The organism is Paenibacillus sp. FSL F4-0125, assembly GCF_038008565.1.
Taxonomy (GTDB): domain Bacteria; phylum Bacillota; class Bacilli; order Paenibacillales; family Paenibacillaceae; genus Paenibacillus_AQ.
Window position 1 is genome coordinate 2,998,920 of sequence record NZ_JBBOZJ010000001.1, and the last position, 115,343, is coordinate 3,114,262.

The following is a 115,343-nucleotide window of genomic DNA, read 5'->3' on the forward strand; positions in this document are numbered from 1 at the left end:
AAATATATTGAAAAGGGATTTCAAAGCAGATGCTCCCAACCAAAAATGGGTGACAGACTTTCTAGGAACGACAATGAACTGGTTCTCAGAACCTTTCAGCAAGGTTGGAATCAGCATGTCTCGCCGAAGCAATTGTTATGACAATGCCTCAATGGGGAGCTTCTTCTCGCATCTCAAAACGGAAGGACTCTGTCCATGTGATATCCGAAATATGAATGAGGCAAAAAATCCCCCGATTCTTTGTGCCCACTCTGTTGACAACGGTACACTTGCTCTTTTAGTGTAGAATGTGGAAGTTTATTCCACCTAAACTTATTCTAGGATCTATCAGCTAGAAACATAATGGAGAATTGTATGGTTCACCGTATACCTTCATGTCCTTATCATATTCGGCTCAATTTCAAATTTAGAGAGGAGCAACGCCATCATGGATCAAAATATTAAACAAGCGATAGTCAGGGGAGAAACCTCGCTTGGCATCGAATTTGGATCCACACGAATTAAGGCAGTACTGATTGATTACAATTTTGAAACAATCGGTTCCAGTAGCTATGAGTGGGAAAATCAATTGATCGACGGTTATTGGACCTACGATCTCAATGAAGTGATTAACGGGTTGCAAGAAACCTATCGCCAATTAAAGCAAGAGGTTGAGAATAATTATGGCATTACATTGCGAAAAATCGGATCAATCGGATGTTCTGCCATGATGCAGGGCTATATTGCACTTGATCAAGCAGGGGGGCTATTGGTTCCGTTCCGTACATGGCGCAATACCACAACGGGCACTGCTGCATCGGAGCTAACCGAGAAATTCCAGTTTAAAATTCCCCAACGTTGGAGCATCGCACATTTATATCAAGCGATTTTGAACGATGAAGAGCATGTCGCCAGCATAGATTATATTACGACTTTGTCGGGTTACATTCATTGGGCGTTGACTGGCAGCAAGGCTCTTGGTTTGGGGGATGCCTCCGGTATGTTCCCAATCGATGCATCTACGCAACAATATAATGAAGAGATGGTGAAGAAGTTTGACGTTTTAATTTCCGATAAGGGCTACCAGTGGAATCTAAAAGATATTTTACCTAAAGTTTATACTGCAGGTAAACAAGCTGGATATCTCAATGAAGCTGGTGCCTCACTATTAGATCCATCAGGCAGCCTACTAGCAGGTATTCCGCTATGTCCTCCAGAAGGTGATGCCGGGACAGGCATGGTTGCTACGAATAGTGTCAAAAAGTGCGCCGGTAACATTTCCGTAGGTACGTCGATTTTTGCCATGTTTGTACTGGATAAAGATTTGTCCACGGTGTACCCTGAGATTGACATCGTGGCTACACCAGATGGCAGTCCTGTCGGCATGGTTCTTGCTAACAACTGCTCCAGCGATATTAATGCATGGCTCGGCTTGTTCCGTGAATTTTCTGAAGCAATGGGGATGAGGCTCCATACGGACCAATTATTCAGCGTATTGTTTAATAAAGCGATGGAAGCAGACGCCGATGGCGGCGGATTACTGAGCTACGGCTACTATTCAGGCGAGAACATTACCGGGTTTGCCAAAGGTCGTCCGCTGTTTGTTCGTTCTCCAGAAAGCCGCTTCAATCTGGCTAACTTTATGAGAGTACATCTGTTTACTGCATTTGCTGCACTAAGGCTGGGGATGGATATTTTGACACAGAAGGAGCAAGTAACGATTGACCAAATTTTGGCGCATGGCGGATTGTTCAAAACGCCGCTAGTCGGTCAAAAAATATGTGCCGCAGCACTGAATGTTCCTGTTTCGGTCATGCCTACGGCCGGTGAGGGTGGCGCATGGGGGATGGCTGTTTTGGCATCCTATATGGTTAATAAGGAGCAACAAGAGGGTTTGGCAGATTACCTTGCCAATAAAGTGTTTGATGATGCAAAAGCACAAGAGGTTTATCCTGACAGCGCAGATGTGAATGGTTTTGCCTTATTTATGGAGCGTTACACGGAAGGGCTGGCAATCGAGCAGGCAGCGGTAGATCACTTTGTAGAAAATTAAGTAAATGAGATAAATGGGAAGACGCTTTCGGGCTGCTCCCCTTTGCTGTTCTTACGCGTTCCTTGCGAGTAGCGAAGCCAGCAAATACGGTTCCGAGCTAGGTTTGCCGCACTGTGATACCCAGTTCGGAGTCTGTTGTGCCCCGGAGTACCAAAGTTGGGTTCGTAGCGTAAGGTTTGGTGAGCCGGAGTCGTGGAGAGCGAAGTATACGGGAAATGTATTTCATACTAGATCAACCCGGTTTTAGTTTTAGAATGTAATGAATTATATTTACTTAAATAGAAATAAACGCTAGTATATCTACGACTTTAGAAAAAGGTAAATCATTTGGTTTTCATTAAATGTGCGTTATTTTGAATATTTATATAACTCGAAAGGGGTGTTTTATGAAAAAACAGATTCTCGCAATTATGCTGATTATAGCCTTTGTTGTATGCTTACCACTCGTGGCACATGCCGAGACAACTGGTGATGCTTATAGGGAAATAGACGAGTATTTGCAGAGGTCGGCGGAACGTTCAAATATGCCGGGAATGTCTGTGATCATTGTGAATAAGAATAGTGTGCTTTTTTCCAATAATTATGGTAACAGCCACAGTAGTAATACACCGTTTATAATTGGATCTATGAGCAAATCTTTTACGGCAGTTTCAATTATGCAGTTAGTCGAACAGGGAAAAGTCAAACTTGATGATAAAATATCAACGTATCTTCCTTCCGTCACAGACGGTGACAAAATTACCGTTAAGCAACTGCTTAATCATACAAGCGGTTTGGGAGAATATCAAAATATTGCAACTATGGGAATAACGAATTCTTACGGCACCCATCAATATGCCAATGTAAACTACTCTCTTCTCGGGAAAATAATAGAATCTGTAAGTGGAGTAAGTTATGAGGATTATGTAACCGAAACTATCTTTAGACGACTTAAGATGGAGCACAGTGCAGCTTCGTTTAAAAAAAGTAAAGAGAATGGATTGATTGACGGTTACCGCAATTACTTTGGTATTCCTGTAGCCGGTGAGCCGGATTACCCTGATGAAAACTCATGGGGGCTGGTCTCCGCGGGATTTATCAGCTCCAGTGCTTCTGATATGGGGAAATACTTGCAGATGTATTTGAACGGCGGTAAGAACGTGATTACGGCGAAAAGCGTAGACACCATTTTTTATGACAATGTGAGTATGGCAGACGGATTCTATTCGTATGGAATGGGTTGGATATTAACCCATCAAACCTACGAGCCTATTTTGTGGCATGGTGGATTGGTTGAGAACTACATTTCTCAGATGTATATATTACCGAACAGAGAAATTGGTATTGTGCTGTTGATGAATATGAATGACTACTTTGTAACCCAAAAAATGGTGGAAACAATAAGCGGCAGTTTGGTCAATATGATGACGGGAAGTTATCCTATTGAGATAAGCAAAGTGACATACCGGAACTCTCATCTGTTGCTTGATGGAATTTACATGGCAATTGTTATCGTTGCAATTTTACCTCTTTTGTTTTTGAAACGCTACAACAAAAAATTATCTCCCCATAAAAAAATCAGAACACTTTTGGGGATAACAATATTACACATTGTCTTTCCGACAGTTATACTTTTGTTTCCAAAACTCATAGAAATACCACTTTGGGTGTTTCGAAGCTTTGCTCCGGACTTGTACCTTGTCTTGGTGACAAGTGCTACACTTTTATATATTGGCGGAGTTATAAAAGGAATGTTATTTTCACACCAATTTCTTAAATATAGGCACAATAATATCTAAGTTAAACAAGCGATCAACGAGATAAAGGCTTAATCGCCTGCTCCATGATCGCTTGCCTATATTTTTATATACAGCATTTTCCTCTATTCGGGTCTAAATTGAAAATTAGAGTTTATCAAAATGATATTTCTTCACGAACTCTGTTCTCAATTCTCTTGCAATTCTTATTCTTCCCCAGTCGCCACCGGATTCTCCTCATAACTAATCCAATCACTCCAGCTCCCCGCATACAGCTTCACATTCCTGAACCCAGCTTTTCCAAGCGCGAGCACATTCGGGCAGGCACTTACACCTGAACCATGGTACCCCCCCTTAGGAGATGAACTGCTAGAATGATCCTATTTGGCAGCTTCTGCTTCTTCATAGATGAGGCACCGAAGAGTCTGATCTGGGTAGCGTAACTCTGCAGTATAACTGCTGCCGTCTTCGAGCAACATTTTGACCGCTACCATGCCGCGCTTATTATTTACGTCAGTGTCTGTCAGGGAAGCCATGGCGATTTTCCGGGTTTCACCTTGTCTGTCTGTAACTATTTTTGTAGCCTCGTTAATCCAGGTTGCATCCTTTTGGACAGCGATGGCAGCTTCAGCATTGATTGGGGTTCTTGTGAGTGAAAAATTAGCTGCGGTCGTATCTACTACCGTCCGGGTGGAGGGATCAATTATTACGGTATATTGCCAAAATTCCTTGCCTTGTCCTCTTAAGGTGTTGGTTTTATAAGGGGTGAATATTACCATCCAGGTCTTTTTCTTAGATAGCATGGATTCTCCTGGGCTTGCTTTTACTTCAAGCTTGGAGACGTCAGCTCCGAATATTTTTCGCACACTTGAAGCTGCCATGGCAACGGCGTTGGTCTGGCTCAAATTCCCTGTGTCTGGAGGGGTTACAATATTCCTCTTGGACAAGGCATAGACCTCCCGGTAGAACCAGTCAATATATTGTAACAGTTCCTCGTCAGTCAATGTCCGATTCGGATACTTGAGCGTGTTTTTCTCCAAGTCAAAATAAAACTCCGCTTGTCCCGATTTTAACGGGAACAGCTGCTTGGGACGAAGGCCGTCATACACATACTGGTCTTCCAATATCAGCCTCCGGTTTATTTCATCCTCGGTCATCTCCCTTCCGATGGTGATAATTTCGTTATTGGGCTTGTCCGCAAAATCATAAATTTGCTGCATTTCTTCTTGGGTCATCAGCTGCTCTAGATCTCTGTTCACAGTAGATATCGGAGCTTCTGCTTCCACTTTTAGTACGGGTGCCTTGCTGCTAGTCAAGGTTGGATTGCCCGGGGCTTGTACTGCAGAAATGCTCTTGGCGACGGTGGTATTCACAAATCCTGGGACAATCATTGCGCTTACCGCCAGCACGCTTCCTGAGACCAAGAGTACAGCGAGTGTAGCGGAAATCTTGTTGTTCTTCATTTAACTTAACCTCCATTGGGATCGGATGATGATGAATCTTCCTAACCTTAATCCAAGGATGTTATGGAGTAGGAGGGCAGTTGTTATAGAGTTGTAAAAAGAGTCTGATGCTAGTTCCCTCGCCGAGGACAGAGTTTAAGGACAGTCTGGCCTTATGCGCTTCAGCAATTTGCCGACATAGGGATAATCCTAGGCCTGCGCCGCCATATTCACGTGAACGAGCCTGATCTCCCCGGTAGAACGGTTCAAACACACGTTTAGCCATCTCTGTTGTGATTCCGGTTCCCGTATCACGGATTTCTAGCACGGCTTCTCCATCCAGTTCATAGGCCAGCATGTGGATTTCGCTGCCTTGCTTAGAGGCGTGAATCGCATTCTCAACCAGATTTACCAATAATGAAGCTAGTAAATCGGGATCTCCCCAGACATTTGGAATCGTATGGTGGACATGAAATCTTATGCCAGTATCCTTCAATTTTGGGCGCTCTATCTGTTGGATAGCTTTAAATAGTACTGAAATATTCACCTGCTGAAGTGCCAAAGGCTGATGCCGGAGGACAGTTAAATCCAGTAACTTGAAGGCCAGATTTTTGAGACGGAGGGTTTCACTAAGAATATAGCCACCCGCAGTTTGCTGTTCTTCTTGTCCAATATTGGCCGTGGTCAGAAACTCGGCGAACCCCTGCATGCTGGTCAAAGGCGTGCGCAACTCGTGGGCTAAATTATCCACCATCCTTTGTTTCTCTTCAGCCATGTCCGAGAGTTCGGTAACCCTCTGCTCCACGGCCTCCGCCATCCGGTTGAAGTTCAGGGCCAGTTCGCCAAATTCATCTTTGCTGCGCAGCTGCACCCGTTTCGTATAGTCGCCTTCGGCGATTGTTTTGCTAGTCTCTGACAGGAGCTTTAGCGGTTTGCTTAGATGCCGGATTAGAAGATAAAGAAGCAGCAGCAGAACGGGGCCCGCGATCCAATTAATCATTATAAAAAAGCGGTTCAGTTCCTGTTGCTTGTTGAAGAGCTCACTGATATCACGCTGATAGACAAGCAGCAAATGCTGGTAAGGAGCAGGAAGCTGAGTGGAGAGCTGAATAGAGCGTTCGTCTACGGATTCAGACTGACCGCCGTTTCCCACATTAGATTTCCCGAACTGTCCTTTTTGGGGAGGGTAAATGATGAGGTCATTCTCCCATAGTTGCAAATAGATTCCCTGCTTACGGTAGTAATCTCCATAGGACTCAGAGACGCTGGCCAGTAGAATAGGGGTCAATGCCGTTCCCCGCGCTTGGATAGAATTAAGGTTCTCATAAATATTGTTGGCGATTAACATTTGTTCACTGGATGCTCTCTGCATTTCACTGTTCATGTTTAGCTGCCAGCTTTTTTTCATCACCATAATGACACTTACATCCAGAGCGGCAATAAAGAGAGCAAGTACCGACAGCAGAATCTTATGCCAGAATCTCATGATCAGCTCTGAACTTCCAGGCGGTAGCCTAGCTTGAAAATGGTTTTGATCCGTTCTTCCCAGCCCAGCTTTTTACGTAGCTGCCGGATGTGAACATCCACGGTGCGGGTGTCGCCTTCAAAATCATAGCCCCATGCCAATTCCAGCAGCTTTTCTCTCGACAATGCAATATTCCGGTTCCGAATTAATACCTCAAGAAGCTCGAATTCCCTAACGGTCAAATCAACCGGTGCCTGATCTACTAAAACTTGCCGTTCCAGGTAACGCACCTCAACATTATCGCAAATGAAGCTGGAAGTGCCTTTTTCACCCCTGCGCAGGACTACATTGATTCTTGCCAACAATTCAAGGATTTCAAAAGGTTTAATGATATAATCATCGGCGCCCAGCTCGAAGCCTTTAATGCGGTCAGCCAAAGAATTCTTGGCGGTGATCAAAATCACTGGAACCTGCATATGTGCAATCCGTTGCATCACCTCAAAACCATCCAGTTCCGGAAGCATAACATCCAGCAGAATCAAATCTGTTTTTTCACGTTCCAGAATTTCGAAAACCTCCGGTCCACGGTAAGCCTTATTATATGTATGACCAACCAGCTTGAGGTTCATTGTAATTAAATCATTGATCGCTCGTTCATCTTCTACTACCAATATATTTGCCATTTCGTATTTCTCCTCCTAGTACCTTGCTCACTAAGTGCCACTTCCGTTATACACTATATACAACTAGAGGAAGGATTGTCCAGATGGCTGGTAGTTTCATCAGGCGATAATATCTACTAGAATAGATAAGTATGTGCTGAACTGTTACCTTAACAGTACAAACTGCTGTTGATTTCGAACCCATCTGAGAAACTCCAGTGTATGGTATACGGGCCAACTCCACACCGCCAGCACATTCGGGCAGTCGTGACGCACAGGAGATAGCTCTGTACTCAATGGTTTACTTGGCACAGACAAGGTTAGCGTCATAGAGCGATATCCTCAGGTTGCTGGATTATACGAACGTCTGGATTTTAGAGCGTTTGCTTCGGAGGCCGGCAGAGAACGGATTGTACGTAAAAAGCTGCCCGTTATTTCCCGGGCAGCCACTCATATTCTTACGCGTACGTTTTCTGAGATCAAGCCGTTTGCGCCTCATGTTTATGAGCTGTTCCAGTGTCTTCTTTTTCCGTGGATCCGTTGTCTTGACGCTTAACTGCTTCTTCGTCTCGTACCCCATTCAATTCATGTTCGTTCTGATGAAATTCCTTGAGTATGTTCTGGTAAATATGAGCCTCTTGAAGGTTCAGTCCGTCGCGATTTTCTTTCAAAACCCAGTTCTCGACCGTTTTCTTTAAGATTTCGCTCTTTCGTTCCAGCAGTTCCGTATAACTCAATTTACTTCATCCTTTCCGATTCATGGTTTCAAACGCCGGATGGACTTTGTTTACTTGGCATTTCGTGCGTTTAACATCACATCCGACGTAACGTTTACCATTATACAGAAAACCCTGGTCTAACCCAACGCGGACCAACCGTCCTCAGATAGGGTGAGCACTACTCAGAATGGAACGGGAGTCCTCAGCGGTCCGTTTCGCAGAAGTGCGGCCGGATACTCCAGTATGCTGACAGTTGCTTCTCTTACATATAATCGTTTAATCAGATATCACGCACGTGCTTTTAACTCTAATCTTCCTCGAGAGCAACCGTAATCCCCATTCGAAACCCGAAACCCAATCACTTAACTTACTGCATACCGATGTATATTGGTATATCCGGCCTTCTCCTGTCTCCTCCAGCGATAATACCCTCGGGCGGCCAGCTGATGAAGATGAAAAGTAAACCCAAAGGTGGATAAGATGAAATATGCGATATGAAAATGTATGAATAGTGAAATTATTAATTGTTTTGAATGATCCTGCCGATTTCTTATTGTGCATTCTAAGGATAATGTGGCACACTATGTATAAATAAAACCAAACGAGGCAAAGAATGCCCCGTCTCCTTTCCTTTTGGAATAGAGGCGGGGTTTTGTATGATTAGAAACATATTTCGTTGCAGAGCGAGGGATAAGTAATGGGTTTCGAGAGGGAGCATAATGAATGGTTATGTAATCATCTTAAACAAAGGAAGGGAGAGCGGCTCGATGCACTTAAACGCGGTCATGGTTATGGAAACCGCTTGTTTGTCGAGCGGGTGTGGTGGCCTTTAGCCGGACATTTTCACGGATTACACCCAGAATATGAAGTTAAGGATTGGCGCGGCAGATCCTATTTTGTGGATATTTTGTGGGAGATCGGAGCCTCGCGTATTGCATTTGAGATCATGGACTATGGCTCACATGGAACGGATCGTAGCAAATACCGGATGGACTTGAACCGAGGGCTTTTTCTACAGTCTCAAGACTGTACGGTGCTCTATATCTCGCTGGATGAGATAAAAGAAAATCCATCCTTCATTCTCTCCGCGCTGCGGAACATTCTCTTTCCTTATTTGTTAGCTGATAAGTCTGCGAAGACAACCGCTGAGAGAGCCTATTCCAGAATTGAGCGCGATCTGATGCGGGCAGCTATCCGGCACCATCGTGTCCTACGCCCGGCTGATGCCGCAAGAGAGCTGGAATTGCACACGGTGACGATCATTAAATACTGCCGTCAGCTGGTGGATAAAGGTAAATTTCGCCCGGTGGCAAGAGGTTCATCTCAGCGGATCATTTACTATGAATATATTGGTACGCTACAAAGTCCGGATTTGGTTTGAAGATGAAGGACATCGTGAGAATGTGAATGGAAATCCGAATACAATGTGCCGACGGTAACGTAAATGAGCCAAATGTATGCAAAAACCGAATACAATGTGCCGCCAGAAACGTCAATGAGCCAAATGTATGCGAAAAACCGAATACAATGTGCCGCCGGTAACGTAAACGAGGCAAATGTATGCGAAAAACCGAACACAATGTGCCGCCGGCAAGCTGAACGAGGCAAATGTATGCGAAAAACCGAACACAATGTGCCGACGGTAGGTAAACGAACCAAATGTATGCGAAAAACCGAATACAATGTGCCGACGATAACGTAAATGAGCCAAATGTATGCGAAAAACCGAGTACAATGTGCTGCCGGCAAGCTGAACGAGGCAAATGTATGCGAAAAACCGAATACAATGTGCCGCCGGCAAGCTGAACGAGGCAAATGTATGCGAAAAACCGAACACAATGTGCCGCCGGCAAGCTGAACGAGGCAAATGTATGCGAAAAACCGAACACAATGTGCCGCCGGAGGTAAACGAGCCAAATGTATGCGAAAAACCGAATACAATGTGCTGCCGGCCAGCTGAACGAGGCAAATGTATGCGAAAAACCGAATACAATGTGCCGCCGGTAACGTAAACGAGCCAAATGTATGCGAAAAACCGAGTGCAATGTATTTCCAGTATGGTAAATCGGGCCTCTGCTTTCCAGGGAATCACAAGAATCTGCGCCGCAGATTCTTTATTCTATTCTTCCCCAGTAGCCACCGGGTTCTCTCCGTACGAAATCCAATCACTCCAACTACCCGCGTACAACTTCACATTCCTAAACCCAGCTTTTCCGAGCGCGAGCACATTCGGGCAAGCACTTACACCTGAACCACAGTACACAATAACTTCTTGCTCAGGATCAATACCCTCATAATGCTTTTTCAGCACCTCAGTTGATTTCCAGCATCCTTGCTCATCAAGAACATCTTTCCAGAACTTATTGATCGCCCCAGGAATATGACCTGCCTTTGGATCAATAGGTTCTTCAAGCCCTTGATAACGACGAGCTTCACGGGAGTCGATCAACATTGCACCACCGTCAATGTTGTTAACAACATTCAGCACATCTTCCATGCTAACAAGCATGTTCTTCTGAACATCTGCTTCATACTGGCTAGGAATCCGAACCGCTTGATGATCACTGACGGGGAAGGATGCTTTTTTCCAAGCAGAGTAGCCTTCATCCATTACAAACACACGTTCATGCCCCAAATATTTAAGCATCCACCACAGACGGGAAGCGTAGGCACCACCTTGATCATCATAAGCTACAACAATACTTTCTCTGTTAATGCCAACCTTGCTAAGAACGGCGGTTAGCTTCGAGATTTCTGGTAGGGGGTGGCGTCCACCGTGTGCTCCTACTGGAGCGGAGAGTTGTTCTTCTAGATGCAAATAGATTGCGCCGGGAATATGATCTTCTGTATAGGCTTTACGCCCAGCTTCCGGATCCGTAAGTAAAAAACGGCAATCGACTATAACCAGTTCAGGTTCGTATAACCGAGCAAGCAGCCATCGGGTAGAAACAATTGGTTCCATAAAGTTACCTTCTTTCTATTAATATGTATGGAGTCATTATAGCGGAAAATAATTGAGGACGCACCTTAAGCTTATAGCTTAAACTGCGTCCTCAAGTGATTAAATCAAACGATATCCTGAAGGCAAGCTACCAGTGCGTTGTATGGCGCGAACCTGCGCCGGAGTCAGCCACTGATTGCTTGAAATGAGCGATTCGACATCTCCTCTGCGGAGAAAGTCATCCAGTTCGCGAATGATGCGGTTACCACGCAGAATTACGAAATTGTCACGGAAGCGAGAACGATCGAACAGCACAAGCGTAGCGTTCGGATTCGTGGAGAAAAAGCGTAAGCTTTCTATTCCAGTAAGGACTGTATCAATATCTGCAATGCCCAGGTTGCCGCGATAGGTTCTGCGGAGCCCACGAAAGTTCTCCTCACTATATACTCTTAATCTGGGATAGACTATAGACGCTGCTTTTATGGTTACTATATTTTATCTCTCCTTGTTGGATTGACTTAGCAGGTGAATCCACTAACTATTTGACCTCACAAGATAACTTGGAAAAAAGGAGTAACCTGGGCTCTAGCTCCAGATTGCTCCTTTCTTGTTGAATGGAAATGTTAGATCAAGCGATATCCCGAAGGCAAGTTACCACTGCTGCGGATATTGCGGATTTGTTCGAGTGTTAATCTTTGATTGCTTGAAATAATAGATTCCACATCATTGCCGGAAATGAAGTCGTCCAAATCACGAATACTGCGGTTTCCACGGAGCACACGGAAGTTTCCTCTAAACCGAGTTCTAGTGAACAATACCAACGTTGCATTGCTGCTAGTAGAGAAGAATCGAAGACTCTCGATACCATCTAAAATGTTGTCCGTATTACGAATGCCAAGGTTCCCGGTAAAAATAGTGCTGCTTCCTCTAAAGTTTTCTTCATCGTACACGGTCAAGCGCGGGAAAGTCTGAGATACATGAACTTCTTTTTTCATTTGTCATTCCTCCTTTGCTATCTAATCTATGTTCATTTCAATTTTTGGTTTGGCAGATAGTCTAATAGAAAGCCCTTCTTTTTGGAAATTCATAATTTTGTGCTTTACATCAACATTGCATTAGTGTACTATTCAACTATAACACCGACACAATAAAATGAAATCATCAATAATAAAAAGATGGCAGGGAGGATTATTATGAATCCAGGGAGTAACGAACAGATGCAAGATTCAATCGTGCTGCAAATGAACGGGGTAAGCAAGATCATAAAAGGGAAATCCATTGTGGATAAATTGACATTTGATATCCGTAAGGGAGAAATAGTCGGTCTACTGGGTCCAAATGGTGCGGGTAAAACAACGACAATTCGGATGATGACGGGATTAATACGGATGAGTGAAGGTGATGTGATCGTTCAAGGTCACAGTGTAAAGAGTGATTTTAACAAAGCCATTGGCCACATTGGAGCGATTATTGAAAATCCAGAGTTCTATCCGTATATGACAGGGCTTGATAATCTAAAACAATACCAGAGAATGACAGATAATATTGAAACTGGTAGAATCGAAGAGGTTGTGGAATTGGTAGGGCTACAGGAAGCAATGAATAAGAAAGTGAAGGCCTATTCGCTGGGTATGCGTCAACGTCTTGGGATTGCTCAGGCGTTACTAAACCGACCAAAGTTATTGATTCTAGATGAACCTACGAACGGTCTTGACCCAGCAGGCATACGAGAAATGCGTGATTATATGCGTAGGATTGCTGAGGTTGAAGGGATTTCGATTCTAATATCCAGCCACTTACTGACTGAAATTGAACAAATTTGTCACCGAGCCATCGTGATTCAGAACGGCAAGCTGGTGACCGTTACAGCGATTGGTGGGGAGCAGGAAGCTACAGCAGAAGTGAAGCTAACGATTCGCGTAGCCTCTGTTGAATCAGCAATAATTCTCTTGGGTAGGTTAGAATACGCAGATCTATTAACTATGGATAGTGCTCGTTCTGAGGTGACGATAAGTCTGCATGATAGTAGAGTGCCGGAGCTAGTGTCTGCTTTTAGTGATAAAGGAGTAGGCATTTTCCGGATTACAGAGAATAAACAAAGCTTAGAGGAAGATTTCTTGAAATGGACTGGAGGGAACCGAATTGCGTAGTTTTAATCATTTGGTAGTTAATGAATGGCTCAAGCTCTCGAAGAAACGTACGTTTTTCGTACCCTATTTAATATTAATCTTATTGTCCCTACTATTAGGTTACATTGTACATTCCGTGTCACCCGAGATGTTCGGATCAGCGTATGAGTTCTCATCCGCAATGCTGCTTTCTCAAGGGATTGGGCAAGTTATTACCATTCTTACAATCATCGGAACAGCGGGTGTTGTCTCAAAAGAATATAGTCAGGGCACTATCAAATTTCTTCTAATCCGTGCGAGAAGCCGTACAGCAATACTTGCATCCAAATATGTTGTTGTGCTGATTTACGCGTTCTCAGTGGCAGTTATCGGTATGCTGGCGGTTTTTGCAGCAGGTGCTTTATGGTTTGGCTTTAGTGGTGGTGAGGCTGGTATTCGTGAGATGCTAACCAGTTTAATGTATAACTCTGTAAGTACAGTTGTATATTCAACCCTTGCTTTTATGATTGGAATATTGACGACTTCAACGGGCGTAACCATCGGGGTTACAATGTTTATGCTGATGATAGATAAATTGATCATTTTCCGTGAGTTCTATAAATATGTATTATTCCCGAACCTGAATTTAGCTGCTTATGAAGGTGGAGGAGCACCTATGCCTGGAATGACGCTGACCTTTTCCATTGTAATGCTAGTCTTATACTCAGTTGTCTTTCTACTTATAGGCTTTTCCGTCTTTAGACGAAGGGATGTTGCTTAAATATGACAATCGAATTCGATAACAACCTGCCAATTTATATCCAGATCATGAATTACATCAAAGGTGAAATCGTCACAGGCAAGCTGAAGCCAGGAGATAAAATTCTCTCGGTCCGTGAACTCGCCAGTGAGTTACAAATTAATCCGAATACGGTACAAAGAACCTTTCAGGAACTGGAGCGTGAAGAAATCGTGGAGACCCGGCGTGGAATGGGAAGATACGTCACTAGTAATGAAGGAACTATTTTGACCATCAAAAAAGAAATGGCAAAAGATGTGCTGGATCGTTTCATTCGTGGTATGCAGGATCTTGGTTTTCAAGGTGAAGATATTTTAGCGGCAGTAGCGGAGAGTATCCGAGACAGGGATGAAGAATAGGGGGATAAGCAAGTTGGAAAATATACTTGAGGTTCATGACGTTACTAAAAAATATAGATCAAAGCATGCTCTTCGCGGTGTATCTTTTAATCTGAGTGCGGGTAAGATCACGGGACTGCTAGGCAGTAACGGCAGCGGCAAAAGCACACTAATGAAAATCATCGCAGGACTTACACAGCCTACCTCTGGTCGTGTATCCATTATAGGGGGTTCAATAGGCGTAGACAGTAAAGCAGTAGTGTCATTTATGCCGGATAAACCGCTAACAGAATCATGGATGAGTGTTACAGATGCTCTGAAGTTCCAAAGTGATTTCTATCCGGATTTTGATCAGACGAAGGCTTCACGAATGTTGGAGTTTATGAAGCTAAGAAGTCAAGATAAGGTAAAGGATCTATCCAAAGGCATGAATGAACGTTTACAGCTTACACTTGCCTTATCACGCCGAGCTAGCCTTTATTTACTGGATGAGCCAATCGGTGGAGTAGATCCAGTAGCTAGAACTAAAATTCTTAACGCGTTAGTAGAGTTTTATGAGGAGGACAGCACCATACTCTTATCAACTCATTTAGTATCCGATATTGAGCGGATCTTTGATGATGTGATTTTTATTAAAGAAGGAGAAATTGTGATGCATACGGGGGTAGAGGATATCCGGCTTCGCCATGGCAAAAGCATAGACGAAATGTTCAGAGAGGTGTACGCAGAATGCTAAAGCTAGTGAAGTATGATTTTAGACGGGATAGGGATAAGTTTCTTGCTGTTTTTGTTATCACCATTCTTGTGCAGCTTGTGATAGGATTTACTGTTCGTTCAGATCAAGAGATGTTCATGATGAACATCACTTCCTATGCCGTAGCAGGTGTAGTGCTTCTCTTTTTTAGTCTGCGCACCTTCGGTCAGAACCTGAGATTATTCAATCGTAGGCTTGTGCCAGTACCAGTCCTGTACACCGTTCTCTCACCGATAATGCTGTTTTTAGGTTCGTTACTCTGTTTATTTCTAGTCGCTTATACTCATTTAGCAGTAGATATTATGATGTTTTCAACTTCATTTTTGCCGGAAAAATTTTGGCTGATTTCCGCCTATACAGTGCTAATAGTCTTTTGGGCTTCCGCCTACTCTATGTTACTCGTGATGTTCTCCATGACCGTTGCAATGAGTGTGAGAGTGAAAGGAAGAGTATGGATTGGGATAGCTGTTTTTTTTGTAATACAGTATATAATTTCTTTATTAGAAACATCGATGTTCGATCATAAAAATATTACTTTGGAAAGAGCTTTTCGATTTGAAGTGACGGATGAGGCTACTAAATTAAATAATATTGATACCTCTCAGTATGTTCTTGGTTTACTTCCTACCCTGTTCGAAGCTGTGATTATTGTGATTCTAGTATTTGCTATTGTTAAACTCGTTAAGAAAAGAGTGGAGTTATAGAAGTCTAAATTGTATAGATTTTTAGAACGAAGGCAGAGCGATTTAGCTTTGCCTTCGTTTTTATGCAAAAAAAGACGCCTTTCCATGAGAAGGGCATCGGTTATGTAGAATTCTACAGGCCCTCTACATCATTTAGAGAAGCTGTCCATATTTCAAGTTCTTTTAGCAACCGTTCTTCTTCGTCTTCTCTCAATCTAAGCTTAACTCCGTATTGGTACTGGCCGAGTCCAAACATCCAGCCCCAACGGACGCTGCCCACGAGTTGAAGCTTTTCTTCATTTAATTGAAGATGAATCACTAGCTTTGTATCGCCTGCTGTAAATCTAAGATTTAGAGGGGTACGCACTTTGCAGCCAGATCGGCTAAGATCAAGCAACACGGCTTCTGTTAACTTTCCGGCACCCGGACCAATACTACTTGTTGGAACTTCAATCCAGCATTCAAGCGGCTGGTTCATCACATAACGGAATGGTTCTTTCCTGCTGGACACATCCATAATTTCCCTCCATATCGTTTATTTGCAATTATATCGAAAGAGATTGTTGAGAACAATCTACTAAAGTGCTATTTTTAATAAGAATAAATTTATTTAATCCTAATGAAGGTGATGAGACTCAACATGTACCAATACCTTAATGAAACGTTCCAACAACACAATTTTGACCAAGGAAGTCTGCAGGACGGGGAACTAAATAACTGTACATTTGAGCAGTGTTCCTTCAAAGGAAGCTCTATGGAAGAAATGACGTCCATCGGATGCCGATTTATAGATTGCGATTTTACTGGAGCCATGCTCAATGCATCTCACCATAAAGGTTCAGCTTTTACTAACTGTAAGTTCACTGGTGCGAATCTGTTCGTATCGAAATTTGAAGATTGTAAAATGGTAGGATCTGATTTCTCAAATGCTTATATGGACGGGATCACACTTATCGGCGGGGACTGGTCTTACACGAACCTTAGACATACTAATCTTAGCAGACAGGATCTGCGCGGAATTCGATTTACTGAAGCTGATCTAATGGGCTGTAATTTACAAAAAAGTGATCTTCGAGGGGCCGATTTGAGCCGTGTACAGTTATCTCAATGCAAGCTAAAAGGGGCTGACCTACGGGACGCTATTGTTGAGGGGATTGATTTAAAAAGTTTGGATCTACAAGGAGTTCGTATGGATATAGATCAGGCCGTACTGTTAGCACGCTCTTTTGGAGCTAAGGTAGGTAACTAGGAATAGGGGCATCAGCTGCTAATGTTGTAGCGGTTGATGCCCCTTTAGTTTGTTATCAAGAAAAACATATGCACATTGTATGAAACTTCTTATGTATATTTACTTTCTTAACAGTTAACGCAGTCGTTTTCTGGGCTTAGCCCACCATTTAATCCAAAGAAAACCTTCGTCATCACGGAAAAACTTAATGCCTACCCAGCGCAAGGGTGTCCATAGTTCTCTAAAATAATATGAAGGCATAGTCTATTAGACCCTCCTATATAGTCAATTAATACTATATGTTACGCTATTTTTAATGAAACTTCAAGATAATTTTACTTATAATTACATATTATGAATCTACCAGAAATAAATTTCTCCTGTGAGCAGGACTAATAGCCCTATGTGAGTTGCATGCTTCATTTATTTCTTTTCAGCTACTTATGTCATATTCGAATTATCAAATACGCACGCGCTATTTGAGCGCGCGTTTTGACGTTTATTTTTAATGGAATCTAGCAATGACGCTCTATTAGTAGGGATATGCACAAGCATTTCATTATGCTCAGCATTTAATAAAAGGAGAGGAAGTGATGAAATGACGGAGACAGAGTTTATTGCGAAGATCGCAAATTTTGCTGAAAAGGACATGCAGATTAGTAAGGTTCCAGCATCGCTAACGATAGCTCAAGCGGCGCTAGAATCGGGCTGGGGCAGCAGCGGGTTGACTGTTAAGGCCAACAATTTGTTTGGAATCAAAGGCAGCGGACCAGCTGGTAGTATTACTGTGCAAACTACTGAATATGTTAATGGTAAAGCTGTTAAAGTAGAAGCTCCTTTTCGGGCCTATAACAACTGGGGAGAATCTGTCGTGGATCATTCCGCGTTGATTGTGAATGGTGTTTCGTGGAATCGTAACCTTTACAGCAAAGTGCTTGGTGCAAGTGGCAAGGTTGCCGCACAAGAGATTGCTGCCGCTGGCTATGCTACCGACCCAAACTATGCAGCAAAGCTAATCCAAATCATGAATACCTACAATCTGTATAAATATGATGAAGAAGCCAAGGAAGGTGATGACGAAATGTCGGCAGAGGATAAACAAAAGCTGGTTAGTCTGGAAACAGAAATAAAAGAATTGCGTGCGCTTATAGTGAGCCTTACGGATAGCAAGGATACGCTAAAAACAGGTGTGCAGGAGCAAGGTCAATCGATTACTAAGCTTTCGGATCGAGTGACTCTAATTGAAGGTCGAGCAGTGATGAATGTACCCCCATGGGCTGAAGCGGCAGTAAAGGCAGCGAGTGCTGCAGGGCTGCTAGATACACCGTCAGGTGGGAGTTATGACTTCTATCGCATAATAACAGTGTTGAACCGTGCAGGCTTACTTGTTCCTGGTAGTGGAAAATGAAATAAGGAGGGTTAAACACCATGTATAATGATGCTCTCAACAGTGTGCTTGCCTTTGCTTCCGTGCTGGCTGTTTTCGTAATGGCACTTGTACAACTTGTGAAGAATAGCGTGAAACTTCCGCGCAATATTGTACCGGTTGTTGGATTAGCTATTGGCTTGCTGGTTGGAGCAGTTGCTTATCCGTTCACTGATATGAACCTTATTCTTCGGCTATGGGCTGGGGGGCTAGCAGGGCTTTCGGCGACGGGGTTATTTGAGCTTGCTTTTAACAAAAGGGATGGTACGAAAACAGATGATAAATGATTTAGTCGTATTCATTTTTTTGAGAATCAAACCTTTCTCACTGGTAAAATGACTGCGCATTCTATCAAGATGACTAATATATTATAGTATGAAAAAAAAGGAGGTGTAAATATGGGAACTTATCTTGACGCTAGAACATCACAAAATGCCAGTCTCGCCAATTCGATAGCTATTCCGATTACGGTTATAAACACGCCACAGTTGTTTGGACAAATTGGTTTGTTAACCGCAGGAGTGACTACGAACCCACGTGTGCTGCTTAAAGGGACAATTTCTGTTACTCTTCCACTGGCATTGGTAGGAATCACAATTACGATTGTAAGGGGAACCTTGCCAACCGATCCGCTTATATATTCTGCTACTTCAACTTTTGGTCTAAGTATATTGGCTCCGCAAGTCATAACTTTTTCAGCAGACGACTTCTTACCTGCAATCACGCCTCAACTCACTTATACGGCATTTGTTTCCTCTAATCTTCTCGGCACAGTTCGTGTGGGTCCAGAAAGCTTTGACGGTATTTTAGTTTCCGATTAGAATCTTTACACTAACCTCGCGCAGTTGGCGGGGTTATATTTTTTACCGTTCGCCCAATCTTCCGAGGGGGTTAACACATATCCTGTGGTGTATTCTACAATACGGAGGAGGTCTTCACATGGGAGCTGAATTTGGTCATGTCGGTGGTGCTTTTACTAGTACTGGCGCAATCTTAGTATTATTTATCTTGTTAGTAATTATTACGAGCGCATGCATATTCTAGAGATATAAAAAGTCTGCTTCTGGCATTCATGCTGGAAGCAGACTTTTTAATGGTATTATGCCGTTTTATCTAGATGAATTAACAAATAAAAGTGGATTGAAGTACATAGGGGAACAAAACTAGGATTTTGAAGATTCAAATATACATGTTATCTTAGTTTGATAACATAAATGAATACTGTTAAATATTATTTAGGAGAGAGAGTTTTGAAGAATAAAATGCTGATCGGGATTTCTTCCATTGTTGTAGTGTTAATTATTATCGTAACGGTTGGAAGCTTTTATTTCTATCATGTCGCCATTGCACGTGCCTCAAAGGACTTTTTAGATGAGAGTCCAGATCTGCAATCAAGTCCGGAAGTGGAACAATCTAAAGATACCTCACAAGCAGATAAAGAGTGGTGGAACAACCAGCACTTCGACAGGTGGGAGATGGATTCCGATGACGGGATTCATCTTAAGGGGTACTACTTAGCAGCTCCTGTGCAATCTGATAAGATGGTAATCATTGCGCATGGTTATGCTGGAAATGCGACTCAGATGAGTGGATATGCCAGAATGTATTATGAAAGACTAGGATATAATATTTTACTGCCAGATGCTAGAGGACATGGGGACAGCGGTGGTAATTACATCGGGTTCGGCTGGCCGGAGCGCAAGGATTATTTAAAGTGGATTCAACGAGTCTTGGAAGCGAATGGTGAGAAGACACAAGTGGTGCTTCATGGTGTTTCCATGGGGGGAGCTACGGTCATGATGACAAGTGGGGAAGAGCTGCCACCTAATGTTAAGGCAATTGTAGCGGATTGTGGTTATACATCTGTGAAGGACGAGCTTACGTTCCAACTGAAGAGAATGTACCATTTACCGGCGTTCCCGATTGTGGACACGACCAGTATGCTGACAAAAATTCGCGCAGGCTATACCTTTAATGAAGCCTCAGCATTAGAACAGGTAAAGAAATCTGTAACCCCGACACTGTTTATTCATGGTGATAGTGATACCTTCGTTCCTACGGAGATGGTACATACCCTGTATGAGAATAGTCCGGTGGAGAAGGAGCTATATATCGTTCCTAAAGCGGGTCATGGTGAAGCTTTCCGTATGGACCCGGTCAAATATGAGAGCGTAGTTACAGAGTTCGTTGGGAAATTTATAGAGTAAGTGTCTGTCAAAGGACTGCCGAAAGGCGGTCCTTTTGTGTTAAATCTTCATTAGCAAACTTGTTTGTGTATGTTTGATTTTTATTCACATTTAAATGCAATATATAAATTGCATTATGTAATAAATATATTATAATTCGGAGTATAAGGAGGGATAATAATGAAAACCAGCAAAGTTAATGATGAACGAATTGTATCTCAAAGAAGGAAAATTCAAAGTGATGCTTATCAAATATTAGTTTATTGTTTGCTTATTTCAATTCTGATTCAACAATTCATAATGAATGCTCCGTTTGCGCAATTTGCAGTCGAGTTTTTCTGTTTAATTGGTATTGGAATATATATAACTATACGGCACTTATCTGTTGGGGTTGATATTTGGGATTCCCGAAGTCACACCAATAAAAAGCTGCTTATAAACAGCATTATTTCAGGAGGGATTTGTGTTTCATTGCTTATAGTGTTGGCGGGAGAAAGAAATGTATGGAGTATTATTTTAACCTTTGTTACTTTTACAATGGTTTATTTTCTTGTACACCTAGTGTTACGAAATATAAATAAGAAAAGACAAAGGCAAATTGATGATGAATTAAGCACGGATGAAGATTTAGAATGCTGATTTTTTTTAGATTTATCCACAACTGAAGCGTAACTATATAAGGAATGGTTTATGATTTCAACCTCATAATATCTATTATAGATAAGGAAGAGGTGAACAAATTGAAATTCAAAATAAAAATCAATAATGATTCTGTCGACATTTTTACTTGCTATCAGTGCGGGCCAAATTTGTTCAGCTGTACCAGGAGATCATGTTGAAGATTCAGAAAAAGACATACGAACATACACATTATCCATCCTGTTTGAAGAAATCAATGGCAGAAATCTTACTGTTGAAGGGAATCTTATTAAAGACAATCAAACGAAAAAAATTAGAGTTGATTTGGAGAAGGATAAGTCAAGGTATAAGGTTACTCGAGTATCGGAAATTTAGTGAAATATATAATTGAATGCTTGGTTGTACAGCGAAATTTCCATAGTTAGGGTTTATGAAAAAGCTTCGTCAACCTTAAATGGTAACGGGGCTTTTTTGAGTTGTTACTTAGTGGAAGGAGGCGTTGTGCCAATAAGCATCTGCAATAGCGGGGATGTCATCCGATACAAAATTTTCCCAAACGAGCCACTGTGAGTACTTCTTTCTTGTTGTACGAAACTAGTGATTATGTATTGTTTTATATACAATAATAACTTATAAATGTATTTAAACATAAATTCGGGGCCCTATCTCTAGGGCCCCTTTCATGGGAGAGGAGAAACCGGACGAAGAGCTTATGGGGAAACGTAAGCCTGCTCCGCGGTTGTCTACGACATTTGTGGTGTCGATAATTACATGATGTCCCTGGAAGACCAGTCTTATACATAATGACGACTTATTTATCGGAATCGTCTCTGATTGTTCCATTTTTCATAACTAGACAAACTTTTTATTTCAGTGCGCAAATGTGTTACGATAGGCGTGGACTTATGCCCTTTTGGGTATAACAAACAGAGACATAGAGCGGGTGATTGACGGTGAGAGTGGTATCGGGAAGTGCAAAAGGAAGACCACTAAAAAGTGTGCCAGGAAGTGGAACAAGACCTACAACCGACAAGGTGAAGGAAGCTGTATTCAGTATGATCGGTCCATATTTCGAAGGTGGAGCGGTGCTGGATTTATTCGCAGGTACAGGTGGTCTGGGTATCGAAGCTTTAAGCAGAGGAATGGAAAGTGCCGTATTTGTAGATATGGAGCCTAAAAGTATTGACACCATTCGTGCCAATTTGAAAGCGACTAATCTTGAGGCAAAGGCGCAAGTGTACCGAAATGAAGCAGGAAGAGCGCTCAGTGCGTTGGAGAAGCGGGGACGTGTTTTTGATTTAGTCTTTTTAGACCCTCCTTACCGATTGAAGCACGGAGATGAGCTAATGCTGTCTATGGTAGAAAAAGGAATGTTGCAAGAGGACGCAATCATAGTACTGGAGCATGAATCAAATTATGCCTATCCTGAGGATATCCCAGGATTTTATAGGCTGCGCCAAGCCGTATACGGAGAAACGACAATTTCTATTTATCAGTATGAAGCTAATCCTTCAGTGGACGGCGAGACTGGTGAGGAGGTAGAGAATGAGTCTGCAAATTAGAAAAGAGCGTGTTGCCATTTATCCAGGCACCTTTGATCCCGTGACTATGGGACATATGGATATTATCCGGCGCGCATCCAAACAGTTCGACCGTTTAATTGTAACGGTGCTTAATAATTTGAGTAAGAACCCGTTATTTACTGTAGAAGAGCGGACAGCGCTTTTAAGACAGGCGACAGCTGACATTCCTAATGTGGAAATCGACAGCTTTAGGGATCTGCTAGTCAATTATGTTCGTCAAAAAGATGCTCAAGTCATTGTTCGTGGTATTCGTACCGTAACTGACTTTGAATATGAACTGCAAAATGCATCCATCAACCATAGTCTGGATCCGGATGCGGAAACGATTTTTATGATGACTAATCCGAAATATTCCTACTTAAGTTCCAGTGTTGTAAAAGAAATTGCCCATTTCGGAGGTAATGTATCTGACTTTGTGACCCCTGAAGTGGAACAAGCTATGAAGCTTAAATTTAATCGGGTCGATGGCGAAAAGCACTAACAAGATATATCGCTGCGGATAATGCTAGCAGGATGATGAGTAAAAGTGATTGCAGACTAAGCAGTTGTGGAAAAGAGCTCCATATGGCTGTTACATTAATGGTTCTGTTTGGTGTGGATTGTGAATCTGCAAGAGCAGGCAAAACAGCAGTTCCTACAGCCAATAGTGGTTTCCATAGTAGTAGAGTTAATAAAAAAGCATAAGCTCCATGCATCAAGCGAACCGCAGCATAGGGGAGGAATCGGACACCTGCCTCTTTAAGCAGTGTCAGTACTTGCAGCTGTGCGCAGAGTCCGCTCCAGCCAAGTGCAGCGGAAAGTAAGGCCAAGCCTAATACTCCTGTTGATCCGGCGCCAATGCTCGTGAGCCCTTTGCTTATGGCGTCGGCTCCTAAATGAACCTCCAGCAAGCCTGCTGGTAGAGCAGCTGGTAATGCAGGAAGTACAGTAGTAATGATATTGATGACTACGGCGAACATAATCATATAACCGCCCACAACCATCAAATTTTGCACCGCAGTAGCTACCGACTCCCCAAGAAGTTTGCCGAAGCTTCGGCCATCTCTTGATCTGGCTTCAGTGGCTGCAAGCTGGATACGACTATATAAAGAAGGTTTAGTATTCGTACTTTCTTTTACAGAAGGTTGCGGATTGTCTATCCGGCCGTTTAACAGTGCATCTGTATAACTGGCTAGAAGTCCTGAAATCCAGTGGATCGCAAGTAGAAAGTAGCCTGCGGTAGGACTATGTAGGAAAGCTACACCAATCACAATGAGCAGGGTTACTGGACTGGCGAAATGTGTAAGGGAAGCAAGACGAGCGGCTTCCTTGTCCGAAATGCTGCCCTGCTTATGAAGCTGCATTACACCTCCGGCCCCGCCGGGGAATCCAGTTGTGATTCCAAGCGCCAAAGTCCAGCCACTCGCGCCGGGAAGTCGGAAGACCTTTTTCATCAATGGTTCCAGGAGCACTCCGAAGCCATGCACGAAGCCTGAAGCAGTCAGCATCTCAGACAACATAAGGAAGGGTAGAAGTGCAGGAAATACGAGTGTCCACCAGAGCTTTAATCCTTGAAGAGAAGCCTCGAAAGAGCTTTCTGGTGAGATGATGATTGCAATGGCTAACAGGATTGCAATCGCCCCGGATAGAAAAGGTGTGGAGCGACTAGCTAGCCGGCGTATTTTAATATTGTTCATTTCTAGAATCACCTCTTCATAACTTAAGGCATAGCAGATGTGTTATCACTTTATGCAGAGTAGACAACCATCATGCCAAACCAATAGTCGAAGCGGTAATGAAGTTCAAACATTCATATCCTAAATGTGCCGTGGGAAAGAAGGGAAGAGCAGTGAAGCAGTTGAAGCATCGGCCGGGATTCCGCGCCACAGCTTACCTCTTTACGTTTGTAGTTATCGTGTATGTATTTGTATTTATGAACACCCCGTACATTGTCTATCAGCCGGGTAGTGCATCTGAGGTTGCCCCTATGATTAAAGTGGAGAATGCGGATCCGGCTGAAGCAGGAACCTTTATGATGACTACGGTATCTGCTAGTTACGCTAATGTGGCGTTACTGGTCGCCTCTGTTTTTAACTCCAATTCAGAGGTTGTTAGAAAAGAGACCCGCCTGGGGGATAAGTCTGAAGACGAATATGCTGCGGAGCAGGTTTTTTATATGAACAGCTCCCAATCTTACTCCGTTCAGGCGGCTTATCATGCTGCAGGAATTCCGTATGAGGATGTAGTAGATTATTTGTATGTTTTTTCGGTTCCGGTTGAAAGTAATAAAGGTCAATTCCAACCAGGTGACAGAATCATAAGTGTAGAAGGACAGAAAGTACCGGATCCGGAAGCACTTTCTGTTTTACTTTCAGCCAAGAAAATTGGTGATCAGGTCGCTGTTGTTTTACAGAGGAATGGTAAAGAAGTAAAGGAGCAAGTGACACTGGTCGAGATCAAAGATAAAGAAGGTACTGCAGTTCGACCTGGTTTTGGAGTCACAATAGCCGCAGTTCAGAAAGTGAAACCTAAAGAACAAGGAAAAGCGGTCAGCTTTGTAGATACGAATGTTGGCGGACCTTCAGCAGGACTGATGTTCACTATGGAGATTTACAACCGTCTTACACCTGGTGATCTAACCAAAGGTCATAGGGTTGCAGGAACGGGAACGATTAACGCTGAGGGTGTGGTAGGTGCTATCGGTGGAGTGAAACATAAGATCGTGGCTGCGGATCGAGAAGGGGCGGAGATTTTTTTCGTACCTGTTAAGAATTACGACGAAGCCAAAGCAAAAGCTGATAAAATCGGCACATCTATGAAGCTGGTACCCGTATCGACACTGGATGAAGCGCTGAAATATATGGAGGAACTACCGGTCAAACCATGACCGGAGGTTCCAAGTAATCGCGATACATATCGATTCTGTGAGGTTCTCGAAAAGCTCCAGCGAAAGCGGACGCAGCTTGAAGGTCTCGCTCAAGTTGTGGATGGGAGTGTAGTGAGGGCCGCATCACGATGGGTAAAGTTGCTTTTTGCTTCATCTCTTTAAGCAGTGCTCGTCCACTTTCTCTAAATCCGAGGATTCGAATATATCCAGGCCCCTCTGCTAATACAGAAGGGGTCATTTCTTCCTTGGTGTGATTTAGTAAAATGTGCAGCAGCAGACGTTGCAGTCGTGTATGTGTGTAACGCTTACTCTTAAGGGATTGAAGCAAACCCAAAATAGTGAATTGCTCCAGCTCGGGCATAAGACGAAGGATTCTATTCTCCAAGCCTTCATTCATGTCTTGGATTGTTCTTAGCTCTGTAGCAGTACGTGTAGAGAGCAGATGGCGGAGGGGGTCTCGGAAATGCTCTAATTCCAAAGGACCTCTACCGGCTGCATGCTCTCTTTCCAATATGGACACGCTATATTCCGGCATGTAAGCTGCTGGCGATCCACCTTCTTGTAATAGCTTGCGAATAGCAGTGGCGCTTGCGATCGATGAGTCGACTTGCAAAGGGTCATGGAATCCGGCTGCCGTTCGCGGAACGGTTAGCGGCTCGATCTTGCTATTCAGCCGCTGCAAAGCAATGAGATAATGCAAGCCAAGGCTGTTATTCGGCTGGCGCAGCAGCTCGCCAGCATCGAAGGGACTCTCCTCTTCATGGAGAGTCCCTTCAAAGGCCACCGCCGCCGCTGCGCTGTACGCGGCGGGGAAGCTCGCTCCGAGCGCCATGCGGCGGCGGATCTCGCTCTGAAGTTCGCTGCTTTCCTCTGCCAGATACTTGGCCAGAGGAAGCAGCGAACCCAAAGTGCCGGCTTCGGAGCCGAAGCACAAGCTGTCCACGACCCCGGTCGCTTCCAGCAGTGCAACTGCTCCGAAGGCGAACCATTCTGCCGGCTGTACAGCATAAGCCACCGGCAGCTCAATGACGAGGTCGGCGCCCATTCGTAGCGCCATCTCTGTCCGGGCTTGCTTGCTCACCGCCGCCGGCTCGCCGCGCTGAGTAAAGGGACCGCTCATGACGACAATGACGCGCTCAGCGCCAGATAGTCTTTTGGCTTCGGTGAAGTGATGGACATGTCCGTTATGTAATGGATTGTATTCTGCTATTATTCCAACTGTTGTCACTGCTGCTTCCCTCCGTATGTAACCATTATTTAAAATATAAGAAGGTATAAGATATGCACCTATCCTTTATGTCTTATATTTCACGCTTTAACGCTTATCGTCCTTATGAAGATGCTGTAGTCTTTTATGCTTGTAGAGATTAGTAGGATTAATATTTAGAAACTCAGTTCGCATAAGCTGTCATTTTGATTTACACTAATAGTTATATCATAATTCTCTCCAATTCCTGAAACAATATAAAGGGAAAATGGTTGACAAAGGTATATAATACTAGGTATAATAAATTTTGTTTGTTTGGGAGTGATAAGTTATGCAGATTCACTTTCGCAAATTAGCGAATGCCGACGAACCGTTACATATTCACGATGTTGTGGATGTCAGCGAGGTAGTCAAAGGGCGCAAGGATATTCTAGCTGTTGCTCCGCTCTCAGTGGACCTTAAAGCGCTGCCCGCGGGAACCGATTGTGTGAACGTGGTGGGGAAACTGAGTGGAGATGTGGACATGTTATGTTCACGTTGTCTCACGGAGGTCAAAAGTGATTTGAACATTCCTTTTGCTGAGACTTTCAAGTGGCTTAAGCAGCCAGTTCTTCCAGATGATGACGAAGATGAGGATCTCATTTACGTCAAGGATGAGGTTGTGGATCTTATCCCATATGTGGAAGAAAATTTCGTACTGCACTTACCGGATTCGGTATTGTGCAAGGCAGACTGTCTTGGTCTTTGTCAGAAATGCGGACAGAACTTGAACGAAGGCACCTGCAGTTGCGACAACACAGTGATCGATCCTCGACTCGCTGCGTTGAAAGACTTTTTCAAATGAAACATTACAACAAAACACATCCTGCTCTGAGGAGCAGGCTGACAGAAATATCACGAGGAGGTGGAACACATGGCAGTACCACAACGTAGAACGTCTAAGACACGCCGTGACAAACGTCGCACCCACTTTAAGTTGGTTGTGCCGGGCATGGTGAAATGCGAACAATGCGGAGAGTTGAAATTGGCTCACCACGTATGTAAAGTTTGCGGAACTTACAAAGCAAGAGAAATCATCAAACAATAGTTTTAGAATAAATAGTACTTCACTCTTGGTGAAGTACTATTTTTTTTGAAATATAAGACTATATAAGTTTCACTCCTCTATAAATTCCTTGTATTTTTCGCACAAACGCTTACCGTCTATTAGGGACGCTGAAGCGTTTATACTTGTCCATACATAAGCCGCCCAGAAGTCAATGCTTTATTTTTGGTGCGGCATGCTTTATACTACATATTAGTACCTGGTTCTAAATAATGAATATGGTTATTTGACCTAATATAACAGCGGCCATCAAGCGGCCGAATGCTTTCTTTAAAATATAAGAAAGTATAAGTTATACACCTATACTTTTTTGTCTTATATTTCTCGCTTAAACGTTTATCGTCCTTTTAAGGATACCGAAGACGTTTATGCTTGGCACGTGCCAGGAGGTGAGCCGCAATCGAGCGGATGTCCAAGAAAGAACGTCAGCAACAGCTGCTACATATAATCGCAGGCAATCCTTTTGTAACGGATCGGGAGCTGACTCGTCAGCTGAAAGTTAGCATTCAGACGATTCGGTTAGACCGGATGGAGCTGGGAATACCGGAACTGCGTGAACGAATGAAACAAATGGCAGAGCACTCCTATGATCAGGTGCGCTCTTTGCCTGCGGATGAAGTCATCGGAGATATTGTGGATCTACAGCTGGACAAGAGTGGGATTTCGATATTTGAGATTCGCGAAGATCATGTTTTCTCTAGAAATGGGATCGCTCGAGGCCACTATGTGTTTGCTCAAGCGAACTCACTTGCGGTTGCCGTAATCAACGATGAAATCGCTCTGACCGCTTCAGCCGATATCCGTTTTGTACGCACAGTTCAGCTAGGTGAGAAGTGTATTGCCAAAGCACAGGTGCGGTCACTCGCTGGTAGGGGTGGCAAAGCGGAGGTGGATGTATTCACTTATGTCGGAGAAGAATTAGTGTTTCAGGGCCATTTTATAGTGTATCGGTCCGCAAATGATGAACACAGTGAAGGGGGTAACCATAGTGCTGATCGCCATTGATGCCATGGGCGGGGACAACGCTCCTGAATGTAATGTCGAGGGGGCGTTGTCCGCGGCCGCGGAATGGAAAGATACGCAGATTGTGCTCGTTGGTGACGAAGCCAGATTAGAGCCACTGCTGAGGGACAAACCGTCCAATCTGACAATACGTCATGCAGGAGATGTCATTGGTTCTGATGAAGAGCCAGTTAAGGCAGTTCGTCGTAAAAAAGATTCATCCATGGTTGTAGCTGGAAGAATGGTACGCGAAGGTGAAGCGGATGCTATGATTTCGTCAGGCAACACGGGTGCATTAATGACTACAGGACTCCTCGTAGTTGGCCGGATGCAGGGGATTGAACGTCCTGCTCTGGCGCCTATGATTCCGACGCTGGACGATGTTGGCGTATTGGCGCTTGATCTTGGTGCCAACATGGATGCTAAGCCTGAACATCTGGTGCAATATGCACTGATGGGAACCATTTATCGAAACAAAGTGCATGGTATTGCTAAGCCGAGAGTCGGACTTCTGAATGTAGGAACAGAGCCTGGAAAGGGCAATGAACTGACAAAAGTAGCCTATCCACTGCTTGAGAACTTGCCAGGCATTCATTTTATCGGTAATGTTGAGGCACGTGACGTGCTTACAGGGAACTGTGATGTGCTTGTCTGCGATGGATTTGCCGGTAACATTTTACTGAAGTCACTAGAGGGTACGGCGGGTGCATTGTTCTCTTTGCTGAAGGAGCAATTTAGCCGTTCTCTGAAAACTAAGCTTGGCGCGGCTATGCTGATGCCAGAGCTTAGAGCTCTAAAAGGTAAAATGGACTACAAAGAGCACGGTGGTGCACCGCTGCTCGGTCTTAGCGGATTGGTAGTGAAAGGGCACGGATCTTCAGATGGAAATGCGGTTAAAAATGCGGTAAGACAAGCGCGGATTGCTCTGCAAGCCGAGCTTGTGCCAAGTATATCTAAGGAAATTAGCGGGAAGTGAGTGACGAGATGAGACAGTTGCGACCGGTTGGGATTATAGGAACTGGGAAATATGTACCTGAGAAAATATTGACAAATAGTGATCTGGAAAAAATAGTGGAGACTAACGATGAATGGATCGTCAGTCGGACAGGCATCCGTGAAAGACATATTGCTGCGCCTCATGAGGCAACTTCTGATCTAGCGTATGAAGCAGCCCTAAAGGCACTTGATTCCGCGGGAATGAAAGCCGAAGATTTGGATCTTATCATTATTGCAACAGTAACACCTGACAGTGCCTTTCCTTCTACAGCCTGCATTTTGCAGGATAAACTGGGTGCTAAAGGTGCTGCGGCGTTTGACTTGTCGGCTGCCTGCTCTGGTTTTGTATACAGCTTAGCGACAGCGGTTGGATTTATTCAGAATGGAATGTACAATAATGCACTTATTATAGGTGCGGATACTTTGTCCCGCATCACAGATTATACGGATCGTAATACTTGTGTCTTGTTCGGTGATGGAGCAGGTGCAGTTATCATTGGTGAGGTTCCAGAAGGTCGTGGTTTCCAATCCTTTGATCTAGGTGCTGAAGGCTCTGGAGGGAACTTGCTTAAGTTAGAAGCCGGCGGTTCACGTTTGCCTGCCTCTCAGCAAACCGTTGAAGATAAGAAACATTTCATTTATATGAATGGCCGAGAAGTTTTTAAGTTTGCAGTTCGTGTGATGGGCTCGGCTACAGAACGTGTGCTTACTAAAGCTGGTCTGGGTAAAGAAGATATTGATTTGTTCGTACCGCATCAAGCGAATATTCGTATCATTCAATCCGCTATGCAGCGTCTTGATTTGCCACCAGAGAAATGTGTGATCAATGTTGATAAGTATGCCAATACTTCGGCTGCCTCTATTCCGTTAGCTCTTGTTGAAGCTGCGGAAGAAGGACGTATGAAAGAAGGCGACACCGTCCTGATGGTTGGTTTCGGCGGTGGCTTAACTTGGGGCGCATCGGTATTGATTTGGTAATAAGCTAAGACCGTTATACGGGAAGGAGTTCATACTTATGGGTAAAATTGCATTTGTCTTTCCCGGTCAGGGAGCACAAGCGGTTGGAATGGGTAAGGATGTTTATGATGCTCTTCCAAACAGCCGAGCAGTGTTCGAGAAAGGGGATGAAGTTCTCGGATTTCCACTGAGCAAGCTGATTTTTGAAGGACCGGACAGTGAGCTGAAACAGACTGTGAACACGCAGCCAGCGCTTCTTACAGCTAGCCTTGCTTATCTTGAAGCTCTACGTGAACAAGATTTGAAGCCTGATTATGTTGCCGGTCATAGCCTTGGTGAATACAGCGCGTTAGTAGCAGCGGGTGTATTGTCATATGAAGATGCTGTAACACTTGTACGCTTAAGAGGCCGTTTCATGGAAGAAGCTGTTCCAGGGGGCCAAGGTGCAATGGCGGCAGTGCTTGGTGCGGAACGTGAAGCACTGGCTGTATTATGCCAAAATGTATCTGATGAAAGTGGTGTTGTAGAACTGGCTAACGTCAACTGTCCGGGTCAGATCGTTGTTTCCGGATCTCAGGAAGGCGTTAATGGTGTTGTGCAGCGTGTTAAAGAAGCAGGTGGTAAGCGTGCGATTCCGCTAGAAGTTAGTGGACCTTTTCACTCTTCTATGATGAGAGCTGCTGCGGATCGTTTGGCAGAAGAGTTGAAGAAAGTAACTTTCAATACTCCAAATGTGCCTGTCATCGTTAATGTCACTGCATCACCGGTAACAGATCCCGAAGAAATTCGCGAACTGCTTGTTCGTCAGGTGTATTCTCCTGTGCTTTGGCAGGACAGTATTGAATGGTTGATTGCAGATGGTGTAGATACTTTTGTTGAGATTGGTTCTGGCAGTGTTCTGGCTGGTCTAATCCGCAAAATAGACAAAACAGTCAAAGTAATCAACATTAATACACTTGAAAGTGTCCAAACTGTTTTGTAAGAAATGGTTTAACATTTAGCCAACAGCATCATGATTGAAAGGGGATTAAACTATGTTCTCAGCATTGCGGGGCCAGACAGCCCTTGTAACTGGCGGCTCACGTGGTATTGGTCGCAGCATCGCGCTTGCTCTTGCAGAACACGGCGTAAAGGTTGCCGTGAACTATGCAGGGAGTGAAGCTGCGGCACACGAGACTGTGTCTCGTATTGCCGAGCTTGGCTCGGAGGGGATTGCGCTCCGTGGAGATGTCGGCAATAGTGAACAGGCCGAGAGCCTTGTGAAAGAGGTTCTTAATACCTGGGGACGTATTGACATTGTTGTCAATAATGCCGGCATTACTAGGGATAACCTGATTATGCGCATGAAAGAGGAAGAGTTCGATCAAGTGATTGAGACGAATCTGAAAGGTGTGTTTAACTGTCTTAAGGCAGCTACACGTCCGATGATGAAACAGCGCTACGGTCGAATCATTAATATTTCCTCGGTTGTGGGTGTAACAGGTAACCCTGGTCAGGCTAATTACTCTGCAGCAAAGGCCGGTGTCATCGGTCTAACCAAAGCTGCCGCTCGCGAGCTCTCTTCACGGGGCATCACTGTTAACTGTATCGCTCCTGGGTTTATTGATACAGATATGACGCGTGAGCTCTCTGATGAGGTTCGCAGTGAGCTAGAGAAGGGCATTCCACTAGCTCGCCTTGGGCGTCCGGAAGAGATAGCTATGGCAGTTGTTTTCCTGGCTTCTGAAGGCGCCGCTTATATGACCGGCCAGACACTACACGTGGATGGCGGGATGTATATGTAACTCTCCGTCAAAAATATAAGAAAGTATAAGTTTCACACTATACTTTATCCTTATATATCTCGCATAAACACTTACAGTCCTTATTAGGACGCCGATGGTGTTTATGCTTGGGAGAATTTACACTGTTTAAAGATGAAATGTGAGGGATCAGGAAAGCGTTTTTTGCGGTCTATGGTATTTTGACCTCATATCTCGTATAATACCAAAAGAGGAGGTGAACCGGATGTCCGATGTATTAGAGCGTGTAAAACGCATTGTCATCGACCGCTTAGGTGCCGATGAAGCTGAGGTAACATTAGAAGCGTCTTTCAAAGATGATTTAGGTGCTGATTCTCTTGATGTAGTAGAATTGGTTATGGAATTGGAAGATGAATTCGACATGGAAATCTCTGATGAAGATGCAGAGACCATTACGACCGTGGGTGAAGTTGTGAAGTACATACAATCTCATACCTAGAGTCATATGATTGAGAGTCCCGTTCCTACTTGGGCGGGACTTCTCCTCATTTATACAGCATTAAAATGTATTAAGGGTTGCCATGTGCAGCTTTATAGGGATTATAACAGAGCCGCAGAAGCGTTAATGCATGCGGTGACCGCTGTTCATATAGTAATAATTCGCAGTATATAAGTTCTGAATATAATGTATACAGCCTATAGATGGGGTGATTGTGTTTGAGTCATAGAGTGGTTGTAACCGGGATGGGCGTAATTACGTCACTGGGGAAAGACTTGGAGACGTTCTGGGATAATCTGATGAGCGGTAAATCAGGTGTATCGATGGTTGAAGCCTTTGATGTCAGTGAATATACTACGCAAATTGCTTCGTCAGTTAAAGACTTTGATCCTGAGGCGCTTTTTGGCCGCAAGGAAGCCCGCAAAATGGACCGTTTTGTACAATTTGCAGTGGCTGCCGGTGAAGATGCGTTGAGAGATAGCGGACTTAAGATCGGTGAAGATATCGATGCTGAACGGATCGGTGTATCTGTAGGTTCGGGTATCGGAGGTCTTGGTACTTGGGAAGACAATCATAATCTGTTGCTTGAAAAAGGGCCGAAACGGGTAAGCCCGTTCTTTATCCCGATGATGATCGCTAACATGGGTTCTGGACAGCTGTCCATTAACCTTGGTGCAAAGGGACCAAATACGACTACAGTGACAGCCTGTGCTACAGGAAGTCATTCCATTGGGGAATCATTCCGTCTGATTCAACGTGGAGACGCAGATGCTATGATCTGCGGTGGTTCGGAAGCGACCATTCGTCCAACAGGAATGGCAGGTTTCTGTGCAATGAGAGCGATGTCCACTCGTAATGACGAGCCTGAGAAGGCTAGTCGGCCATTTGATGTTGATCGCGATGGCTTTGTTATGGGCGAGGGCGCTGGAATCTTGATTCTGGAATCCCTTGAACATGCTGAGAAGCGTGGGGCGAAGATTTATGCTGAGGTTATCGGCTATGGTCTGAGCGCTGATGCTCACCATATGACTGAACCAGATCCAGACGGTGCAGCTCGCTGCATGAAGATGGCAATCCGAGATGCTGGTATCTCTCCTGAAGATATTGATTACATCAATGCACATGGTACTTCAACACCTGTAGGAGATAGATCAGAAACGGCTGCTGTTAAGAAAGCATTGGGTGAACATGCCTATAAAGTAGCTATAAGTTCAACGAAATCCATGACGGGTCATCTTTTAGGTGCAGCCGGTGGTGTGGAAGCTATTATCTGTGGTCTTTCTTTGCAAAAAGGAATGATTGCACCAACCATTAATTTGGACAATCCAGACCCAGAATGTGATCTGGATTATGTGCCGAATGTGCCACGTAAAGCAGATTTGGATATCGTAATGTCGAATTCCTTTGGATTTGGTGGACATAACGCAACAGTTATTCTAAAAAAATATAATCAGTAAGGGGACAGCGCGGTGAAAGGAGAACTGAAGCAGTTACAACAGCAACTTCAAATCCAATTTCACGATTCTGTGCTTCTGAAGCAGGCCTTTACCCATGCATCCTATGTGAATGAACACCGTTTCAATCAGCATCAGGACAATGAGCGTCTCGAATTTCTAGGGGATGCTGTACTGGAGCTGACGGTTTCTGAATATTTGTACAATCTGTTGCCAGATCGACCTGAAGGAGAATTGACTAAGCTGCGTGCCGCTATTGTATGCGAGCCTTCGCTGGTTAAGTTCGCTGAGAGTTTAGGTTTTGGCCGATATGTACTATTGGGAAAAGGGGAAGAACTTACGGGCGGACGTACTCGCCCGGCCCTGCTGGCTGATGTGTTCGAATCCTTCGTGGGAGCGCTTTATCTTGACCAAGGACTGGAAACCGTAAGGTCTTTTCTTGATAATCACGTATTTCCACTTGTGGAGACGGATGGGAAACTGCAAATGCAGATGACCGATTACAAGACGGAACTGCAAGAGCTAATTCAGCAGCACAATATGGGTACGTTGGAATATCGGATCATTGAAGAACGGGGACCTGCGCATGAGCGTGAATTCGTCTCTGAAGTGTTAATGACTAACCGTTCACTTGGTAAAGGGAGCGGCCGCTCCAAGAAGGAAGCAGAACAGCAGGCTGCAGCAGCTGCACTGTTGCATCTGAAAGAAGATGGTGCTTGAATTTTGCATCATGTGGACAAGCGGAGGAGAGCAGCAAAGGTCTGAATACCGGCGTTTAGGCGGAGCTCAGACCGTTGCTGCTCTTTTTCGAAAGAATAGTCCAAGCTTCATTTTAAATATAAGATGGAATAATTTTCACACTATACTTATGTCTTGTATTTCTCGTTTTATTCGGAGCTCCCACAAAGTACACGCGTACGCATCGAAGCAAAGCACCACTTTGCGGGGATGTTTTGGGAGCTATTTTAGGCTAATAAACGCTATGGTATAATGGGTCAGAGGTGATAGGCAAGTATGTTTTTGAAACGGATAGAATTAGCTGGTTTTAAATCATTTGCCGACAAAACAGAAATGGAATTTGTGCGCGGTATAACGGCCGTAGTGGGTCCGAACGGAAGCGGCAAGAGCAACATTTCTGACGGCATACGCTGGGTACTCGGCGAACAGAGTGCTAAATCACTGCGTGGCGGCAAGATGGAAGATATTATTTTTGCCGGTAGTGACGCGCGTAAAGCTGTGAATTATGGTGAAGTATCACTAACGCTCGATAATGAGGATCACACGCTGCCATTGGATTTCAGCGAAGTTACAGTGACTCGGCGTGTTCACCGTAGCGGTGAGAGTGAATATTTAATTAATAAGCAATCCTGTAGACTGAAGGATATCACAGAGCTGTTCATGGATACCGGTATCGGGCGTGAGGCTTATTCGATTATCGGACAGGGTCGGATTGAGGAGATTCTGAGTACTCGTTCCGAAGATCGGCGAGGCATCTTTGAAGAGGCATCGGGTATTGTAAAATATAAATCGCGCAAAAAAGATGCAAGCCGTAAGCTCGACGACACGGAGCAAAACTTGCTTCGTATTCACGATTTGATTAGTGAACTGGAGGATCAGATTGGTCCCCTTAAGGATCAATCGGAGAAGGCCATTCGCTTTAAAGAGCTTCGGGAACAATTGAAGCATCAGGAAATCTCAGTCTATGTGCACCAAATTGAAGGAATCCATACAGCTTGGCAGGAAGGTAACGCTAAGCTAGAAACGTTAAAGGATGAGCAACTGGAGCTATCTACAGTTGTCTCCGCTCATGATGCTAAGCTGGAAAGCGGACGTGCTGAACTACGTGCGTTAGAAGAACAGATCGAGAAGCAGCAAGAGCAATTACTCCGTTATAGTGAAGCTTATGAGAAAAGCGAAGGTTATGGGGAGGTACTGAAGGAGCGCAAACGTAATCTAGAGAGTAACCGTGAACAGTTAATGCTCACATTAGGATCTGTAGGTGAGCGATCTGCGGATCGTCAGCGTGAGCTTGGGGATTTAGAAGCTAAGCTCGAAGCATCCCGGCTTAAGCTTGTTGAGCTTCGGAAACAGATCGAAGATGAAGAGGCAAGACTCGAAGGTGTCGCTGACGGGATTAGTCAGAGCCAGGAGGAGAAGCTGAAAAGTGCTCTCCTAGAGTTAATGAACCTTATGGCGAATGCACGTAACGAAATTCGTTACGCGGATCAACAAAAGGAGAACCTGGAGCGTCGTATGAGCCGCAGTGAAGAAGAAAGCGGCAAATGGACAGCACGGCATGAAGAATTGTCTGCTAGCCAAAAAGGGCTAAAAGACAAGATAGCCCAGCTTGGCAAAGAATTAAGCAATCTTCGTGGTGCTTATATTACGGAAAGTGAACAACTTAGTAAACGTCAGAAACTGATTGAAGAGACGCAGTCAGGCCTGCGTAAGTGGGAACAGAAGCGGGAAGCGCAAGTCTCCCGTCATGAGACCATGAAAGAAATGCAAGATGATTTTGACGGCTTTATGCTTGGAGTTAAAGAAGTACTTAAAGGGGCTCGTAAAGGACAGCTCAATGGGGTGCATGGTGCAGTTGCTGAACTCATTTCCGTCCCAGAGAAGCTGGAAATGGCTGTCGAGACTGCATTGGGTGCATCGCTTCAACATGTGGTCATGGATAATGAGAGCGTATCGCGTCAAGCGATATCTTTTCTGAAGCAACGTCAACTGGGACGAGCTACTTTCCTTCCTCTCGATGTTATTCGACCACGTCAAATTTCCGGCAGTGACCGTGGAATGGTGGAAGACGCTGAAGGTTTTGTTGGAATTGGTTCCGAACTTGTTGGATACGATGATAAGTATGCTAGTATTGTTGGCAGTTTGCTAGGTAATGTAGTTATTGCTGAGAGCCTGGAGCAGGCAAACCGCATCGCCGCTAGATGCCAATATCGTTATCGCGTGGTTACGCTGGAAGGCGATGTAGTAAATGCCGGGGGCTCCATGACCGGTGGTAGCCAGCATAAGAAGAACAATAGCTTGCTTAGTCGTAAACGCCAGTTGGATCAGCTGAGCAGTGAGATCGAAGAGAGCGAACGTCAGATTGTTAAACTGAAACAAGGCATTGCCAGACTTCGTGAAGAGCAAGAGAACGCTAGTGTGAAGCTAGAGGACCTGCGCCGTGATGGTGATGAGAAAAGACTAGAAGAGCAACGTGTTTCCGGCGATTTGAAGCAGCTTGAACAGGAGCTTCGACATGTGCTGGAACAAGTGGAGAGCACAGGCGCGGAACGTAGTGGCTTTGAAAGTGAGGTCCGCACGCTTGAAGAGACTCGGAAGCAAGCCTCTGCTGAGCTTGAACGTCTTGAGAAGGAAGAAAAGGAAGCACATGAGGGTATCCGTAATGCCGAATCGGCACGTAAAGCGAATGAATCAGCTAAGGAAGAGTTGCAAGGTAAGCTGACCAGTATGAAGGTTTCAGAAGGGAAGCTCGATCAGGAGATCTTCTCCTTGGAGGAGCAATTACGCCGTCTCAGACAAGATGTGGGTTCACAGGATAAAGAGCTGCGCCAGAATCGAAATCTGTTACATACGATCGAGCAGGATTTGGCCAGTAATGCTTTAGAAACCGTGAAACAGAAAGAAGATTTGAATAGTTATCGTCTGAAGAAGGAAGAGACAGCCGGTACTTTGGATTTAGCCCGGGCGGAACGTTCAGCGTTGACCCGTAAGCTGGAACTAGAGGAGGGTAAGACGAAGGATCAACGTCAGGCACTTAAAGTCGTGGAGGACAAGCTGCGTTCTACAGAAGTTTCTGTGGGTCGCCTCGATGTTGAACTTGATAATATTCTTCGTAAGCTGAGTGATGACTACGAATTAAGCTATGAACTAGCGAAACAGCGTTATCCTGTGCCCGAAGATGTGCCTGCCGCACAAGCGGATGTACAGCGTCTGAAACGCAGTATTTCTGCACTGGGCGAAGTCAACTTAGGTGCGATCGAAGAATATCAGCGTGTTCATGAGCGTTATACCTTCCTCAGTGGACAAAAAGATGACCTAGTCGAAGCTAAGACTACTCTGTATCAAGTCATCCGTGAGATGGAAGATGAAATGTCCAAACGGTTCAAACAGACCTTTGATGCGATCCGTAAACAATTCGGTACGGTGTTCTCGAAGCTGTTCGGGGGTGGACGAGCTGATCTCATGCTGCTGGATCCGGAGCATATGCTTGAAACAGGTATAGATATCGTAGCCCAGCCACCGGGTAAGAAACTTCAAAATCTTCAGCTCCTGTCCGGCGGGGAACGCGCCTTAACTGCGATGGCTCTCTTGTTTGCCATCCTGCAAGTGAAGCCGGTTCCGTTCTGCGTACTGGATGAGGTAGAGGCTGCGCTAGATGAAGCGAATGTCGTACGTTTTGCTCAGTATTTACGTGAGTTCTCGGAACAAACGCAATTTATCGTCGTTACACACCGCAAAGGTACCATGGAAGAGGCGGATGTGCTCTACGGAGTGACGATGGAAGAAGGCGGAGTATCCAAGCTCGTCTCTGTACGTTTAGAGGATGAGGAAGCAGAGATCGCTTAACGGCTTGCTGAATGATGAGCTTTTTAAGTATCAGCTTTCGAAGCGAGTTTTGTACGAAGTTAAATCAATGAAGTGTCGCTCACAAAACTTTTAGGAGGAAACAAATGAGCTTTTTCAGGAAGTTAAAAGAAAGCATTTCCGGCAAAACGGAAAGTGTAACCAAACAATTCCGCGACGGATTAGAGAAAACCCGTAAAGGTTTTGTGGAGAAGGTAGCAGATCTTATTATCCGCCGTAAAAAAATCGACGAAGAGTTCTACGAAGAACTGGAAGAAATCTTGATCGGTGCAGACGTAGGCGTTAATACAGTAATGACACTTGTCGAGGATCTGCGCGCCGAAGTGAAGCATAAGCGAATTGAAGATGCCGCTGAGCTGCAACCCATTTTGTCCCGTAAGCTCATGGAATTGCTGCGTGGCGATGACGATAACAGCCTGAAGGAAAATCCGGATGGCATTACAGTTATCTTGTTCGTTGGGGTAAATGGAGTAGGCAAGACGACCACGATCGGTAAGCTTGCGCATCGTTACAAACAAGAGGGTAAAAAGGTTCTTTTGGCCGCTGGGGATACGTTCCGTGCCGGAGCGATTGAACAGCTTGAAGTTTGGGGTCAACGTGCTGGCGTAGACGTAATTAAGCAACAAGCAGGCTCTGACCCAGCCGCTGTTATGTTCGATGCTGTTCAAGCGGCTAAGCAGCGGAATGTGGATATCTTGATTTGTGATACCGCAGGAAGACTTCAGAATAAGAGCAATCTAATGGAAGAGCTCAACAAGATTTTCCGCGTTATTCAAAGAGAAATTCCGAGTGCACCGCATGAAGTATTGATGGTGCTAGATGCGACCACAGGTCAAAATGCTCTTACGCAAGCCAAGCTATTCGGTGAGAAGAGTGGCGTTACTGGATTAGTATTGACAAAGCTTGACGGAACGGCTAAAGGCGGAATCGTTGTAGCGATCCGTCAGGAAATGAACTTACCGGTGAAGCTCGTAGGGCTCGGAGAAAAAATGGAAGATTTGCAGCCGTTTGATTCTCAGCAGTTCGTGCATGCTCTTTTTGCCGGATTAATTACCGAGGAAGAAGAGATTGAAGAATCAGAAAATCAAGAGTAATTAACTCTGATAACATAATCATTAAGAAGTCATATTTACAAGGAATGTCCTCGAAGCTATATTTAGTTCATGAGGGCATTCCTTTTTTATAAAAATGCTTATCGGTCATTATGTTGTAACCCTACGGAACTCTTAGTGCGTACAAATGCATGGCGTAGGGTATCCCTTTAAATAGCAGCTTTTCCTCACTAATAAGTCTCCAGAAGCGATATTCTATAAATGAGGTACTGATAAATAAATTCCACTGCCCAAAAATTGCACCTACAATAAGTCCTGCATTTACGAAATGATCTCCCTCTTCATTCTTTTGCAGTTGCAGAATTAAAGATAGAATGTCTTCGTCATAGTATGTTTCGGGAACATTTGTTAGCTGACCATTAGACCATACTCGAAGCATATCCTCAGTGTTGCTGATTTCTTGCCACTCCAGTTCATACTGTTTTCTCTGCGCGGAGGTAAGGGGCTCTGTATTTTCGGTGTTTTTGATAATAGCTTGCACAGCTTCGTTTGGGAGCTGACCCAGGGACTGGGGAGATAAGCCAATGCTAAATGGTTCAACAATCCCGGGAAGTTCCTCATAAGCCTCGATTGGATTTATAACATAAATAGGTTGCTTCCTCTCACTAAGAACAAAAAGTGCAAACCGTAAACCTGTCTGATCATGGGAGTTGTCTCCGCACCAAATCGTGATTTTTTTGTCCTCGGGAATTTCTTTTAAGGTCTGAACCATGGCTCCCAGTTTATGCTGGGGATTGAGATGATAACCTTGATCTGGAAATCGTTCCTGAAACCATAACTCACGGGCATGACACCCTTGATCATTATGTAATTTGCACAGCGGCCCAGCAGAGAACGTCTCATTAAATGAAAGTACTCTTATTAAATGACGACTACCTACACGACTAAGTGCTACCTTCATTGAACCAGCTTCTGAAAGACCAAATAACAGATAAATGTGATTCCGCCTAGCCTCTTCCTGTTCGATTGACATAGTATATTTGTGCTTCATTTTGCTCACACTCCTATCGTTCCAAATTATACCATACACAATGAAATCACATTCCATCCTAATATATAAAAAAACCAACATATGAAAAATTCATAATAGTAATGCTTGTCACTACTCCTGCATACAATTCAATGAAGAAATACATTTCAGCTCGGGCAACCTATATATGAGAGAAAGGAAGCGATTCCAAAACGAGGAAATATTCAGAGATCACATTTCTCTGTTATATATATTGACATCGGCAATATAATTTACGTATTATGGGAATACAAAACAATATTTTCATGGATATTTTCAGAAATAAAAGTATAGGTTGTTAGTAAAGATAACATTTATCGAAAGGAGTCGGGCTCATGTCCAAATTAGATCCTCTGCCAGGTCTGTCTCCGTATCCGCTGCAACATTTTTTCGATGAAATGTATGCAGATAAGAGAAATGTCCGGCCGCATTACAGACATGTGAATCGCATGTTTTCCGGAATGAGCTCCGAAGAGCTGCAGGGGAAGCAGAATTTGATGCAGCGCAGGATGATGGAGGAAGGAATTACTTTTACGCTATACAATCCGGCTCAGGATCATCCCATGGAGCGTACGATCCCCTTCGATATGATTCCACGCATTATTCCTAAGAATGAATGGGAGAGGCTAGAGGCTGGAATTATTCAGCGTATCACGGCTTTGAATTTGTTCATTCATGATATCTACCATGAGCAGTACATCGTAAAGGATGGAATAGTCCCAAGGCGTATGATCATCTCCAACTGTTATTTCCGGCCAGAAATGGCGGGTCTAAGGGTGCCTGGTGGAGCCTACATCACTACCTCGGGAATCGATCTGATCCGCCATCATGATGGGCAATATTATGTGCTTGAAGATAATCTACGAACGCCTTCAGGTTTTTCATATCTTTTTAAAGGCAGAACCCTGATGAATCAGTTGTTTCCTGAATTGTCCTTTGCCAGCTCCATCCGAGATGTTGATCATAGCTTGAACCGCTTCTTATCCGTTCTACGTAGTTTATCACCCTCACGAAAGTCAGATCCGGTTATAGCCCTACTTACACCTGGGGAATACAATTCTGCTTATTATGAGCATGCTTTTCTAGCACAACAGATGGGCATACATTTGGTTGAAGGACGAGATTTGGTTGCAAAAGATCACAAAATATATCTAAAAGAAATGAACGGACTTCGCCGCGTAGATGTACTATATCGCCGATTGGATGATGATTTTATTGACCCGTTAGCTTTCCAGCCGGATTCACTTCTCGGTGTGGCGGGTTTGATGAATGCGTATCGGGCTGGAAATGTAGCGATTGCTAATGCACCCGGGACCGGTGTTGCAGATGATAAAGCAATGTATGTCTATGTACCGGATATGATTCGTTATTATCTGAATGAAGAGCCGATTCTTGGGAATGTTCCGACCTATTTGCTAGGAAGAGCTGATGAACGTTTATATGTCCTTGAGAACCTATCAGAAATGGTAGTTAAGGAAACCTCTTTATCCGGGGGATATGGGATGTTGATCGGAAGCGAAGCTACCAAAGAAGAATTGGCTGAATTCCGAATGAAGATTATTGCAGACCCAGAACGTTATATTGCACAGCCGATTATGTCTCTATCCAGAGCACCGGTATTGTCAGGGGGGACTATGGCGCCTAGACATATCGACCTTCGGGCTTTTGTGTTAATGGGCGCTGATCGCAAGCCGCATGTTATCCCTGGAGGATTGACACGGGTGGCTATGAAGGAAGGGTCATTGGTCGTAAACTCCTCGCAAGGTGGCGGCGTAAAGGATACTTGGGTCATGGCATGATACTACTTTATAAGCTTGGTTGTTGAATAATAAAATGCAGCATCAATTTGTAGAATAAGGGAGTGGCTGGATATGCTGAATCGAAATGCTGAAGCTTTGTTCTGGATCGGACGGTATATTGAAAGGGCAGAGAATCATGCGCGGCTAATCAATGTTCATTATCATATCCAGCAGGAAGAGGATTTTCATGAAGAAGGTCATAAATGGTCAAGGTTGATCGATGCGTTAGGCGTTCGGGGTGAATATATGCAGCAGTTCGAAACCTTTTCTGAGCAGGATGTGCTATCTTTCATCACACTTGATTTAGGCAATTCTAATTCATTATTCTCTTGTGTACATCATGCTAGAAATAATTTGCGCACTCTTCGTCAGCAGCTTCCAAGTGAATTATGGGATGTTGTCAACAGCTTCAACCTGTGGCTTGGTGAGCGTTCTGTCGCAGATATCATGAGCGGGCCACATCAGTTCTATCAGCAGGTTAAAGAGCGTACAGCCATGTTTCTCGGAGCAGAGCAGTCGGTAATGCTTAGAGGGAATGAGTGGCATTTCATTGAGAGCGGACGGTTTCTAGAGCGGGCAGAGAATACAACTCGTATCTTGCAGGCGGTCATTGCCGCATGCCGATTTAAGGAGCTTAACGCGGTTTATACTCAGTTGCAGGCGGTGCTTAAATCCGTTAGCGGGTACCAAGCGTTTCGCCGTTATTATGCAGATGCTATGTCTCCGGAGAGCATTTTAGATTTCTTGATTGCGAATCCCAAATTTCCGCGTTCCATTCGTTTTTCTTTTCATCAGCTGGAAGAGCATTTAGCTAAGCTTGAACTAGATTCCTCTGAAAAAGGCTCAGGGCATGAAAAAGTCATTCGTCAAGCAGGTAAGCTCAAAGCTGAGCTGGATTATATGGAAAAAGAAGAAATGTCCGGTGAGCTGGTGGAAGATGTACTTAAGTCGCTGGTGATATCTTGTCAAAAACTTGGCAAAACAATGGAGGGCGCCTTTTTTCGGCGAGAAGGAGTGTCTGTATGAAGATTCAAATCAATCATACCACCACATACAGCTATCCAGAGCCGGTTACGGACAGTGTCAATGAAATCAGACTCACTCCGCGCACGAATTACCGCCAATCCTGTTATCACCATGAAGTGGATATTTACCCGCCAGCTAATCTATTAACGTATGAGGATTTCTTCGGAAATCGGGTGCATGCCTATTCGGTCAATAAGCCGCATACGGAAATGGTTATCCATACTAAAGCTACAGTAGTCACGCTGGATAAAGCCCAAGGTGCCGATCTTCCGCGAACCAGTCTTGAAGAACAAGTTAAACTGTTAAATGATGAGAATTTCCAGAATCGTTATATTGAGTTTATTTTGCCGACTCGTTATACAGAGGTAACCCCTGAATTAGTGGAGTTTGCTTCACAGTATCCTTTTAATGAAACGGACGATATGTATGAATGGATTCTTAAATTATCTGCGACGATTTATGAACAATTCACCTATGACCCTGAGGCTACAAGCGTAAATACAACGGTAAAAAAGGCACTGAAGCTCAAACGCGGTGTGTGTCAGGATTATGCTCATCTAATGATCGCTGTCTGCCGTAGTGTCGGTCTGCCATCCAGATATGTAAGTGGGTATCATTTTGTCGGTGATCTGCAAGGGAGTAATGCTAATTTTGAGCAAGCCTCACACGCTTGGGTGGAGACTCACATTCCGGGTACTGGTTGGCTTGGTTTTGATCCGACCAATAATGTGGAGGTCAATTGGCGTTATATTAAGTTAGGTCACGGACGGGACTACAAAGATATCGTACCTGTAAAAGGTGTGTATCGTGGTGGAGCCGGCACTTTGAGCGTGAAAGTGGATGTGCGGAAGCTGGACAATTAAATGGATCAATTTAGATGAAACTCTCTGTTCAAGCTTTTGAACGGGGAGTTTTTTTGTGAAGATGATTCCAGTGTACATGGTTTTGGGTAATCTTGATCCATAGTGCATCACTAAGAGATCTTAAAGGAGAGATTACATATGAGTCCAAACATAGCTAAGAAACAAAGATTTATTGGGAAAACTGCAATTATAACTGGAGCGGGCTCAGGAATTGGTCGGGCTACCGCAATTAAGCTGGCTAGGGAAGGGGCTAATGTAGCGCTTTTTGATTTGAATCTGGAACGCACCACATCTTTGGCGGATAAGCTGAACAAGTTTCGCAAAGATTGTGCATTGGCTATAGAGGTAGATACTTCGGATGAAAAAGGGATGGAGGAAGCCGTTCGCAGGACGGTCGAACAATTCGGTGGGTTAGATGTAGTGTTCGCTAACGCGGGAATCAATGGTGCGGTGGGACCTATAGAGGAACTGAGCTTGAGTGATTGGGAACGCACGATGTCGGTGAACTTGACGGGGACGTTTTTGACACTGAAATATACGATCCCTCATCTGAAGGATAAAGGAAAAGGCAGCATTATCATCACTAGCTCTATCAACGGGAATACTAGATTTGCCAGCTTTGGGTGGTCTACGTACAGCACTACCAAAGCTGGACAGGTGGCTTTTGCTAAAATGGCTGCACTTGAGCTAGCTAAGTTTAAAATTCGAGTGAATGTGATCTGCCCTGGGGCAATTGCTACCAATATAGATGAAACGACTGAAATGAACGAGGAGGTAGAAGCGATCGTCATTCCAATTGAATTTCCCGATGGGGCGCAGCCGCTGGCGGATGGGCCGGGTAAGCCGGATAATGTCGCCGATCTAGTTTCATTTTTGGCATCCGATGAGTCTATTCATATTACAGGTGCGCAAATTGTGATTGACGGGGCAGAGTCCTTATTATCCTAGTTTAGAGATCGCTTCGCGGTATTGCTCGTACCGAACATTCCATTCGGCTTTTCGCGAATCCAGCGTGGTCCCATCCAATAGGTGCTGGATCACATCTAGACATACATGCCAGCCGGCTAAGTCACGGGGAGTGTGCGGTGTGAGCGTTCGGATCGTTTCATTTAAGACGAGTAAACAGCCTTCTGAATTTGGGTATAGCTCAAAGCGAACAGAATCTTCAGCCCACGTAAATTCAAGGATAGATTCATGTTGCAAGGCGGTAATCGTCATTTCCTCAAAGGTTCCGTCTTGCATATCAAACTTGATTAATCCACCTTCACGCAGGTCCTCTACTCGTAATTCAGTGAACCATAAAGCAAGCTTCTCATTCTCTGTCAAAAAGGACCAGATTTCTGATGCGGAATGTTTTAGTTTACGTTCGAAACGAGCGACATAATGATCATTCGCTTTTTTGAAGTTAGCTATCATGTTATATTTCTCCTTTGGACTACTACTGTAGTCCTTTTTATATTGAGTTTAGATTCATCAGAAAGAGTATAGCAATTGTTTATCTTAATTAAAACTATTGCTGGGTTTGGCTAGGCGTTAGTAATATGTTGAGGATTGGGGCGGGGTCGATAGTTTAGCAGAATGGCCTGAATTGTGGAATAAACGGAAAATACAGAATAAACAGAATATGCGGAATAAGGGCTTCAGAGTGCTGAGCGATTTATTACTATAAGGATGCACCTGACGTTTCGGACAGTATTGCAGTTATTTGGAGTTTTTAGTGCATTTATTGAAGATATAGTCTGCATAGCTCTTATTGCCTTGATATTGATCGAAAGTAGGGTACATTAGAGTGAATAGTTGCATCTGAGTCCGAAAGTATAGCAAATAAACAGTTCACAGCATCGCAAAGTTGTCAGGATGTAATTCGGCAGCTTGATGTAAATCTACAGTTTTTTGTGCTAGAATAAACGCAATTCAGCAAAACAAACTTTTGCTTAGGCAGGATAGATCATAGAGAGTGGCATTGGTGAAGGAGGCTGTGTATATGGGTATGATGTCCTGGCTGGTTGAGCAGCGGATTCAGGAGTCTATGCGTAATGGAGAATTTCGAGATTTATCAGGGCATGGTAAGCCGCTGGAGCTTGAAGATTTATCTGGTGTTCCAGAAGAATTGCGGATGTCCTTCAAAATCATGAAGAATTCCGGGCTGGTGCCCGAGGAAATATCTTTGCGTGCGGAATGTGTTACCCTCGAAGGGCTGCTTGCTGCCTGCCACAATAGCGGAGGTCCTGAGAGCAGTGAGGGCAAGTCGCTTCGGGCAAAATTGTCTATGAAAAAACTACGGCTGCAAGAGCTGCTGCGTGAACGAGGCTTAGATAGTAACCCGGCCTATATGCAATATAGTGTTCAAATCCACGAACAGATGAGTAGGGAAGAAGAATAGTGCTAATATGCTCCTGTCAATTGGAGATCAGGATAAATAGTGTAGTATAAAAAGGCATCTCATCGTAGATTTAGACGGTAGAGTTGCCTTTTTGCGTGCTGTGCTTAACAAGCGTATTTCATCGTACTTGCTTATAATAAATCCATTCTGGATCGCCATCATCTAAATTTTCAATGATTCCACTTCTTATAAATCCTAGAGAACGGCAGACCTGTTGCATGATCGTATTGGATTCATTGGTGGAGGTAAACAGCTTAGGAGTTGGACAATGTTCTTCAGTGTAACGAATAAGTGCGCCGGCAATACCGAGTCGTCTGAAATTGGGATTCACAATTACGAGCTGTATGAAACAGCATTCGAAAAAAGTGGTATCGTAACAGGCAAAACCGACAGGCTCACTGTTCATCGTTGCCACAACACATTGCTCGTTCAAAATATATTGTTCGATCTTAGGTTTACGAACTTCGCTGCCAATGACCATACTATCGATCTTGCAGAGCATAGATAAATCTGAAATCGTGGCTTTAGTTACGAGCATTTTAGACAGTCTCCTTTTTAAAAATATAAGAAAGTATAAGACCAAAAGCGTTTAGACTTGAAATAATAAAATGTATGTACAGTTTGTCTTGATCTTTCAAGTTTTTTCGCACATGATGAAAAGGGTTTAGACCACATCAAAGGAAATCATAACATATAATTACAACCGATGGAGAGATACAATGAAACAGCTTCCAATTACACAGGTGCTTCCAGACTTGAAAAACATACTTAGATCAACACGGGCGGCTGTTCTCATCGCTGAACCCGGTGCAGGCAAAACAACAGGAACGCCTCCGGCTTTTCTGGACGAGCCGTGGATGGCTGGTAAAAGCATCCTTATGCTAGAGCCCAGAAGACTTGCTGCAAGATCTGCCGCAAGCTACATGGCGTCTTGTCTTGGAGAAAGTGTTGGACAGACGGTTGGTTATCGCATGCGGAATGACACTAAGGTAGGTAAGAATACACGAATTGTTGTAGTGACGGAAGGTGTCTTAACAAGGATGCTTCAGAGTGATCCATCGCTAGGGGATGTGGGTCTGATTATTTTTGATGAGTTCCATGAGCGTAGTCTTCATGCGGATCTGGGACTTGCCCTCGCACTGGAAGCGCAGGCAGTGCTGCGTGATGATCTTCGGATTCTGATTATGTCAGCTACTTTGAACAGTGAACGTGTCTCGGCTATGTTAGGCGATTCGCCAGTTGTGGATTGTCCGGGACGAACCTATCCGGTGGAAACCATCTATACCCCAACAACAGGGAATCTTCCGATTGAAAAATCGGCTGCGGCCGCAGTGAGACGTGCGCTTGATGAACAGCCGGGAGATGTTCTCGTATTCCTACCGGGTGAACGAGAGATTCGCAGAACTCAAAATGAGTTGGAACATGGAAAACTGCCTGACGAAATAGTTCTTCGTCCTTTGTATGGACAATTACCACAGACTATGCAGGATGCTGCTGTGGCTCCATCCATAAACGGCGAACGTAAAGTTGTGCTGGCGACCTCCATTGCGGAGACAAGCTTGACGATTGAGGGTGTGCGAACGGTAATTGATACAGGACTGCGTCGTACGCAGATCTTCTCACCGCGTACAGGAATGCCGAGTCTTACGACGGTTCCAGTATCGAAAGCCTCTGCCGATCAACGGAGAGGGCGTGCTGGACGGACAGCACCTGGCGTATGCTACAGGCTGTGGAGTCAGGAGGAACATAATCGACTTCCGGATGACAATGTGCCGGAGATTATGGAGACGGATCTTGCGCAGCTTGCTTTGGAGCTGGCGCTGTGGGGCGTGCGCGACCCTGCCGCGTTAGCTTGGCTTGACGTGCCGCCCGCTGCGCCTTATGCGCAGGGCATCGCGCTGCTGCGCCAGCTCGGCGCGCTGGACGCCGGCGGCGCCATCACGCCGCACGGCCGCAGCATGGCCGCGCTTGGCGCGCACCCGCGAGCCGCGCATATGCTGCTGCGCGCGGCAGAGCTTGATGCAGCACCGCTCGCCTGCCGGCTGGCGGCGCTGCTGCAAGAGCGGGACCTGTTCAAGGGTCCCGCGGCACTAGATTGCGACCTCACGCTCCGCGTAGAGGCGCTGCTTCGGTTTGAGCGCTCCGCCGACACGGGCGGAGCGGACCCGGCGGCTCTGCGCGCGGTGGTGCGCGAGAGCCGCAATTTCCTGGCGCAGCTGCAAGCAGCGCCGGGCGAGACTGTGAACGACATCAGCCTCTGCGGGCTGCTTCTGTCGTTCGCCTATCCCGACCGTATCGGGCAGAAACGCGGCGATGGCGCGTTTCTGCTCTCCGCCGGTCGCGGCGTGGCTCTGCGGGAAGGGCAGCCGCTGGCCCGTTCCGCTTATATTGTGGCTGCTTCTGTTGACGATCGGGCCACACAAGGTGCAATCCTGCTGGCAGCAGAGCTAGAAGAGGGACAACTGCTAAAGTATCATACGGATCGCATCACTGAAGAGGCGGACGTGTATTGGGATAAAGAAAGTGGAAGTGTGAAGAAGCGCCGTCGAACGATGCTCGGCGCTCTCGTCTTAAAAGAAACGTCACATGAAAGACCCTCTGTGGAAGAAACAGCAAAAGTACTGCTTAGTGTTATCGCAGAAGAGGGAATTGAAATCTTACCATGGGAAAAGGGAGCTTTGCAGCTTCGTGAGCGGCTGATATTTATACACGCCTTGCGGCCGGATTGGCCGGATGTCTCAGATGCGGCATTAATTGAATCACTGGAGGGGTGGTTATTACCATACATTCAAGGAATGCGTAACTTGCGCGATCTCCAGCGGATTCCTTTATCGCGTGCACTTGAGGGGCTGATAGACTGGAATCAGAGGCAGATTCTTGAGCAGGAAGCACCGACGCATATAACGGTTCCTAGTGGCTCGCGTGTGCCTGTAGACTATGCTAATCCAGCAGCCCCTGTACTAGCGGTACGATTGCAAGAGATGTTTGGACAGTTAGACACTCCTAGAATTGGAGGGGGGAAGGTGCCTGTATTGCTACATCTATTGTCACCGGCAAGAAGGCCGATGCAGGTGACTTCTGATCTTGCCAGCTTTTGGCGTGGCACTTATTTTGAGGTTAAAAAAGATCTGAAAGGACGCTACCCTAAGCACTATTGGCCTGAGGATCCCTTTCAAGCTATTCCGACCAATCGAACACGCCCCAAGAAGTAAAAGGGTTCCTCGTACACTTGAAATGGTTCATTTGATGTTTTGTCTTCGGCATACAGGGTAATTAACTAGCGAAGACAATTACTAAGGAGGGCTTCAAGTGACTAAAAAAATCGTAGGTATCTTTGACACCGAACAAGAAGCAACCAGAGCAATTGAAGGACTTCAAAATCAAGGATTCAGTAATGATGAAATATCTGTGATCACACGAGATCGCGATGAGTTAAGACATATTTCGGATGATACAGGCACAATGGCGCCAGAAGGTGTTGCAACAGGTGCAGCTACTGGTGGCGTATTGGGTGGAGTTACTGGGCTGCTAGCAGGGATCGGAGCACTCGCTATTCCGGGGATTGGTCCAATTCTGGCAGCGGGCCCTATTGTGGCGACGCTAACAGGTGTAGCCGTTGGTGCAGGTGCAGGCGGATTAGTTGGCGGATTGATCGGTCTAGGGATTCCTGAAGATGAGGCGAAAGAGTATGAAGGCTACGTTGAAAGTGGCAAGATCCTTGTGCTTGTAGAGGATAATGGACGAGGATATCAAGCGCATGATGTGTTCCGGGGCAACCGCTCGTTGAATGCTCAGCGTTACGAGGGTATCTATAACGAAGACACTAGACTAGGCAATTCGATGGCTAACAGAGCAGATCGGAAGGCTGAAGTCTACAACCGCGATAAAATTTAAATGTAAATTGATCGAGTTCTACTATAGACAAACAATTCATTCAAAGACTGCACCTCTTAGCGTTATGCTCTGAGGTGCAGTCTTTATTATGTATGTGGTATGATATGGATAATCATCCAAATTATTATTAGGAATTTGAGAGGTAACTAAAAATGAATAAACTGGACACCATAGCAGTTATTTCTGATATACATAGCAATGTTTATGCTTTAGAGGCTGTATTGCAGGACATCGATTCACGCGGTATAAAAAGTATTGTGAATTTAGGGGATTCTCTGTTTGGTCCCATTGAACCTATTCGAACAGCAGAACTGCTGATAAATCGATCTAATGTTACGAACATTATGGGAAATTGTGATCGATATTTACTTCAGAAGGATATGGATTCAATAACCTTTCAATATGTAAAACCGATGCTGACTAACGAAATACATGACTGGATTCGATCCTTTAACCCAACGTGGGTGTTCGAAGATTTATTGTTTTGTCACGGGACGCCTTTCTCCGATGATAGCTATATGCTTGAGGATATTTTACCTACGGGGGTTCAAGGGAAATCTGCTGAGGACTTAATGGCTGAGCTTGATTCAGTAGATCAAACAATGATTTTTTGCGGGCATACACATCTTCAAAAATCAGTGCGGCTACCGAATGGCAAGGTTATCGTGAATGTTGGTAGTGTTGGTTTGCCAGCTTATTTCGAAGAATTACCTTATCCTCATTGCATGGAATCGATGACTCCTCATGCCAGATATTTGATAATAAGTCGAAGAGATCATTCTTGGATGTTCGAACCAGTTTTACTTCCTTACAATTATGAACTAGCTGCGCAGAGAGCAGATCAGAACTGTCGTGAGGATTATAGCTATGCCATCAGGCATGGAAGAGTTAAAGGAGGACTTAGATGAAGATATTTGTAGCCGGTGCAGCGGGTGCGATTGGACGACTATTGCTGCCCAAGTTAGTAGAAGCGGGGCATGAGGTTGTTGGACTGACCCATAAGGAAGAAAATAGAGCAATTATAGAGAAGTGTGGAGCACAAGCGGTAATCGCAGATGTCTTCAATCGTGAGGCCATATTTGCTTCCATTCGCACAGTACAGCCAGAAGTGGTTATCCATCAGCTAACTTCACTAAGTCAGCGGAATTTCTCAGATAATTCTAGGATAAGAATAGAAGGAACGCGAAATATTGTGGATGCTTCCCTTGCAATTGGCGTGGAACAAATCATAGCACAAAGTATCTCATGGGCATATGAAGCTGGAGAAGAACCTGCTACGGAGGAAATTCCATTAGATCTGATGGCTTCAGAGCCTCGAAAAAGAACGATTGAAGGGATATGCTCACTAGAAAAGACAGTTGCTGAGATTCCAAACCATGTCATTCTACGCTATGGAATGTTGTACGGCCAAGGGACTTGGTATGACACGAATGGGTATATGACAGAGGAAATTCGTCAAGGAAGAGTAACAGCAACTGATGCAGTTGTGTCATTTCTTCATGTGGAGGATGCAGCTAACGCGGCGGTACTTGCTCTGAATTGGCCTTCAGGCCCAGTGAACATCGTAGACAACGAGCCTGCTAAAGGATGGGAGTGGTTATCAACCTATTCAGAAGCCATAGGTGCTCCTACTCCTATTGTTCAAGAAGGCAGAGCAGGATGGGAACGCGGAGCCTCTAATACGAAAGCTCGAATGGATTATGGGTGGAGCCCGCTGTATCCGTCATGGAGGTCAGGGTTTGCACGGAGCTTGAAGGTTCAGATTGAATGAGTTCAGCTACTGAAAGGAAGTGCAGCATGGGTTTGCTTCTTGTGATTTTATCCTTTATTGGTTTAATTATGATGATTAGCAATCAATATGCGATGATCAAGAAAATGGATAAAATGATTGAGTCGCTAAATGAAATTAATAAAAAACTTGGTTAGATAAAGATGAAAAGGAGTGATGAGGTGGGAATCATTAAGAATTTCTCACTAGTAGTAGTGAGTTTAATTACGGATCTATGGTTTGGAATCGTTCGAAAGCCTGAATTTTATGATAATCACTCGGTTACTGTAACAAAGAGAGGGTATGTAATATTTGTTGCCTTGGCAGCTGTAATAGCTGTGGGAACTGCCATATGGCTATACTCTAGAATATATTAATGAGAAGGCTGCCAATAGGCGGCTTTTTTTACATCATGGACGCCAGCATATTAGAATGTTATGTTATTACTTACCAATGCTTAAAAATTAAAATGTTGAAGCCGCCTCATATTTTGGGAAAATTAAGACACACATAAAGGAAGGATCCCATGAATTCTCCCTCTCAACACCAAATAGCGTTAACTTATTCTCAGCATTCGATCATCACCTCACGTGTGACTATCCCAAAGCAAGCACCTTTTTATGTTCAGCGCACTAGATTAATGTCCAGGTTCTTGGATGAGAATCGTACTAAGGTGACGCTTATTGCTGCTTCTGCAGGCTTTGGCAAAACCACACTCGCGGCTGAATGGGCGCGTATTCATGCTGATGAAGTGGCTTGGCTATCGCTGGATATTTCAGATAATCATCTCGTCCGTTTTTGGTTAAGTGTACGTGCTGCTATCCAAAGAATCGCTTCGTCCTTCTTAAGTCGATTAGATATGTTCCTCCAGTCTGTTCGTGATGGTTCAGTAGAGACTGCGATCTCACTTCTACTACATGAGCTTTATTCCCTTCCCGGTGCAATTACCCTTATTGTAGATGATTATCATACGATTACTAATCAATCGGTTCACGAGAGCATGGGCTTTTTTATCGGTCATCTCCCAGATCATGTGAAGCTTGTGATATTAAGTAGAACACGCCCACCGCTCTCATTATCCCGCTTAAGAGTGCAACAGGAATTACTGGAACTGAGCGATGACGACCTGAGGTTTACGTTTGAAGAAATAGATGAACTTCAGTCTCAATCCTTAAGGGATCAGCTTTCACCTGAAGAGCTATTATTACTTGAACAAAAGACAGAAGGCTGGGTAGCGGGTTTGATTCTAGCTTTCCTCTCCTTCTCAGAGAAACAAGATCGCACGGCGTATATGAATACTTTTTCAGGGAACTCACGCAATATTTTCGATTATTTATTGGATGAAGTCCTCTCTAGGCAGTCTACCGAAGTACAAAATTTCTTGCTAGTAACGTCTATATTGAATTCCTTTAGTCCTTCTCTAGCAGCGGCTGTGATGGATCAATCGGGTGCGGAGAAGCAATTACAGGAAGTTGAAGAAGCACGTCTTTTCATCGTACCGCTTGACGACACTAGATCGTGGTTCCGTTATCATCATCTATTCGCGGAAATGTTAAAAACTAGATTATCCAAAAAAATGAGTTCAGCAGAGATTGAAAACTTACATAGAAGAGCAGCAATTTGGTACGACCAGGAAGGATTAGCATTAGAAGCCATACAACATGCGTTTGAAGCAAAGGAATATGTGCTTTCAGCATCCTGTATGGACAGACATTTCAATTCGATTATTAAAAATGGCGATGAATCTATATTGCTAGATTTATTGGATATGTTGCCTATCAAGAATATGATCGTGCATCCTGATCTTTTCTATTTTCAAGCAGGGTCGATGGCAGTCTCCGGACGAACAGATGATGCCAAACGCTTTTTACACAAGGTAGAGCGTTTCATGGAAGAGGAATTCTTTATTCCTGATAAAGAACAAGCTGTAGTTCAAATGCGATTGGATCTTTATCGTGCTTCCATTGCCTTTTATCAGGGGGACGTCGATACGTTTGTTGAACTGTTGGATCAGAACAGAGAAGGCATAGAGCGATTTTCTTCTATAGTAAAAGTAGTAAATATGGGGGAAGCTCTTTTATTTCGTGGCCCGATAGGATTCGGTGGAAGATTGAAGAAAATGGCGTATTTATCAGCTAAAGTCTCAACGTCTGAGGAAAGAAGAGCATTGATTCATTTTGCGTTACAAGGGCATGGATTTATATTTTTGTCGGATCTATTTTATGAATGGAACCGTCTTGATGATGCAAGCCTCCAAGTGGAAAAAGCGCTTGTTATGTGTAATTCCTCGGAACAAGTGAGCGTGTGGGTGCCTGGGGTTATTTTACAATCGAAAATATTAAATGCTTTGGGTCACATTGAAGAAGCAGCAGTGGTTTTACGAATGGCTATAAAAGATCTGAAGCAACATCATTCCCCTCGCTGGGAAAGATTGCTAGAGGCTGCACATATTCGAATTCTACTCTCACAAGGACTTGTAAATAGTGGAGATGAATGGCTTGCGAAAAGTCATATTAGCACAACAGATAAGCCTAATGTCACTAGGGAATATGAACAAATCACACTCGCACGTATACTGATGGCGCGTCAAGCGTTCAACGAAGCGATCCCTTGGCTTAATAAGCTGTTAAGTGAGGCTAGGCGAACGGATCGAATGGGCAGTCAGATCGAGATTTTGTTGCTGCTTGCTGTGTCTTATGAAATTCTAAGTAAGAATAGTCAGGCATTTGAGGCGTTAGAACAGGCCCTTAAGCTTGCTGAGCCGGAGGGTTATAGCCGTATTTTTCTTGACGAAGGTGTGCCACTTACCCGATTGCTGCAACGCTATTTATCGGAGCGGAGCACAACTTCTGATGTTGATTATGTTCATCAATTGCTTCAGTCATATCAGCTCGAGCCGTTATATAATGATACTTCTAAGGCTATGAGAACGTCGGATTCTTCTATAGCGTTTCATTTTACAAAAAGAGAGTTAGAGCTCATGTTTTTCATAGTCGAAGGTCTTTCTAATGATGAAATTGCAAGCCGGTTATTCCTTTCTCCAGGCACGGTCAAGAGATACATTCACAATATTTATCAGAAATTAGACGTTAAAAATCGTGTGCAAGCCGTTTCTAAGATCAGAGAACATCAATTGCTATAGTGTAATAAATAATTACTATAAGTGTTTATTACCAATCATTTACTTTCTGTAGTGATACTATGGAAGATAGAAGGTGAAGAAGCAGCGAGGAGGAATCGTACATGCAATTAAAGGGATGGTCTGAGGACGAAATATCCTATGAGTTAAGTAATGATTATTCTATACGTAAGGCTGAAACTGATGAATGGGGAATTTACTGTTCCATTTATTATAATATCCAATATATTGGTTTTTTTAGAGAGGAAGGGTTTAATTCTACTCATAGAAATGCTTTCTGGATCTTTAAAGGTGAGTCGAAAATAGGTGGTGTAAGGATGGATCCTAATCGGATTTATCATTTATTTGTTATTCCACCGTTTAACGATACATTTATGGTGCTGAAACTATTAAAAAGGCTTTTGATATATTGGTCAGATCGAACTAAGCCGATAAAAACCTTCGAGGTTCTACCGGATCAAGTGCATTTATTTGCGCGGGCAGGGTTTTGGCCTGATGAGTTCAGATGTCGCTGGATGCAGCGTCCTACAGATCATTTCGAGGTGGAATGGAACGAAGAATTTAGGATTGAAAGTCCACAGATCGAAGATGATGAGATGGGGGCTAAACGATTTGTTCTTGAAGAACAAATTGCCGAATGCAACTGCGCTAGCTTTGCCGGAAGTTTAGAAGCAACCAGGAGAAAGAAATTCTCCTATGAAGATTTTGTACCTAGTGAAGAACCTAATTATACAAATGAAGCATTACTTACGGCGTCAACGCTTGTGTATGATCAGAGATCGGGACAGTTAATTGCAAATTGTCTCTTGGGCTTACAAGGAGATTACGCTGCAGTTTACAGCATTGGGGTAATACCCGATTTTAGAGGTAAAGGGTTAGCGACACTCATGTTGAAAAGAGGACTTCATCTCCTTAAAGATAAGTATCCACTCCTAAGATTATATGTCATGGAAGGGAATGACGCAGAGTCTGTTTATACCAATCTAGGATTTGTTCCAGGTGTGCAAGAGATACAGAGTATGTATATTCCTGTGAATGATTAAAATATCCCAGTATTAGTGGATTTTTGCTTCGATGCGTACTTATGTACTTTGTGAGTACCCAAAATATATACTTTCTGCTACGATAAAAAAAGGGCTGCCGAATGGCAGCCTTCTTTATCCTATCTAGGCATGTGAGGTTATTGGAAACATGAAATGTTTAGGTAGTTCTTTTAAAAGTGGACGCATAAATAACGTATCCTCACTCTGGGGAACTAATTCTGTCTCCAAGTGATCTATTGCATAATCTGGTGTGAAATAAAAATAGATAACCTCAGTTTCAGGAGATATAATGCTATGCAATATGGCGTTGATATCTATACTTGTAGTACTTAAGATATCAAAAATATGAAGCTGCTGATCCTCATGTCTAAAAATCACTACAACGTCAGCCTCTTCAATATAATAAAAGGAATCATGGAAAGGGAGGATAAAATAAAACAGCAGCTGATGTTCATTCTCTATCACACTGAGTATAGAGGACACCGGTATTCTTTCTTCTGCGAATTGTTTTAACAAGGTAAAATCATCGGAATTATTCATAGATAAGCGACGCACAGAGGAAGTTTTAGACATTTGATTTCTAAGATAAGAAGCCTTTATCGAAAAGCTACTTTCTTGCATACGTTCAAATCCGAATTTAGGATAAAAGTCCAAGGCGCTGTCATTTGCAAATAAGTAAATGAAGTCATATTCATGCTCGTATTTAGCAATAATATGATCTATTAATTTTCTGGATAGTCCTTGCATGCGATAGTCAGGGTGTGTCATTACGGTGCCAATTTGAATGGCATGATATTCTGTTTGATTTATAACAATTGTCATTATATTTATGGACGCATTTGCTATCACCTGATCCCGATCAATAAAGGAATAACAAATATATTTGTCATTCCAGCCCTCTTGTTCAATCCAAGGTGTAAAATCGATTCCAAAGATCATTTGAGCTAGAGTATTGAAGCTTTCTATATATTTTTGGTTATGTTTATAATCACTGATCAATGGGTAATCGCTCATAAGTTAACCTCTTTTGCAATGTTTTTTTCATAGTTATGTTTATTGGTTATATTTTACTACACTGTTATAAAGTAATGTTTATTTAAAATAAACATTACCGATATTATTTGGAGGCTAGAGTATGAGAGAAATAGATTACAGTAATTATTATTGGAAAGACGAGAAAATTAGATTGCGATCTATTCAAGAAGGGGATTGGGAAGGTTATTACACGAATCGTTTCGACACTCCAGCGCGGCGATTCTTACAGTGTGCTGTTGAATTACCACCCACAATTGCCGAAGCCAAAAATTTTGCAGAGACTTATACTGAATTCTCATCTAATAGATTAATGTTTACGATCGAAGATTTGCATGGTGAGAATGTAGGAGGAGTAAATCTTAATAGCATTGACGAGAAAAATGGTACGTTCAGTATTGGCGTGCAAGTGGATAAAGATCATCGAGGTAAAGGATATGGAACGAGAGCTATAACGATCCTCTTAAAGTATGCTTTTTTCGAACGACGACTAAATAAATTCAATGAATGTGCGCTTGAAGGCAATGAAGGTTCTATAGCGATGCTAAAGAAAGTCGGCTGCGTTCAAGAGGGCGTACGGAGGAAGGTCATTTACACGAATGGAAGATATTATGATTTGATATTATTTGGATTGACGAAGGATGAGTTTATGGAGAAAAACGTTATGGAATAGAGGGTTTAGACTCTAGTATTGTCTATAGGTAAAGTTAACAGATAGACAATAAACTTGGCCAGATGATGTCTGTCTCGATCAAATGCTTAAGCTTTCGGTCTCAGACGGCGTTATTTCTGCATTATTAGCTATTTGCACGTTATTTCGGACTCCAGTACAGACAGCTATTCTTATAGAATAGCTGTATTTTTTTTTTTTTTATGCCAATAGCGTCTGTAGGGTCCGCCGACAATCCGAATGTGGGGAAATGGAGCGCATAGTAAAATTATGTACTTTCATCATATGAAAAATTCACAATAGAAAATCCAAAATATAAGCTCTATCTAGTAACTTCTATAGCAACCATCATTCATCGCTACTAAAATTCTATACCAATCGGAAAAAGTGAACCTACTACCACATTACAGGTTGTGAAAGTTGGAAAATAGTGCTTATACTAGAGTTATAGCAGGTAAGATTAGCCAATATCAATACAACATGAGGAGGGTTAATATGGCGTTTATGATTGCTCAACGGGCTTTTATCAAGGTGTATCTTATCACAATGGTAGAACAACACCGCGGTTATGGATATCAAATGCTTGAGGATTTACGTCGAGATTTCAAGGCACATGGATATTCCCCCCCACAAAGCGAAATCTATCGTGCCCTGCATGAGCTGGTACAGCAAGGGATTTTATATCGTACTAAACAGCTAAAAGGGAATGATCCGAAGGTGGATTTTCAAGAAATCGTCTTATATCATTTTACTTCTGATGGAGAAGAGAAAGCTAAGCTATATAAGAAGCAGGTGAAGACAGATCTTGATCGCTGTCTAGGTATTTTGAACAAGGCGGTTGCGGATAACTTCTAGAACTGGAACTATAGTTATATTTTCAGGATGCTCTTACCCTGTTATAATGGTTACTGCCGGATCATTGCAGTATATACTTGGAGGTAACAAATGATGGATGAACATATGAAACGTCGATTGGACAAACAACGCAAGCTCTTCAGCCAACTTGGCATCACTCTTGATGCTCTAACCATACATGAAAAAGAATTCAGTATGAAGCTTCGTGGTTACGATGCGGAAGAAGTAGATACTTTTCTAGATAGCGTAATCAAAGATTATGAGCGTTTTTATGCGACAATCGCTGATCTGATGGATAAATGGCAAGAGCAACAACTGGAGATGCGCGAATTAAAGTCAGAAACCAAAGCTACTGAAGTCATTCAAGTTCCTGTACTTCGAGGCATCGATCCAAAGGAATTAGAAGAAGTCATTTTAAGATTGGAAACCAATGTCCGTCAGCTTAAAGATAAGCTTCCCCAAATCGAAAGCTATTTATAAGTCATGAATTTTGATCACAGGTGCTCCGCTTGACATTTACAAATTTATCATTGACGAGTTAGCAGTTCATGATTTATGATATGTTCATAAATGATCATTTATATTTCAGTGGCGTGTTACCGTTAAGGGCATGAGCCAAGAATTGTCTTCATCTTCATAAGACATTTCTTGGCTTTTTTTGTTCCTAATTGACGATAATATGGGAAAGGAGTGATGAGCTTGTCGCGGGAGATCGAGCAATTTCAAGTACAGCGTGTGATTGGGAACAACGTTGTAATGGTTCAGGGAAGCAAGAACGGCAAGGAATATGTCATCATTGGCAAAGGCATTGGTTTTGCTGTGAAAGGTTCAGGGGTGATTGAAGGAAACGATCCTCGTATTGAGAAATTGTTTCGTCTAGAAGACCGCGAAGCCTGGAGTCAGTATCAAATATTGCTGGAAGACATAGATCCCAAAGTGATGAGAATAACTGATGAAATAATTGCTGATATCCAAAGTCAATTTCCTGACAAATTAAACGACAAGATTTATCTGGCACTCCCGAGCCATATTCAGTTCACCATTTACCGTCTGCGCAACGGGATGGATATTATTAATCCTTTTTTACAAGAAACTAAGATGTCTTTTCCGAAGGAATTTGATATCGCTTACAAGGCGTCAGAGAAAATCAATGCTGAATTTCAGGTGCAAATTCCCGAAGACGAGGTTGGATTCCTTACTTATCATGTGTACTCCGCGGTTAGTAATGTATCGGTGGGTCAGTTAGTAAAAGCTTCCAATATTGTGAGTGAACTTTTAGACATGATTCAGCAAGAACGTAATATAACTTTTGAGCATGGCAGTATGAACCATATTCGGTTAATGATCCATTTACGGTTTTCGCTGGAACGTATTTTGAAAGGATCACTAATAGATAATCCTTTTGTGAAACATATTAAGAAGGAATATAAAGAGGAATACAAGTTATCTCAAAAGCTCGGGAAAGTGATGCAAAGATCACTTGGAGTAGAAATTCCAGAAGAAGAGCTATGTTTCCTGGCGATGCACTTACATCGATTATTTCAAACCTTAGTGAAACAAAATTAACATCTTTAGAGGAGTGGAGCATATGTTTTCCAAATGGAAATCAAAAAAAGAAGAGAAACCTACTGGACATACAATTGAAATCATGGCACCAATCAGCGGAGAAGCCGTTTCATTATCAGAAGTTCCTGATGAAACCTTTGCTGGTGGTCATATGGGGAGCGGTATTGCAATCAGACCTTCCGAAGGGATCTTAAAAGCTCCTTTTGATGGCACGGTTGCTCATATCGTGAAATCAAGTCATGCAGTTATTTTGGAACATTCCTCCGGTGTGCAATTGTTGTTACATATCGGAATCGATACTGTCAGCCTTAAGGGCAACGGATTTGTCAGTCATATTTCCTCTGGAGATCAAGTGAAGGCAGGTCAAACCCTAATCGAATTTGATCTGGACGTAATTCGCGCAGCAGGTTGTGACACAATTTCGCCTGTAATCGTGACTAGTACGGAAGAAACACCACCTCAAGTGAACGGACATTATGGTCAGGTTACAGCTGGACAGGATCTGGTTCTTACAGTGGCTTCAAAGTAATAAGCGAATAAAGCATTTCTACTATTGAATCGAAAGGATGATTTTGTTATGTTGGCTTTTCTACAAAAACTAGGTAAGTCGCTTATGCTTCCAGTTGCTACTATGCCCGCGGCAGCTATTCTTCAAGGGTTTGGTTTACTTAACTATGAAAAAGATTTGCATCTAGGAGCCACGGTAGGGGGATTCTTGAATCAATATTTTGCTCCATTCCTAAATGCCGGTGCCAATGCAATCTTCGGAAATCTTGCTTTGATCTTTGCGGTAGGGGTCGCAATTGGATTCGCTAAGGATGCCGTTGCTGCCTTGTCAGCAGTAATTGCATACATGGTGTTAACTAAGATTCTGGCTGTCGTACCTCTTCAGTTCTCCTTCATCAATGATGATGTAGTGTTGAATATGGGTGTGCTTGGAGGTATATTTGCCGGTGCATGGGCAGCATTCCTATATAAGAAATATCACAATATCAAGATGCCAGATTGGCTTGGGTTCTTTGCAGGTAAACGATTTGTTCCAATCATTACGGCAGCATCCACGATGGTCCTTGCAGTATTAATTGGGATGATCTGGAGCCCTATACAAGATGTAATTAGTGATTTCGGAAACTGGGTTGTGTCCTTGGGAGCAGTTGGAGCTTTCATCTTCGGTACAGCTAACCGCTTATTGATTCCGATCGGACTTCACCACGTACTGAATACGATTGCTTGGTTCCAAATTGGTGACTTTACAAATGCAGCAGGCGAATTGGTACACGGTGACTTATACCGCTTCTTCGCTGGAGATAAAACGGCTGGGATGTTTATGACTGGATTCTTCCCAATCATGATGTTTGCGCTTCCAGGTGCAGCTCTTGCATTTATTCATACCGCTAAACCAGAAAAACGTAAAATGGTTGCTTCCATCTTTATCGGTTCTGCCATTGCTTCTTTCTTAACAGGGATTACAGAACCACTTGAGTTCTCCTTTATGTTCTTGGCACCACTATTGTACTTGGTGCATGCTTTGTTAACAGGTTTCTCCATGGCTTTAATGTACATTCTAGATGTTAAGCTTGGTTTCGGTTTCTCTGCAGGTTTGATCGATTACCTAGTGAACATGAAGCTATCCACCAATGCATGGGTTCTTATCCCTGTAGGTCTTGCCTTCTTCGTTCTGTACTATGTGTTGTTCCGTTTTATCATCACGAAGTTCAAGCTTAAGACGCCTGGTCGAGAAGATGATGATGATGCGCTTGCACCAACTGGCGGTAACGCAACAGGTTCAGCTGTTTCTTCCAAGGCTGCTCAAATTCTTGAGCACATTGGTGGACCTTCAAATATCGAGAATATCGATGCTTGTATTACACGCCTTCGTCTGATCGTTAAAGACGAGAAAGCGGTTAAAGATTCTGCGCTGAAGCAACTCGGTGCTTCTGGGGTCATGAGACTTGGTCAAGGTGCTGTACAAATTGTATTTGGTCCGAAATCGGAGCAATACAAAGAGGAAATCGAGAAGTTACTATAACTTAACGTACTCCGTTTAAAATTATTAGCAAGGGCTAGTCCGCATACTAGCCCTTGTTTTTTTGTGTTTAGAGGGATAAAGTGTTGCAATATACACAATACCTAGTATAATACTTGGTATAAACATACAAAGGAGTCGGTACATATGTCAGTCGACGATTATCTGGACCTTTTAAATTATGCCAAAGCAATTAACGATGGACAGTGGCAGGCTGACATCATAGAGAGTTTAAAGAATCTAAACACTGTATCGGAAGAACCCCAGGTTCAAGAAGAAAGTGTGATAGAATTATGGTCGCAGTTTGATTCCGTTAACATATTGATCATGAAGTTGTTTGAGAAGCTGCGCAAGAATGAAGATTCAGATGAAGTGTTACATTGGAATGAGCAGCTGCTGGAGCTTAAGCTGGAGCGGAGTATTTTGTCTAAGAAAATCCTTAACCGGTATATTCGAATTCGATAATTGAGATCACAATAAATAGGTAAGACTAATAATGAAGACAGTTACCTTGTTAATTTGGGGCTGTCTTTTTGCTTGTCTTGAGATAGGTTATGATAATTATGAAGAATTCTGATACAAAAATGCACTGACAGTCGTCTTACTTATAGCTGCAGCTGATAAGGAGGATTTACACGATGGAAATTCCGGAATCTGAAATTTTTAAAGCAATATTTTACGAACATTATCCTGTTGTCCGACGTAAGCTTGCCGCTTTGGTACGCGATGAATCGGCAGCGGATGATTTGGCTCAAGAAGTTTTTCTAAGATTGTACCGTAATCCACCAGATGATCCAGCAGCGCTGGGTGCCTGGCTTCATAGAGTCCTTACCCGTATTGGATATGATTATCTGGACAAAAAAGCGAGGGAACGGCGACTGCAGAATAAACAAGAGCAGCTGTATGATGCAAGTGAATCTCCGCCTTCAGGTGAAGAAATCATTCTAAGTAAGCTAGATCAGGAGGATGTACATGTCTGGCTGAATGAATTGCCTGAAAGAGACAGACAGGCGCTTCTCCTACGCTACTCAGGGTACAGCTACGTTGAAATCGCGGGAGAGCTTGGAGTAAGGCCTCCAGTAGTAGGAACCTTGCTCCACCGAGCGACAGAGAAATTAAGACAGAATGCAACGAAGGCGATACCCCAGACAAAGTAGACATTACTCAAAGTGCAGCTACGAAGTAATCTTTTTAATTCAGGAGGTACACTAATGAATAACTATTCAGGAAAGCAAGATAAAGATAAGCAAAGTACAGAGGAAGCCTGGGCCAAGCTGCAGAGCAAGTTAGAGAAAGAGCCTTATAATCCTCAATGGGCAAAATGGAGTCAAAATACGGCGACTAATACTGAGGATCCTATTTACTTTAGTCAGCCAGCAAATGTAGAGAGTGTTAACTCAGAGCCAGCACCAACTGGAGAACAGGACTTACTTGTAGCTACCCATGATAAGCAAGTAAAACACCCGCGTCGACTGCGTATGAACCGTCGTCGGAAGTTGGGAGCAGTTTTAGCAAGTGTCGCTGTTTTTGCTGTAATACTCGCGACTCCGATAGGCAATACAGCAATGGCATCCATTCTGAATCAGTTCCGTATGGAACAGGTTACGGTTGTACATGAGAATGATCTTCGAAATATTTTCACACAAGTAGCTGAAGACGGTGAGCTTAATCGATCAATTAATCAATTCGGTGAGTTTACCAACACTAACGGTGCTTATATTGGTGAGCTGCCTGCGGATCAACTGAAAGCTACCGTAGGCTATCCAGCGAAAATCGCTGCTTTAGGGGAAGGGCGTAAAACAGTTACTGTGGGTGCTTCACAAGATATCACGCTTAATCTGAAAGTTGATGAAGTGAACAAAGCCTTGAAAAAAATCGGGGCAGAACATCTGCTGCCTGAATCGATTGACGGTAAACCAATTACACTTCATATTCCGGAAATTGTGAATTACAATCTCTCATCTGATGAAACGCATTGGGCAAGTCTGTCGCAGATGAATGCGCCTGTACTTAACGTTGATCCTTCTATTAAAGTGGAAGAAGCTTTGGAAGCTGTAGTGAATTTCCCGCTGTTGCCGGATTACTTGAAGACTAGCTTAATGCAAAGCAGGGTCTTATCCGGGGAAATCCCAATGCCGTTAATCGCTGGAGAAAATACGGAGCAAATAACTGTGGGTGATACTTTAGTTATTGTTGATAATTATGAATACAGCCAGGGTCCTGTATATCAAGCTACATGGATTCAGGATGGGCAGCTATTCAATTTGTCAGGTGAGCTCTATTCGAGTAAAGAGAAGCTTATGACCAAGGTTCAGGAGTTGATTGAATCATGAGTACTGCAGCAATTGAAGCTAAGTCCCTAACCAAGGAATTTGATAACGGGCGCGGTTGTCGAGATGTAAGTATTAGTGTAGGGAAAGGGGAAGCCTTTGGCTTCCTCGGCCCTAATGGTGCAGGTAAAAGCACCTTTGTGAAAATGCTAGTAGGACTTATTCATCCATCAAGCGGTAGTGGGAGCCTATTCGGGCATAAGATTGGTTCCTTGGGAGCAAAATCACTTATCGGCTATTTGCCAGAATTGTATCGTTATCAGGAATGGCTGACGGGTGAGGAGGTTGTGAGGCTGCATGCAAGATTATGCGGAATGCAACGGTCTGTAGCAGATAAGAGGATTCCACAACTACTGGATGAGGTTGGAATTGGTAAGCGTGGACGAGATCGAGTGAAGCATTATTCTAAGGGAATGCAGCAAAGATTGGGGTTGGCTTGTGCACTTATAAATGAACCGGCTATCGTTTTTTTGGATGAGCCCTCATCGGCACTAGATCCAATTGGACGTCAGGAAGTCCGGCGTATATTACAGAACCTAAAAGAAAAAGGAGTTACGATATTTCTAAACTCTCATTTGTTAGAGGATGTTGAAGTACTTTGTGACCGAATGGCGTTACTGAATAATGGGGTTATTCTCCGGCATGGCAAAGTGTCCGAGGTGCTGAACAAGCGTATGAGCTGGCATTTTAAAGTAGGCGGCTATGCGCCTATTTTATTGTCATGGCTAAATGAGAACACAGGCTTGCAGATTCGGGTGTCTTCCCATACCGAAGAAAAGTTGATAAACGGGTTAGAAAATCTGCAATCTCTGCAATCGATAGACAGTAGTACGGTTTGGTTGGAGGCAGAGCTGGAAAGTGAAGAGCAGGTGGGGTGGTTAAATACATTAATTGTAGAACAAGGGATGACCTTATATGAAGTTTCACGCAAGAAAGAACGTCTGGAAGAGTGGTTTATGGATGCTGTATCCGGACTAAGCCACAGAGGTGAACAGGAATGAGAATTATAATGGGGATGACCTGGAAGGAATTGCTGCGTAAAAGAGTAATGGTGCTGACATTACTAATGACCGTGGTCTTTCTTATTGGGTTTTGGTTTATTGCGGGTACAATCGGACAAAGTACTATGTCTCAAGGATCGAGTATTCCTACTGGAGAAGAACTCCTTATGCGTTTTACTAATGGTTTATTTATTTTATCGTTTGGATTTTTTTTCGGGGCCTTTGTAATTGCTTTTTTAGCAATATTTAGTTCATTCTCCGCCATTTCAGGTGAGGCAGAGCAGGGTGTGATGCAAGCCTTGCTTCCAAGACCCATTCCACGCTGGAAATGGTATGCCGGTCGCTGGCTTGGTTATGTAACATTGGGGATAGGGTATGCGCTTATTTTATTTATTTCTATATTGCTAATTACTCAAGTCCATGCCGCAATTCCGAGAGATGGATTAGCGCTATTCAAATCTTTCCTGCTCTTTGCCTCTATCGTACCGTTGCTGATAACTATTTCTATGCTGGGTTCAGGATTCTTTTCGGCACTTGGGAATGGGGTATTTATGACTATGCTTTATGGTGCTGGATGGCTAGGAGGAATGATTGACAAGGTAAGCAATTCTTTACTATCTGAGCCTGCAGCGCTTAGCACTTTAAATAATATGACAGGTATAATGTCGTTACTAATGCCTGTAGATGGATTACAGCGTAGAATGACTGCTGAATTATTTAGCATTAACGAAATGAGCGGGATGTTTAATGGTTCCAGTAGTTCATTTGGGTTAGTAAATTTCGCCTCAGTCCCATCCAATACATTTATCGTATATGCGATCTTCTATACGCTACTGGCATTCTTAATCGGATTGTATCGTTTTCAACGGAAGGATTTATAGCAGTTCAATAATACATTGAAGAACTTAAAATGCCCTTTTTGTTGCCGAATTTACGGAACAAAAAGGGCTCTTCAAGTTAGTGGAGGCCGATTAATTTGTAACACCAAGCTCAATCCAGTCTGTGGACCAATTTCCAATTTCACCTAGTATAGGAGCCAACGCGGTACCTTTTGGAGTAAGGGAGTACTCAATGCGTACGGGCATTTCTGGATATACGGTTCGCTCAATAATACCTTCGATTTCCATTTCTTTTAATCGGTCAGATAACACTTTACCACTTAGATTAGACAGACAGCTTTCAATTTCGCCAAAACGACGTGGACCTGGCATAAGCACGAAAACGATCAGCGCGACCCAACGTTTACTTAGCAAGTCTACCGCTTTTTCAAAGCGAGGACACATGTTGAAATCATTCATAATATCACCTCAACATTCATTATATCATAAACTTACATAAAGTAATTATAAATATTTAAAGATATATTATAACTTGACGAAGTTATATTACAATGATAAACTTACTTACAAATAGTTACTTATATTTTAACTAATATTCGATCCTTATGTATAGCTACAGCTATACTAGATGAACATTGAGGAAGGTGTTACACATGACAAAACCAGATATTATTTCTATCCTACAAAATAAAATTACTCGTATTCCTTTAGCAAACAGTACAAATATATTGGTTGGACCGATTACTTTACCTGTGAATTTAGACGGAGAGACTGTTACCTTTAAATGGTACAACTGGCTGAACACTACAGATGCAGAGCTTCTTAAAGGGGACAGCAGTGAAGCAACCGCCGCTTTGATTTCCAAGTTACCATCCATGAGCCTTGCAGATGGACAACAATCCAGTGTGTTAGTATATGGTGATTTCGAGGGTTCCGATGAAGCATTAATTCGGATGCACAGCATTTGCCATACCGGAGATATTTTTGGAAGTAAACGTTGTGATTGTGGCTTCCAGTTGCATCAGTCCATGAAAATGATCGTAGAGCATGGCTCAGGTGCGTTATTTTATCTGGCTAACCATGAAGGCAGAGGCATTGGACTGTTCAGTAAATCTTTAGCGTATCTTTTACAAGAAGAAGGATACGATACAGTTGAGGCTAATTTGGAGTTGGGTTTTGTTGATGATTCTAGAAATTATGAAGAAGCGATTAGTGTTCTTCAACATCTACGTCATAAACCAGTCACACTAATTACGAACAATCCGAAGAAACTGGAAGCTCTTAAGGCAGCTGGAATGAACGCTGTGAAAAGAGTAGCGCTATGGGGAGATGTATCTTCGTTTAATGAGAAATACTTGCGTACCAAAGTGGCTCGTTCAGGACATTTAGAGGCAGTAAAAGATACAAATCCAATCGCAGGAAGACTGGCTAAGTAAAAATCGAGGTAGTGCTTTTGCACTTCTTCTATTATAATGGGTTACTGGAACCCAACTTTAAGCTTAGTGAGGTACAATATGACTGCTATTCAAGTACAAGACTTACGTAAAACATTCAAAGTGCAAAAAAACCGCGAAGGTCTCAAAGGGGCCTTCGCTGATTTGTTTAAAAGGGAATATACGGAAGTAACTGCGGTGAAGGATATATCCTTTTCCATTCCCGAAGGTGAGATTTGTGGTTATATCGGTGAGAACGGTGCTGGAAAATCAACTACGATCAAGATGCTCACGGGTATTCTCGTACCCACTTCAGGAAATCTTTCGGTGGGTGGTTATGTTCCTTATTTGGAGCGCGAGAAATTCGTGAAGAATATCGGTGTGGTGTTCGGGCAACGCAGCCAGCTATGGTGGGACATTGGGGTCATTGAATCCTTCCAGCTGCTGCGCAAGGTATACCGGGTATCTGAACAAGACTTCAAGAAACGGCTTGATGAATTGGTCGAACGCTTGCAGCTGCAAGAACTACTGAATCGTCCCGTTCGTAAGCTTAGTCTCGGTCAGCGGATGCGTTGTGAATTAGTAGCAGCATTGCTTCATAATCCGTCGATTGTATTTCTGGATGAACCGACCATTGGCTTAGATATTGTGGTGAAATCAGAGATCCGTGAATTTCTTAAAGATATGAACCGTGAGCATGGGACAACCATCCTGCTGACTACACATGATTTGCAAGACATTGAAGCCCTTTGTTCGCGGGTGATTATGCTTGATGATGGCCGTATCATTTATGACGGAGGACTGGAAGACCTGAAGCAACGTTGGGGAACCGGACGTGAAGTTCAATTTCAATTCGGGAATGCAACGAAACGGCAACTGCTTGAGCTTTGGACTGAAGGGATGCCGGTTACTTGGTCTGCAGAGAACGATCTTGGAGCATCGGTTTGGATACCGCTGGATATAAATGTTTCCGATGTTTTGGGACGGGTAGTAGGGAAAGCTGACATTACTGATATCAAAATTATTGAGACGAATACGGACGATATTGTTCGCAGTATTTATCAATCCGGGTCTGCGGATAAACCAGAGAAACAAGCTGCCGCTCTGAAGGATGAAAGAGAGGCTTTACATGTCTGATAAGCTTAATGCTGCAACAGCTATGTCTTCGTCCTCAGGAGGTTCGACTTCAGGTGGTCCTCCAGAGAATAGTCGGAGATTACTATTTGGGGCGTACTTGGATTTTATACGCATCCGTTTCCTTACCATGCTTGCTTATCGGATTAACTACTACTCAGGTATTCTTATCTATTCACTGAATATCGGGGTTAACTATTTCACATGGATGGCCATCTATGGGAATGGGGACTCACTTGGTGGCTTTACCGCAACGCAAATGACGTCTTATGTTGCTGTTTCTTGGATGGCTCGTGCGTTTTATTTTAATAATCTAGATCGTGAGATTTCTACGGATATACGAGACGGAAGCATCGCTATTCAGTTTATAAGGCCTTATAACTATGTCTTAGTCAAAATGATGCAAGGACTCGGAGAGGGCATGTTCCGCTTCCTCTTATTTATGATTCCCGGTATGGCTATAGCGATGTTGTTGTTCCCGGTTCAATTACCGACAGCACCATCTGCTTGGGCGGGTTTTCTTGTAATGCTCTTTTTCAGCTTTTTGATTAATTCACAGATCAATATTATTACGGGGCTCTCGGCCTTCTTTGTTGAGAATAATGAGGGCATGATGCGAATGAAGCGGGTAATTGTTGATCTGTTCTCCGGTCTGATCGTGCCGATCAGTCTGTTTCCGGACTGGCTATCTTCTATACTTAAGGTGCTGCCGTTTCAGGCGATTACTTACTTGCCGGGCTCAGTGTTTACGGGACGAGTGCAAGGGGTTGGGATTTGGAATGTACTGGGGATCCAGATCGCTTGGTTCCTGGCCTTACTGATTCCAATTGTCTGGTTATATCATGCGGCGCGGCAGCGTCTCTTCGTGCAGGGAGGTTGAGGAAACGTGTATTACCTTGGATTATTAATTGAATACATCAAGAACTATATGAAGTCCCGGCTCACCTATCGTGCAGACTTTTGGGTAGAGGTCATATCAGATTTACTTTTTCAGGCCACCAACTTTATCTTTATTCTGGTGATTTTCATGCATACGGATAGCCTAGGCGGTTGGAATCAGAACGAAGTAGTGTTCGTGTATGGATTCTTTATGGTGCCTTTTGGGGTGTTTAGTTGTTTTGTGAATCTATGGGGATTTAGTGAGCGGTACATCGTTAAAGGTGAGATGGACCGTATTCTGACACGCCCAGCGCATAATTTGTTCCAGATCTTTTTGGAAAATGTTGATCCACCAGCACTAATGGGCTCTTTCATAGGTATTATTATTATGGCCATTAGTGGCAGTAATCTGGGTCTTCCCTTTGAATGGTGGACGATACCGGCTCTGATCATTCTTACGTTAAGTGCCGTCGCCATCTATACTGGGATTTATACAACATTGACTTCATTGTCTTTCTATTCGGATGCTCCTACGGGCATTCTTCCGTTAATGTACAACATTCAAACCTATGGCCGTTATCCGGTAACGATCTACAATCGGGCTATTCAGGTACTACTCACGTGGATCATACCGTTTGCATTCGTCGGAGTCTATCCGGCAGCGCTCTTCCTACAGCGAGAAGAGATGACAAACCTTGCTCTTATGACGCCAGTTGTAGGTGCGATATTCCTTGGAATTGGTCTGTTAGCTTGGAGTTATGGCGTTAGAAGATATAAGGGAGCAGGATCTTAAGTTAAGCTAGTGTCTTGTTATGTTGGAAAGGCTACCTTTGGGTAGTCTTTTTTTTCACTCCTAATTCATCAATATGCTAAAATCATTAATAACTAGTATGGGGAGGAATCATAGATGAATGTGTTAGATATTTTACCAGCACCCGAAAACTTAAAAAAACTCATGAAAATACTTGCTTCTCTAAATATTGTCCTATGTTCAGAGGAATGGCTTCGCTATCATAGTTTTGATTCTAAATTTGATAAGAATGTTTCTCTAGCATCGATCGATAATGGCTCAGGTGATAATTTGTTTATTATTTTTGTACCTCAAGGAACGATAATTAAAGGTTTTGATCATGAATCCGAAGTAAGTCCATATGCGCACGACGAACATGAAGTTTGGCCAGGAATCTATGAAGAAGTCCCCACCTCACTGTTGTCTATTCTTGAAGATGAGGCGATAGCTAAGGATGATGTTACTTTTTGTTTTTGGCGTGAAAATAATGACTTGACGTGGAAAAAGGGGAAGGTAGAGATTCCAGCGGGGACAGAAGATGGTTCGGACTTTTTGCTAGGGACTATTTTCCGCACAGCTGAGGATTTTGTGGAATTTGCCGAAGGTTATTTTGAACTCACACTCCCCTTAGAGGTTGTTGCACAAGTTTATGAGGGTGCAGCTATTACAAAAGAGATGATCAAAGCGTTAAATCCTGAAGGTGACGTAGAGAAAATCCTTCGGGAGTTAACGGAGTTAGACTCATAGGTGCCTATTGATTTTGAACATAAGGTGGTGCGAAATGAAACTTTACATGGAAAAGCTGAATGTTGATACTGCTAGGAATATATTAAGCTGGCGATATGAACAACCTTATGATTTTTACAACAATGAACAAACGCCTGAAGCCATAAGTGAAATGCTTGCTGAATCATATTTTTCCATATTTGATGATAATAAAGAGTTAGTAGGGTTCTTCTGTACAGGAAGCTCAGCGCAGGTTCCAAATAAGTCATATACATATTCTCAGGGGTTTATAGATATTGGATTAGGGATGAGACCAGAGTTTACAGGACAGGGAAATGGGACTCTATTTTTCACAGCTGTTCTAAGTAAAATGGATTCAATGTTCGGGAAAAGCTCAAAACGTCTGACAGTGGCAAAGTTTAATGAAAGAGCGATACGTTTGTATGAGAAATTGGGATTTAGCCGGGAAACTGAATTTTTAAAAGGAAGTACTGTATTTATTGTTATGGTTAAGGTTAAAGCTTGATATCGGACCATTCTATTCTATTTGGGATAATAATTGTCGATTACTGGAAGGTGAAGAATGTTCAATAAATGAAGGGCTGCCGATAGGCAGTCCTTCATTTATTGAACGGAAGTATTTTTTAATGAGGAGCGAAAATAGGAAATAAAAACAGAATACTTTCTCTTTTTCAAAATTTTATTTACATATATCATTTTACTAAAGATACAAGTGAGAGGGATAAAACTTTACTTTACATAATTCAAGCGATCTTAATAACTCTCAAAACAATTTTGTGAGTGTGGGTTAGGTTCAAAAGTAGGAACACTTGGAGTGGAAATGTTAAAATGATACTTTTCAAAGAGGGGAGTTTGTTATATGTTTGGAATTATGGCTATTTCCGGCCTGTCTTTTCTTCTAGTGGCGATGTTTACGCCGCTGTTGATCTGGACGCTACACAGGCTGGGGTTAACGCAGCCGATTCGCTCCGAGCTACCAGCAGATCATCAGGCCAAACGTGGTACACCGCTTATGGCAGGGCTGGTCCTGCTTATCGGGATAGCGATCTCGTTACAGTTTCATCCCGGACCTCTAATGTTACTCTTATGCGTCACGTTTTTGTTGTTCAGCTCAGTCGGATTTCTGGATGATTTCAAAAAGGCTTTTTGGCAAAATCCTTCCGGCATCACCGGCCGCACTAAGCTAGTGTTGCAATTTATTTTTACTGGATCCATTTTGTATGTGTTGTTCCATTCGTTCGGCTTGACGGGCGATATTGGGTTATTTCAAGGGCAATATTTGCAATTGCCTTTGTATCTTTATGTCGGAATCATTTTGCTGTTTGTGGTGGGCTCCGCAAATGCCATCAATTTTACGGACGGTCTTGATGGGCTACTGATCAATGTGGCCATTCCGACGTATTTTTTCTTTTTTATGATTTCGGACAAACCTGAAGTGCAGACATTTTCCCTTGTCATGATCGGCTGTCTGCTTGGGCTTTTCCTTTATAATATTTATCCGGCAAGAGCTTTTATGGGCGATACAGGATCACTGGCGATCGGTGGCTCCCTCTCCATTTTAGCTGTCATTGAGAAGGTCGAGCTCTTGATTCCGATTTTGTTTTTCGTCTATTTTGCAGAGCAGTTGTCGGTCATATTACAAGTTTGGTACTATAAACGAACTAAGCTGCGGCTGTTCCGAATGGCTCCGATTCATTACCATTTCAGCTTAAAATACGGATGGAGCGAAAACAAAATCGTGATGATTTTCGGTTTTATTTCGTGGGTATCCGTACTGCTTTGCTGGTTAATTTGGAAATTTCTCATGCACTAAATAACTTTTATATTTACAAATCTATAAAAGTAGATATAATGAAACGCATGGAACCTTTAATGATATTTAAAGCTTTATCTAACGAGACACGTAGTCAAATTATGATGTGGTTAAAAACTCCAGAGGAATTCTTTGATGAAAAGCCTTATTTACAACAAGGCCTGAGTTTTCGAATTGGTATATGCGTGGGAGATATTCAAGCTAAAGCGGGACTTGCACAGTCTGTTATCTCGAGTTACTTGTTGACTATGCAAAAAGCTGGTTTGTTGGAATCTGAGCGGATTGGGAAGTGGACGTATTATCGTCGGAATGAGAAGACAATTCAGGAGTTTTCCGAGTATATTAAACAGAAACTATAAATGAGAGGAGGGAAGATTTTTTTTGATAATTCATATCTACAAATCTATATATGTGAATATAAATGGAGGATTGTTTTAAAAATGAAAAAGATTAACCCGTTGCTTATCATTATTCTGGCTTTAGGTGTATTTGGTATTATCACTACGGAAATGGGGATTATAGGTGTTCTACCACAGATAACTCATAAATTTAATATAACGACTTCACAGACTGGATGGCTTGTAAGTATATTTGCTTTAGTCGTTGCCATTTCTGGTCCATTTCTAACATTACTGGCTTCTGGTATTAATCGTAAAGTTATTCTATTAACGGCTGTACTTATTTTTGCGATTTCAAACATTGTGTATGCTTATACGACCATGTTTGAAGTAATGCTTATTTTCCGTATTATTGCAGCTATATTTCATCCCGTCTTTTTTTCAGTTGCTCTTGTGACCGCTGCTCAATTTGTCCCACCAGAAAAGAGTACTAAGGCTGTTACAAAGGTTTTCGCCGGAATCACAGTCGGGTTTGCTTTCGGTGTGCCTTTGACTTCTTATCTCGCAGACAAAATATCGTTAGAAGTTGCTTTCCTGTTTGGTGCTGTTGTAAGTATAATTGCCTTTTTAGGGATACTCGCTTGGCTTCCTTCCATGCCTGTTAAAGAAAAAATGTCTTATGGCAAGCAGCTTGGTATATTACGCAAACCCTTATTATGGTTAAATATAGTGACAGTTATTTTTATCTTTGCAGCGATGTTTTCTGTATATAGTTACTTTGCTGAGTATCTTGGTCAAGTAACACATATGAATGGGTCATGGATTAGTATCATGTTAATGGCCTTTGGTATAGTCATGATTTTTGGGAATTTTTTATTTGGGGGCCTTTTACATAAAAGCATTCCAAAGACCGTCATCATGTTTCCTCTGCTTTATGCGGTAACTTACTTCTTCGTTTATTTTCTAGGATCTTATTTCATTCCAATGGTTATTATCATAATTATTTGGGGGGTAGTGCATTCCGGCGGACTCATTATCAGTCAATCATGGTTAACGACCGAGACGAAAGAAGCTCCCGAATTCGGTAATAGCTTGTTTATTTCATTCTCCAATCTTGGAATTACAATAGGTACTTCTATCGGTGGTTGGTTTATTTCTCGCTTAGGTATACATGAACTCATTTGGATTGGCATTATTTTTTCCCTGCTTGCTTTCTTATCGATCATAATCAAAATAAAAATTTCCAACTTAAACGTAGCAGAAGCTAAGCTGGGTGGTTAATGGAGATTATAATTTGAAAAAAACAGCGACAGCCATGTATCTTATTTTTCTGGTGCATAGTTGTCGTTGTTTTCTATATTAAGTAATACAAACTTGTGTTTTTCACGGTTTTGCTTTATTTTAATTAGACCCCATGAAGCTATTACATATGTATAAGAAAGAGGTTTATCCATGAGTAAAACGTATCTATTAAAAATCTGCTTAGCCATCACCCTCATACTCGGAACAGCTACCGCTTGCACTTTCACCGTGCAGTCTACTCCAGATCAAGCTCCATCTATAACAACAAGTCCTAGCCCTAAATCTGATGCTACCGCAAAGAATACAGTAGAGGACAATAGACGTTTACTAGATGCTAAGGTAACACGGGTAGTTGATGGTGACACCATGAAGCTGACGATCGACGGTAAAAAAGAAACTATTCGATTGTTACTAGTTGATACTCCTGAATCCGTTAATCCGAATATTCCTGAGCCACAACCATTTTCGATAGAAGCCTCTGATTATGCCAAAAAGATGCTTACCAATAAAGATGTGCAAATTGAACTGGATGTATCAGAACGAGATAAATATGGTCGTCTACTCTGTTATCTCTATATCGATGGCAAAATGTTTAATGAGCTTCTGCTAGAGCAGGGTTATGCACGTGTGGCATATGTATTTGCACCTAATACGAAATACGTAGATCAATTTAGAGCTATTCAGGATAAAGCAAGAGAGCAGGGAATCGGCGTCTGGAGTATTGAAAATTACGCGCAAAACAATGGTTTTCATGTTCCAAATACGAAATAAACATCTAGTAATCAAGATTCATAGAGCTACCATGAGGTAGCTTTTTTTATATTAGGTAGAACATGCACGGAATGGATGGATTTGACAAGGTGATTCTTTAAATGTGATACTCTAGTAGTTGGTATTAGTATCAGGTTACAAATCGAGGAGGATTGCCCTTATGAAATACTTCATTATTACAGGAGCTTCAAGAGGAATTGGAGAGTCAATAGCAGAGCAACTAGTCTCTCCTGATCACTATCTGTTTTGTATCTCACGTGAAAGAAATGAGAGTTTAGTAAGCAAAAGTAGTAATATAACCTATTATGAATTTGATTTGAATCACATTCATCTGATTGAATCTCTGATGGGAAGTATTTTCAATTCTATTAACGTGTCAAAAGCGGAGGGAATCTACCTTATTAATAACGCTTCAATGATTGCTCCTGTCTCATTTATTGATGCAGCTAGGGTTGATGAAATAACGGGAAATATAAATGTGAATTTATTAGCTCCTATTATACTAACCTCAATGTTTATAAAGCATACGAATGGTCATCTAATCGACAAAAGAATCTTAAATATATCATCCTCTTCTGCTAAGAATCATCATCCTGGCATGAGTTTGTATTCAGCAGCAAAAGCTGGGCTAGATGTTTTTTCACAGTGTGTGGGACTAGAACAAAATCACTCCAAAACACCAGTTGGAATTGTATCGATCTGGCCAGGAATGATTGATACCAATCTGCAAAGAGAGGCTAGAAGCCAGGATAAATCAACATTTCCATCGGCAGAGATATTTGAGGTAGTTAAGGAAACTGGGATGCTCACAACAGCACAGGAAACAGCACAACAAATCATTGAGTTTTTGTTTAAACCTAATTTTGAACACGGTGCAGTTGTGGATATTTATGATTATTCAAAACTTCAACAGCATTTAAGTATATCAATAGACTAAAATAACTTCTTTCCGGAGTGTATTGTGCGAGATATAGATTACAGCAATTATTATTGGTAGGATGATGATCGGATCTGGACTTACTGAAGATGAATTTCTGGAAAAGAACAAAAAAATATAAGCCATTAAGGAGAGAGGGTGATGTTTGATGAGTAATTATATTATGGAGCTAAGAAAACAGGTAGGTACCAGGCCGCTTATTATGGCAGGAGCCTGTGTTTTGTTGTGTAGCGAACAGCAATTACTCTTACAACGTAGAACAGACAACGGTTGCTGGGGATTGCCAGGTGGCTCGATGGAGCTTGGGGAGACTTTGGAAGAGGTTGCTAAAAGGGAACTTTTTGAGGAGACAGGTTTACAAGCCAGAGGACTTGAATTGTTTGACATGTTCTCTGGACAAGAACTTTATTACAAATATCCAAACGGTGATGAAGTATATAATGTAGTAGCCGCTTATCTAAGTACGGAATTTGACGGTGCGCTTAAAGAAGATGGAATTGAAGTACAAGAAGTCCGTTTTTTTAATTATGGAGAATTGCCTAGCGAGTTGTCACCTCCTGATGTTCCAGTCATTAAGAGATTTATGGATCATTTTATGAAGTAAGACCACATCTCACTTAAAGTGTCACCTTTCCCAGCGGTCAATAATACGATGAATTATGAACCATGACATTAGCCCGGAAAGGTGTGCGATTATGAACGGAACAATCCTGAATTTCTTTGCTGGCGGCAATACGGCTCACGGCTTTTACAATCTCTATGAGTCGTCATTGCAAAGTTTAACACGTCTGTTTGTATTAAAAGGAGGTCCCGGAACGGGGCAGACCAAGCTGATTGCAGAAATCGGAGAGCAGTTTAATCAACAAGGCTATGAGATTTGGTTCATCCACACTGCATCAGATAACGATTCATTCGACGGTGTGATTATTCCTAAATTAAATATAGGAATTGTGGATGGAGCTGCTCCGCGTGTAATTAACCCTGATCTTCCTGAAGAGACTATCGTGTTCGTGGATTTGGAGCAAGCGGTTGATCTGTTTCAGTTAAGCCAGCACAAGTTGGAAATCGATAAATTAGTTGCAGCAATCAGCCAAGAGCATGATTTTGCTTACGCTGGTTTTGCTGAAGCCCTTCGCATTCATGACGAATGGGAAGCGATATATATCGCGACAATGAATTTTCAAGCAGCTGATGAGCTGACACAAGAGTATATTAAGCTTTTGTATGATGATCAGAAATCTGAACATTCCAGCCGGATAGATCATCGTTTTTTAGGGGCGGCGACGCCTAAGGGGGCAGTGGATTTTGTTCCTAATCTAACCGCAGGATTAAAAAGATATTTGGTTAAAGGACGTGCGGGCTCCGGAAAATCTACACTGTTGAAAAAAATAGCGGCTGAAGGCATCAAGCGTGGCTACGATGTTGAAATTTACCACTGTGGCTTCGATCCAAATAGCCTTGATATGATTATTGTGCGTGAGCTTGGATTTGCTATTTTTGATAGCACGGCTCCACATGAGTATTATCCAGATCGTGTCACTGATGAGATTGTCGATATGTATTCGCGTTGTATACAACCTGGTACAGATGAAGAATTCTCCGAAGCTATAGCCGGCATTAAAGAACGGTACTCCAGCACCATGAAACAGTCCACACAGCATCTGACAGACGCAAAGGTATTCCTTGATGCGTTAAAGCAAATTTATGCTTCTACCGTGAACATTAATCGATTAGATCAGATTAGATCGCAGATCGTACAGGAAATTAACGAGATTGTTGAAAGTCCACTGGAGGTATAAAGCTTCATTAAAGATCGTTCTCTTAGAGGGCGGTCTTTTTTATGAGAATAGAAATTGGTATGGTACATACGCACCCATGCGGTCATTTTCACTGGATCGGTATCCAAGTATGCTCTCTCTAGGACAACGATAAGGGAGAGAGAAACTTATGAATGATCAGAAAGAACTGTTTAGAACAGGGCTTAAAGATTCCGTCGCAATCGTTGCAGGATTTATCCCTGCATGCTTTACGTTTGGATTGGTCGGTAAGGGGTTAGGTCTCGGTAGTCTGGAGGTATTCTTATTGTCAGCGCTAGTATTTGCGGGGGCTAGTCAATTTATAGGTGTAAAAATGCTTGCCGCAGGAGCAGCCGCTCCAGTCATTTTACTGCTTACGCTGATCATTAACCTAAGATATTTGTTTATCAGCTTATCCTTTGGAGGGCAGTTGAATCGTAATATTAGCTATCTTGCGCGAACCTGGATTGGCTTTAGTTTAACAGAAGAGGTATACGCAGTTAGTATGCTCACTCGAGAGAAAGCAAACCCTAAATCAGTGAATGAAAAAACTAACCAACCCCTAGAGCTTCCTTATTTGCTGGGCTTACAAATCCCTCCCTATGTCGCTAACCTGATAGCTACGGCTTCAGGGATAACCCTTGCTTCCTATATTCCAGCTTTTTATTTACCGGCGCTAAACACTTCATTATACGCCTTGCTGATTGCACTTGTTGTACCTCAATTGAAAGGCAGCTTACCGAATATGGCTATATGTATATCAGCTGCAGGATCATCATGGCTGCTACACCCCTTGCTGGGAAACTCTTCGATCCTTGTAGCTATGATAATCGGCATGGTAGTGGGCACCTTGTTTAGAGTGCGAGTTCAAGCGGAGAAAGGGGTATCCCTATGACTATCTTAATCATTGTGGGTATGGCTGTTATAACATTTTTATTTCGTTTTGTGCCTTTGCTACTTACAAATCATTCGAATGGACCCTCCAAAGTTCAAGCGTTGCTGGAGTATTTGCCTATAGCAGTTCTTAGTGCCCTAACGGTACCTGGAATCATTCAGGTAGACCCAGATGTTAATCTTGTGGGTATCGCATCAGGGACTGTCGCTGTTATACTGGTATTAATTAGAAAAATTCCGCTGCTCCTCGTGATTCTAGGCTCTGTTTCCGCAGCACTACTCGTAAAAATGCTTACCCTTTATTTTTGAACAAAAGTCGGGACAGAAGGGGAGGACCTCTTATGAAGCATGATTTGCTGATCACAATCGATAAAGAACGACAGATTCCGTTTAGCCGTCAAATTTACGAGCAAGTTCGAAATGCTATCCATTCAGGAGCTTTAAGCGGGGGTGACCCCCTGCCTCCGTCTAGAACTTTAGCTAATCAGCTTGGCGTATCCAGAAGCGTGATCCTTCAATCCTATGAGCTGCTACAGGCAGAAGGGTATCTGGAGATGAGAAAAGGAGCGGGAACGTTTATTGCGGAGTTGACGTTGGAAGAGAAAGTGACAAAGGTTTATGAGAACCCTTACAATTTTGTAACGAAGGGACCTGATTTCCTTGCGCTTAACCCTCCGTCTACTAGAGAAGTGGATCATTTGAATCCGGTGTTTTGCGATTTTCGACATGGTGTTCCTGCTTGGGACGCGTTTCCTATGGATCAATGGCAAAAGGCCCTTATGAATGCTTGCCGCCGCGCTTCACCGGATACGTTAGGTTATGGTCCTGCGGAGGGTTCACTGGGATTGCGTCGAGAGATTGCACGTTTATTACGTTCCACACGGTCTATGCCCGTTGTTCCGGAACAAATTGTGATTACGTCTGGGGCTACGCAAGCGCTCGATATTTTATCGAGGATATTCTTGTTTAAAGGTGACCATGTCATTGTTGAAGATCCATCACATAGCGTTGTACGTGAAATTTTTTCTTTTGCTGGGGTAGAGGTCTTACCTGTTAAGGTAGATCAAGATGGCATCTGTGTAGAACAATTCCAAACAAACAGTGATAACGATCAAGATGGTAATCTTAAAAAAACGCCAAAGCTAGTCTATGTTACTCCTTCTCACCAGTTCCCTTCAGGGACAACGCTGTCTTTGAAGCGAAGAGTTCAGTTGTTGGATTGGGCGAAAGCGAATCATGCTTTTATTATTGAAGACGATTATGACAGTGAATATAGGTACGAGGGTCCGAAATTATCCGCGCTTGCTGGTCTAGATACTGAGGGGCGAGTTATTTATGTAGGCAGTTTTAGTAAAGTATTATTTCCTTCTCTGCGGATAGGTTATGTTGTGTTGCCTCCGACTTTGCTTCAGCCTTTTTTAGCTGTTAAATGGATTACAGATCGAATGTCTTCTGCTCTGGACCAGGAAGCGTTAGCAGAATTTATTCAGAATGGTCACTATGCAAGGCATGTTACGCAGATGGGAAAGCTGTATGCCTCACGCAGAGCCTGTCTCGTAAACAGTTTGAATACTGAATTTGGAAGTCGTGTGCGATATTATGGCGAGGAAGCCGGACTGCATTTATTGATAGAGTTGGAGTCGAATGCCGAGGAGAATCGCATTGCTGAAGTGGCGCTACGGTACGGTGTTCGCGTATATCCTGCATCTTCTTATTTTCTGGAGAGCAAACCTAAGGGCCCAGTGTTTCTACTAGGCTATTCCAATCTCACCGAGAATCAGATTAAGATGGGTGTGAACAGACTGATGTTAGCCGAAATAGAAGCGACAGTTAGTAGAAGTCATTTGTAATAGAAATGTTGGAACTTTATCATATAACTTGTATGTTTACTCTATAGTTTCAGCCTTCAGGCATTCATAATGAAAGGGTAAGTTATTTCTAATTCTGGAGGTTCTTATGAAACGATATATTATTGGGATTGATCTCGGTGGAACGAATATCAAAGCAGGAATATACGACACCGATTTTATAGCTGTAAAAGAAATATCTACACCTACTGAGGCAGCTAAAGGGCCATCACATGTACTGGGACGGATTAGAGAAGCTGTACGTCTGATTACTGTTGAAGCAAATATTTCATTTGATTTAGTAGTAAGTATGGGAATCGGAGTGCCCGGATTATTAGATCCGGTTGCTGGAGTTTCTTTTTTCTCGCCGAATTTTCCGGATTGGGAGCATGTACATGTTGTTGACGAGATGAGTGCGTTCTATGACTTTCCTGTTTTTATTGATAATGATGTGAGGGTTAATCTTTATGGAGAATGGCTGCAAGGCGCAGGTAGAGGTTACAACAATCTGGTTCTGATTACCTTGGGAACAGGATTAGGATCGGGTATCGTGAACGACGGAAAAGTAATCTACGGTACGGCCTACAGCGCTGGTGAAATCGGACATATGAATATGTACAGAAACGGACGTCCCTGCAAATGCGGGAGCTCGGGTTGCCTAGGTAGATATGTCTCCGCTATTGGCATGGTGAATACGTTTAAAGAGAAGCTAAAGGAAGGCCGAACCAGTATGATTCAGACGTGGACGAATGCTCAGGAAGAGCTAATTACCGCGTTAATGATATCTGAAGCTTACGAACTCGGAGACGCCCTCTCCATTGAGGTTATGCAGGAGACCGGCACTATCCTTGGATTTGGATTAGCAAATGTGGTGAATATTCTCAATCCTGATCTAATTATTGTAGGTGGAGGGATGGCTGCTGCGGGCGATAAATTGCTCCAACCTGTAAGAGAAACAGTAAGTCAGCATGCATTGAAGCTATCCAGCAGTAAGTGTAAAATTGTTCAAGCAGAGCTTGGGAATCGGGCGGGTACTATTGGTGCCGCCTCTTATGCCTATAGTAAGCTTCAGTTATTTTGACATAAATTGGAACCAGACTGAGCCGCCCGGAATACAACAGTAATACAATCCGTGGAGGTGCTGTTATGTTTGCAGTCATGCAATTAATAGGTGGAGTGATCCTGTCTTTAGGTTGGATTCCTCAGATTGTTCAGATCTTGAAATCCAAATCCGTAGCCGATTTAAACTTAAAGTCGTATTTGCTAATGCTGCTCGGGATTAGTCTAATGGAAGCTTACGCGATCAGTTTGGCGGTTACGGGAGTAGGTTTAGCTTTTCTAATTACAAATACGATGTCCCTATGTGTTGTGCTGCTGGTTATTATTCTAGTGATTAAATATCGAACAAGAACATGAATGAAGTTAAGAAGGAAGGAAACGGAATGAAATACAGTTATCGAAAAGCAGTATCTACAGACTATGCCACAATATGTGCTTTTCCTAAAGATTCAACGGAAGTGTTCTTTATGTCGCCCAAGCTGGAATATCCACTTACCTCTGAACAATTAGAGCAGGCTGCACAAGGCCGGGATAAGCAAACAGTGATTCTAAATGAACACGACCAAGTCATCGGATACGCCAATTTATATTACCAACAAGAACAAGAGTTGTACTGGCTAGGGAATGTTATTATTTCACCCGATTATAGAGGTAAAGGAGCCGCGGAGTATTTGATCCATACCATGCTGGCTGCTGCTAAAGAGGACTTACAGCTTCATGAGTTACATCTAGTTTGTCATAATGTAAATACCAAAGGGATGTTATTATATTCCAGGTTAGGATTTAAGCCATATGAGATTGTCAAAAGAACCGGTCCACAGGAAACAACCATCGCCGGAATCTTTATGAAAATAGAACTAACTTAAATTAGTAAATGCGGAGGTACAGTTGAGCGAAAAAAAATATACATATGAAATTGACGCGGTAACTTTTCAATTGCAGGAGCCTTATGATTTTGCATGGTTAACAAAGCTAGGTATGGTGTTTAAAGTGTTTGACCAGCAGGACTCTGGAAATCTTTCTTTTGGTGTGGAGAAGGAAGGGCAGAAGTTTTTTGTGAAATTTGCTGGGGCAAAGCCTTTGACCTTCGACGGGAATCCCTTGGATGCTGTTAGCCGTTTAATTGAAGCTATCCCGTTGTATAACGAACTTGAATCTAACTCGCTGATCCATTTGGTGTCACATTTTGAAGTTGGGACGGGGTATGCAGCGGTATTTGAATGGTTTACAGGTGAATGTTTACATTCACATTGGCTTTTTGCGGGTGAAGCTAAGCTGAGCCATCCGGAGTCGCCTTTTTACCGCTATAAGCATTTATCTGTTGAACAACGTTTAGCGTCCTTAGACGTGATCTTTTCGTTTCATGAGCTTGTTGAGTTGCAGGGTTATGTAGCAGTGGATTTTTATGATGGAAGTATTCTGTATGATTTTGCAAACGATGAAACAAGGATTTGTGATATTGATTTTTATAGACTTAAGCCTACTGTAAATGATCTGGGCGAGAACTTCTGGGGCTCATCAAGATTCAAGTCACCGGAAGAGTTTATTTTAGGTGCACCGATTGATGAAGTTACAAATGTATTCAATATGGGAGCCACTGCATTTGTTCTTTTAGGAGGAGCATCCGATCGATCGTTTGCAAAATGGGAAGCGAGCCAAGCCCAATACGATGTTGCTTTGCGGGCAGTCAGCTTGGAGCGGGAAGAGCGGTTTCAGAGCGTAGCAGCATTTAAATTAGCATGGGATGAGACTGGGAGTATCTGAAGCAGTGGGAAAGTGAGGGATCGAATTGCTGGTAAGCTTATTTAATCTTGAAAAGGAAAAAGAAGTTGATTTAGAATACGTTGTTATTATGGTTAAGCATGGTGAAGAATGGATCTTAGCAAGACATCAGGATCGTTCGACGTGGGAGTTTGCCGGAGGTCATATAGAAGTAGGCGAGACACCGGAGCAGGCAGCGGCTAGAGAGTTATTTGAGGAAACGGGAGCGGAGCAATTCTCTATCGTCCCGATAACCATTTATAAGGTAACCATGGATGATGCACCTGGGAGTTATGGAAAGCTATTTTTTGCAAATGTGAAACAATTCGCTGAGCTCCCGCCATATGAGATGGCAGAAATCAAAGGATTTACTGATATCCCAACGAATCTAACTTATCCATTGATTTATCCCACTCTAATTTCAAAAGTTCAGGATTTCATCAACAGTTCGTCTTCAGCTGCAAGATAAGAATGATAGCCCTGCCGTTGTCACATGATATGATTAATGAATAGAACAAGCAGGAGGGGTTTCATTGAAAAGAGACATTCAGCATGTTCCCTACGGCTATGAGCCACCCGTTGAACAACGTAAAGGGACGTTAGTGTTTTACGATTCTTTTGAGCATATCACCGATCAGGAACTTGAAATCGCAGCAAAGACTGCAGCAGATCGGCGCTTCACTAAGCTAGTGCTGTATCCGCTTCATGAAGAAACGGTGAGACGAATGACAAAAGAGCCGGTGAGCGCTTATTATAAGCGTGAAGACCGGCTGCATGAGTGGAAAAGGGAACAAGGACGTAGCTTCATCACGGTAGAGAGCTTGGAAGGGAAGCGAAAGAAGTATACTCCGCTCGATTCGGCGCTTCGGCATCTTGTTGAAATCTATCCTTCGCCGATTTTTTTGTATTTAACGCCTGAGGTGGCAAATCAGTTTGCGTCATATTCCTCATTTGAAGAGTGGATTGTAAAGATTCGGTTATTGCTGACATCAGCAGCACCATCACTTCATCCACGATTGTTAAAGTTTCGTCATCGTTGGGATGTTGTTGGAGAAGAACGGGATTAGGGGTTTGGCAATTTAATTTGTGCTTTGTTTACGTCTGTAATTGTACATTCTCCACTGATAATGGATAAAACATCCGATGCAAAAACCAAAAATCGCAACCGTAGCCGCCACTGCAACGAGCGTTGTGAAAATATAAGCAGCAATCGTCCAGCCAGCGAAGAAGCTGATCAGACCACCTGCTAGGCAGAAGACAGCAATGGTTTGGTTAAACTGTTGTTGTGACCAGTCTTCGAGTACATAGTGCGAACGTTCTTTGGTCAGAAACTTAGCAGCGAGCTTAATAATGGGATTGTAACCGAACAAGAGGCCAAGCAATCCGGCGAACAAGGGCAGCGCTAGGATCCAGTGCTGTCCTGTTAGCCATGTTAATATTACTGAAATGACGATAAACGCCTGATTAGTCTTTACTAATGGCCGTGGAATTCCTTTAGGCACGTCCTGCATAAATTCACACCTTTCTCATTGGAATAATTATAGTATACGCTGAGGATGAGGGATTGGGAAGTAGATAATTTCGGGCGGATAAGGTGGGCGAGAGGCTTGAATATTTTCTCGGTGAAGGTGAACTATCAGACTCCAATGCAGCTAGGTGCTCAAAAATAGATAGAAAGTACTCCATTTTAGTGAAATAGTGTCACACAGGTCCGATAATGTGTCTAAAAGCCAGTTTTATCAAAAATAGCTGCATCTGAGTCCGATGGGGTGAACAAGATGTACTGAGCAGATGTTGGTAAGCCTGCTACCTTACTTCCACCAAATTACTTTGAATTTAAGTAATTTATATGTTGACATATCTCTTAAAAATATGGTTTTATTATGTAGACCAATTGTTATAATGCAAAGGAAGTGTCAGCTTGTCGAACAAGCCGAATACGCGAGAGGCGATTCTGGACACCGCTTCGAAATTATTTTTTTCTCAGGGATATCATGCAACAGGACTAAATCAGATTATTAAAGACAGCGATTCACCGAAGGGATCCCTTTATTACTACTTCCCTCACGGTAAAGAAGAGCTGGCTTTAACATGCATTAACCGGAATAGTCTAACAGTCGCTCAGAAGCTGAACTGTCATATGGAGAGCAGCAATAGTGCAGCTGAAGCAATGGAGGACTTTATTCTCGGAATGGCTATGGAAGCAGTAGAATCTTCATTTGAGGGGATCGTTCCGTTCAGTTTTTGGTTAGCGGCGGAGACCTCTTGTATTAGTGAGGAGCTGCGGACTGCATGTAAATCTGTGTTTATGGACTTGCAGGATGTGATCAAGAAACGCCTTCTGGAAGAAGGTGTGGAGGGCAACACTGCAGCCGATAAGGCTTCAGTAGTAGTCTCATTATTTGAAGGAGCGCTTCTTCAGACGCTGACTTTACGGGATGAACAGCCGCTTCTCGCGGCGGCGAAGATTATCCCAGCAATACTTGGTTAGAGAGAGACAATAGATAAGAACATCAGGGGGATTAAGAGTGGAAGCAACTATGCAAGGAAAGCAACAAAAGGAAGTAAAGAAGTTTAAAACCATTCCGATTCTAGTATCATTACTACTTGCAGGATTTATCGGAATGTTCAGTGAAACCGCACTAAATGTAGCTTTAAGTGATCTTATGAATGTCCTTCAAATCACTCCAGCAACAGCACAATGGTTAACGACAGCTTATCTGCTTACACTGGGTATTCTAGTACCGATTTCGGGTATGCTGCTTCAGTGGTTCTCGACTAGACAGTTGTTTGTTGCTGCATTATGTTTTTCAATACTAGGAACGTTTCTAGCTGCAGTATCACCTAGCTTTGAGTTCCTATTAACAGCGCGTGTGGTACAAGCAATGGGTACAGCGCTTCTATTACCGCTTATGTTCAATACGATCCTTATCATCATTGCTCCTGAAAAACGTGGTGCCGCGATGGGGATGATTGGTTTGGTTATCATGGTAGCGCCAGCGATCGGTCCTACTATTGCCGGACTTCTAATTGAAAGTCTTAGCTGGCACTGGATCTTCTGGCTGTCTCTGCCCTTCCTGGTGATCGCGTTGATATTCGGGATCCTCTTCATGCAGAACGTAACGAAGGTTACGAAGCCGAAGATCGACATCCTCTCCATAGCATTATCATCGATCGGGTTTGGTGGAATCGTGTTTGGTTTCAGCAGTGCCGGTGAAGAAGCCGGTTGGGGAAGTCCAAAAGTAATCATAGCTATCGTAGTAGGTGTAGTATCACTCTTATTGTTCGGCTTGCGCCAAATGAAGATGAAGCAGCCTATGATTAATCTGCGTGCTTTTAAATATCCAATGTTCTCCATTGGTGTGGCTATGGTATTTATTTGTATGATGGTTATTCTATCATCCATGTTGATTCTTCCAATGTATCTTCAACAGGGTCAGGGATATACAGCGTTCAAGGCAGGCTTGCTGCTACTTCCAGGGGGAATTATTAACGGACTGATGTCCCCAATCATGGGTCGTCTGTTCGACAAATACGGTCCCAAATGGCTTGTTATTCCAGGCCTGATTATTGCTGCTACAGCTTTATGGTTCTTCTCCAGTATTACTGTAGCTTCTACAGTCGTATTCGTAATCGTACTTCACAGTACGCTTATGATTGGTGTGTCGATGGTATTTATGCCTGCACAAACCAACGGAATTAACCAGCTGCCGCTAGAATTATATCCTGATGGTACAGCGATCATGAATACATTGCAGCAGGTTGCTGGTGCGATCGGTACTGCATTAGCTGTCAGCATTATGTCTGCAGGTTCTAAGAGTTATATGAAGACTGTGGCTGATCCAGCCGATCCGGCTAATATGTTGCCAGCGTTCACGCAAGGTGTGCAAAATGCATTTATTTTCGGAATGAGTATGGCAATTGTAGGTCTAATTCTTGCGTTCTTCGTAAAAAGAGTAGTTGTTGATCATAAAATGAATACACCAATGCATTAATCCTTAAGCTTGTAAAATCCCCTTACGGTAGATAGTGGAGAAGGTTCATGTACGTATGAACATACCACTGTTAATCGGAGGGGATTTTTTTACTCATAACAAGAAAGAGGGACCTCTCCCCGGTAGAATACCGAGAAGCGTCCGCCACCTAACTTCTTTTTAAGAAAAATGCTGGGCTATATTAGTCAGATACTCTTCTTCATCTGTATTTTCTTTCATTTGAATGAGCATTTTTGCATCTTCTCCAACAATGTACCGGAATTGACTTGTCCCATCTGTGGCGGCTTGATATATTGTTTCCGCAACAATTTCTGGAGGTGAAGCATAGGAAGGTTGTTTTTCCATCTCACCTAATTTACCCAAGAATGCAGTAGTAAAGGGTTTATAATCCGTTAATGCATCATTAAAAAAGAACTCCATAGATCTTCCACCAAAGTCCGTTTGAATAGCACCTGGTTCAATTAGCTTAACTTTAATGTTCTGTGATGCTAATTCATAAGATACGGATTCAGAAAAACCTTCTACGGCGAATTTAGTTGAATGATACAGAGACATCGTAGGAAAGGTTACTTTCCCTCCCATAGAAGAGATATTGATCAGTAAACCCTCTTGATTCGATCTAAAATGTGGCAATATGGCTTTAGTCATACTGATAAGACCAAACACGTTCACTTCAAACTGTCTTCTGATCTGCTCATCTGTAGCTACTTCTATAAGACCCATTGTTCCATAACCAGCATTATTGAGAAGAACGTCAATTTTACCGAACCGCTTAATCGCTTCCGCTAACGCAGGTTGAATTGTGTCTGATTTCTCAACATCAAGCTGTAAAACCAATACATTATCAAGTGTAATAAGTTCACTTTCTTGTTCAGGTGAGCGCATCGTGGCTACGACGTTCCATCCTCTTTCAGCAAAATGTTTTGCTGTAGTTTTCCCAATGCCAGACGAAGCACCTGTTATAAAAATTGTTTTCATTAACAATTCCTCCTAAAAGTTTTTTGAGCGTTACCTCTTCACTTGGTACGTACAAACTTACTTTGTAAGCACTAACTGCTCCATGTTTGACAATCCTTCGGCAATGATTTTGAGCTTTGCTTTATATTCTTCTATGCCAATTTGGATACAGATGATCTGTGCTGGATGCATTGTATCTTTATAAAGTAAATACTGCTCAAGTAATTGATCTAGTTTCTGTTGTGATTCCTCCTGTACTTGCTTCAACCAAAGAATCACCTTGTCATACCCAACAAATTCACCAAAGTATAGCCTCATCATAAAATCAGATTTCTTAATACTGTCAGCCTCTAGTGGGGCTAGTAAATAGGCGTTAAAACTATCTCTTCCTTTATCCGTGATGTTTAAAAGATTCTTATTAGGCTTACCTTCCTGCTGCACATTTTCCTTAGTTATCAAACCCTCCTTTTCCATGCGGGCAAGTGTGGGATAAATCGTTCCATAACTAGAACTATAGAAATTAGAGAATACATCCTCCAATAACTGTTTTATTTCGTAACCAGTCTTCGATCCTTTCATAAGCATGCCTAAAATAACATCCTGACTGTTCAAAACAGAACCTCCTTGTTGTTTAGAAATATTTGTATATCACGCTTATAATATATCGAACCAATATATATTGTGTCAATATATATTGAATAAATATATTTTGATTACAAGTAGGAGGAGTGATTATTATATAGAGGTATTTAGAAAAACGACGATCACCCATCGGCAGAACACCGTGGAACGATCGTCGTTTAATTTTTTCTATTGTTGTTTTTTACGTAATATTATACATGTCAGAGTAACCAATAAGCGTAGATTTTACATACATAGATTTACGATGTATAGTTATTCTAGGTATTGAAGGATAATTAATATAACAGGATATTCAAATTTTAATCATTGGACTTTAGTAATCAGGAGGTGCAGACCATTGAAAGTAAGTAAAGAAATGCTGAAGGGCAGTACAGGCACGTTGATTCTGACTCTTTTACTGGAGAAGCCGTTATATGGTTATGAACTGATCAAAGCGTTGGAGCAGAGATCACAGGGCATTTTTTCGTTAAAAGAAGGAACCTTATATCCGATCCTGCATGCGATGGAAAGTGAACGCTGGGTTGAAGCCTATTGGATGGAGGTAGACGGAAGGAAACGGAAGTACTATAGAATTCTGGATGAAGGTAAAGAGAAGCTCAAGGAGAAAAGGGCAGAATGGGTTATGTTCAAAGGTGCAGTTGATTCTGTTCTGGGAGAGGGGAATGTATGATGATAGAAAGGCAGCAGCAATTTTTGGACGAAGTATGTGCAGAGATTAAAGCGAAAAAAACTCATCCAGAAATACGCCAAGAATTAGCCAGTCATTTAGAAGATTTGATCTGTGAAAAAGAAGCGACCGGCATGCTCCGAGATGAAGCAATAGCTTGGGCAATCGCACAAATGGGGAATCCGCAAACATTAGGGAAGGAACTTCATCAAATACATAAACCACGAGTTCCTTGGGGATTGTTTGGAGTTATTGCTTTGTTGTCCGTGATTAGTTTGATCGGAATGGGCTCTGTGGATGCTGGCTATAGTGATATTGTTAAAGGTTCTTTTTTAGATAATGCGCTTAGACGGCAGTCCATAAATATACTCATAGGAACTGTATTGATGTTTGGATTGTACTTCATTGATTTCAGAAGACTAAAAGGACTTTCTTGGGTGTTATATGCTACTTCTATAATAGGGATATTAGTGAGTATTGGATGGGGAACGCAAGTGAACGGTGTGAATTATGGTCCTAGGATCTTTTTGATTTTACCTGACATGACATCCTATCGTCCTTTTATGCTGATTGTTGCGCTAACAGGTATTCTAGTAAATCGTAGGGAAGCAGCTATCAAGAAAACTTGGCGAAGCGGGCTGTTCGAAGTAGGCATTTTGTTACTCCCCGCGTTGTTGCTTATCTCTTTAAACGCTCTTCCAGAGTTAGTATTGTATCTTGTCTCCTCACTAGTACTGTATTTATGGATTATTCGAAATTGGTTAAAGAGCGTCGTGTTGTTAGGGTTCTTTTCAATAGCTGGACTATTTTTTATATTAAATAGTGAGTATTTGCTGGCTAGATTCATAAATGCAATAAATCCATCTTTAGATCCGGAAGGTTATGGATATATTTATCAAGTCATGCGTGAAGTAATTCGTTCAGCTGGGTGGTGGGGTCACGGATTCGGATCAGTAGAACAAAAACTGCCGTATGTATACTCCGATATGTTGCCAGTCTATCTTATTCATTGCTTTGGTTGGGCGGGTGGATTGCTTCTGGTAGCTGTTATAACCTGGCTTTTCATTAAGCTTCTTTTAACGATACGAGCTATTCGTGAACCTTACGGACAGGCACTTGTTGTTGGCTTAGCATTTTTTCTTGCTATAAGATTTGCCTATGGTCTTGCTGTTTTGAGCGGGGGTATGATGCTGACCTCAATTCCATTTCCGTTTCTCAGCTATGGGAGTCATGTATGGTTTGAATATGCTGCGATTGGACTTTTGATGGGCATTTATCGTAGGAAGGATATTGAAGGCGTTCATAATAATACTGCGCTGGATTAGATTCAGGATCTTCCCGTATGTCTAAATATTAAGTACAATTACATATATGGCATAAGGAGGTCATTAATTGAACTGGAAAAAAGCAAGCTTGTTAAGTATTGCTATAACCCTTGGTTCAGTGACAGGATTTAGTACTTTGGTTATAGAGCCAGTACTTGCCGCAACGGTAACGGAAACGCTAAATGTCTATAATCAATTCCAGCAGTATGTACAGAAGCCGACATCTCTTGCTGCCGCACGTAATTATTTAATTAACCACATCAAAGAAGTGGATGACTGGACAGCGACACGGATGACTCTCCAGCTCGAGAATGCACAGAAGGCTCATTTATCTGTATACTCAGAAAAGGTTTTTCCGGACAAGATGCAGAAAGAGATAAATAATGCTTTTTCCAAAAACAAAAATCTCACCTATACCTCACTCCTTAATACGATCAAAGATGCCAACGTACGCAACGTGTTAATTGAAGGCCGGGATAAGGGATATAAGATGGAGACCAGTGAGGGCATGTACTATCCGGTGATGCATTATGAGGGATTTAAGATTTTTAAGCCGTATGTTACAAAGGACATTGCAGCATATATTGATATTATGGCCACCGAATCTAATCAACCGAGTGTCTCTGATGCAGCGATTGTGATTAGTTGGACCGAGTTAACGAACAGGGCGCTTGCGCTAGAGGATTTTGTGACGAAATATCCTGCTTCTAACCGTTCAACCGCTCTTCAAAAAGAACTTCTCCTTGCAACGTCTCGCTTATTATATGGAACAAGTAATACACCTGCATATGACTATGATGAGCGAGTAATTAAACCAGAAGTAAAAAAGGCATATGAGGGTGCACTAAAAGATAGCAAAGTCGATACTAGAATTCTTTCGATTTTAGAAAAGCTGCTGCAATTACTTAATTCTACGAATAATAAATTCACACCTGTAATCGAAAAATTTCTAGTTGAAACCGTAAACTCATAATTATTAGAATATGTGAAGACAACATCTGAGAAGTGGCTGGCTCAATTGAGAATGGGATTAAGAGGAACAATAATCGCAGTTTTCACACTTGTGCTGTTATTGTGGACAAACACTATGTTTATGGGCAGTACTTATGCTGCTTATGTCGGCTCTTCAACAGACTCCGTGCTGCAGCAGATACAAATGGAGAAGAAGAATCATTTACCGCAAGGTTTTGTCTATCTGGATGAAGTGATTCCTACCGCACAATTTGAGATTCGTTATTACGGGGACAACAATTTTGTTGGTAAGCGGATCGATGGCTATAAGGCGCCCTTAGCGATATTTTCGCGGACAGCGGCAACAGCTTTGAAGGCTGTAAGTGATGATTTAGCAAACAAAGGGTACATCCTTAAAATTTATGATGCGTATCGTCCTCAGACGGCAGTGAATCATTTTGTAAGCTGGTCTCAGAATGCCGTAGATACTAAAATGAAACAGCAATATTATCCGCGACTGGATAAACGTAATCTATTCAAACTCGGATTTATAGCTAAAAAATCGGGCCATTCCAGAGGCAGCACCATCGATTTAACGATCGTAAATAAAGAAACGGGAGCTGAGGTAGATATGGGCAGCCCGTTTGATTTTTTTGGAGATATCTCCTATTACGATACGTCCTTAATTAACAAGACTCAGAAAGCAAATCGGGCAATTCTCAAAGAGGCGATGGTAAAACAAGGATTTAAACCTTACAGTAAGGAATGGTGGCATTTTACGTTGATCAAGGAACCTTATCCTAAACAATATTTTGACTTCAAAGTGGAATAACCTAGAACTTGAAAGTCCATGTAAGAAGCAATTCACTTTTTTTGTTAAGCTTGATTACCATTAGGATTAGCAGATGCTGGAAACGCACATAATACTAATAGTCAAAAAAAGGGAGGTTTCGAACGGATGAACAAAATCGCGGTTGTTGTGGTGTTAAGTGTACTATTATTGGTAAATGGATTTGGAGGAACTACCTATTCTACGGCTTGGGCAGATGCTAGTGAAGTGAAAGTGGTTTTAAATGGTCAGGTTCTGAAATCAGATCTGTATTCAGCCTATACAAACGGTTCTACGGTCCTGCTTCCTCTTAGAGAGACATCAAACGTCTTAAAATATCAAACCACTTATCAAAAAAGCACAGACACCATTACATTAAGTGGAGTCAAACAAAAGATTGAATATAAAGTTGGAGACGACCACATTACCATTAATGATACAGCAAAAAGAGATTTTAAGGATGCAGTTGTACTTAAGAAGGAACACTTATATGTTCCGCTCTCTTTTTTCACTAGTGCTGGAATGGTAACCTCTTATAATGTTGAAGCTAATCTAGTGGAAGTTTATGCGCCCGAGGTTACAGCTAGTGTGATAGCGGGACTGCTGAGCACTGGACAATTTCAAGAATTAGAGAATCGATTCTTTAGTGATGAAATGAAGCGTTCGCTTTCCGTTACGGGTTTACAGAAATATTGGGCTGATTTCACTGCACGAGCTGGTACTTACCATGGCATAAAGTCTACTGAAAGTAGTCAAAAAGAAGATCAAATGTCCATACAATGTGTACTTGGCTTTGCTGTAACGGAAGCATCCCTTGAGTTTGTTCTCAATAAGTCGGGTAAGATTGTTGAATTAAAGGGAAACCTTCCTTCCATATAATTTGGAGGAAATTATTGATACAGTTTTAGTACAACAGGCTATGCGTTCGTTCCTTAAGAAGAAATTTCTAAGGGACTATGCATAGTCTTTTTTTTGTTTCAATAAACTTTCTGAGATGAAAGTAAATGCAATGTATTTTTATTGTAAAAAAGGGTTTTATTTGTTGACTTTCACATTCATCGAAGGTAAATTAAAATTTGAAATAATCGTTAAAGCATTTAACTAAATTAGAGAAAAGAGTGGAGTACTGGATGACAAAATCAATTACTCAGAGTAGCCCGACAGAAGAACGGCCATTCTCACTAAGAGCTATCCTCCCCCCGCTTCTTGCTATTATCGTCGGAATGATTATGGTTATTCTGGATGGCACCGTCGTGAATGTGGCTATACCCAAACTGGTCGATTATTTTTCTTCAGATCTAAAAACGATTCAGTGGGCGATTACAGGCTACACGTTAGCTTTAGCTGCTGTAATACCGCTCGCAGGCTGGATGACTGATCGCTTCGGTTCTAAACAGGTGTTTCTGGTGACGCTCACGTTGTTCATTCTTGGCTCCATGTTATGTTCTATAGCTCAAACTTCTTCGCAGCTTGTTATTTTTCGAGTGATCCAAGGTCTTGGTGGGGGTATGGTAGCTCCTATTGGGATGGCCATGGTGTTTAAGTTAGCTCCAGCAGAACGAAGAGGGTCGATTATGGGGATGCTTGGGATTCCCATGCTGCTTGCACCTGCACTTGGCCCAATATTGTCCGGATGGCTTGTTGAATATGTTAGCTGGCATTGGATCTTCCTGATTAACGTGCCGATTGGGATTGTTGGTATTATTCTTGGTGTGAAGTATCTACCCAAGACGGAGAAGATCGGTAAAGGCAATCTCGATATACTAGGTATTATACTGGCTCCAATTGCGTTCTCTATGCTGGCATATGGAGTAAATGAAGGTGGAGCGAATAGCTGGTCATCGACTCCTGCAATCCTCGGGTTAGCTGTTGGGGGTGTTGCACTGATTCTATTTATAATCGTTGAACTGCGGCATAAGCAGCCTCTGCTTGATCTTCGTGTGTTTCGTTCCTCAGATTTCACCCGCGGTATTATTTTAACTTGGGTCATGCAAGCCGCATTGTTTGGTTCCATGTTGTTTGTACCGCTATACTTACAGCAGATCCGGGCTTATACACCATTAGAGACAGGGTTAATTCTGCTTCCACAAGCTTTAGCATGTGTAATCGGCATGCCGCTTGGTGGTAAATTGTTTGATAAGATAGGGGCACGCCCGCTGGCATTTGTGGGTCTGAGCATCATAACAGTTACCTTATTCCTTCTATCGGGGATTACGATAACTACAAGCTTAAACACCATTATGATGTATCTTGCTTTATTAGGATTTGGGATGGGTATAGCGATGATGCCACTCAATACACATGTTCTGAATGCAGCGTCACGTGATTTGGTAAGCCGGGTCACATCGCTTACAGCGGCTGCACAGCAGGTAGTGGTGGCCTTTGCGGTTGCAGGTTTAACAGGTTATTTGACAAGTCAAATTACTGTACACATGGGGGCACTGAAAGCAGGAAGCAATCCTTTGACAGCGGCAGTACTGGGCTTCGATGATGTATTCTTCCTTTCTGGCTGTATAGCTGTAGTCGGTGTACTCATGAGTATTATCCTGCGCAAACCGAAGCTTTCCGCTAATGATTCTTCCTCCGAAGAGGGTCAGAAGGCGGATACTGCCATGATGATGGGACATTAATTCATACGATAATCTAAGTTAATATAAAAAGGCGTCGTTCAGCTTGCATAGCTAACGACGCCTTTTGTATTAGAAAATCATTTTATAGATGTTCTGGTTTCTTCTGAGTCCACTGAGGACTGACATTAACTTTACCGAGTAGCTCTGATGCTACAATCCCCAGTAGAACAAGGGCTGCGCCAGCATACCCTTGCATCGATAGCTTCTCAGCGGCGAACCAATAACCAAACAGCGCAGCGAATACCGGCTCAAGGGAGAAAATCAGTCCGGTGCGGGTTGGTGTCGTATATTTTTGAGCTATCGGTTGTAAGATGAATCCGCAGGCACTACAGAGAATCCCAAGTGCGAGGATCGCTATCCATGCCGGTAAAGTTGAAGGCAGCGAAGGTGTCTCGAACAGTGCAGATAACACTAAAGCAAACCCTCCGGCAAATCCTAACTGCAAGATCCCAATATTCAGTGAATCACATTCTTTGACTGCCTTTCCAGTAAATAAGATCTGGACCGCATAAAACACCGCTGAGAGAATACAAAGGAAGTCACCGGGTTGGATTTTTAAGGTAGCGTTTAATGTAAGGAGTCCGATTCCAGCTATAGCGAGTATGGAGCCAAAAACTTGCGGAGGTGCGACTCTTTTTTTGAAAAGTGCTCGATCTAGTATCGGTACAAAAATGACCGTAAGGGCTACTAAAAATCCTGCGTTGGAGGTAGTCGTAGTCTTCAGTCCGAACGTTATACATGTGAACACGCCGAGGAGTAAGAATCCGAGTAAAGCACCATATTTCAGTGTTTTGATGTCAGCTTTTCTTAAGCGTTTATGAAAGATCACTGCGGCTAATATAAAAGCAAGCCCGAAGCGGAGTGCAATCAGATTGAATTCACCTAACGTACCTAACCCCATTTTCATAAATATGTAGGAAGAACCCCAAAATAATGTTACAACTAACAGCATCAGCTCAGCTTTGAGCGGTTTCATCTCGTCATCCATCCTTCTTCATTTTCAACTCAATTTAGTATAATACGGCTCTATACATAAGGTAACTGAATGTTTATCATAGGATACATGAGTAAAACTTATGTAATTTAAAAAGGTGAGGGATAGAGGTTGAGCATTAATAAATATGAGATTTTTCTAAAGGTTGTAGAGCTAGGGAGCTTAACAAAAGCAGCAGATGTGCTGGGCTTTACGCAATCTGGAATTAGCCACACGATTAGTAGCTTGGAGATGGAGTTTGGTTTCACGTTATTAATTAGAAATAGATCCGGCGTTAAATTGACGGTAAATGGGGAGCAGGTGCTACAGCCTATCCGTGAAATTCTTAAGTGGAATGAAAAGTTGAAGCAGGAGGTGGCAGATATACATGGGCTAGAGGTAGGGACCATTACCATCGGTACATTCACCAGTGTATCTGTGCATTGGCTGCCAGGAATGATTAAGCAATTTCGCAGTGAGTACCCCTATATAGAAATCAGGTTGATGGAAGGTGGTTACTTAGAGGTTGAGCAATGGATCGAGGCTGGAGTCGTTGACTGTGGTTTTATTTCTCTGCCTACACGCGATAAGTTCGATGTCATTCCCTTAAAAAAGGATAGGATGCTAGGCATCGTGTCCAAAGAAAATCCGCTTAGTGCTGAGCCGTTTCTATCCTTATCCCAAATTGCTAAAGAGGATTTCATCATACCAAAGGCAGGTTCGGATTATGATGTTAGACGTGTACTGGATAAGGCAGGCATCAAACCGAATATTAAGTTCTCAGCAGGTGATGATTATGCCATTATGGCCATGGTGGAGAAGGGGCTTGGAATTAGTATTTTGCCAGAGCTTGTATTAACTCGTCAGAATTATAATGTAACGATGCTTGAATTGGAGGAACGTAGTTTCAGATCACTGGGGATTGCTGTACATTCCATGAAATACGCTTCTCCTGCCACTAAAAAATTCCTAAAGCATGTACAAGCGTGGTTGATGGGCAATGATAAAATCCCCTGATTTATTTCAGGGGATTTATTATTTTTAATATCCAAAATTAGGGTTGACGAAGGGCATGGTTCATGAGAGAATGTACGCGCGTACATTTATTGAATGCGCTTTCGTAGGAGGGATTTCTATCGCCAGCCGTAAAGAGGTTGCCGAGCTTGCCGGAGTCTCAGAAGCCACAGTCTCTCGTGTGCTAAACAATGTAGGTCCGCTCAAGGAAGAAACGAAGGAACGGGTGTTGGCCGCTGCTCTAAAGCTGGGATATACTCCTAGCTCACTCGCTCAGAGCTTTGCTCGAAGAAGGAGTGGGAATCTCGGTGTAGTCATGCCTTATTTGCCAAAAGCTCGCTTGTTCTCCACTCATTATTTTTCGGAAATATTAAGCGGCATTGGGAGTAAGGCGCGAGAAGAGGGCTATGATCTGTTAATGCTGTTTCGAAACGCTGAAGAGCCAATGGACTATAGCGCATTGTTTAAGATGCGGAAGATTGATGCTTGCATTGTACTCGGTGCCAAAGAAGAACCAGGTGAGCTAGCCTCACTTCGCCGATTGAAGGTGGAAGGTCACCCGTTTTGCCTGATTAATCAGCATTTTGAAGGAGAGGCCTTTCATGAGGTGGATGCTGATCATGTTGAAGGAAGCCGTAAAGCGGTCAAGCACTTCCTTGATCAGGGGTTGACGAGGATTGCCTTTCTAAACGGCCCGGCATCTTATTCGAACAGCCGAGATCGTTTAACTGGTTATGGGCGTGCGTTGGAGGAGTCGAACCTTCCTTTGGATGTTTCACTTTTATTCGAAGGGAATTTCAGCCGTAAAAGCGGTGTTAAGGCTGCCAAAGAGATGTTGCCTCTGCTGAATGAGATTGATGCCATTGTAGCCGCAAATGATCGAATGGCTATTGGTTTGCAACAAGGTTTGCAGGAGCTAGGTATCCCAAAGGATCGTATTCCAGCTATGGTGGGCTATGATGATTCGGATGCCGCTGAGCTTACAACCCCCGCCTTAAGCAGTGTGCATGTTCCCTTTTATGAGCTGGGTGAAATCGCTGTAACTAAGGTACTAGAATTGCTGGGGTGTAGCCTCTCAGAAACGGCAGCGTCCTCCCAAACCATCCAGATTAAACTACCGACAGAATTAGTAATACGAGCTTCATCAATAATTATGAATCCTAAGGAGGAATAAGATGAAACAGCTTCGCATTGGAATGATCGGTTATAAATTTATGGGTAAGGCTCACAGTAATGCTTACCGCAGTCTGCCAATGTTTTTCCCGAAAGCGCTTAAGCCAGAGATGTCTGTGATTTGTGGACGGAATGCTGAAGCGCTTGAAGAGGCTGCCACTCAGTTAGGATGGTCGGATTGTGTAACGGATTGGAAAGATTTAATCACTCGTGAGGATATTGATCTTATTGATATAAATGCCCCTAGCAACGCACATAAGGAGATAGCTTTGGCTGCAGCCAAAGCAGGTAAGCATATTTTTTGTGAGAAACCACTCGCGCTGACCTTGGCGGATTCCCGTGAAATGCTGCAAGCCGCTGAAGATGCAGGGGTTACACATATGGTTGGTTTTAATTATCGCTTTTCACCAGCGGTTAGACTTGCTAAGAAGCTAGTTGAGAGTGGACGGCTTGGAGAAATCTATCATTTTCGAGCATGGTTTCTACAAGATTGGATTATTGATCCGGAGTTCCCGTTAGTGTGGAGATTGCAGAAGGAGATTGCGGGTTCAGGCTCACATGGTGATTTGGGTGCGCATCTCATTGATTTGGCACATTTCTTAGTAGGTGATGTGAAGGAAGTAATCGGCATGAGTGAGACCTTCATTAAAGAACGTCCGCTCGCCGCTGAAATGACCGGATTAAGCGCTAAAGGGGACAAGGATGCACCAAAGGGAAAGGTTACTGTTGATGATGCGACATTGTTTTTAGCCCGTTTTGCAAACGGTGCCTTGGGTAGTTTTGAAGCTACGCGGTTCGCAGCAGGCCATCGCTCTACCAATTCATTTGAGATAAACGGCAGTCTAGGTAGTGTGAAATTCGATTTTGAGCGGATGAATGAACTTGAAGTCTATTTAACCTCAGACGCAGAGGATGTACAGGGCTTTCGGCGTGTGCTGGCTACAGATCCTGCGCATGAATATGCGGAGGCTTGGTGGCCGCCGGGTCATACGATTGGCTTTGAACATACGTTTATTCACGAGATGTTGGAGTTATCCAATGCGATAGAAGAAGGACGTCAGCCTGAACCTAATTTCCATGACGGAGTGAAATGTCAAGCTGTGTTAGAAGCTGTAGAACGCTCTATTGAACAGCGCCGGTGGGTCGATATATCTGAGATGTAATCAACAAAAATGCGTGATCAAAAGCGGACTTTTTAACAACCTCTAATAGAAGGAGTGCTGAGAATGAGAAAAGCATTGATTGTATGGGGCGGCTGGGATGGCCATGAGCCTGAACTGGTAGCTGATATATTCGCTAAGTTGTTACAAGAGGAACAGTTTGAAGTGGAGGTATCGAATACACTTGAGGCTTTTGGTGATGCAGAGAAGCTTCTTGGATTAGATTTGATCGTTCCGGTATGGACAATGGGGACAATCGATCAGAAGCTAGTGGATAATGTCTCGGCAGCTGTACAGAACGGTACGGGTCTTGCAGGATGTCATGGCGGGATGTGTGATTCTTTCCGAAATAATGTGGATTGGCAGTTTATGACGGGGGGACAATGGGTGGCTCATCCCGGCAATGATGGTGTGAACTACACCGTAGAGATTTGCCAAAGCTCAAGTCCTTTGGTAGAGGGATTAGAAGACTTCACCGTTTGTTCAGAGCAATATTATCTGCATGTTGATCCGGCTGTAGAAGTACTTGCAACGACTCGGTTTCCAGTTGTTGAAGGCCCGCATTCCTTCAACAAAGCCGTGGATATGCCAGTAGCTTGGACCAAACGATGGGGTCATGGCAGAGTGTATTATAATTCACTTGGACATCATGCGGATATTGTAGCTATGCCACAGGTAAAGGAAATGATGCGCAGAGGACTGCTATGGGCTGCCGAGGGAAAAACTCACGCACAATCCCATCTTTCAGCGGTTAGTAGTAGCTATAGCGGAATGGCAGACAGTCAATAATCTCTGGGAGCGATCAAGAAATGGATAAAGTCAAAGTAGGAATTATCGGATGCGGTAAAATTAGCAGTATCTATATGGAGAACTGCCAGAAGTTCGAGATTCTGGATCTAGTTGCCTGTGCGGACTTGGACTTGGCTAGAGCACAGGAGCAAGCGGATAAATACAATATTCCGAACGTTTATACCACAGAGCAATTACTGAATGATCCGGAGATAGAGATCGTTATCAACCTGACGATTCCAGCGGTTCATGCGGAAGTATGCCTGAAAGCTATTGAAGCGGGTAAACATGTATACGTTGAGAAACCACTAGCTGTGACGAGAGAAGAAGGACGCCAAGTTCTGTCTGCGGCACGCGAAAAGGGCGTATTAGTGGGCAGCGCCCCGGAGACATTCTTTGGATCGGGCATTCAAACCGTTTTGAACCTGATTGAGGAGGGTGTTATTGGCGAACCCGTTGCAGCTACCTCATTTATGATGGGGCGTGGTCATGAACATTGGCATCCAGATCCAGAATTCTACTATGCTGCTGGTGGAGGTCCAATGTTCGATATGGGACCATACTATTTGACAGCATTGGTGCAGTTATTGGGTCCAATTCGTACGGTTAGCGGGATGACTGGTAAAGCGCTAGAAGAACGCACGATTACAAGTGAGAAGAAATTGGGTAATAAAATTCCTGTTCAAATTCCAACTCACGTTGCCGGAACATTAAGATTTGAGAATGGAGCCATTGCAACGCTGATTACAAGCTTTGATATTTTTGGCGGCAGTAACCTGCCGCATATAGAAATCTACGGAACACTTGGAACAATTCAAGTGCCGGATCCTAATAACTTTGGCGGTCCGGTGAAATTCCGGCTCATGGGTGAGAATGAATGGACAGAGCAAACGCTGTTATCTGGATATGATCAAAATACGCGCGGAATTGGTCCAGCGGATATGGCTTATGCCATTCGGACGGGAAGAAAACACCGCGCCAGTGGAGAATTGGCTTATCATGTACTAGAAGCGATGTGGGCATTCCATGATTCTTCAGATGCTAATTCATTCTACGAAATGGAGAGTACCTGCACCCGTCCTGAAGCTCTTCCGATTGGACTCGCTCCTTATACATTAGATTAGAGAATTCATTTTTGAATCTGCAACCTATCACTTCCAATCTCCGTTTGAGAAGATAAAGAGTGAGGGAGTGACAAGGATGCGTAAGAGGATTGGCAGCTGGATAGTGATAGCTGTTGTTATTCTATTCATAAGTGGTTGTTCAGAAGATCAACAATCGAATAAAGAGCCGGCTCCAGCTGCTGCAATTACTGCAAATCCAGATATCTTGGCTACTGCGAGTGCTGAAATAGAAGATCCTGAAGCTGAAAAAGTGCTTTACTCCAGTGATCCAGAGGCGGTTAAAGCTTTCCTGTCGGCTCAGAAGATTCCTAACGGAGATATCTATCTACAGGATAATAAGGTTCATATCAATATCGTGGGTTTGAGCAAGCAGATCGAGCAGCGGTTTGCTCAGACTTTCGCGGCAGGTACTTATGAGCTCCATGATGTTAAATATTCGATGCAAGAGCTATTAGCTGCACAAGAGCTTTTGCTTAAACAAGAACTCTACCAGAAGCTTAATCTATACGGTTCCGGTGTGGACACGATGGGTAATAAAGTAACGATTACAATTCCATCTGATTATGCTGAACCTGCCATACTTGAGATAGAAAAGTGGATCGCTCCGGATATGTTGACCTACGACATTTCAGAGCTAGGCGAACCACATGTAATAGGTCAAATCGTACAGATCGATACCAAACAGGCGAAGCGGATTCTCATCCTTGAACCTGGTATGGAAGATCCCTCTTACTGGTTCTCATTCAATCAGAAGTCAACAATGTTTAATGAAGCTGGAGAATCGATTAGCTTTAAGGATTTGAAAGTAGGGCAGCAGGTTGAGCTATGGAGTACCGGTACGGTGGATGAATCTTTTCCCGCGCTTGCAAGTGTGCGGAGGCTAGAGCTTACTGCAATGGAATAATCCTATAACCAGCACCGTTTGCGAGAGGCGAACGGTGCTATTTTTGCGAACAGAGACAGAACCTCCTATTTCCGAACCGTTGAAGGGGTAATACCTTTATACTGCTTGAATAGCTTGGTAAAGTAATTGGGATTGTCGCAGCCCACTCTCCCGGCAATCTCAGTCACAGTGAAATCTGTCTCGAGCAGCAATCGTTCTGCTTCATTTACTCGGCAAAGATTAACATAATCGATGAAGGTTCGGCCTGTTAGCTTCTTAAAGGTTTTGCAGAAATGATAAGGATTTAGATTTACAGATCTTGCGGCGCTTTCTACGGTCATTTTGTCATCGAAATGGTTCTCCATGTACTCTAGTAGTGGCTTAAAACGTTCGCGATTAAAGGAATGCCGCTCATTCGTTCTACCAGAAACCTGTTCAGGTAGAAAGGTGCGAGAGAGCAGCACAAAGAGTAAATGCAGTTGATTCTTGATGACCAGTTGAAAAGCAGGACCTTTCTGCAGTACTTCATCAACGATGGTATCCAGAAGAGAAAAATATGTGGAGCAGGTGGGTACAAGCTCTGCAGGTTTGACTGGCAGCTGATAACGATTCTCTAAATAAGGGACTACAAACTGCTCATGCTGAGGATCCTGCTTCCAATCCTTAAATAAAGAACTATGGAATACGACGGAGATAAAACGAACATGATCATCCCTCAGACTGTATCCAACATGCAATCCTCCAGAGGGAACAAACAATACCTCTCCGGCATGCAGTTCATAGGGCTTGCTGTCTATGTGAAAAATGGCGCTGCCTTCCTGCATAATGATGATTTCGAAATGCTCATGCCAGTGCAAAAAAAGGATATTCTGACCGATCTTTGCGTTCTTGCATTCATTAAAAAATAATCGGAAGGGATACGTTTTTTCTTCTAATTGAGGATATTCTTTAAGATCATTAGGGTAACTCATATTTCACACAACTCCCACAAGATACGACTATATAAACACAAGATAATAAGAGTTTTAAGCTCAGAACCAGTATATACTCGGGTTATAGCACTTACTATAAACCAATATTGGAGTGGTCACAAGATGAAGGATACAATGCGAATTGGAACATTAGTAGGCGGCGGCGACGCTGTAAGAGTGATTCCGCAAATTGTAGGGCATGGATTTGAATCTTTTAGCTTAACCTTCTGGCAAACTACAGGGGAAACAGATCTCGTAGAAACTGGAAAGCGTGTGCAAGAGCTTGCAGCAGAACATGACTTCGTGATCTCATCTGTAGGGATCTTCGGCAATCCTTTGACGAATACAGGTGATAATTCCGATGCAATCGCGAGCTGGGAGCGACTGATTGATCATGCTCATTTGTTCGGAACAGATATGGTATCAGGTTTTACAGGAAGGCTGCCAGGGGTATCCATTGATGAATCTATTCCGAAGTTCACCGAGGTGTTTGGAGAGTTGTCCAAAAGAGCAGCGGATCGCGGTTTGCGAATCGCGTTTGAGAACTGTTCCATGGGTGGAGACTGGGGATCAGGTGACTGGAATATTGCTCACAATCCATTAGCTTGGGAGAAGATGTTCAATGCTGTGGCTGCTGATAATATAGGGCTCGAATGGGAGCCATGTCATCAGATGGTCCAATTGATTGATCCGATTCCGCAGCTACGTAAATGGACAGATAAGATCTTTCATGTACATGGTAAGGATGCCACCATTGCTTGGGATATCGTAAAAGAATATGGTATTCATGGCCCCAATCCTTATGTATGGCACCGTACTCCGGGCTTTGGAGATACGAACTGGACCGATGTTATTTCTATTTTGCGTCAGGCAGGTTATAAAGGTACGATTGATATTGAAGGCTGGCATGATCCTGTTTATCGGGATGAGCTGGAAATGATGGGACAAGTACATGCTTTAAATTATTTGAAACAATGCCGGGGCGGTAGCTTTGTACCTAATCCGCTGTAACCGTAGAGGGGGAGAATGATGACAGCTCAGTACCGTGTAGCGGTTGCAGGTTGCGGAGGAATGGCTAACGCCTGGATTGAATACGCTTTATCACGTTCAGACATTCAGATCGTCGCTCTCGTAGATATACGTTTGGAGTCAGCGCAAGCGATGGCAGCAAAGCACGGAATTCCTTGTCTAACGTTTACTGACATTAAACAGGCGATTCAAGAGACCGAAGCTAACCTTGTCTTTGACGTTACAGTTCCGGGAAGCCATTACAGTATTTCTAGCACTGCATTAGAACATGGTTGTAATGTGTTTAGTGAGAAGCCACTAGCCGAAACGATGGAAGAATGCACTAAGATTGTTGAAATCTCAGAAAGAACCGGAAATGCCCATGCTGTGATGCAAAATCGCCGTTATGACCCTCGTATTCGTACTTTACGTGGCTTAATCGAGTCTGATACCATTGGGAGAGTAGGGTATATCGGTGCTAGCTTTTTCCTCGGCGCTCATTTCGGGGGGTTCCGTGATGTCATGGAAAGTCCTCTACTGCTGGATATGGCGATTCATACCTTTGATCAGGCTCGATTTATAAGTGGAGCCAATCCGATATCTGTTTACTGCCAGGAGTTTAATCCACCCGGATCATGGTATAAGGGGAATGCGTCGGCAGTCTGTATCTTTGAGATGTCGGATGGGTCTGTATTTACTTATCAGGGGTCTTGGTGTGCAGAAGGTGCCTCTACCTCTTGGGAAGCAGCTTGGCGTCTGAATGGGGAAAAAGGAACTGCGATTTGGGATGGTCATGAAATGCCATATGCAGAAGTAGTCGTAGCAGGAGATCAGAGTGATAAATTTATTCGTGATGTTGAGCGTGTAAATGGAGAGATTGTTGATATGGACAAAACCTTTCATCAAGGATGTTTGGAGGAAATGTTCCTGTCCCTAGCAGAAGAGCGTCCAGCAGAGACGAATTGTAGAGATAATCGGTATAGTATGGCAATGGTATTTGGAGCGCTGGAAAGTGCTAAAACAAGTCAGAAAATTGATCTTATCCAGTTCATGAGTGCTTCAGAGCTGTAAATAGTACTTGTGAAATAGAAGCAATGCCAGCAAGGAGAAAGATGAATGGAAATCAGGGCTTATCGAGAATCGGATATTAGTCAGCTTATTTCATTGTTCTATGAGACGGTTCATTCTGTAAACAAACAAGACTATTCACAAGAACAGCTTGATGCTTGGGCACCTAAAGAGGAAAAGTCCCTCAAACTTAATACATGGAGCACTTCTTTACGTCAAAATATTACTTATGTAGCCGAACTGAAAGGATACATAGTTGGCTTTTCGGATATGACGTTGGAAGGACATTTGGATCGTCTTTATGTCCACAAAGATTTCCAAGGCCAAGGCGTAGCCTCTGCTCTCGTGAACAAGCTTGAATTGAAAGCGAGAGAGCTTGGTCTTCATGAGATGGATACCGAAGCAAGTATTACAGCTAAGCCCTTTTTTGAACGACAGGGATACCAGCTTTTGATGAAACAAAGTGTAGAACGAAAAGGAGTACTGTTAATTAATTATCGGATGAGTAAAAAGCTGATTTAATCAAAAAAGCAGATTGCTATGGTGAGCAGTCTGCTTTTTAACTAATGAAAGAAGATCAATCAACAAGCTTTATTTGGATGAAGAATAACGACTTATAAAATTAGCAATTCCATTTGGAACGAATTTGTTAACTTCATGATTAAACAGGTCTGTATAGTTTGCAGTGATTACTTTACTTGGTACTAACGTTAAATTTGAAAAATATTGCTTATTCGCCTTATCATAGGCGGATTTATTCAATTCTTTTTGATTTACATAATAGCTTGGCAAATCATCCGTTTTTTCTTGATCTGGAATGTCGGTCAAGAATATCTCCTTGTCATTAAATTTGGTTCCTTGGAAACTAATCTCGAAAACCTGCAAATTAGAATTGTACGAACCACTGCCATCTACAAAAGAGATATAACGTAATGTTCCATCTTTTTTGTTCTTATAGAGATGTAGGCCACGATTTTCATCGCGCGGTAGAAATCCACCCATACCTACATTAAATATACCCTCTGAATTATCCTTCAGCTTTCCTTGGTAATTGAATGGAATGATTTTTCCATTTTGGACGGTTAGAGCAATGTTGATGGGCTGAATGAAACGAAAAGAATACCCATGTATAAGTTCGGGAGTACCATCAAAGTTCAAATCTACTAAAGTGAAATAATTGAAGTTATCGTCATAAGACCTGTCTCTAGTAGCATCCATTAATGTTTTCTTGATATACTCAGAGTAAAGTGTCTTCCATGATTTTGCAGTTGCTGCTTTTGCTGACGCAGTAATTGGAACACTCCCCAATAATAAAAGTAATGTTACTATGATCCATGCAGTTCGCTTCATGACTCATTAGCTCCTTATCATATTACTATGTACTGGAAATTAATATTACTATTGTTAGATAATATGTTCCAGTAATAATATGGTATATGAAGGGTGTTTAGTCATAAATCAGTTTCATTAAAGCCTCCGAGTCAAAACGATCTCCTTGCACTAACCATTGACCATCCACATCAAACATAGTCAGTATTCCCTCCAAAGGGACACGTTTACTTTCTTTGTCATCCTTATCCAACAAAACAAGATCACAAGTATATTTTAACTCAACAATATCTTTCTTTTGATCGGAGAGGGTGAACTTTAGGTTATCTGGTTCTAAAGAAAGCTTCTGTTTATTAGCGATTTGGTAAGGGATAGTTGTGATTCGGCTCCCTATAGCCTTTTCGGTATAGTATTCAGTAAAATACGGTTTCATTTCTTCATTCCGCGCTAGAATGGATTCAGTAGAAAACAACTCATCAGAAACCTTGACAGTATATTCAACATTTTTGTACTTCTCAGCGGCCTTAGTGGCATCATCCACTTCTGAGCTACATCCCATAATTAACGATAGTGATAATAAAATTATACTCAAAATCAATGATGATTTACGCATTCGAGCACCTCCATGTATTTGATTCTGTCTTATTATACTTATATTACCATACATTGGTCTCGCGAATTTAAGAAGGAAATGATTCAATTCCCTAAATATGGTATGGTGTAAATAGTACTATCAAAAACCTAAAGGGATGGGATACACTTGAGTTTTTTTCCTATTACATACTCACTCTTGTCAACAGACGCGTTATTATTACATATTCAAGATCATTATGATATTCATGAACCCGTACAGCTGCAGTATTTTCTTAGAGGTATGAACGATACATATATTTTAGAAACAGCACTGGAAAAATACATTTTTCGTGTGTATCGTGCGGATAGACGGAATAAATCGGACATAAATTTTGAATTAGAATTATTGAACGATTTGCATGGAAAAGGTGTGAACGTCTCCATTCCTATTTCTCGGGTAGATGGGATGATGATTAACAAGTTTTTGGTGCCTGAGGGTGTGAAGTATGGCGTTATGTTTAGTTTTGCTGTAGGAAATGAAAAGCCTATTCATGCGGTAGAAGACAGCTACTTATTTGGCCAGTCAGTTGCACAAATCCACACAGCTACGGACAACTTTAAGAGTGCACATGTAAGAGGTAAACTTGATTTTGAGCATTTAATTGAGAAACCGCTTCATATGATCAAACTGCATATGAAGCATCGACAAGAGGATTATCAGTTCCTGTATGACCTTGCCAAACAATTAAAAGCGCAGATTGAAGTTCATCTGGAAGCGGGGCTCGACTGGGGCATCTGCCATGGCGATTTGCATGGGAATACGAATGTGACTTTCACGGACGAGGGGAAATTAACTCATTATGATTTCGATATTTGTGGTTACGGATGGAGAGCCTATGATATCGCAGAGTTTAGATTAGCAAGAGAGATTCATAGTGGCCATAATAAAGATGAAGTAGAGCGGTTATGGGCAGCATTTTTAAATGGATACAGAAGCTTAAGAAATCTCAGTGACAATGATATTAGTGCTGTTCCTATGTTCGTTGCGCTTAGACAGCTTTGGTTATTTGCTTTATGTTTCAGTGAGGGTGAACTTATTGGTGCCGCTGACTTTGACAATGGATTTATCGATAGTAAAATGGATTATTTCAGAAATTTAGAGGTGATCAAATGAAAAATGAGCTGGGCAGTGAAGAGATTTTTAAAGAAGTTATAGACTCTGAAGAAGAACTAAGGTCAATGTATGGGTATCCCAGTGAATTGGTAAATAACAAGAGTATAACCCTTATCGATCACCATTGCCGAGATTATATTTCCAAATCACCGTTACTCTTTATAGCAACAAGTGATTCATCAGGTAATTGTGATGTATCTCCGCGTGGGGATGCTCCAGGTTTTGTATATGTGTTAGACGACAAGCATTTAGTAATTCCTGAACGGCCTGGTAATCGTCGTTTTGATTCTATGCGCAACATCCTCTTAAATTCAAAAGTGGGCTTGATATTTATTATTCCTGGATTGGAAGAAACCTTAAGGATCAATGGACAGGCAAGAATTATCAAAGATCAAGAAATAATGGTTCATATGGAGGCTCAAGGTAAACTACCGAAATTGGGCATTGCCGTTGAAGTAGAAGAGTGTTATATGCATTGTGCTAAAGCCTTTAAGAGATCACATCTATGGGATGATACGTACTGGCCCTTGAAAGAAGAGCTGCCTAAACCCTCGGTAATCATAGCCGATCACGCGAAAAAGCTTGGGCTATCTCAAGACGATGTCTCTAAGTCTTTAAAAGACAGCTACGAGAATCGCTTATATTAGATATGAGAGGAATAAAAGAGATGAGTAGAGCTCTAAAGCTCACTGTTGGGAATAAAGTAGGACTTATTGCTTGTTCTGATGGCATAAAGGTAGAGAACCTAACTAAAGTAGAAGAATTAATTAGAATTATGAACTCGTTTGGACTTGAAGTAGTGATCTCCAACACCTTGTTTAGAAGGAATGGTTATTTCAGTGGGAGTCCTAAGGAAAGAGCAGCGGAGCTGAATCTATTATTTAAAAATAATGAAATTCGTGCGATTTTTGATATTTCAGGTGGGGATTCCGCGAACCAGATCTTGGAGTATTTAGACTACGACAATATTCGAATGCATCCTAAGCCTTTTTTCGGAATAAGTGATTTGTCCGTTATTTTGAATGCTTTATACACGCAAAGTAATGCTAAATCCTATCATTATCAGTTGATGACTCTTGTTTCTTCTGATGGGGCGGAGCAGCAAGCTGCTTTTTATCGAACATTTTTCGAAGGGCATAATGATCTTTATGATTTCAAATATCATTGGATTCGTGGGAACCAGATGAGCGGGATTGTTATTGGAGGGAATATTCGATGTTTTCTGAAGCTGGCAGGAACCAATTATATTCCAAACCCTTCGAACCAGATTTTATTCTTAGAAAGTTTAAGTGGCAGAGCGAACAAAATCGTCTCCTTATTTGCCCAGCTGCAGCAAGTTAGAATCTTTGATAAATGCGCTGGAGTAATTCTTGGGTCGTTTACTGAACTTGAGCGCTATAATGAATTTTTAATCGTTGAAGAGTATCTGAAGGAGATCAGCCGGATTCCTATCGTGAAGACGAACGAGATCGGGCATGGTAGTGATAGTAAGTGTCTTATTATTGGAGAGAATATTACCTTATAAGGAAATAATTTTGATAATCCATTAGATGTAAAAACAGGGAGAGTTGTCGTGGAAACAAACATAATCGAAAATAAAAAAGATTACAAACCTTTAGGAGTATCAGGACTTGGGGGATGGTTGATCCTCGTACAAATAGGTCTTTATGGGACGATTATCATTCAGATCATGCAGTTTTTCCAGAACTCTTCCATGATGTTTGACACCGAAGTCTGGACTGCACTAACTTCAAGCGAATCAGAGTTTTATCATCCTTTATGGGGAACTACCGTTGTTTTTGAAATCGTATTTACCCTAGCGCTATTACTTTTTAGTGTATATATTCTAGTTCATTTCTATAGACGAAAATCGATATTACCTCGATTATTAATTTTTTTTTATGTGGTGGTACCCGTAGTTGGAATCATTGATTATGTCCTTCTTTTACAAATTCCACTTGTCAGAGAACTTGAAACGGGACGGTCACTCCGGAATGTTATTAGACCTGTGATGACGAGTGCAATTTGGATTGCGTACTTCATGAAATCTGAACGTGTACATAATACTTTTATAAAGTGATTTAGCAAAGGTCTATAAAGGAGAGTTATGATGTCTACACTCAACTATCCCACTAAAGAAGTATTGAAAAATGCTATACATACTGCGTATTTGTCTCTTGATAAAGAATTTGATGGCATTGAGAATACTCAAAAAGACATTCGTATGGAAGAGGTTGATCGGACACCAGCAGAAATCATTGCGTATCAATTGGGTTGGTTGAACCTTGTGATGAAATGGGATAGGGATGAAAAAGCAGGAAGAGCCGTCATTACGCCTTCACCGGACTATAAATGGAATCAACTTGGCGGATTATATCAATCGTTTTATCATTCATATGCTACCTGCACATTAGACGAATTAAGATCTTTATTTAAAGAAACGGAACATCAGTGGCAGAAATGGATTGATTCTTTAAATGATGAAGAGCTTTTTACGCAAGGAGTCCGGAAATGGACAGGAAAGAATCCAAGATGGCCTATGGTCAAATGGATTCATATCAATTCCGTTGCATCGTTCCAGACTTTTCGTTCGAAAATTCGTAAATGGAAAAAGCACAATGGTATTAGCTCAACTAAATAACAGCAGACCAAGCCCCTGTCTAAGAGAAGAAATCTCTGAAGCAGAGGCTTTTTTATGTGAATAGAGATTAGTTTTATGTAGAGGAGATGGGATTAGTGGAAGAGAATGTATATTAGTATGCAAGAAAAGATATCCCGTACTTCTAGATGAAACAGGAGTATTTTTAATAACCCCAAAGGAGCTACTTTTATGATGAAAAAAAGGAAAAAGAAATTCATCATCGCTGCAATTCTTTCTATCTTTCCAATGTTACTAGTAGGTAGCTACATGTTAAATCCTCAACCTGTTCATGCGATGATGGTCGACTTTTCTAGTATGGAGGAGCGTGTTGAACATGTTTATGTGGAACCTGACATCCCTGTGAATATGGAGGATATGATTTTAAACGATCTCACACAATCTAAAGAGAGAATTTCAGAGGTTTTTGACGGGTTACAAGCTAATCCAACCATTTTATTCGTTCAATCTTCTAAAGCCTTAGAGAAATATGCTCAAAATAATCGAACAGCACAAACTTATTATACGTATTGGGGACATTACATCGTTGTCGGTCCTGATGGATTTAATGAGGATGTGATAGCTCATGAACTGTTGCATAGTGAGCTAAGAACGAGATTAATGAATAAGGATAAGGTGCCTGTATGGTTTGATGAAGGGTTAGCAACCGTAGTTGATCATAGATATATAAGAGATGAAAGTCTAAATTTAGATCATATTAATGATTTAAGTAGTAGAGATGCTTTTTATGAACCCTCACAAGTAAAAGCAAATTATGAAATCGCCCATTCAGAAGTTGTCAGATGGTTTGGGATCGTAGGAAAGTCAGGCTTAATGGAACTTATTGAGGGATTAAATCAAGGCGGAACGTTTAATGAACTGTATAAAGCAATCGAATCCCGTAGATAAGGTGGGGAAAAGATGAAGAAGTTCATTATTATATTTCTAGCCATTGTTGCTTTGCTACCAATACGCTCTATGAGCGCGGACTGGACCTATTCTTTTGTTGTTTACTCAGGCAATATTTATGAAATATCATCAGAAGAACTCGTCCCTTCGAATGAAATCGATAAGAAGATAGGTCAAGTAACCCGATATTCAGACCATGAAGGAACATACAGCGGCAGCTTTTCAAATACTTACCCTAAAGGAACGCCATATTATTCGATTAAGAATACTGATCCAAAAGAAATCATTGCCATTCAGACCAACGAAGCTGAATTTGTCAAAGCCATAAATAAAGGTCAATATGCCAACGGTCAATTGGAAGGTAAAACGATTTGGTTTTTTATAATTGGGTCTTTAGTTATTGTGTTATTAATAATATGGATAATAAAACGAAAATATCGTTAGGAAAAATGAAACCTGTTACTTTGATTACGAAAGTGTATGATTCGGGGTTAACCAAGTTGTAATTAATAATTATATCCTTAGTATTTTTGCTGGAGATATGTGTTTTTGTTGTTCTTCTTGTCATTTGGAAGGTGGATTGGAGGATTGGATAACCCATGACAACCAAAAGAATACAAAACATCGAGAAGATTTTTAATAAAACAACAAGTTCTAAACATATTCATGAAGGAGTCATTTTCGTAGAGAACACCAATGGCGACTTCTCTTACAGCAAAGAATATGGAGGCAAGGATGTTGACTCCCCGTTACTAATGGCCAGCATCACCAAGCTATTTACTACAACCTGTATTTTAGGTTTACTAGAGAAAAATGAACTTTCTTTGGATGATAGGCTTACAAAGTATTTTGATAATGAGCTGTTAAGGAATATCCATGTGTTTGGTGGCAAGGATTATTCATTTGATCTGACCCTATCCGATTTGTTGTTTCAGACCAGTGGGCTACCGGATGTGTTTGAAGAAGGAGGAAATAGTGCTAAGAGTCGTGCCATAGAGGAGGACTATTACACAACCTTCAGTGAGCAGGTGGCGCTGGTAAAGAACCTGAAACCACATTTTGCACCTCGAACTAAGCGAAAAGCATACTATGCCGATATAAACTTTGACATGCTTGGTGAAATCGTTGAGAAAGTAACAAATACAACATTAGCTGATTCTTATAAGAAATACATATTTGAACCACTAGCATTCGAGAGTACATATCTACCTGAACATGAAAATGATATTATACCGAATATCTATTATATGGATAAATCTATTTATCGACCCAAAGTGATTAGAAGCAGCCGTGCGAGTGGAGGATGTATCACCACTGCTCGTGAATTAATGATATTTACGAAGGCTTTCTTTGGAGGCAAGCTGTTTAATAAGGAGTTGTTTGAACAACTATCGGCAGCTAATAAACTTCAAGTATCCATGGGACCTATCTACTATGGCAGTGGTTACATGAGAATTCCTTTGAATGGGTTGATTACGCTTTTTATGGGCAAGGGAGAGTTAATGGGGCACTCTGGATCAACAGGATCGTTTGC

General features: G+C 42.6%; 122 protein-coding genes and 1 pseudogene (1 of these 123 only partly in view). 101 read left to right on the top strand and 22 right to left on the bottom strand.

What is annotated here, in order from left to right; all coding sequences use genetic code 11:
* The first annotated feature begins 427 nt into the window (after positions 1-427).
* The gene (locus tag NST74_RS13020; protein WP_341112404.1) at positions 428-2,032 is read left to right on the top strand and encodes a xylulokinase; all 1,605 of its coding nucleotides are present in this window, start codon (positions 428-430) and stop codon (positions 2,030-2,032) included.
* A gap of 386 nt (positions 2,033-2,418) precedes the next feature.
* Positions 2,419-3,810 carry a serine hydrolase domain-containing protein gene (locus NST74_RS13025; protein WP_341112407.1) on the top strand — a complete coding sequence of 464 codons (1,392 nt, stop codon included), beginning with the start codon at positions 2,419-2,421 and terminating at the stop codon, positions 3,808-3,810.
* 164 nt (positions 3,811-3,974) lie between these two features.
* On the opposite strand, the pseudogene NST74_RS13030 reads toward NST74_RS13025, so the two are convergent.
* The 5 genes and pseudogenes from NST74_RS13030 to NST74_RS13050 all read right to left on the bottom strand — a co-directional run.
* Positions 3,975-4,115, bottom strand: a pseudogene (locus tag NST74_RS13030) (sulfurtransferase); the annotation flags it as partial.
* A 33-nt stretch (positions 4,116-4,148) separates the two neighbouring features.
* Complete coding sequence (locus tag NST74_RS13035; RefSeq protein WP_341112409.1) at positions 4,149-5,231, bottom strand: hypothetical protein; 1,083 nt, start codon at positions 5,229-5,231, stop codon at positions 4,149-4,151.
* Between the two features lie 61 nt (positions 5,232-5,292).
* On the bottom strand, positions 5,293-6,696 hold the full coding sequence (locus NST74_RS13040) for a sensor histidine kinase (RefSeq protein WP_341112411.1): 1,404 nt from the start codon (positions 6,694-6,696) through the stop codon (positions 5,293-5,295).
* Positions 6,697-6,698: 2 nt separating this feature from the next.
* Positions 6,699-7,358, bottom strand: coding sequence for a response regulator transcription factor (locus tag NST74_RS13045; RefSeq protein WP_341112412.1), 660 nt, complete (start codon positions 7,356-7,358; stop codon positions 6,699-6,701).
* A gap of 458 nt (positions 7,359-7,816) precedes the next feature.
* Positions 7,817-8,074, bottom strand: coding sequence for a hypothetical protein (locus NST74_RS13050; RefSeq protein ID WP_341112413.1), 258 nt, complete (start codon positions 8,072-8,074; stop codon positions 7,817-7,819).
* Between the two features lie 679 nt (positions 8,075-8,753).
* Here NST74_RS13050 and NST74_RS13055 point away from each other — a divergent pair.
* Positions 8,754-9,437, top strand: a complete 684-nt coding sequence (locus NST74_RS13055) for a hypothetical protein (protein ID WP_341112415.1) — start codon at positions 8,754-8,756, stop codon at positions 9,435-9,437.
* 63 nt (positions 9,438-9,500) lie between these two features.
* Positions 9,501-9,758 (top strand): hypothetical protein, encoded by a 258-nt coding sequence (locus NST74_RS13060; RefSeq protein WP_341112417.1) that lies wholly within the window; start codon positions 9,501-9,503, stop codon positions 9,756-9,758.
* Positions 9,759-10,175: 417 nt separating this feature from the next.
* On the opposite strand, the gene NST74_RS13065 is transcribed toward NST74_RS13060, so the two are convergent.
* Positions 10,176-11,018, bottom strand: a complete 843-nt coding sequence (locus NST74_RS13065; RefSeq protein WP_341112419.1) for a sulfurtransferase — start codon at positions 11,016-11,018, stop codon at positions 10,176-10,178.
* Positions 11,019-11,620: 602 nt separating this feature from the next.
* A complete protein-coding gene (locus NST74_RS13070) occupies positions 11,621-11,992 on the bottom strand; it encodes a hypothetical protein (protein WP_042127173.1) in 372 nt (123 codons plus the stop codon).
* Between the two features lie 198 nt (positions 11,993-12,190).
* On the opposite strand from NST74_RS13070, the gene NST74_RS13075 reads away from it, so the two are divergent.
* The 5 genes from NST74_RS13075 to NST74_RS13095 are packed head-to-tail and all read left to right on the top strand — an operon-like array spanning position 12,191 to position 15,700.
* Positions 12,191-13,147, top strand: coding sequence for an ABC transporter ATP-binding protein (locus NST74_RS13075; protein WP_341112420.1), 957 nt, complete (start codon positions 12,191-12,193; stop codon positions 13,145-13,147).
* Positions 13,140-13,886 carry an ABC transporter permease gene (locus NST74_RS13080; RefSeq protein ID WP_341112422.1) on the top strand — a complete coding sequence of 249 codons (747 nt, stop codon included), beginning with the start codon at positions 13,140-13,142 and terminating at the stop codon, positions 13,884-13,886. The genes NST74_RS13075 and NST74_RS13080 overlap by 8 nt, the downstream gene beginning before the upstream one ends.
* Before the next feature lie 2 nt (positions 13,887-13,888).
* Entirely contained in the window at positions 13,889-14,263 is a 375-nt protein-coding gene (locus NST74_RS13085) for a GntR family transcriptional regulator (RefSeq protein WP_042127176.1), read from the top strand.
* Between the two features lie 13 nt (positions 14,264-14,276).
* Positions 14,277-14,978, top strand: coding sequence for an ABC transporter ATP-binding protein (locus tag NST74_RS13090; protein WP_341112424.1), 702 nt, complete (start codon positions 14,277-14,279; stop codon positions 14,976-14,978).
* Positions 14,972-15,700, top strand: a complete 729-nt coding sequence (locus NST74_RS13095; protein WP_341112425.1) for a hypothetical protein — start codon at positions 14,972-14,974, stop codon at positions 15,698-15,700. Before NST74_RS13090 ends, NST74_RS13095 begins: the two co-directional genes overlap by 7 nt.
* Positions 15,701-15,812: 112 nt before the next feature.
* Here the strand turns inward: NST74_RS13095 and NST74_RS13100 are convergent, their stop codons facing one another.
* Positions 15,813-16,196 carry a PilZ domain-containing protein gene (locus NST74_RS13100; protein ID WP_076118264.1) on the bottom strand — a complete coding sequence of 128 codons (384 nt, stop codon included), beginning with the start codon at positions 16,194-16,196 and terminating at the stop codon, positions 15,813-15,815.
* Between the two features lie 123 nt (positions 16,197-16,319).
* Between NST74_RS13100 and NST74_RS13105 the strand changes: the two genes are divergently transcribed.
* The 10 genes from NST74_RS13105 (at position 16,320) to coaD (ending at position 23,222) form a co-directional block, all read left to right on the top strand.
* A complete protein-coding gene (locus tag NST74_RS13105; protein WP_341115885.1) occupies positions 16,320-16,928 on the top strand; it encodes a pentapeptide repeat-containing protein in 609 nt (202 codons plus the stop codon).
* Between the two features lie 577 nt (positions 16,929-17,505).
* Positions 17,506-18,315 carry a glycoside hydrolase family 73 protein gene (locus NST74_RS13110; RefSeq protein WP_341112427.1) on the top strand — a complete coding sequence of 270 codons (810 nt, stop codon included), beginning with the start codon at positions 17,506-17,508 and terminating at the stop codon, positions 18,313-18,315.
* A gap of 20 nt (positions 18,316-18,335) precedes the next feature.
* Entirely contained in the window at positions 18,336-18,620 is a 285-nt protein-coding gene (locus tag NST74_RS13115) for a holin (RefSeq protein WP_042127188.1), read from the top strand.
* Between the two features lie 111 nt (positions 18,621-18,731).
* The gene (locus NST74_RS13120; protein WP_341112428.1) at positions 18,732-19,154 is read left to right on the top strand and encodes a hypothetical protein; all 423 of its coding nucleotides are present in this window, start codon (positions 18,732-18,734) and stop codon (positions 19,152-19,154) included.
* Between the two features lie 118 nt (positions 19,155-19,272).
* On the top strand, positions 19,273-19,377 hold the full coding sequence (locus NST74_RS13125; protein ID WP_081389784.1) for a sporulation protein YjcZ: 105 nt from the start codon (positions 19,273-19,275) through the stop codon (positions 19,375-19,377).
* 206 nt (positions 19,378-19,583) lie between these two features.
* Complete coding sequence (locus tag NST74_RS13130; RefSeq protein WP_341112429.1) at positions 19,584-20,540, top strand: alpha/beta hydrolase; 957 nt, start codon at positions 19,584-19,586, stop codon at positions 20,538-20,540.
* A gap of 159 nt (positions 20,541-20,699) precedes the next feature.
* Complete coding sequence (locus NST74_RS13135; RefSeq protein WP_341112430.1) at positions 20,700-21,158, top strand: DUF6773 family protein; 459 nt, start codon at positions 20,700-20,702, stop codon at positions 21,156-21,158.
* Between the two features lie 126 nt (positions 21,159-21,284).
* Positions 21,285-21,533, top strand: coding sequence for a hypothetical protein (locus tag NST74_RS13140; protein ID WP_341112431.1), 249 nt, complete (start codon positions 21,285-21,287; stop codon positions 21,531-21,533).
* Positions 21,534-22,111: 578 nt separating this feature from the next.
* Complete coding sequence (rsmD, locus tag NST74_RS13145) at positions 22,112-22,720, top strand: 16S rRNA (guanine(966)-N(2))-methyltransferase RsmD (protein ID WP_042127196.1); 609 nt, start codon at positions 22,112-22,114, stop codon at positions 22,718-22,720.
* A complete protein-coding gene (coaD, locus tag NST74_RS13150) occupies positions 22,704-23,222 on the top strand; it encodes a pantetheine-phosphate adenylyltransferase (protein ID WP_042127198.1) in 519 nt (172 codons plus the stop codon). Before rsmD ends, coaD begins: the two co-directional genes overlap by 17 nt.
* Here the strand turns inward: coaD and NST74_RS13155 are convergent.
* Positions 23,194-24,417 carry a nucleoside recognition domain-containing protein gene (locus NST74_RS13155; protein WP_341112433.1) on the bottom strand — a complete coding sequence of 408 codons (1,224 nt, stop codon included), beginning with the start codon at positions 24,415-24,417 and terminating at the stop codon, positions 23,194-23,196. The genes coaD and NST74_RS13155 overlap by 29 nt on opposite strands.
* Positions 24,418-24,569: 152 nt before the next feature.
* Between NST74_RS13155 and NST74_RS13160 the strand changes: the two genes are divergently transcribed.
* Entirely contained in the window at positions 24,570-25,607 is a 1,038-nt protein-coding gene (locus NST74_RS13160; protein WP_341112434.1) for a SepM family pheromone-processing serine protease, read from the top strand.
* Here NST74_RS13160 and NST74_RS13165 read toward each other — a convergent pair.
* On the bottom strand, positions 25,597-26,835 hold the full coding sequence (locus tag NST74_RS13165) for a nucleotidyltransferase (protein WP_341112436.1): 1,239 nt from the start codon (positions 26,833-26,835) through the stop codon (positions 25,597-25,599). The two genes, NST74_RS13160 and NST74_RS13165, sit on opposite strands and share 11 nt — an antisense overlap.
* Before the next feature lie 310 nt (positions 26,836-27,145).
* Here NST74_RS13165 and NST74_RS13170 point away from each other — a divergent pair, with 310 nt between their 5' ends.
* From NST74_RS13170 to ftsY, 12 genes are all read left to right on the top strand, one after another.
* On the top strand, positions 27,146-27,658 hold the full coding sequence (locus NST74_RS13170) for a YceD family protein (protein WP_341112438.1): 513 nt from the start codon (positions 27,146-27,148) through the stop codon (positions 27,656-27,658).
* Between the two features lie 69 nt (positions 27,659-27,727).
* Positions 27,728-27,901 carry a 50S ribosomal protein L32 gene (gene rpmF, locus NST74_RS13175; RefSeq protein WP_019911234.1) on the top strand — a complete coding sequence of 58 codons (174 nt, stop codon included), beginning with the start codon at positions 27,728-27,730 and terminating at the stop codon, positions 27,899-27,901.
* 426 nt (positions 27,902-28,327) lie between these two features.
* Complete coding sequence (gene fapR / locus NST74_RS13180) at positions 28,328-28,924, top strand: transcription factor FapR (RefSeq protein WP_042127208.1); 597 nt, start codon at positions 28,328-28,330, stop codon at positions 28,922-28,924.
* Positions 28,908-29,897, top strand: a complete 990-nt coding sequence (gene plsX, locus NST74_RS13185) for a phosphate acyltransferase PlsX (protein ID WP_042127211.1) — start codon at positions 28,908-28,910, stop codon at positions 29,895-29,897. The genes fapR and plsX overlap by 17 nt, the downstream gene beginning before the upstream one ends.
* Positions 29,898-29,905: 8 nt before the next feature.
* Positions 29,906-30,895, top strand: coding sequence for a beta-ketoacyl-ACP synthase III (locus tag NST74_RS13190; protein ID WP_139328492.1), 990 nt, complete (start codon positions 29,906-29,908; stop codon positions 30,893-30,895).
* Between the two features lie 37 nt (positions 30,896-30,932).
* Positions 30,933-31,856 carry an ACP S-malonyltransferase gene (gene fabD / locus NST74_RS13195; RefSeq protein ID WP_341112439.1) on the top strand — a complete coding sequence of 308 codons (924 nt, stop codon included), beginning with the start codon at positions 30,933-30,935 and terminating at the stop codon, positions 31,854-31,856.
* 52 nt (positions 31,857-31,908) lie between these two features.
* Positions 31,909-32,658 carry a 3-oxoacyl-[acyl-carrier-protein] reductase gene (gene fabG, locus NST74_RS13200; protein ID WP_341112440.1) on the top strand — a complete coding sequence of 250 codons (750 nt, stop codon included), beginning with the start codon at positions 31,909-31,911 and terminating at the stop codon, positions 32,656-32,658.
* 223 nt (positions 32,659-32,881) lie between these two features.
* A complete protein-coding gene (locus NST74_RS13205) occupies positions 32,882-33,115 on the top strand; it encodes an acyl carrier protein (RefSeq protein WP_036686493.1) in 234 nt (77 codons plus the stop codon).
* 218 nt (positions 33,116-33,333) lie between these two features.
* Positions 33,334-34,572 (top strand): beta-ketoacyl-ACP synthase II, encoded by a 1,239-nt coding sequence (gene fabF / locus NST74_RS13210; protein ID WP_076118275.1) that lies wholly within the window; start codon positions 33,334-33,336, stop codon positions 34,570-34,572.
* 12 nt (positions 34,573-34,584) lie between these two features.
* Positions 34,585-35,289, top strand: a complete 705-nt coding sequence (gene rnc / locus NST74_RS13215; protein ID WP_042127220.1) for a ribonuclease III — start codon at positions 34,585-34,587, stop codon at positions 35,287-35,289.
* A gap of 294 nt (positions 35,290-35,583) precedes the next feature.
* The gene (smc, locus tag NST74_RS13220; protein ID WP_341112442.1) at positions 35,584-39,153 is read left to right on the top strand and encodes a chromosome segregation protein SMC; all 3,570 of its coding nucleotides are present in this window, start codon (positions 35,584-35,586) and stop codon (positions 39,151-39,153) included.
* Between the two features lie 104 nt (positions 39,154-39,257).
* Complete coding sequence (ftsY, locus tag NST74_RS13225; protein WP_341112443.1) at positions 39,258-40,265, top strand: signal recognition particle-docking protein FtsY; 1,008 nt, start codon at positions 39,258-39,260, stop codon at positions 40,263-40,265.
* A gap of 121 nt (positions 40,266-40,386) precedes the next feature.
* On the opposite strand, the gene NST74_RS13230 is transcribed toward ftsY, so the two are convergent.
* Positions 40,387-41,274: a DUF1835 domain-containing protein gene (locus tag NST74_RS13230; protein WP_341112445.1), complete on the bottom strand. Its 888-nt coding sequence runs from the start codon at positions 41,272-41,274 to the stop codon at positions 40,387-40,389.
* A 353-nt stretch (positions 41,275-41,627) separates the two neighbouring features.
* Here NST74_RS13230 and NST74_RS13235 point away from each other — a divergent pair, with 353 nt between their 5' ends.
* The 4 genes from NST74_RS13235 to NST74_RS13250 all read left to right on the top strand — a co-directional run bounded on the left by NST74_RS13235 (position 41,628) and on the right by NST74_RS13250 (position 45,928).
* Complete coding sequence (locus NST74_RS13235; protein WP_339290831.1) at positions 41,628-43,091, top strand: circularly permuted type 2 ATP-grasp protein; 1,464 nt, start codon at positions 41,628-41,630, stop codon at positions 43,089-43,091.
* Between the two features lie 72 nt (positions 43,092-43,163).
* A complete protein-coding gene (locus tag NST74_RS13240; RefSeq protein WP_042127228.1) occupies positions 43,164-44,117 on the top strand; it encodes an alpha-E domain-containing protein in 954 nt (317 codons plus the stop codon).
* Positions 44,114-44,980: a transglutaminase family protein gene (locus NST74_RS13245; RefSeq protein WP_341112446.1), complete on the top strand. Its 867-nt coding sequence runs from the start codon at positions 44,114-44,116 to the stop codon at positions 44,978-44,980. Before NST74_RS13240 ends, NST74_RS13245 begins: the two co-directional genes overlap by 4 nt.
* A gap of 138 nt (positions 44,981-45,118) precedes the next feature.
* On the top strand, positions 45,119-45,928 hold the full coding sequence (locus NST74_RS13250; RefSeq protein ID WP_042127232.1) for an SDR family oxidoreductase: 810 nt from the start codon (positions 45,119-45,121) through the stop codon (positions 45,926-45,928).
* Here the strand turns inward: NST74_RS13250 and NST74_RS13255 are convergent.
* Positions 45,920-46,396, bottom strand: a complete 477-nt coding sequence (locus NST74_RS13255; protein ID WP_341112448.1) for an SRPBCC family protein — start codon at positions 46,394-46,396, stop codon at positions 45,920-45,922. The genes NST74_RS13250 and NST74_RS13255 overlap by 9 nt on opposite strands.
* A gap of 568 nt (positions 46,397-46,964) precedes the next feature.
* On the opposite strand from NST74_RS13255, the gene NST74_RS13260 reads away from it, so the two are divergent.
* A complete protein-coding gene (locus tag NST74_RS13260) occupies positions 46,965-47,363 on the top strand; it encodes a DnaJ family domain-containing protein (RefSeq protein ID WP_341112449.1) in 399 nt (132 codons plus the stop codon).
* 118 nt (positions 47,364-47,481) lie between these two features.
* Here NST74_RS13260 and NST74_RS13265 read toward each other — a convergent pair whose 3' ends face one another.
* A complete protein-coding gene (locus NST74_RS13265; protein ID WP_341112450.1) occupies positions 47,482-47,901 on the bottom strand; it encodes a GNAT family N-acetyltransferase in 420 nt (139 codons plus the stop codon).
* A gap of 181 nt (positions 47,902-48,082) precedes the next feature.
* On the opposite strand from NST74_RS13265, the gene hrpB reads away from it, so the two are divergent.
* From hrpB to NST74_RS13295, 6 genes are all read left to right on the top strand, one after another.
* Positions 48,083-50,575, top strand: coding sequence for an ATP-dependent helicase HrpB (hrpB, locus tag NST74_RS13270; protein WP_341112451.1), 2,493 nt, complete (start codon positions 48,083-48,085; stop codon positions 50,573-50,575).
* A gap of 97 nt (positions 50,576-50,672) precedes the next feature.
* Positions 50,673-51,257 carry a general stress protein gene (locus tag NST74_RS13275; protein ID WP_341112452.1) on the top strand — a complete coding sequence of 195 codons (585 nt, stop codon included), beginning with the start codon at positions 50,673-50,675 and terminating at the stop codon, positions 51,255-51,257.
* Positions 51,258-51,409: 152 nt separating this feature from the next.
* Positions 51,410-52,165: a metallophosphoesterase family protein gene (locus NST74_RS13280; RefSeq protein ID WP_341112453.1), complete on the top strand. Its 756-nt coding sequence runs from the start codon at positions 51,410-51,412 to the stop codon at positions 52,163-52,165.
* Positions 52,162-53,028 (top strand): NAD-dependent epimerase/dehydratase family protein, encoded by an 867-nt coding sequence (locus NST74_RS13285; protein WP_341112454.1) that lies wholly within the window; start codon positions 52,162-52,164, stop codon positions 53,026-53,028. Before NST74_RS13280 ends, NST74_RS13285 begins: the two co-directional genes overlap by 4 nt.
* Before the next feature lie 523 nt (positions 53,029-53,551).
* Positions 53,552-56,167, top strand: a complete 2,616-nt coding sequence (locus tag NST74_RS13290; RefSeq protein ID WP_341112455.1) for a LuxR C-terminal-related transcriptional regulator — start codon at positions 53,552-53,554, stop codon at positions 56,165-56,167.
* Between the two features lie 101 nt (positions 56,168-56,268).
* Complete coding sequence (locus NST74_RS13295) at positions 56,269-57,207, top strand: GNAT family N-acetyltransferase (RefSeq protein ID WP_341112457.1); 939 nt, start codon at positions 56,269-56,271, stop codon at positions 57,205-57,207.
* A gap of 123 nt (positions 57,208-57,330) precedes the next feature.
* Here NST74_RS13295 and NST74_RS13300 read toward each other — a convergent pair whose 3' ends face one another.
* On the bottom strand, positions 57,331-58,221 hold the full coding sequence (locus NST74_RS13300) for a GNAT family N-acetyltransferase (protein ID WP_341112458.1): 891 nt from the start codon (positions 58,219-58,221) through the stop codon (positions 57,331-57,333).
* 121 nt (positions 58,222-58,342) lie between these two features.
* On the opposite strand from NST74_RS13300, the gene NST74_RS13305 reads away from it, so the two are divergent.
* The 11 genes from NST74_RS13305 (at position 58,343) to NST74_RS13355 (ending at position 67,568) form a co-directional block, all read left to right on the top strand.
* The gene (locus NST74_RS13305) at positions 58,343-58,912 is read left to right on the top strand and encodes a GNAT family N-acetyltransferase (RefSeq protein WP_341112460.1); all 570 of its coding nucleotides are present in this window, start codon (positions 58,343-58,345) and stop codon (positions 58,910-58,912) included.
* Between the two features lie 492 nt (positions 58,913-59,404).
* Complete coding sequence (locus NST74_RS13310; RefSeq protein ID WP_042127258.1) at positions 59,405-59,764, top strand: helix-turn-helix transcriptional regulator; 360 nt, start codon at positions 59,405-59,407, stop codon at positions 59,762-59,764.
* A 93-nt stretch (positions 59,765-59,857) separates the two neighbouring features.
* Entirely contained in the window at positions 59,858-60,244 is a 387-nt protein-coding gene (locus NST74_RS13315; protein ID WP_042127259.1) for a DivIVA domain-containing protein, read from the top strand.
* A 213-nt stretch (positions 60,245-60,457) separates the two neighbouring features.
* Entirely contained in the window at positions 60,458-61,330 is an 873-nt protein-coding gene (locus tag NST74_RS13320; protein WP_042127261.1) for a PRD domain-containing protein, read from the top strand.
* A gap of 22 nt (positions 61,331-61,352) precedes the next feature.
* Entirely contained in the window at positions 61,353-61,859 is a 507-nt protein-coding gene (locus NST74_RS13325; protein ID WP_341112462.1) for a PTS sugar transporter subunit IIA, read from the top strand.
* Positions 61,860-61,907: 48 nt separating this feature from the next.
* A complete protein-coding gene (gene nagE, locus NST74_RS13330) occupies positions 61,908-63,359 on the top strand; it encodes an N-acetylglucosamine-specific PTS transporter subunit IIBC (RefSeq protein ID WP_042127265.1) in 1,452 nt (483 codons plus the stop codon).
* 144 nt (positions 63,360-63,503) lie between these two features.
* The gene (locus NST74_RS13335; RefSeq protein ID WP_042127267.1) at positions 63,504-63,821 is read left to right on the top strand and encodes a hypothetical protein; all 318 of its coding nucleotides are present in this window, start codon (positions 63,504-63,506) and stop codon (positions 63,819-63,821) included.
* A 173-nt stretch (positions 63,822-63,994) separates the two neighbouring features.
* The gene (locus NST74_RS13340; protein ID WP_042127269.1) at positions 63,995-64,513 is read left to right on the top strand and encodes a sigma-70 family RNA polymerase sigma factor; all 519 of its coding nucleotides are present in this window, start codon (positions 63,995-63,997) and stop codon (positions 64,511-64,513) included.
* A gap of 54 nt (positions 64,514-64,567) precedes the next feature.
* Positions 64,568-65,689 (top strand): hypothetical protein, encoded by a 1,122-nt coding sequence (locus NST74_RS13345; RefSeq protein ID WP_341112468.1) that lies wholly within the window; start codon positions 64,568-64,570, stop codon positions 65,687-65,689.
* Positions 65,686-66,687: an ABC transporter ATP-binding protein gene (locus NST74_RS13350; RefSeq protein WP_341112470.1), complete on the top strand. Its 1,002-nt coding sequence runs from the start codon at positions 65,686-65,688 to the stop codon at positions 66,685-66,687. The genes NST74_RS13345 and NST74_RS13350 overlap by 4 nt, the downstream gene beginning before the upstream one ends.
* Complete coding sequence (locus NST74_RS13355; protein ID WP_341112472.1) at positions 66,684-67,568, top strand: ABC transporter permease subunit; 885 nt, start codon at positions 66,684-66,686, stop codon at positions 67,566-67,568. The genes NST74_RS13350 and NST74_RS13355 overlap by 4 nt, the downstream gene beginning before the upstream one ends.
* 90 nt (positions 67,569-67,658) lie before the next feature.
* On the opposite strand, the gene NST74_RS13360 is transcribed toward NST74_RS13355, so the two are convergent.
* A complete protein-coding gene (locus NST74_RS13360; RefSeq protein ID WP_042127276.1) occupies positions 67,659-67,985 on the bottom strand; it encodes a winged helix-turn-helix transcriptional regulator in 327 nt (108 codons plus the stop codon).
* Between the two features lie 194 nt (positions 67,986-68,179).
* Here NST74_RS13360 and NST74_RS13365 point away from each other — a divergent pair, with 194 nt between their 5' ends.
* The 22 genes from NST74_RS13365 (at position 68,180) to NST74_RS13470 (ending at position 86,094) form a co-directional block, all read left to right on the top strand.
* A complete protein-coding gene (locus NST74_RS13365; RefSeq protein ID WP_341112473.1) occupies positions 68,180-68,962 on the top strand; it encodes a GTP cyclohydrolase II in 783 nt (260 codons plus the stop codon).
* Positions 68,963-69,040: 78 nt separating this feature from the next.
* A complete protein-coding gene (locus tag NST74_RS13370; RefSeq protein WP_042127279.1) occupies positions 69,041-70,096 on the top strand; it encodes an ABC transporter ATP-binding protein in 1,056 nt (351 codons plus the stop codon).
* A gap of 127 nt (positions 70,097-70,223) precedes the next feature.
* The gene (locus NST74_RS13375) at positions 70,224-70,973 is read left to right on the top strand and encodes an ABC transporter permease (RefSeq protein ID WP_341115886.1); all 750 of its coding nucleotides are present in this window, start codon (positions 70,224-70,226) and stop codon (positions 70,971-70,973) included.
* Between the two features lie 48 nt (positions 70,974-71,021).
* A complete protein-coding gene (locus NST74_RS13380; protein WP_339291346.1) occupies positions 71,022-71,765 on the top strand; it encodes an ABC transporter permease in 744 nt (247 codons plus the stop codon).
* A gap of 114 nt (positions 71,766-71,879) precedes the next feature.
* The gene (locus NST74_RS13385; RefSeq protein ID WP_339290846.1) at positions 71,880-72,509 is read left to right on the top strand and encodes a hypothetical protein; all 630 of its coding nucleotides are present in this window, start codon (positions 71,880-71,882) and stop codon (positions 72,507-72,509) included.
* A gap of 34 nt (positions 72,510-72,543) precedes the next feature.
* On the top strand, positions 72,544-73,014 hold the full coding sequence (locus NST74_RS13390) for a GNAT family N-acetyltransferase (protein ID WP_341112475.1): 471 nt from the start codon (positions 72,544-72,546) through the stop codon (positions 73,012-73,014).
* 354 nt (positions 73,015-73,368) lie between these two features.
* Positions 73,369-74,322, top strand: a complete 954-nt coding sequence (gene mraY / locus NST74_RS13395) for a phospho-N-acetylmuramoyl-pentapeptide-transferase (RefSeq protein ID WP_341112477.1) — start codon at positions 73,369-73,371, stop codon at positions 74,320-74,322.
* Positions 74,323-74,369: 47 nt separating this feature from the next.
* On the top strand, positions 74,370-74,681 hold the full coding sequence (locus NST74_RS13400) for an ArsR/SmtB family transcription factor (protein ID WP_042132144.1): 312 nt from the start codon (positions 74,370-74,372) through the stop codon (positions 74,679-74,681).
* Between the two features lie 81 nt (positions 74,682-74,762).
* Complete coding sequence (locus NST74_RS13405; protein WP_341112478.1) at positions 74,763-75,941, top strand: MFS transporter; 1,179 nt, start codon at positions 74,763-74,765, stop codon at positions 75,939-75,941.
* Between the two features lie 171 nt (positions 75,942-76,112).
* A complete protein-coding gene (locus NST74_RS13410) occupies positions 76,113-76,733 on the top strand; it encodes a thermonuclease family protein (RefSeq protein WP_341112479.1) in 621 nt (206 codons plus the stop codon).
* Between the two features lie 160 nt (positions 76,734-76,893).
* On the top strand, positions 76,894-77,670 hold the full coding sequence (locus NST74_RS13415; RefSeq protein WP_341112480.1) for a (S)-benzoin forming benzil reductase: 777 nt from the start codon (positions 76,894-76,896) through the stop codon (positions 77,668-77,670).
* Between the two features lie 148 nt (positions 77,671-77,818).
* Entirely contained in the window at positions 77,819-78,274 is a 456-nt protein-coding gene (locus NST74_RS13420) for an NUDIX hydrolase (RefSeq protein WP_341112483.1), read from the top strand.
* Positions 78,275-78,365: 91 nt separating this feature from the next.
* Complete coding sequence (locus NST74_RS13425) at positions 78,366-79,469, top strand: PRK06851 family protein (protein ID WP_341112484.1); 1,104 nt, start codon at positions 78,366-78,368, stop codon at positions 79,467-79,469.
* A 148-nt stretch (positions 79,470-79,617) separates the two neighbouring features.
* Entirely contained in the window at positions 79,618-80,361 is a 744-nt protein-coding gene (locus NST74_RS13430) for an AzlC family ABC transporter permease (protein ID WP_341112485.1), read from the top strand.
* Positions 80,358-80,669 carry an AzlD domain-containing protein gene (locus NST74_RS13435; protein WP_339290859.1) on the top strand — a complete coding sequence of 104 codons (312 nt, stop codon included), beginning with the start codon at positions 80,358-80,360 and terminating at the stop codon, positions 80,667-80,669. Before NST74_RS13430 ends, NST74_RS13435 begins: the two co-directional genes overlap by 4 nt.
* Before the next feature lie 32 nt (positions 80,670-80,701).
* On the top strand, positions 80,702-82,210 hold the full coding sequence (gene pdxR / locus NST74_RS13440; RefSeq protein ID WP_341112489.1) for a MocR-like pyridoxine biosynthesis transcription factor PdxR: 1,509 nt from the start codon (positions 80,702-80,704) through the stop codon (positions 82,208-82,210).
* A gap of 106 nt (positions 82,211-82,316) precedes the next feature.
* Complete coding sequence (locus NST74_RS13445) at positions 82,317-83,288, top strand: ROK family protein (RefSeq protein WP_341112492.1); 972 nt, start codon at positions 82,317-82,319, stop codon at positions 83,286-83,288.
* Positions 83,289-83,353: 65 nt separating this feature from the next.
* Positions 83,354-83,623 carry a PQ-loop domain-containing transporter gene (locus NST74_RS13450; RefSeq protein ID WP_042127303.1) on the top strand — a complete coding sequence of 90 codons (270 nt, stop codon included), beginning with the start codon at positions 83,354-83,356 and terminating at the stop codon, positions 83,621-83,623.
* Positions 83,620-84,132: a GNAT family N-acetyltransferase gene (locus NST74_RS13455; protein ID WP_341112494.1), complete on the top strand. Its 513-nt coding sequence runs from the start codon at positions 83,620-83,622 to the stop codon at positions 84,130-84,132. Before NST74_RS13450 ends, NST74_RS13455 begins: the two co-directional genes overlap by 4 nt.
* A gap of 22 nt (positions 84,133-84,154) precedes the next feature.
* Entirely contained in the window at positions 84,155-85,030 is an 876-nt protein-coding gene (locus NST74_RS13460; RefSeq protein ID WP_341112495.1) for a serine/threonine protein kinase, read from the top strand.
* 25 nt (positions 85,031-85,055) lie between these two features.
* Positions 85,056-85,496, top strand: coding sequence for an NUDIX hydrolase (locus tag NST74_RS13465; protein WP_341112497.1), 441 nt, complete (start codon positions 85,056-85,058; stop codon positions 85,494-85,496).
* Positions 85,497-85,560: 64 nt separating this feature from the next.
* Entirely contained in the window at positions 85,561-86,094 is a 534-nt protein-coding gene (locus NST74_RS13470) for a hypothetical protein (protein WP_341112498.1), read from the top strand.
* Positions 86,095-86,106: 12 nt separating this feature from the next.
* Here the strand turns inward: NST74_RS13470 and NST74_RS13475 are convergent, their stop codons facing one another.
* The gene (locus NST74_RS13475) at positions 86,107-86,538 is read right to left on the bottom strand and encodes a DUF4395 domain-containing protein (protein ID WP_341112500.1); all 432 of its coding nucleotides are present in this window, start codon (positions 86,536-86,538) and stop codon (positions 86,107-86,109) included.
* 410 nt (positions 86,539-86,948) lie between these two features.
* On the opposite strand from NST74_RS13475, the gene NST74_RS13480 reads away from it, so the two are divergent.
* Positions 86,949-87,518 (top strand): TetR/AcrR family transcriptional regulator, encoded by a 570-nt coding sequence (locus NST74_RS13480; protein ID WP_341112502.1) that lies wholly within the window; start codon positions 86,949-86,951, stop codon positions 87,516-87,518.
* 49 nt (positions 87,519-87,567) lie between these two features.
* Positions 87,568-89,022, top strand: a complete 1,455-nt coding sequence (locus NST74_RS13485; RefSeq protein ID WP_076118628.1) for a DHA2 family efflux MFS transporter permease subunit — start codon at positions 87,568-87,570, stop codon at positions 89,020-89,022.
* A 159-nt stretch (positions 89,023-89,181) separates the two neighbouring features.
* Here NST74_RS13485 and NST74_RS13490 read toward each other — a convergent pair whose 3' ends face one another.
* A complete protein-coding gene (locus NST74_RS13490) occupies positions 89,182-90,000 on the bottom strand; it encodes an SDR family oxidoreductase (protein ID WP_341112504.1) in 819 nt (272 codons plus the stop codon).
* A gap of 57 nt (positions 90,001-90,057) precedes the next feature.
* Positions 90,058-90,591, bottom strand: a complete 534-nt coding sequence (locus NST74_RS13495; protein WP_341112505.1) for a PadR family transcriptional regulator — start codon at positions 90,589-90,591, stop codon at positions 90,058-90,060.
* A gap of 367 nt (positions 90,592-90,958) precedes the next feature.
* On the opposite strand from NST74_RS13495, the gene NST74_RS13500 reads away from it, so the two are divergent.
* The 6 genes from NST74_RS13500 (at position 90,959) to NST74_RS13525 (ending at position 97,023) form a co-directional block, all read left to right on the top strand.
* On the top strand, positions 90,959-91,291 hold the full coding sequence (locus NST74_RS13500) for a PadR family transcriptional regulator (protein ID WP_042127319.1): 333 nt from the start codon (positions 90,959-90,961) through the stop codon (positions 91,289-91,291).
* Positions 91,288-92,613, top strand: coding sequence for an FtsW/RodA/SpoVE family cell cycle protein (locus NST74_RS13505; RefSeq protein ID WP_341112510.1), 1,326 nt, complete (start codon positions 91,288-91,290; stop codon positions 92,611-92,613). The genes NST74_RS13500 and NST74_RS13505 overlap by 4 nt, the downstream gene beginning before the upstream one ends.
* A gap of 67 nt (positions 92,614-92,680) precedes the next feature.
* Complete coding sequence (locus NST74_RS13510) at positions 92,681-93,586, top strand: hypothetical protein (RefSeq protein WP_341112512.1); 906 nt, start codon at positions 92,681-92,683, stop codon at positions 93,584-93,586.
* A gap of 12 nt (positions 93,587-93,598) precedes the next feature.
* Positions 93,599-94,396, top strand: a complete 798-nt coding sequence (locus NST74_RS13515; protein WP_341112514.1) for a M15 family metallopeptidase — start codon at positions 93,599-93,601, stop codon at positions 94,394-94,396.
* Positions 94,397-94,522: 126 nt separating this feature from the next.
* Positions 94,523-95,272 (top strand): stalk domain-containing protein, encoded by a 750-nt coding sequence (locus NST74_RS13520; RefSeq protein ID WP_341112516.1) that lies wholly within the window; start codon positions 94,523-94,525, stop codon positions 95,270-95,272.
* Positions 95,273-95,523: 251 nt separating this feature from the next.
* Positions 95,524-97,023 carry a DHA2 family efflux MFS transporter permease subunit gene (locus tag NST74_RS13525; RefSeq protein WP_341112518.1) on the top strand — a complete coding sequence of 500 codons (1,500 nt, stop codon included), beginning with the start codon at positions 95,524-95,526 and terminating at the stop codon, positions 97,021-97,023.
* A gap of 82 nt (positions 97,024-97,105) precedes the next feature.
* Here NST74_RS13525 and NST74_RS13530 read toward each other — a convergent pair whose 3' ends face one another.
* Entirely contained in the window at positions 97,106-97,999 is an 894-nt protein-coding gene (locus NST74_RS13530) for a DMT family transporter (protein WP_341112520.1), read from the bottom strand.
* Positions 98,000-98,128: 129 nt separating this feature from the next.
* On the opposite strand from NST74_RS13530, the gene NST74_RS13535 reads away from it, so the two are divergent.
* The 6 genes from NST74_RS13535 (at position 98,129) to NST74_RS13560 (ending at position 104,160) form a co-directional block, all read left to right on the top strand.
* Positions 98,129-99,013 carry a LysR family transcriptional regulator gene (locus NST74_RS13535; protein ID WP_076118344.1) on the top strand — a complete coding sequence of 295 codons (885 nt, stop codon included), beginning with the start codon at positions 98,129-98,131 and terminating at the stop codon, positions 99,011-99,013.
* A 70-nt stretch (positions 99,014-99,083) separates the two neighbouring features.
* Complete coding sequence (locus tag NST74_RS13540; RefSeq protein WP_341115887.1) at positions 99,084-100,184, top strand: LacI family DNA-binding transcriptional regulator; 1,101 nt, start codon at positions 99,084-99,086, stop codon at positions 100,182-100,184.
* Position 100,185: 1 nt separating this feature from the next.
* On the top strand, positions 100,186-101,346 hold the full coding sequence (locus NST74_RS13545) for a Gfo/Idh/MocA family protein (protein WP_339290878.1): 1,161 nt from the start codon (positions 100,186-100,188) through the stop codon (positions 101,344-101,346).
* A 63-nt stretch (positions 101,347-101,409) separates the two neighbouring features.
* A complete protein-coding gene (locus NST74_RS13550) occupies positions 101,410-102,132 on the top strand; it encodes a ThuA domain-containing protein (RefSeq protein WP_341112524.1) in 723 nt (240 codons plus the stop codon).
* Between the two features lie 20 nt (positions 102,133-102,152).
* Complete coding sequence (locus tag NST74_RS13555; RefSeq protein ID WP_341112526.1) at positions 102,153-103,256, top strand: Gfo/Idh/MocA family protein; 1,104 nt, start codon at positions 102,153-102,155, stop codon at positions 103,254-103,256.
* A gap of 76 nt (positions 103,257-103,332) precedes the next feature.
* Entirely contained in the window at positions 103,333-104,160 is an 828-nt protein-coding gene (locus tag NST74_RS13560) for a DUF3221 domain-containing protein (protein WP_341112527.1), read from the top strand.
* Positions 104,161-104,225: 65 nt separating this feature from the next.
* Here the strand turns inward: NST74_RS13560 and NST74_RS13565 are convergent, their stop codons facing one another.
* On the bottom strand, positions 104,226-105,110 hold the full coding sequence (locus NST74_RS13565) for a helix-turn-helix domain-containing protein (protein WP_341112528.1): 885 nt from the start codon (positions 105,108-105,110) through the stop codon (positions 104,226-104,228).
* A gap of 123 nt (positions 105,111-105,233) precedes the next feature.
* Between NST74_RS13565 and NST74_RS13570 the strand changes: the two genes are divergently transcribed.
* From NST74_RS13570 to NST74_RS13580, 3 genes are read left to right on the top strand one after another with little or no spacing between them, the layout of a single operon-like run.
* A complete protein-coding gene (locus NST74_RS13570; RefSeq protein WP_341112529.1) occupies positions 105,234-106,121 on the top strand; it encodes a sugar phosphate isomerase/epimerase family protein in 888 nt (295 codons plus the stop codon).
* A gap of 18 nt (positions 106,122-106,139) precedes the next feature.
* Complete coding sequence (locus tag NST74_RS13575) at positions 106,140-107,189, top strand: Gfo/Idh/MocA family protein (protein ID WP_341115888.1); 1,050 nt, start codon at positions 106,140-106,142, stop codon at positions 107,187-107,189.
* Positions 107,190-107,234: 45 nt separating this feature from the next.
* Positions 107,235-107,708 (top strand): GNAT family N-acetyltransferase, encoded by a 474-nt coding sequence (locus NST74_RS13580; protein ID WP_341112530.1) that lies wholly within the window; start codon positions 107,235-107,237, stop codon positions 107,706-107,708.
* 69 nt (positions 107,709-107,777) lie between these two features.
* Here the strand turns inward: NST74_RS13580 and NST74_RS13585 are convergent, their stop codons facing one another.
* Positions 107,778-108,536 (bottom strand): hypothetical protein, encoded by a 759-nt coding sequence (locus tag NST74_RS13585; protein WP_341112531.1) that lies wholly within the window; start codon positions 108,534-108,536, stop codon positions 107,778-107,780.
* A gap of 97 nt (positions 108,537-108,633) precedes the next feature.
* Entirely contained in the window at positions 108,634-109,128 is a 495-nt protein-coding gene (locus NST74_RS13590) for a hypothetical protein (RefSeq protein ID WP_042127350.1), read from the bottom strand.
* A 147-nt stretch (positions 109,129-109,275) separates the two neighbouring features.
* Between NST74_RS13590 and NST74_RS13595 the strand changes: the two genes are divergently transcribed.
* The 8 genes from NST74_RS13595 to NST74_RS13630 form a co-directional block, all read left to right on the top strand.
* A complete protein-coding gene (locus NST74_RS13595; protein WP_341112532.1) occupies positions 109,276-110,262 on the top strand; it encodes a phosphotransferase in 987 nt (328 codons plus the stop codon).
* Complete coding sequence (locus tag NST74_RS13600) at positions 110,259-110,909, top strand: pyridoxamine 5'-phosphate oxidase family protein (RefSeq protein ID WP_341112534.1); 651 nt, start codon at positions 110,259-110,261, stop codon at positions 110,907-110,909. Before NST74_RS13595 ends, NST74_RS13600 begins: the two co-directional genes overlap by 4 nt.
* 20 nt (positions 110,910-110,929) lie before the next feature.
* Positions 110,930-111,787: a S66 family peptidase gene (locus NST74_RS13605; protein ID WP_341112535.1), complete on the top strand. Its 858-nt coding sequence runs from the start codon at positions 110,930-110,932 to the stop codon at positions 111,785-111,787.
* Positions 111,788-111,835: 48 nt separating this feature from the next.
* On the top strand, positions 111,836-112,342 hold the full coding sequence (locus tag NST74_RS13610; RefSeq protein WP_341112536.1) for a DUF2569 domain-containing protein: 507 nt from the start codon (positions 111,836-111,838) through the stop codon (positions 112,340-112,342).
* 30 nt (positions 112,343-112,372) lie between these two features.
* The gene (locus NST74_RS13615; RefSeq protein WP_341112538.1) at positions 112,373-112,903 is read left to right on the top strand and encodes a ClbS/DfsB family four-helix bundle protein; all 531 of its coding nucleotides are present in this window, start codon (positions 112,373-112,375) and stop codon (positions 112,901-112,903) included.
* A gap of 189 nt (positions 112,904-113,092) precedes the next feature.
* Positions 113,093-113,809, top strand: a complete 717-nt coding sequence (locus NST74_RS13620) for a hypothetical protein (protein WP_341112539.1) — start codon at positions 113,093-113,095, stop codon at positions 113,807-113,809.
* Between the two features lie 12 nt (positions 113,810-113,821).
* On the top strand, positions 113,822-114,253 hold the full coding sequence (locus NST74_RS13625; protein WP_341112540.1) for a hypothetical protein: 432 nt from the start codon (positions 113,822-113,824) through the stop codon (positions 114,251-114,253).
* 155 nt (positions 114,254-114,408) lie between these two features.
* Positions 114,409-115,343, top strand: the 5' portion of a protein-coding gene (locus NST74_RS13630; protein ID WP_341112541.1) for a serine hydrolase domain-containing protein. It continues 109 nt past the right edge of the window; 935 of the gene's 1,044 nt are visible here — the first part of the coding sequence; the start codon lies at positions 114,409-114,411; its stop codon lies off the right edge, out of view.

Coding starts and splice junctions, on each gene's coding strand:
- NST74_RS13020 (WP_341112404.1), top strand. CDS start 428: ATGGATCAAAATATTAAACAAGCGATAGTCAGGGGAGAAACCTCGCTT.
- NST74_RS13025 (WP_341112407.1), top strand. CDS start 2,419: ATGAAAAAACAGATTCTCGCAATTATGCTGATTATAGCCTTTGTTGTA.
- NST74_RS13035 (WP_341112409.1), bottom strand. CDS start 5,231: ATGAAGAACAACAAGATTTCCGCTACACTCGCTGTACTCTTGGTCTCA.
- NST74_RS13040 (WP_341112411.1), bottom strand. CDS start 6,696: ATGAGATTCTGGCATAAGATTCTGCTGTCGGTACTTGCTCTCTTTATT.
- NST74_RS13045 (WP_341112412.1), bottom strand. CDS start 7,358: ATGGCAAATATATTGGTAGTAGAAGATGAACGAGCGATCAATGATTTA.
- NST74_RS13055 (WP_341112415.1), top strand. CDS start 8,754: ATGGGTTTCGAGAGGGAGCATAATGAATGGTTATGTAATCATCTTAAA.
- NST74_RS13060 (WP_341112417.1), top strand. CDS start 9,501: ATGAGCCAAATGTATGCAAAAACCGAATACAATGTGCCGCCAGAAACG.
- NST74_RS13065 (WP_341112419.1), bottom strand. CDS start 11,018: ATGGAACCAATTGTTTCTACCCGATGGCTGCTTGCTCGGTTATACGAA.
- NST74_RS13070 (WP_042127173.1), bottom strand. CDS start 11,992: ATGAAAAAAGAAGTTCATGTATCTCAGACTTTCCCGCGCTTGACCGTG.
- NST74_RS13075 (WP_341112420.1), top strand. CDS start 12,191: ATGAATCCAGGGAGTAACGAACAGATGCAAGATTCAATCGTGCTGCAA.
- NST74_RS13085 (WP_042127176.1), top strand. CDS start 13,889: ATGACAATCGAATTCGATAACAACCTGCCAATTTATATCCAGATCATG.
- NST74_RS13095 (WP_341112425.1), top strand. CDS start 14,972: ATGCTAAAGCTAGTGAAGTATGATTTTAGACGGGATAGGGATAAGTTT.
- NST74_RS13100 (WP_076118264.1), bottom strand. CDS start 16,196: ATGGATGTGTCCAGCAGGAAAGAACCATTCCGTTATGTGATGAACCAG.
- NST74_RS13105 (WP_341115885.1), top strand. CDS start 16,320: ATGTACCAATACCTTAATGAAACGTTCCAACAACACAATTTTGACCAA.
- NST74_RS13110 (WP_341112427.1), top strand. CDS start 17,506: ATGACGGAGACAGAGTTTATTGCGAAGATCGCAAATTTTGCTGAAAAG.
- NST74_RS13115 (WP_042127188.1), top strand. CDS start 18,336: ATGTATAATGATGCTCTCAACAGTGTGCTTGCCTTTGCTTCCGTGCTG.
- NST74_RS13120 (WP_341112428.1), top strand. CDS start 18,732: ATGGGAACTTATCTTGACGCTAGAACATCACAAAATGCCAGTCTCGCC.
- NST74_RS13125 (WP_081389784.1), top strand. CDS start 19,273: ATGGGAGCTGAATTTGGTCATGTCGGTGGTGCTTTTACTAGTACTGGC.
- NST74_RS13135 (WP_341112430.1), top strand. CDS start 20,700: ATGAAAACCAGCAAAGTTAATGATGAACGAATTGTATCTCAAAGAAGG.
- NST74_RS13140 (WP_341112431.1), top strand. CDS start 21,285: ATGATTCTGTCGACATTTTTACTTGCTATCAGTGCGGGCCAAATTTGT.
- coaD (WP_042127198.1), top strand. CDS start 22,704: ATGAGTCTGCAAATTAGAAAAGAGCGTGTTGCCATTTATCCAGGCACC.
- NST74_RS13155 (WP_341112433.1), bottom strand. CDS start 24,417: ATGAACAATATTAAAATACGCCGGCTAGCTAGTCGCTCCACACCTTTT.
- NST74_RS13170 (WP_341112438.1), top strand. CDS start 27,146: ATGCAGATTCACTTTCGCAAATTAGCGAATGCCGACGAACCGTTACAT.
- rpmF (WP_019911234.1), top strand. CDS start 27,728: ATGGCAGTACCACAACGTAGAACGTCTAAGACACGCCGTGACAAACGT.
- fapR (WP_042127208.1), top strand. CDS start 28,328: ATGTCCAAGAAAGAACGTCAGCAACAGCTGCTACATATAATCGCAGGC.
- NST74_RS13190 (WP_139328492.1), top strand. CDS start 29,906: ATGAGACAGTTGCGACCGGTTGGGATTATAGGAACTGGGAAATATGTA.
- fabD (WP_341112439.1), top strand. CDS start 30,933: ATGGGTAAAATTGCATTTGTCTTTCCCGGTCAGGGAGCACAAGCGGTT.
- fabG (WP_341112440.1), top strand. CDS start 31,909: ATGTTCTCAGCATTGCGGGGCCAGACAGCCCTTGTAACTGGCGGCTCA.
- NST74_RS13205 (WP_036686493.1), top strand. CDS start 32,882: ATGTCCGATGTATTAGAGCGTGTAAAACGCATTGTCATCGACCGCTTA.
- smc (WP_341112442.1), top strand. CDS start 35,584: ATGTTTTTGAAACGGATAGAATTAGCTGGTTTTAAATCATTTGCCGAC.
- ftsY (WP_341112443.1), top strand. CDS start 39,258: ATGAGCTTTTTCAGGAAGTTAAAAGAAAGCATTTCCGGCAAAACGGAA.
- NST74_RS13230 (WP_341112445.1), bottom strand. CDS start 41,274: ATGAAGCACAAATATACTATGTCAATCGAACAGGAAGAGGCTAGGCGG.
- NST74_RS13235 (WP_339290831.1), top strand. CDS start 41,628: ATGTCCAAATTAGATCCTCTGCCAGGTCTGTCTCCGTATCCGCTGCAA.
- NST74_RS13240 (WP_042127228.1), top strand. CDS start 43,164: ATGCTGAATCGAAATGCTGAAGCTTTGTTCTGGATCGGACGGTATATT.
- NST74_RS13245 (WP_341112446.1), top strand. CDS start 44,114: ATGAAGATTCAAATCAATCATACCACCACATACAGCTATCCAGAGCCG.
- NST74_RS13250 (WP_042127232.1), top strand. CDS start 45,119: ATGAGTCCAAACATAGCTAAGAAACAAAGATTTATTGGGAAAACTGCA.
- NST74_RS13255 (WP_341112448.1), bottom strand. CDS start 46,396: ATGATAGCTAACTTCAAAAAAGCGAATGATCATTATGTCGCTCGTTTC.
- NST74_RS13260 (WP_341112449.1), top strand. CDS start 46,965: ATGGGTATGATGTCCTGGCTGGTTGAGCAGCGGATTCAGGAGTCTATG.
- NST74_RS13265 (WP_341112450.1), bottom strand. CDS start 47,901: ATGCTCGTAACTAAAGCCACGATTTCAGATTTATCTATGCTCTGCAAG.
- hrpB (WP_341112451.1), top strand. CDS start 48,083: ATGAAACAGCTTCCAATTACACAGGTGCTTCCAGACTTGAAAAACATA.
- NST74_RS13280 (WP_341112453.1), top strand. CDS start 51,410: ATGAATAAACTGGACACCATAGCAGTTATTTCTGATATACATAGCAAT.
- NST74_RS13285 (WP_341112454.1), top strand. CDS start 52,162: ATGAAGATATTTGTAGCCGGTGCAGCGGGTGCGATTGGACGACTATTG.
- NST74_RS13290 (WP_341112455.1), top strand. CDS start 53,552: ATGAATTCTCCCTCTCAACACCAAATAGCGTTAACTTATTCTCAGCAT.
- NST74_RS13295 (WP_341112457.1), top strand. CDS start 56,269: ATGCAATTAAAGGGATGGTCTGAGGACGAAATATCCTATGAGTTAAGT.
- NST74_RS13300 (WP_341112458.1), bottom strand. CDS start 58,221: ATGAGCGATTACCCATTGATCAGTGATTATAAACATAACCAAAAATAT.
- NST74_RS13305 (WP_341112460.1), top strand. CDS start 58,343: ATGAGAGAAATAGATTACAGTAATTATTATTGGAAAGACGAGAAAATT.
- NST74_RS13310 (WP_042127258.1), top strand. CDS start 59,405: ATGGCGTTTATGATTGCTCAACGGGCTTTTATCAAGGTGTATCTTATC.
- NST74_RS13315 (WP_042127259.1), top strand. CDS start 59,858: ATGGATGAACATATGAAACGTCGATTGGACAAACAACGCAAGCTCTTC.
- NST74_RS13320 (WP_042127261.1), top strand. CDS start 60,458: ATGAGCTTGTCGCGGGAGATCGAGCAATTTCAAGTACAGCGTGTGATT.
- NST74_RS13325 (WP_341112462.1), top strand. CDS start 61,353: ATGTTTTCCAAATGGAAATCAAAAAAAGAAGAGAAACCTACTGGACAT.
- nagE (WP_042127265.1), top strand. CDS start 61,908: ATGTTGGCTTTTCTACAAAAACTAGGTAAGTCGCTTATGCTTCCAGTT.
- NST74_RS13335 (WP_042127267.1), top strand. CDS start 63,504: ATGTCAGTCGACGATTATCTGGACCTTTTAAATTATGCCAAAGCAATT.
- NST74_RS13340 (WP_042127269.1), top strand. CDS start 63,995: ATGGAAATTCCGGAATCTGAAATTTTTAAAGCAATATTTTACGAACAT.
- NST74_RS13345 (WP_341112468.1), top strand. CDS start 64,568: ATGAATAACTATTCAGGAAAGCAAGATAAAGATAAGCAAAGTACAGAG.
- NST74_RS13350 (WP_341112470.1), top strand. CDS start 65,686: ATGAGTACTGCAGCAATTGAAGCTAAGTCCCTAACCAAGGAATTTGAT.
- NST74_RS13355 (WP_341112472.1), top strand. CDS start 66,684: ATGAGAATTATAATGGGGATGACCTGGAAGGAATTGCTGCGTAAAAGA.
- NST74_RS13360 (WP_042127276.1), bottom strand. CDS start 67,985: ATGAATGATTTCAACATGTGTCCTCGCTTTGAAAAAGCGGTAGACTTG.
- NST74_RS13365 (WP_341112473.1), top strand. CDS start 68,180: ATGACAAAACCAGATATTATTTCTATCCTACAAAATAAAATTACTCGT.
- NST74_RS13370 (WP_042127279.1), top strand. CDS start 69,041: ATGACTGCTATTCAAGTACAAGACTTACGTAAAACATTCAAAGTGCAA.
- NST74_RS13375 (WP_341115886.1), top strand. CDS start 70,224: ATGCTTGCTTATCGGATTAACTACTACTCAGGTATTCTTATCTATTCA.
- NST74_RS13380 (WP_339291346.1), top strand. CDS start 71,022: ATGAAGTCCCGGCTCACCTATCGTGCAGACTTTTGGGTAGAGGTCATA.
- NST74_RS13385 (WP_339290846.1), top strand. CDS start 71,880: ATGAATGTGTTAGATATTTTACCAGCACCCGAAAACTTAAAAAAACTC.
- NST74_RS13390 (WP_341112475.1), top strand. CDS start 72,544: ATGAAACTTTACATGGAAAAGCTGAATGTTGATACTGCTAGGAATATA.
- mraY (WP_341112477.1), top strand. CDS start 73,369: ATGTTTGGAATTATGGCTATTTCCGGCCTGTCTTTTCTTCTAGTGGCG.
- NST74_RS13400 (WP_042132144.1), top strand. CDS start 74,370: ATGGAACCTTTAATGATATTTAAAGCTTTATCTAACGAGACACGTAGT.
- NST74_RS13405 (WP_341112478.1), top strand. CDS start 74,763: ATGAAAAAGATTAACCCGTTGCTTATCATTATTCTGGCTTTAGGTGTA.
- NST74_RS13410 (WP_341112479.1), top strand. CDS start 76,113: ATGAGTAAAACGTATCTATTAAAAATCTGCTTAGCCATCACCCTCATA.
- NST74_RS13415 (WP_341112480.1), top strand. CDS start 76,894: ATGAAATACTTCATTATTACAGGAGCTTCAAGAGGAATTGGAGAGTCA.
- NST74_RS13420 (WP_341112483.1), top strand. CDS start 77,819: ATGAGTAATTATATTATGGAGCTAAGAAAACAGGTAGGTACCAGGCCG.
- NST74_RS13425 (WP_341112484.1), top strand. CDS start 78,366: ATGAACGGAACAATCCTGAATTTCTTTGCTGGCGGCAATACGGCTCAC.
- NST74_RS13430 (WP_341112485.1), top strand. CDS start 79,618: ATGAATGATCAGAAAGAACTGTTTAGAACAGGGCTTAAAGATTCCGTC.
- NST74_RS13435 (WP_339290859.1), top strand. CDS start 80,358: ATGACTATCTTAATCATTGTGGGTATGGCTGTTATAACATTTTTATTT.
- pdxR (WP_341112489.1), top strand. CDS start 80,702: ATGAAGCATGATTTGCTGATCACAATCGATAAAGAACGACAGATTCCG.
- NST74_RS13445 (WP_341112492.1), top strand. CDS start 82,317: ATGAAACGATATATTATTGGGATTGATCTCGGTGGAACGAATATCAAA.
- NST74_RS13450 (WP_042127303.1), top strand. CDS start 83,354: ATGTTTGCAGTCATGCAATTAATAGGTGGAGTGATCCTGTCTTTAGGT.
- NST74_RS13455 (WP_341112494.1), top strand. CDS start 83,620: ATGAATGAAGTTAAGAAGGAAGGAAACGGAATGAAATACAGTTATCGA.
- NST74_RS13475 (WP_341112500.1), bottom strand. CDS start 86,538: ATGCAGGACGTGCCTAAAGGAATTCCACGGCCATTAGTAAAGACTAAT.
- NST74_RS13485 (WP_076118628.1), top strand. CDS start 87,568: ATGCAAGGAAAGCAACAAAAGGAAGTAAAGAAGTTTAAAACCATTCCG.
- NST74_RS13490 (WP_341112504.1), bottom strand. CDS start 90,000: ATGAAAACAATTTTTATAACAGGTGCTTCGTCTGGCATTGGGAAAACT.
- NST74_RS13505 (WP_341112510.1), top strand. CDS start 91,288: ATGATGATAGAAAGGCAGCAGCAATTTTTGGACGAAGTATGTGCAGAG.
- NST74_RS13520 (WP_341112516.1), top strand. CDS start 94,523: ATGAACAAAATCGCGGTTGTTGTGGTGTTAAGTGTACTATTATTGGTA.
- NST74_RS13525 (WP_341112518.1), top strand. CDS start 95,524: ATGACAAAATCAATTACTCAGAGTAGCCCGACAGAAGAACGGCCATTC.
- NST74_RS13530 (WP_341112520.1), bottom strand. CDS start 97,999: ATGAAACCGCTCAAAGCTGAGCTGATGCTGTTAGTTGTAACATTATTT.
- NST74_RS13540 (WP_341115887.1), top strand. CDS start 99,084: ATGTACGCGCGTACATTTATTGAATGCGCTTTCGTAGGAGGGATTTCT.
- NST74_RS13545 (WP_339290878.1), top strand. CDS start 100,186: ATGAAACAGCTTCGCATTGGAATGATCGGTTATAAATTTATGGGTAAG.
- NST74_RS13550 (WP_341112524.1), top strand. CDS start 101,410: ATGAGAAAAGCATTGATTGTATGGGGCGGCTGGGATGGCCATGAGCCT.
- NST74_RS13555 (WP_341112526.1), top strand. CDS start 102,153: ATGGATAAAGTCAAAGTAGGAATTATCGGATGCGGTAAAATTAGCAGT.
- NST74_RS13560 (WP_341112527.1), top strand. CDS start 103,333: ATGCGTAAGAGGATTGGCAGCTGGATAGTGATAGCTGTTGTTATTCTA.
- NST74_RS13565 (WP_341112528.1), bottom strand. CDS start 105,110: ATGAGTTACCCTAATGATCTTAAAGAATATCCTCAATTAGAAGAAAAA.
- NST74_RS13570 (WP_341112529.1), top strand. CDS start 105,234: ATGAAGGATACAATGCGAATTGGAACATTAGTAGGCGGCGGCGACGCT.
- NST74_RS13575 (WP_341115888.1), top strand. CDS start 106,140: ATGACAGCTCAGTACCGTGTAGCGGTTGCAGGTTGCGGAGGAATGGCT.
- NST74_RS13580 (WP_341112530.1), top strand. CDS start 107,235: ATGGAAATCAGGGCTTATCGAGAATCGGATATTAGTCAGCTTATTTCA.
- NST74_RS13585 (WP_341112531.1), bottom strand. CDS start 108,536: ATGAAGCGAACTGCATGGATCATAGTAACATTACTTTTATTATTGGGG.
- NST74_RS13590 (WP_042127350.1), bottom strand. CDS start 109,128: ATGCGTAAATCATCATTGATTTTGAGTATAATTTTATTATCACTATCG.
- NST74_RS13600 (WP_341112534.1), top strand. CDS start 110,259: ATGAAAAATGAGCTGGGCAGTGAAGAGATTTTTAAAGAAGTTATAGAC.
- NST74_RS13605 (WP_341112535.1), top strand. CDS start 110,930: ATGAGTAGAGCTCTAAAGCTCACTGTTGGGAATAAAGTAGGACTTATT.
- NST74_RS13615 (WP_341112538.1), top strand. CDS start 112,373: ATGTCTACACTCAACTATCCCACTAAAGAAGTATTGAAAAATGCTATA.
- NST74_RS13620 (WP_341112539.1), top strand. CDS start 113,093: ATGATGAAAAAAAGGAAAAAGAAATTCATCATCGCTGCAATTCTTTCT.
- NST74_RS13625 (WP_341112540.1), top strand. CDS start 113,822: ATGAAGAAGTTCATTATTATATTTCTAGCCATTGTTGCTTTGCTACCA.